Source organism: Bradyrhizobium sp. F1.4.3, from assembly GCF_040548375.1.
GTDB lineage: Bacteria > Pseudomonadota > Alphaproteobacteria > Rhizobiales > Xanthobacteraceae > Bradyrhizobium.
The window spans coordinates 55,705-169,387 of the sequence record NZ_JBEPRN010000011.1; the positions used below are offsets into that span (position 1 = coordinate 55,705).

104 protein-coding genes and 1 tRNA gene (2 of these 105 running past the window's edge) are annotated in these 113,683 nt (G+C 64.0%); 57 read left to right on the forward strand and 48 right to left on the reverse strand.

Features of this window, described 5'->3' with window-relative positions:
• On the forward strand, positions 1-334 hold the 3' portion of the coding sequence (locus tag ABIB73_RS25080) for a DUF6314 family protein (RefSeq protein WP_354228372.1). It extends 128 nt beyond the left edge of the window; 334 of the gene's 462 nt are visible here — the last part of the coding sequence; its start codon lies beyond the left edge, outside the window; it ends in the stop codon at positions 332-334.
• Between the two features lie 22 nt (positions 335-356).
• Here the strand turns inward: ABIB73_RS25080 and ABIB73_RS25085 are convergent, their stop codons facing one another.
• Both ABIB73_RS25085 and ABIB73_RS25090 read right to left on the reverse strand, forming a co-directional pair.
• A complete protein-coding gene (locus ABIB73_RS25085; protein ID WP_354228374.1) occupies positions 357-659 on the reverse strand; it encodes a hypothetical protein in 303 nt (100 codons plus the stop codon).
• A 193-nt stretch (positions 660-852) separates the two neighbouring features.
• A tRNA-Leu gene (locus tag ABIB73_RS25090) sits at positions 853-937 on the reverse strand.
• Between the two features lie 158 nt (positions 938-1,095).
• Here ABIB73_RS25090 and ABIB73_RS25095 point away from each other — a divergent pair.
• The gene (locus ABIB73_RS25095; RefSeq protein WP_354228376.1) at positions 1,096-1,638 is read left to right on the forward strand and encodes a disulfide bond formation protein B; all 543 of its coding nucleotides are present in this window, start codon (positions 1,096-1,098) and stop codon (positions 1,636-1,638) included.
• Here the strand turns inward: ABIB73_RS25095 and ABIB73_RS25100 are convergent, their stop codons facing one another.
• The 3 genes from ABIB73_RS25100 to ABIB73_RS25110 are packed head-to-tail and all read right to left on the reverse strand — an operon-like array spanning position 1,639 to position 5,183.
• On the reverse strand, positions 1,639-2,370 hold the full coding sequence (locus ABIB73_RS25100; protein ID WP_354228377.1) for an ABC transporter ATP-binding protein: 732 nt from the start codon (positions 2,368-2,370) through the stop codon (positions 1,639-1,641).
• Entirely contained in the window at positions 2,367-4,136 is a 1,770-nt protein-coding gene (locus ABIB73_RS25105; RefSeq protein ID WP_354228379.1) for a branched-chain amino acid ABC transporter ATP-binding protein/permease, read from the reverse strand. Before ABIB73_RS25105 ends, ABIB73_RS25100 begins: the two co-directional genes overlap by 4 nt.
• A 6-nt stretch (positions 4,137-4,142) precedes the next feature.
• Positions 4,143-5,183, reverse strand: a complete 1,041-nt coding sequence (locus tag ABIB73_RS25110) for a branched-chain amino acid ABC transporter permease (protein ID WP_354228381.1) — start codon at positions 5,181-5,183, stop codon at positions 4,143-4,145.
• Between the two features lie 177 nt (positions 5,184-5,360).
• Here ABIB73_RS25110 and ABIB73_RS25115 point away from each other — a divergent pair, with 177 nt between their 5' ends.
• Positions 5,361-5,882 (forward strand): MarR family winged helix-turn-helix transcriptional regulator, encoded by a 522-nt coding sequence (locus tag ABIB73_RS25115; protein ID WP_354228383.1) that lies wholly within the window; start codon positions 5,361-5,363, stop codon positions 5,880-5,882.
• A 177-nt stretch (positions 5,883-6,059) separates the two neighbouring features.
• Here ABIB73_RS25115 and ABIB73_RS25120 read toward each other — a convergent pair whose 3' ends face one another.
• The 9 genes from ABIB73_RS25120 to ABIB73_RS25160 all read right to left on the reverse strand — a co-directional run bounded on the left by ABIB73_RS25120 (position 6,060) and on the right by ABIB73_RS25160 (position 15,963).
• Positions 6,060-7,343, reverse strand: a complete 1,284-nt coding sequence (locus ABIB73_RS25120; protein ID WP_354228385.1) for a glycerate kinase type-2 family protein — start codon at positions 7,341-7,343, stop codon at positions 6,060-6,062.
• A gap of 195 nt (positions 7,344-7,538) precedes the next feature.
• A complete protein-coding gene (locus ABIB73_RS25125) occupies positions 7,539-8,768 on the reverse strand; it encodes an ABC transporter substrate-binding protein (RefSeq protein ID WP_354228387.1) in 1,230 nt (409 codons plus the stop codon).
• A 238-nt stretch (positions 8,769-9,006) separates the two neighbouring features.
• Complete coding sequence (locus ABIB73_RS25130) at positions 9,007-10,233, reverse strand: ABC transporter substrate-binding protein (RefSeq protein ID WP_354228389.1); 1,227 nt, start codon at positions 10,231-10,233, stop codon at positions 9,007-9,009.
• A gap of 119 nt (positions 10,234-10,352) precedes the next feature.
• Entirely contained in the window at positions 10,353-11,582 is a 1,230-nt protein-coding gene (locus tag ABIB73_RS25135) for an ABC transporter substrate-binding protein (protein WP_354228390.1), read from the reverse strand.
• Positions 11,583-11,609: 27 nt separating this feature from the next.
• On the reverse strand, positions 11,610-12,629 hold the full coding sequence (locus tag ABIB73_RS25140) for a branched-chain amino acid ABC transporter permease (RefSeq protein ID WP_354228392.1): 1,020 nt from the start codon (positions 12,627-12,629) through the stop codon (positions 11,610-11,612).
• 2 nt (positions 12,630-12,631) lie between these two features.
• Entirely contained in the window at positions 12,632-13,510 is an 879-nt protein-coding gene (locus tag ABIB73_RS25145; RefSeq protein WP_354228394.1) for a branched-chain amino acid ABC transporter permease, read from the reverse strand.
• 12 nt (positions 13,511-13,522) lie between these two features.
• Positions 13,523-14,236, reverse strand: coding sequence for an ABC transporter ATP-binding protein (locus ABIB73_RS25150; RefSeq protein ID WP_045009758.1), 714 nt, complete (start codon positions 14,234-14,236; stop codon positions 13,523-13,525).
• The gene (locus tag ABIB73_RS25155; protein ID WP_354228396.1) at positions 14,233-15,030 is read right to left on the reverse strand and encodes an ABC transporter ATP-binding protein; all 798 of its coding nucleotides are present in this window, start codon (positions 15,028-15,030) and stop codon (positions 14,233-14,235) included. Before ABIB73_RS25155 ends, ABIB73_RS25150 begins: the two co-directional genes overlap by 4 nt.
• 66 nt (positions 15,031-15,096) lie before the next feature.
• A complete protein-coding gene (locus tag ABIB73_RS25160; protein ID WP_354228625.1) occupies positions 15,097-15,963 on the reverse strand; it encodes an IclR family transcriptional regulator in 867 nt (288 codons plus the stop codon).
• 129 nt (positions 15,964-16,092) lie between these two features.
• Between ABIB73_RS25160 and ABIB73_RS25165 the strand changes: the two genes are divergently transcribed.
• The 6 genes from ABIB73_RS25165 (at position 16,093) to ABIB73_RS25190 (ending at position 24,799) form a co-directional block, all read left to right on the forward strand.
• Positions 16,093-18,189: a 3-hydroxyacyl-CoA dehydrogenase NAD-binding domain-containing protein gene (locus ABIB73_RS25165; protein WP_354228398.1), complete on the forward strand. Its 2,097-nt coding sequence runs from the start codon at positions 16,093-16,095 to the stop codon at positions 18,187-18,189.
• A gap of 219 nt (positions 18,190-18,408) precedes the next feature.
• Positions 18,409-20,091, forward strand: a complete 1,683-nt coding sequence (pimA, locus tag ABIB73_RS25170; RefSeq protein ID WP_354228400.1) for a dicarboxylate--CoA ligase PimA — start codon at positions 18,409-18,411, stop codon at positions 20,089-20,091.
• Positions 20,088-21,275, forward strand: coding sequence for an acetyl-CoA C-acyltransferase (locus tag ABIB73_RS25175; protein ID WP_354228402.1), 1,188 nt, complete (start codon positions 20,088-20,090; stop codon positions 21,273-21,275). The genes pimA and ABIB73_RS25175 overlap by 4 nt, the downstream gene beginning before the upstream one ends.
• Positions 21,276-21,441: 166 nt before the next feature.
• The gene (pimC, locus tag ABIB73_RS25180; protein WP_354228404.1) at positions 21,442-22,632 is read left to right on the forward strand and encodes a pimeloyl-CoA dehydrogenase large subunit; all 1,191 of its coding nucleotides are present in this window, start codon (positions 21,442-21,444) and stop codon (positions 22,630-22,632) included.
• A gap of 95 nt (positions 22,633-22,727) precedes the next feature.
• The gene (gene pimD / locus ABIB73_RS25185; protein ID WP_354228406.1) at positions 22,728-23,870 is read left to right on the forward strand and encodes a pimeloyl-CoA dehydrogenase small subunit; all 1,143 of its coding nucleotides are present in this window, start codon (positions 22,728-22,730) and stop codon (positions 23,868-23,870) included.
• Positions 23,871-24,025: 155 nt separating this feature from the next.
• Positions 24,026-24,799: an SDR family NAD(P)-dependent oxidoreductase gene (locus ABIB73_RS25190; protein WP_354228408.1), complete on the forward strand. Its 774-nt coding sequence runs from the start codon at positions 24,026-24,028 to the stop codon at positions 24,797-24,799.
• 3 nt (positions 24,800-24,802) lie between these two features.
• On the opposite strand, the gene ABIB73_RS25195 is transcribed toward ABIB73_RS25190, so the two are convergent.
• Positions 24,803-25,699, reverse strand: coding sequence for a hypothetical protein (locus tag ABIB73_RS25195; RefSeq protein ID WP_354228409.1), 897 nt, complete (start codon positions 25,697-25,699; stop codon positions 24,803-24,805).
• A 2-nt stretch (positions 25,700-25,701) separates the two neighbouring features.
• Positions 25,702-27,060: an MBOAT family O-acyltransferase gene (locus ABIB73_RS25200; protein WP_354228411.1), complete on the reverse strand. Its 1,359-nt coding sequence runs from the start codon at positions 27,058-27,060 to the stop codon at positions 25,702-25,704.
• 208 nt (positions 27,061-27,268) lie between these two features.
• On the opposite strand from ABIB73_RS25200, the gene ABIB73_RS25205 reads away from it, so the two are divergent.
• From ABIB73_RS25205 to ABIB73_RS25220, 4 genes are all read left to right on the forward strand, one after another.
• Complete coding sequence (locus ABIB73_RS25205) at positions 27,269-27,661, forward strand: endonuclease domain-containing protein (protein WP_354228413.1); 393 nt, start codon at positions 27,269-27,271, stop codon at positions 27,659-27,661.
• A gap of 282 nt (positions 27,662-27,943) precedes the next feature.
• Positions 27,944-29,446: a glycerol kinase GlpK gene (gene glpK, locus ABIB73_RS25210; protein ID WP_354228415.1), complete on the forward strand. Its 1,503-nt coding sequence runs from the start codon at positions 27,944-27,946 to the stop codon at positions 29,444-29,446.
• Between the two features lie 45 nt (positions 29,447-29,491).
• On the forward strand, positions 29,492-31,939 hold the full coding sequence (locus tag ABIB73_RS25215) for a penicillin acylase family protein (RefSeq protein ID WP_354228417.1): 2,448 nt from the start codon (positions 29,492-29,494) through the stop codon (positions 31,937-31,939).
• Positions 31,940-32,130: 191 nt separating this feature from the next.
• A complete protein-coding gene (locus ABIB73_RS25220) occupies positions 32,131-32,724 on the forward strand; it encodes a GNAT family N-acetyltransferase (RefSeq protein ID WP_354228419.1) in 594 nt (197 codons plus the stop codon).
• A gap of 97 nt (positions 32,725-32,821) precedes the next feature.
• On the opposite strand, the gene ABIB73_RS25225 is transcribed toward ABIB73_RS25220, so the two are convergent.
• Together ABIB73_RS25225 and ABIB73_RS25230 are read right to left on the reverse strand one after the other, a co-directional pair.
• A complete protein-coding gene (locus ABIB73_RS25225) occupies positions 32,822-33,058 on the reverse strand; it encodes a BBP7 family outer membrane beta-barrel protein (RefSeq protein WP_354228626.1) in 237 nt (78 codons plus the stop codon).
• Between the two features lie 32 nt (positions 33,059-33,090).
• Positions 33,091-33,939: a DUF3800 domain-containing protein gene (locus ABIB73_RS25230; RefSeq protein WP_354228421.1), complete on the reverse strand. Its 849-nt coding sequence runs from the start codon at positions 33,937-33,939 to the stop codon at positions 33,091-33,093.
• Between the two features lie 153 nt (positions 33,940-34,092).
• On the opposite strand from ABIB73_RS25230, the gene ABIB73_RS25235 reads away from it, so the two are divergent.
• Positions 34,093-34,722, forward strand: a complete 630-nt coding sequence (locus ABIB73_RS25235; RefSeq protein ID WP_354228423.1) for a glutathione S-transferase family protein — start codon at positions 34,093-34,095, stop codon at positions 34,720-34,722.
• A 128-nt stretch (positions 34,723-34,850) separates the two neighbouring features.
• Here ABIB73_RS25235 and ABIB73_RS25240 read toward each other — a convergent pair whose 3' ends face one another.
• From ABIB73_RS25240 to metF, 3 genes are all read right to left on the reverse strand, one after another.
• Positions 34,851-35,858 (reverse strand): DUF3592 domain-containing protein, encoded by a 1,008-nt coding sequence (locus tag ABIB73_RS25240; RefSeq protein ID WP_354228425.1) that lies wholly within the window; start codon positions 35,856-35,858, stop codon positions 34,851-34,853.
• Positions 35,859-36,226: 368 nt separating this feature from the next.
• Positions 36,227-40,090, reverse strand: a complete 3,864-nt coding sequence (gene metH, locus ABIB73_RS25245) for a methionine synthase (protein ID WP_354228426.1) — start codon at positions 40,088-40,090, stop codon at positions 36,227-36,229.
• Positions 40,091-40,096: 6 nt separating this feature from the next.
• Positions 40,097-41,038 carry a methylenetetrahydrofolate reductase [NAD(P)H] gene (metF, locus tag ABIB73_RS25250; protein ID WP_354228428.1) on the reverse strand — a complete coding sequence of 314 codons (942 nt, stop codon included), beginning with the start codon at positions 41,036-41,038 and terminating at the stop codon, positions 40,097-40,099.
• A gap of 397 nt (positions 41,039-41,435) precedes the next feature.
• On the opposite strand from metF, the gene ABIB73_RS25255 reads away from it, so the two are divergent.
• A complete protein-coding gene (locus ABIB73_RS25255; RefSeq protein ID WP_354228430.1) occupies positions 41,436-42,449 on the forward strand; it encodes an LLM class flavin-dependent oxidoreductase in 1,014 nt (337 codons plus the stop codon).
• 127 nt (positions 42,450-42,576) lie between these two features.
• Here ABIB73_RS25255 and ABIB73_RS25260 read toward each other — a convergent pair whose 3' ends face one another.
• Both ABIB73_RS25260 and ABIB73_RS25265 read right to left on the reverse strand, forming a co-directional pair.
• Positions 42,577-43,422 (reverse strand): prephenate dehydratase, encoded by an 846-nt coding sequence (locus tag ABIB73_RS25260; RefSeq protein WP_354228432.1) that lies wholly within the window; start codon positions 43,420-43,422, stop codon positions 42,577-42,579.
• Positions 43,423-43,457: 35 nt separating this feature from the next.
• The gene (locus ABIB73_RS25265; RefSeq protein WP_354228434.1) at positions 43,458-44,198 is read right to left on the reverse strand and encodes a 3-deoxy-manno-octulosonate cytidylyltransferase; all 741 of its coding nucleotides are present in this window, start codon (positions 44,196-44,198) and stop codon (positions 43,458-43,460) included.
• 219 nt (positions 44,199-44,417) lie between these two features.
• On the opposite strand from ABIB73_RS25265, the gene ABIB73_RS25270 reads away from it, so the two are divergent.
• From ABIB73_RS25270 to ABIB73_RS25295, 6 genes are all read left to right on the forward strand, one after another.
• Positions 44,418-44,972 (forward strand): c-type cytochrome, encoded by a 555-nt coding sequence (locus tag ABIB73_RS25270; protein ID WP_354228436.1) that lies wholly within the window; start codon positions 44,418-44,420, stop codon positions 44,970-44,972.
• Between the two features lie 211 nt (positions 44,973-45,183).
• Positions 45,184-47,079, forward strand: coding sequence for an extracellular solute-binding protein (locus ABIB73_RS25275; protein ID WP_502918458.1), 1,896 nt, complete (start codon positions 45,184-45,186; stop codon positions 47,077-47,079).
• 14 nt (positions 47,080-47,093) lie between these two features.
• On the forward strand, positions 47,094-48,980 hold the full coding sequence (locus ABIB73_RS25280; protein ID WP_354228440.1) for an extracellular solute-binding protein: 1,887 nt from the start codon (positions 47,094-47,096) through the stop codon (positions 48,978-48,980).
• A gap of 4 nt (positions 48,981-48,984) precedes the next feature.
• Positions 48,985-50,094 carry a microcin C ABC transporter permease YejB gene (locus tag ABIB73_RS25285; protein ID WP_354228442.1) on the forward strand — a complete coding sequence of 370 codons (1,110 nt, stop codon included), beginning with the start codon at positions 48,985-48,987 and terminating at the stop codon, positions 50,092-50,094.
• Positions 50,094-51,272, forward strand: a complete 1,179-nt coding sequence (locus tag ABIB73_RS25290; protein ID WP_354228444.1) for an ABC transporter permease — start codon at positions 50,094-50,096, stop codon at positions 51,270-51,272. The genes ABIB73_RS25285 and ABIB73_RS25290 overlap by 1 nt, the downstream gene beginning before the upstream one ends.
• 3 nt (positions 51,273-51,275) lie before the next feature.
• On the forward strand, positions 51,276-52,913 hold the full coding sequence (locus ABIB73_RS25295; RefSeq protein ID WP_354228446.1) for an ABC transporter ATP-binding protein: 1,638 nt from the start codon (positions 51,276-51,278) through the stop codon (positions 52,911-52,913).
• Between the two features lie 6 nt (positions 52,914-52,919).
• Here the strand turns inward: ABIB73_RS25295 and ABIB73_RS25300 are convergent, their stop codons facing one another.
• Together ABIB73_RS25300 and ABIB73_RS25305 are read right to left on the reverse strand one after the other, a co-directional pair.
• A complete protein-coding gene (locus ABIB73_RS25300) occupies positions 52,920-53,774 on the reverse strand; it encodes a C40 family peptidase (RefSeq protein ID WP_354228448.1) in 855 nt (284 codons plus the stop codon).
• Entirely contained in the window at positions 53,767-55,143 is a 1,377-nt protein-coding gene (locus ABIB73_RS25305) for a leucyl aminopeptidase family protein (RefSeq protein WP_354228449.1), read from the reverse strand. The genes ABIB73_RS25300 and ABIB73_RS25305 overlap by 8 nt, the downstream gene beginning before the upstream one ends.
• Before the next feature lie 203 nt (positions 55,144-55,346).
• Between ABIB73_RS25305 and ABIB73_RS25310 the strand changes: the two genes are divergently transcribed.
• From ABIB73_RS25310 to ABIB73_RS25320, 3 genes are all read left to right on the forward strand, one after another.
• Positions 55,347-55,550 carry a hypothetical protein gene (locus tag ABIB73_RS25310; RefSeq protein WP_354228451.1) on the forward strand — a complete coding sequence of 68 codons (204 nt, stop codon included), beginning with the start codon at positions 55,347-55,349 and terminating at the stop codon, positions 55,548-55,550.
• Positions 55,551-55,803: 253 nt separating this feature from the next.
• The gene (locus ABIB73_RS25315) at positions 55,804-57,303 is read left to right on the forward strand and encodes a metallophosphoesterase family protein (RefSeq protein WP_354228453.1); all 1,500 of its coding nucleotides are present in this window, start codon (positions 55,804-55,806) and stop codon (positions 57,301-57,303) included.
• A 93-nt stretch (positions 57,304-57,396) separates the two neighbouring features.
• Positions 57,397-58,209 carry a tetratricopeptide repeat protein gene (locus ABIB73_RS25320; protein ID WP_354228455.1) on the forward strand — a complete coding sequence of 271 codons (813 nt, stop codon included), beginning with the start codon at positions 57,397-57,399 and terminating at the stop codon, positions 58,207-58,209.
• Positions 58,210-58,267: 58 nt separating this feature from the next.
• Here the strand turns inward: ABIB73_RS25320 and ABIB73_RS25325 are convergent, their stop codons facing one another.
• From ABIB73_RS25325 to ABIB73_RS25370, 10 genes are all read right to left on the reverse strand, one after another.
• Positions 58,268-59,242 carry a type II secretion system F family protein gene (locus tag ABIB73_RS25325; RefSeq protein ID WP_354228457.1) on the reverse strand — a complete coding sequence of 325 codons (975 nt, stop codon included), beginning with the start codon at positions 59,240-59,242 and terminating at the stop codon, positions 58,268-58,270.
• A 9-nt stretch (positions 59,243-59,251) separates the two neighbouring features.
• Complete coding sequence (locus ABIB73_RS25330) at positions 59,252-60,229, reverse strand: type II secretion system F family protein (protein WP_354228459.1); 978 nt, start codon at positions 60,227-60,229, stop codon at positions 59,252-59,254.
• Positions 60,230-60,245: 16 nt separating this feature from the next.
• Entirely contained in the window at positions 60,246-61,709 is a 1,464-nt protein-coding gene (locus tag ABIB73_RS25335; protein ID WP_354228461.1) for a TadA family conjugal transfer-associated ATPase, read from the reverse strand.
• A gap of 21 nt (positions 61,710-61,730) precedes the next feature.
• Complete coding sequence (locus ABIB73_RS25340; RefSeq protein ID WP_354228463.1) at positions 61,731-62,996, reverse strand: CpaE/TadZ family protein; 1,266 nt, start codon at positions 62,994-62,996, stop codon at positions 61,731-61,733.
• Positions 62,993-63,727, reverse strand: a complete 735-nt coding sequence (locus ABIB73_RS25345) for a CpaD family pilus assembly protein (protein WP_354228465.1) — start codon at positions 63,725-63,727, stop codon at positions 62,993-62,995. Before ABIB73_RS25345 ends, ABIB73_RS25340 begins: the two co-directional genes overlap by 4 nt.
• Before the next feature lie 19 nt (positions 63,728-63,746).
• On the reverse strand, positions 63,747-65,222 hold the full coding sequence (locus ABIB73_RS25350) for a type II and III secretion system protein family protein (RefSeq protein ID WP_354228467.1): 1,476 nt from the start codon (positions 65,220-65,222) through the stop codon (positions 63,747-63,749).
• 11 nt (positions 65,223-65,233) lie between these two features.
• A complete protein-coding gene (cpaB, locus tag ABIB73_RS25355) occupies positions 65,234-66,031 on the reverse strand; it encodes a Flp pilus assembly protein CpaB (protein WP_354228469.1) in 798 nt (265 codons plus the stop codon).
• Between the two features lie 130 nt (positions 66,032-66,161).
• Complete coding sequence (locus ABIB73_RS25360; RefSeq protein ID WP_354228470.1) at positions 66,162-66,686, reverse strand: A24 family peptidase; 525 nt, start codon at positions 66,684-66,686, stop codon at positions 66,162-66,164.
• A 124-nt stretch (positions 66,687-66,810) separates the two neighbouring features.
• Positions 66,811-66,951 (reverse strand): hypothetical protein, encoded by a 141-nt coding sequence (locus ABIB73_RS25365; protein ID WP_354228638.1) that lies wholly within the window; start codon positions 66,949-66,951, stop codon positions 66,811-66,813.
• 76 nt (positions 66,952-67,027) lie between these two features.
• On the reverse strand, positions 67,028-67,192 hold the full coding sequence (locus ABIB73_RS25370; RefSeq protein ID WP_354228471.1) for a Flp family type IVb pilin: 165 nt from the start codon (positions 67,190-67,192) through the stop codon (positions 67,028-67,030).
• 258 nt (positions 67,193-67,450) lie between these two features.
• On the opposite strand from ABIB73_RS25370, the gene ABIB73_RS25375 reads away from it, so the two are divergent.
• The 4 genes from ABIB73_RS25375 (at position 67,451) to ABIB73_RS25390 (ending at position 70,387) form a co-directional block, all read left to right on the forward strand.
• Entirely contained in the window at positions 67,451-68,278 is an 828-nt protein-coding gene (locus ABIB73_RS25375) for a sterol desaturase family protein (protein WP_354228473.1), read from the forward strand.
• A gap of 160 nt (positions 68,279-68,438) precedes the next feature.
• Positions 68,439-68,933: a pilus assembly protein N-terminal domain-containing protein gene (locus tag ABIB73_RS25380; protein ID WP_354228475.1), complete on the forward strand. Its 495-nt coding sequence runs from the start codon at positions 68,439-68,441 to the stop codon at positions 68,931-68,933.
• A 228-nt stretch (positions 68,934-69,161) separates the two neighbouring features.
• A complete protein-coding gene (locus ABIB73_RS25385) occupies positions 69,162-69,740 on the forward strand; it encodes a TadE/TadG family type IV pilus assembly protein (RefSeq protein ID WP_354228476.1) in 579 nt (192 codons plus the stop codon).
• Positions 69,741-69,763: 23 nt separating this feature from the next.
• On the forward strand, positions 69,764-70,387 hold the full coding sequence (locus ABIB73_RS25390) for a TadE/TadG family type IV pilus assembly protein (RefSeq protein WP_502918459.1): 624 nt from the start codon (positions 69,764-69,766) through the stop codon (positions 70,385-70,387).
• Positions 70,388-70,510: 123 nt separating this feature from the next.
• Here the strand turns inward: ABIB73_RS25390 and ABIB73_RS25395 are convergent, their stop codons facing one another.
• The 3 genes from ABIB73_RS25395 to ABIB73_RS25405 form a co-directional block, all read right to left on the reverse strand.
• A complete protein-coding gene (locus tag ABIB73_RS25395; RefSeq protein ID WP_194404462.1) occupies positions 70,511-70,723 on the reverse strand; it encodes a cold-shock protein in 213 nt (70 codons plus the stop codon).
• 269 nt (positions 70,724-70,992) lie between these two features.
• The gene (gene infA / locus ABIB73_RS25400) at positions 70,993-71,280 is read right to left on the reverse strand and encodes a translation initiation factor IF-1 (protein WP_354228479.1); all 288 of its coding nucleotides are present in this window, start codon (positions 71,278-71,280) and stop codon (positions 70,993-70,995) included.
• Positions 71,281-71,303: 23 nt separating this feature from the next.
• Positions 71,304-72,881, reverse strand: a complete 1,578-nt coding sequence (locus tag ABIB73_RS25405) for a DEAD/DEAH box helicase (protein ID WP_354228481.1) — start codon at positions 72,879-72,881, stop codon at positions 71,304-71,306.
• A 476-nt stretch (positions 72,882-73,357) separates the two neighbouring features.
• Between ABIB73_RS25405 and urtA the strand changes: the two genes are divergently transcribed.
• The 15 genes from urtA (at position 73,358) to ABIB73_RS25480 (ending at position 87,528) form a co-directional block, all read left to right on the forward strand.
• Positions 73,358-74,680: an urea ABC transporter substrate-binding protein gene (urtA, locus tag ABIB73_RS25410; protein ID WP_354228483.1), complete on the forward strand. Its 1,323-nt coding sequence runs from the start codon at positions 73,358-73,360 to the stop codon at positions 74,678-74,680.
• Positions 74,681-74,764: 84 nt separating this feature from the next.
• Entirely contained in the window at positions 74,765-76,372 is a 1,608-nt protein-coding gene (gene urtB, locus ABIB73_RS25415) for an urea ABC transporter permease subunit UrtB (RefSeq protein WP_354228485.1), read from the forward strand.
• On the forward strand, positions 76,369-77,538 hold the full coding sequence (urtC, locus tag ABIB73_RS25420) for an urea ABC transporter permease subunit UrtC (RefSeq protein ID WP_354228487.1): 1,170 nt from the start codon (positions 76,369-76,371) through the stop codon (positions 77,536-77,538). The genes urtB and urtC overlap by 4 nt, the downstream gene beginning before the upstream one ends.
• Before the next feature lie 5 nt (positions 77,539-77,543).
• Positions 77,544-78,305, forward strand: coding sequence for an urea ABC transporter ATP-binding protein UrtD (gene urtD, locus ABIB73_RS25425; RefSeq protein ID WP_354228488.1), 762 nt, complete (start codon positions 77,544-77,546; stop codon positions 78,303-78,305).
• 3 nt (positions 78,306-78,308) lie between these two features.
• On the forward strand, positions 78,309-79,004 hold the full coding sequence (gene urtE / locus ABIB73_RS25430) for an urea ABC transporter ATP-binding subunit UrtE (protein ID WP_354228490.1): 696 nt from the start codon (positions 78,309-78,311) through the stop codon (positions 79,002-79,004).
• Between the two features lie 32 nt (positions 79,005-79,036).
• Entirely contained in the window at positions 79,037-79,882 is an 846-nt protein-coding gene (locus tag ABIB73_RS25435) for an urease accessory protein UreD (protein WP_354228492.1), read from the forward strand.
• 24 nt (positions 79,883-79,906) lie between these two features.
• Positions 79,907-80,209 carry an urease subunit gamma gene (locus ABIB73_RS25440; protein ID WP_354228494.1) on the forward strand — a complete coding sequence of 101 codons (303 nt, stop codon included), beginning with the start codon at positions 79,907-79,909 and terminating at the stop codon, positions 80,207-80,209.
• A gap of 10 nt (positions 80,210-80,219) precedes the next feature.
• Positions 80,220-80,525, forward strand: coding sequence for an urease subunit beta (locus ABIB73_RS25445; RefSeq protein WP_354044689.1), 306 nt, complete (start codon positions 80,220-80,222; stop codon positions 80,523-80,525).
• Between the two features lie 178 nt (positions 80,526-80,703).
• On the forward strand, positions 80,704-81,243 hold the full coding sequence (locus ABIB73_RS25450) for an HD domain-containing protein (protein WP_354228496.1): 540 nt from the start codon (positions 80,704-80,706) through the stop codon (positions 81,241-81,243).
• 37 nt (positions 81,244-81,280) lie between these two features.
• A complete protein-coding gene (gene ureC, locus ABIB73_RS25455; RefSeq protein ID WP_354228498.1) occupies positions 81,281-82,996 on the forward strand; it encodes an urease subunit alpha in 1,716 nt (571 codons plus the stop codon).
• Between the two features lie 126 nt (positions 82,997-83,122).
• The gene (locus ABIB73_RS25460) at positions 83,123-83,422 is read left to right on the forward strand and encodes a putative quinol monooxygenase (protein WP_148776808.1); all 300 of its coding nucleotides are present in this window, start codon (positions 83,123-83,125) and stop codon (positions 83,420-83,422) included.
• 14 nt (positions 83,423-83,436) lie between these two features.
• On the forward strand, positions 83,437-84,078 hold the full coding sequence (gene ureE, locus ABIB73_RS25465) for an urease accessory protein UreE (RefSeq protein ID WP_354228500.1): 642 nt from the start codon (positions 83,437-83,439) through the stop codon (positions 84,076-84,078).
• The gene (locus tag ABIB73_RS25470; protein ID WP_354228628.1) at positions 84,059-84,787 is read left to right on the forward strand and encodes an urease accessory protein UreF; all 729 of its coding nucleotides are present in this window, start codon (positions 84,059-84,061) and stop codon (positions 84,785-84,787) included. Before ureE ends, ABIB73_RS25470 begins: the two co-directional genes overlap by 20 nt.
• 156 nt (positions 84,788-84,943) lie before the next feature.
• Positions 84,944-85,585 carry an urease accessory protein UreG gene (gene ureG, locus ABIB73_RS25475; protein WP_354228502.1) on the forward strand — a complete coding sequence of 214 codons (642 nt, stop codon included), beginning with the start codon at positions 84,944-84,946 and terminating at the stop codon, positions 85,583-85,585.
• A gap of 281 nt (positions 85,586-85,866) precedes the next feature.
• Positions 85,867-87,528, forward strand: a complete 1,662-nt coding sequence (locus tag ABIB73_RS25480; protein ID WP_354228504.1) for a CHASE domain-containing protein — start codon at positions 85,867-85,869, stop codon at positions 87,526-87,528.
• Here the strand turns inward: ABIB73_RS25480 and ABIB73_RS25485 are convergent.
• The 5 genes from ABIB73_RS25485 to ABIB73_RS25505 all read right to left on the reverse strand — a co-directional run bounded on the left by ABIB73_RS25485 (position 87,525) and on the right by ABIB73_RS25505 (position 91,670).
• On the reverse strand, positions 87,525-88,133 hold the full coding sequence (locus ABIB73_RS25485; protein WP_354228505.1) for a TetR/AcrR family transcriptional regulator: 609 nt from the start codon (positions 88,131-88,133) through the stop codon (positions 87,525-87,527). The genes ABIB73_RS25480 and ABIB73_RS25485 overlap by 4 nt on opposite strands.
• Before the next feature lie 112 nt (positions 88,134-88,245).
• Positions 88,246-89,388: an OpgC domain-containing protein gene (locus ABIB73_RS25490; RefSeq protein WP_354228507.1), complete on the reverse strand. Its 1,143-nt coding sequence runs from the start codon at positions 89,386-89,388 to the stop codon at positions 88,246-88,248.
• A gap of 189 nt (positions 89,389-89,577) precedes the next feature.
• Positions 89,578-90,033 (reverse strand): hypothetical protein, encoded by a 456-nt coding sequence (locus ABIB73_RS25495; RefSeq protein WP_354228509.1) that lies wholly within the window; start codon positions 90,031-90,033, stop codon positions 89,578-89,580.
• A 75-nt stretch (positions 90,034-90,108) separates the two neighbouring features.
• Complete coding sequence (locus ABIB73_RS25500; protein ID WP_354228511.1) at positions 90,109-90,480, reverse strand: ElaB/YgaM/YqjD family protein; 372 nt, start codon at positions 90,478-90,480, stop codon at positions 90,109-90,111.
• Between the two features lie 77 nt (positions 90,481-90,557).
• Entirely contained in the window at positions 90,558-91,670 is a 1,113-nt protein-coding gene (locus ABIB73_RS25505) for an AI-2E family transporter (protein WP_354228513.1), read from the reverse strand.
• 207 nt (positions 91,671-91,877) lie between these two features.
• Between ABIB73_RS25505 and ABIB73_RS25510 the strand changes: the two genes are divergently transcribed.
• A complete protein-coding gene (locus ABIB73_RS25510; protein WP_354228515.1) occupies positions 91,878-92,651 on the forward strand; it encodes a L,D-transpeptidase in 774 nt (257 codons plus the stop codon).
• Positions 92,652-92,668: 17 nt separating this feature from the next.
• Positions 92,669-93,322, forward strand: coding sequence for a DUF2865 domain-containing protein (locus ABIB73_RS25515; RefSeq protein WP_354228517.1), 654 nt, complete (start codon positions 92,669-92,671; stop codon positions 93,320-93,322).
• Positions 93,323-93,532: 210 nt separating this feature from the next.
• Here ABIB73_RS25515 and ABIB73_RS25520 read toward each other — a convergent pair whose 3' ends face one another.
• Both ABIB73_RS25520 and ABIB73_RS25525 read right to left on the reverse strand, forming a co-directional pair.
• The gene (locus tag ABIB73_RS25520) at positions 93,533-95,626 is read right to left on the reverse strand and encodes a methyl-accepting chemotaxis protein (RefSeq protein WP_354228519.1); all 2,094 of its coding nucleotides are present in this window, start codon (positions 95,624-95,626) and stop codon (positions 93,533-93,535) included.
• 390 nt (positions 95,627-96,016) lie between these two features.
• Positions 96,017-98,110 carry a methyl-accepting chemotaxis protein gene (locus ABIB73_RS25525; protein ID WP_354228521.1) on the reverse strand — a complete coding sequence of 698 codons (2,094 nt, stop codon included), beginning with the start codon at positions 98,108-98,110 and terminating at the stop codon, positions 96,017-96,019.
• Positions 98,111-98,380: 270 nt separating this feature from the next.
• Between ABIB73_RS25525 and ABIB73_RS25530 the strand changes: the two genes are divergently transcribed.
• Complete coding sequence (locus ABIB73_RS25530; protein ID WP_254116026.1) at positions 98,381-98,536, forward strand: Thivi_2564 family membrane protein; 156 nt, start codon at positions 98,381-98,383, stop codon at positions 98,534-98,536.
• Positions 98,537-98,623: 87 nt separating this feature from the next.
• On the opposite strand, the gene ABIB73_RS25535 is transcribed toward ABIB73_RS25530, so the two are convergent.
• From ABIB73_RS25535 to cysD, 3 genes are all read right to left on the reverse strand, one after another.
• Complete coding sequence (locus tag ABIB73_RS25535) at positions 98,624-100,789, reverse strand: malate synthase G (RefSeq protein WP_354228523.1); 2,166 nt, start codon at positions 100,787-100,789, stop codon at positions 98,624-98,626.
• Positions 100,790-101,172: 383 nt separating this feature from the next.
• A complete protein-coding gene (cysC, locus tag ABIB73_RS25540) occupies positions 101,173-103,089 on the reverse strand; it encodes an adenylyl-sulfate kinase (RefSeq protein ID WP_354228525.1) in 1,917 nt (638 codons plus the stop codon).
• Positions 103,090-103,109: 20 nt separating this feature from the next.
• Positions 103,110-103,904 carry a sulfate adenylyltransferase subunit CysD gene (gene cysD, locus ABIB73_RS25545; RefSeq protein ID WP_354228629.1) on the reverse strand — a complete coding sequence of 265 codons (795 nt, stop codon included), beginning with the start codon at positions 103,902-103,904 and terminating at the stop codon, positions 103,110-103,112.
• 245 nt (positions 103,905-104,149) lie between these two features.
• Between cysD and cysG the strand changes: the two genes are divergently transcribed.
• The 11 genes from cysG to ABIB73_RS25600 all read left to right on the forward strand — a co-directional run.
• Complete coding sequence (cysG, locus tag ABIB73_RS25550; protein ID WP_354228526.1) at positions 104,150-105,586, forward strand: siroheme synthase CysG; 1,437 nt, start codon at positions 104,150-104,152, stop codon at positions 105,584-105,586.
• The gene (locus tag ABIB73_RS25555; RefSeq protein WP_354228528.1) at positions 105,583-105,900 is read left to right on the forward strand and encodes a DUF2849 domain-containing protein; all 318 of its coding nucleotides are present in this window, start codon (positions 105,583-105,585) and stop codon (positions 105,898-105,900) included. Before cysG ends, ABIB73_RS25555 begins: the two co-directional genes overlap by 4 nt.
• 11 nt (positions 105,901-105,911) lie before the next feature.
• Positions 105,912-107,567: a nitrite/sulfite reductase gene (locus ABIB73_RS25560; protein ID WP_354228530.1), complete on the forward strand. Its 1,656-nt coding sequence runs from the start codon at positions 105,912-105,914 to the stop codon at positions 107,565-107,567.
• Positions 107,554-108,069, forward strand: coding sequence for a DUF934 domain-containing protein (locus tag ABIB73_RS25565; RefSeq protein ID WP_354228532.1), 516 nt, complete (start codon positions 107,554-107,556; stop codon positions 108,067-108,069). Before ABIB73_RS25560 ends, ABIB73_RS25565 begins: the two co-directional genes overlap by 14 nt.
• Positions 108,066-108,797, forward strand: coding sequence for a phosphoadenylyl-sulfate reductase (locus ABIB73_RS25570; RefSeq protein WP_354228534.1), 732 nt, complete (start codon positions 108,066-108,068; stop codon positions 108,795-108,797). The genes ABIB73_RS25565 and ABIB73_RS25570 overlap by 4 nt, the downstream gene beginning before the upstream one ends.
• A 124-nt stretch (positions 108,798-108,921) precedes the next feature.
• Complete coding sequence (locus ABIB73_RS25575; RefSeq protein ID WP_354228536.1) at positions 108,922-109,923, forward strand: sulfate ABC transporter substrate-binding protein; 1,002 nt, start codon at positions 108,922-108,924, stop codon at positions 109,921-109,923.
• 37 nt (positions 109,924-109,960) lie between these two features.
• Positions 109,961-110,797: a sulfate ABC transporter permease subunit CysT gene (cysT, locus tag ABIB73_RS25580; protein ID WP_354228538.1), complete on the forward strand. Its 837-nt coding sequence runs from the start codon at positions 109,961-109,963 to the stop codon at positions 110,795-110,797.
• 11 nt (positions 110,798-110,808) lie between these two features.
• Positions 110,809-111,720, forward strand: coding sequence for a sulfate ABC transporter permease subunit CysW (gene cysW / locus ABIB73_RS25585; RefSeq protein WP_354228540.1), 912 nt, complete (start codon positions 110,809-110,811; stop codon positions 111,718-111,720).
• Complete coding sequence (locus tag ABIB73_RS25590; protein WP_354228630.1) at positions 111,710-112,744, forward strand: sulfate/molybdate ABC transporter ATP-binding protein; 1,035 nt, start codon at positions 111,710-111,712, stop codon at positions 112,742-112,744. Before cysW ends, ABIB73_RS25590 begins: the two co-directional genes overlap by 11 nt.
• 93 nt (positions 112,745-112,837) lie before the next feature.
• Positions 112,838-113,341, forward strand: coding sequence for a CAP domain-containing protein (locus ABIB73_RS25595; RefSeq protein ID WP_354228632.1), 504 nt, complete (start codon positions 112,838-112,840; stop codon positions 113,339-113,341).
• Positions 113,342-113,419: 78 nt separating this feature from the next.
• Positions 113,420-113,683, forward strand: partial view of a DUF3734 domain-containing protein gene (locus ABIB73_RS25600; protein ID WP_354228542.1) — the 5' portion only. 912 nt of this gene lie beyond the right edge of the window; only the first 264 of its 1,176 coding nucleotides appear in the window; the start codon lies at positions 113,420-113,422; its stop codon lies off the right edge, out of view.

Below are 113,683 nucleotides of genomic sequence, written 5' to 3' on the forward strand. Positions count from 1 at the left end.
CTTGAACGAGAAGAGCCTGGCCTATCGGGAGCAGGGACATCTGAAGCTGTCGAACGGCACCGCGTTGCAGGCTGAACGCGAGTACATCTTCAGCAGGCACGACCGCGGATTCGAGGTCTTCTTCAAGGAGAATCCGCCGCGGCTATTCCACGGCATCTTCCTGTCTGCATCCTTCGGAGGTGAGCTGAGCGGAAGCGCGGGCCATCTGTGCAATCTCGACGACTATCAGTCGACTTACACTTTCTTGGCCGATGGTCGCTTCGTCGTGCGTCACGTGGTGTCGGGTCCACGCAAGGACTACACGATGACCACGACATTCACGCGAATATCGTGACGCGCGCAGCCGCTTCGCGGCGTCACCGCCAGAGCTCGCAGGTCGCCACGCGGTTGATGTCGGCGACCCGCCGGTCGGCATCGCCGCGGAGATCGAGGCTTGCAACCAGCATCAGCAGGCGGTGATAGGCGCCGTCGGCAACCTCGACCGGAAGCGGTGCCTCGTCAAACGTCTCGACATAGCTGCCGACAAGGTTGCTCAGGAGCCGGCACAAGCCGCGCTGCCCGGGGTCATGCCGGCCGAGCGTTTCGAGTTTTAGCTGGAAGATCCGGAAGGTCCGCAAACCGTGGTGCTGTTCGGAAAGCCACGCGTGCAGGTCGTTCATATGAGCTCCTTCGAGGAAGAGGAAGAAGCTACCGGCTTATACAGCCGGTCTGTGACGATTTCCAGGGAGGGGGCGATCAAGCTTCGTTGAGCCGATCCGCCTTCGCCAAGGCTTCGGCGCGACAGCCTTCGCTGCTTCGCCTGGATGGCGCCGTGCCTAGCTTGCCGAGCCGTAGCTGCGAAGCAGCGAAGGCTGGTGCCCCTGGCCGGAATCGAACCAGCACTCCTTGCGGAACTCGATTTTGAGTCGAGCGCGTCTACCAGTTCCGCCACAGGGGCCCTCGGTCGGCCCCTCAAATGAGGGCGTCGCGAAGCCGGCGGACTATAGCCATGGAAAAGACCGGGTCAACCCGCGCCAAAGTGATCCCGGCCGTTCTCGACAGCCGCACGGGCCGGGGTTAGAGGCTTAGAGCCACGACTCATCCGAAGAGGCTGCCGTGACGAGCCAGAGTGCCGCAATACCTGCGTTCAAACCGGCTGCGAGCGCGCCTGCGCTGACTGCCTCGCTGGCCATTACCCTGATCGCCGCGGCGACGATTGCGGGCGCCTGGTTCTTCCAGCTCGTTCTGGAGATCCTGCCCTGTCCGCTCTGCCTCGAGCAGCGCTATGCCTATTATCTCGCGATCCCGCTCGGTGCGCTGACCGTTCTTGCGGCGAGGAGCGGCGCGCCGCGGCCGCTGCTGCTCGCAGGGCTTGCGATCCTCGCGCTGGCGGCGCTCGGCAATGCCGGCCTCGGCACCTACCATTCCGGCGTCGAGTGGGGGTTCTGGAAGGGGCCGACCGATTGCACCGGCCCCGTCGTCAATCTCGGCAGTGCCGGCGACCTCCTGTCGCGGCTCGACACCGTCAAGGTCGTGCGCTGTGACGAGGTGCAATGGCGCTTCCTCGGCCTCTCGCTCGCCGGCTACAATGTGCTGATCTCGCTGCTCATGGCCGCGATCGCCGCTTGGGGATTTGTGCGGACGGCAAAGCGTAGGTAGCTACAGTACGCTCGCGCCTTCATGCTGGAAGCCGAGATAGCTTGCCGCGACGCGTTCATTCGCCGCAATGTCGCTGGCCTTGCCGCTGAGCACGAACTCGCCGAGCTCCATCACGTAGGCCTGGTCGGCGATCTTCAGGGCGGCCTGCGCGTTTTGCTCGACCAGCAGCACCGAGACACCGCTGGCGCGAAGCTCGGTGACGATGCGAAAAATGTCGGCGACGATGATCGGCGCGAGACCGAGGCTCGGCTCGTCCAGCATCAAGAGTTTCGGTTCGCCCATCAGCGCGCGGCCCATCGCGAGCATCTGCTGCTCGCCGCCGGAGAGCGTGCCGGCAAGCTGCTTGCGCCGCTCCTTCAGCCGCGGAAACAGCGTGTAGACCCGCTCCATCGAAGCCTTCGCCTTGCTCCTCTCGATGCGGAATGCCCCAAGCTCGAGATTGTCCTCGACATTCATGGTGACGAACAATTCGCGGTGTTCCGGCACCAGGCCCAGGCCCATCGCGACGCGGTCCTCGATGTCGAGCCGGGCGAGGTCCTCGCCCGCAAACGTAACGCGGCCCTTCAGCGGCAAAATGCCCATGATGGCGGAGAGCAGCGTGGTCTTGCCGGCGCCGTTGGCGCCGACGATGGTGACGATCTCGTTCTGCCCCACTTCGAGCGAGACCGAGCGTACCGCCTCGACCTTGCCGTAAGCGACATGCGCGTCGGTGACGGACAACAGCGCGCTCATGCCGCCACTCCGAGATAGGCCTTGATCACTTCGGGATTGGTCTTGATCGTGGCGGGCGTGCCTTCCGCGATCTTGGTGCCGAAATCGAGCACCACGATGCGGTCGGCAAGGTTCATCACAAAGCCCATGTCGTGCTCGACCAGCAGCACGCTCATGCCGCCGTCGCGTAACTCGCGCAGCAGCTTGGCAAGCTGTTGCTTCTCCATGTGGCGAAGGCCTGCCGCCGGCTCGTCGAGCAGCAGTAGCATCGGATCGACGCACAGTGCGCGCGCGATCTCGACGATGCGCTGCTGTCCGAGCGACAGCGATCCCGCGAGCTGGTGCATCTGGTCGGCGAGCCCGACCCGCTCGATCTGGCGGGCGGCTTCGGCGAGCAGCCTGGCTTCATCGGCGCGGTCGAGGCGCAGCATCGAGGCGATGGGGCCGGAATGGCCGCGCAGATGCGCGCCGATCGCGACATTTTCCAGCACGGTCATGTCGGGGACGAGCTTCACATGCTGGAAAGTGCGGGAGATGCCGAGCTTGACGATCTCCTGCGGCGGCGCCCTGTCGACCTTGTTGCCGAGCACCGAGATCGAGCCGGAGGTCGCCGACAGCACGCCGGTGATCAGGTTGAACGTCGTGCTCTTTCCCGCGCCGTTCGGCCCGATCAGGGCGACGATCTCGCGGGCCCGGACGTCGAAGGAGACGTTGTTGACCGCAATCACGCCGCCGAACTGCTTTCGCGCCTTCTCGACCTGGAGCAGCACGCCGGATTGGCCCGCCGAGCGAGTGCGCGCCTCGAGCTTCAGCGAGGTGTCCGGCTTCCTGCCACCGGAGCGTTCGGGCAGGAACGACATCAACAAGGGCCAGACGCCGCCGGGGGCGAGCTGGAGCAGCGCCACCAGCATGATGCCGAACACGATGGTCTCGACCTGGCCGGAGCCGGGCAGGATCAGTGGCAGATAGCTTTGCAGCACCTCTTTCAGGATCACGACGATGGCCGCGCCGAGCACGCCGCCCCAGACATAACCGGCGCCGCCGACCACCGCGATGAAGAGATATTCGATGCCGGCCTGCGCGCCGAACGGCGTCGGGTTCACCGCGCGCTGAAGGTGGGCATAGAGCCAGCCGGAGAGGCCGGCGAGCACCGCGGCGTGGATGAAGACCAGCAGCTTTGCCCGCGGCGTCTGCACGCCGAAGGCTTCTGCCGCGACATGCCCGCGCCGCAGCGCGCGAATGGCGCGGCCGGTACGGGAGTCCAGCAGGTTCATGGTGACGAGCGCCGAGAGGATCACGGCAACCCAGATCGCAAAGTAGATCGAGCCCGGGTCGATCATCCTGAACGAGCCGATCGACAGCGGCGGGATCGCCGAGATGCCGTCGTTGCGGCCCAGAAATTCCAGCTTGCTGAAGAGGTAGAACAGGCCGAGCCCCCAGGCGAGCGTACCAAGCGGCAGATAGTGGCCGGAGAGGCGGACCGTGACCAGGCCGAGCAGCACCGCCAGCAATCCGCTGACCACGAGCGACAGCGGCAGGGTCAGCCAGGGCGACAGGCCGTAGGTCGTCGACAGCACCGCCGTGGTGTAGGCGCCGAAGCCGACAAAGGCCGCCTGGCCGAACGAGGTGAGGCCGCCGACGCCGGTGAGCAGCACGAGGCCCATCGCGACGAGGGCAGCGAGACCGATATTGTCGAGCAGCACGATCCAGAACGGCGGCATGCCGGGTACGAACGGGATCGCCGCCATCACGAGCGCGAAGATGAGGATGGGAAGCCGGCTCTGCATCGCGCGTCAGTCCTTCTCTTCCTCGACCGCGGGCGCGGCGAGCGAGCGCAGCAGCAGCACGGGGATCAAGAGCATGAAAACGATCACTTCCTTGTAGTTGGAGGCATAGAAGGACGAGAACGCCTCGACGATGCCGACAAAGAGCGCAGCGACGGCGGTTAAGGGGTAGCTGACGAGCCCGCCGATGATCGCGGCGACAAAACCCTTCAGGCCGATCAGGAAGCCCGAGTCGTAATAGAGCGTGGTGATCGGCACGATCAAAATGCCCGAGAGCGCGCCGATGACGGACGCCAGCAGGAAGGCGATCTGCCCCGACAGGCTGGTGCGGATGCCGGCAAGCCGCGCGCCGAGCCGGTTGACGGCCGTGGCGCGCAGCGCCTTGCCATAGAGCGTCAGGCCGAAGAACAGCCACAGCCCGACGATGAAGGCGATGGTGATGCCGTAGACCGTGATGCTCTGGCCGGTGAAGCGCAGCGAGCCCGCGGTGAACGCGCCGGACAGCACGGCAGGCCCGCGCTGGCCTTCGGCGCCGAAGAACAGCAGGCCCAGTCCCTGGAGCGCCAGATGGACGCCAACCGAGGCGATCAGCAGCACCAGCACGGAGGTGTGCGCCAGCGGCTGGAATGCGATGCGATAGAGAAACAGGCCGATCATCGCGACAATCACGAGCGACAGCGCCATGCAGACTGCCACCGGCGGCTTCTGGCCGGCAAAGGTGAGGGTGATCGCCAGCACCACGGCCGGCAGCACGATATTGGCGAGGAAGCTGCGCGCGATCAGCCGGCCATGCAGCGCCTTGCGGGCGACGAACAGGTCGAACGCGAAGGCGACGATGCCCATGGTCAGCGCCAGCTTGGCCGTGCCCGGCATCTGGCCCGAGGCCAGCGAAGCATAGGTCAGTGCGCCGTAGGTGACAAACTCGCCTTGCGGGATGAGGATGACGCGGGTGACGGCAAACACCAGCACCAGCGCCAATCCGAGTAGCGCATAGATCGCGCCATTGGTAATGCCGTCCTGCAACAGGAACAGCATGATCGTGGTGTTCAAGACCGGACGCTCCCCCTCAAAGATCCGGACCGGTCTCCGCGATTGCGGTGGAAGGTCCGGTCACAGCCATTGAAATACGCTGGCGATATTTGATATAGTCCATAACAATTATCAAATATAATCTCAAGGGCAGCGAACGACCCCTGCCGAATTTAGCGGGATTGCGAGCACGAGGCGATGACCGTTTCCAAGACCGTTGAAAAGTCTGCCGAAAAGCCCGCGGACGCGGCCAAGGGCCGCAAGGACCCGCCCGAGGGCTTGCCCGAGGCCCTCCAGCTCGGCGAGCTGTCCGAACAGCTCGGCTACGTGCTGAAGCGGGCGCAGCTCAAGGTGTTCGAGAACTTCTTGCGCTGCATGGCCTCGCTCCAGCTCACGCCGGCGCAGTTCTCCGTGCTGCTATTGGTCGAGAAGAATCCGGGCCGTAACCAGACCGAGGTCGCCTCAACGCTCGGCATCCTGCGCCCGAACTTCGTCGCCCTGCTCGACAATCTCGAGAGCCGCGATCTCTGCGCCCGGATCCGCTCCACCAACGACCGCCGCTCGCACATTCTGGTGCTGACCGACAAGGGCAAGGCCGTGCTGGCCCGGGCCAAAAAGCTCGTCGCCACCAAGCATGAGTCGCGGCTCAACGAGCTGCTCGGCCAGGCCAACCGCGAAGCCCTGATCGGGATGCTCTCGAAGATCGCCAACGAATTTTGACGGGGCGGCCTTACCCTCCCCTGGAGGGGGAGGGTCGATCGCGCGTAGCGCGAGCGGGGTGGGGTGATCTCTCCACGCGGGCAGTGTTGGACATGGAGAGGCCGTCACCCCACCCCGTCTCACATCTCGCTGCGCTCAATGTGAGCCGACCCTCCCCCTCCAGGGGAGGGTGAAGCCTCAATCCACCAAAATCACCCGGATGTCGTTCACGTTCGTCAGCGTGGGGCCGGGCATCAGCAGATCGCCGGTCGCCTCGAAGAACGTCGTCGCATCGTTGTTGTCCAGATAGGCCTGCGGCTGAAGCGCTAGCGCCTTCATCTTGGCGAACGTCGCCGCGTCGATCAGCGCGCCGGCGGGGTCAGTGGGATGGCCGGCGCCGCCGTCGGCTCCGTCGGTGTCGCCGGCAAGCGCCGAGATGCCAGCCGTGTCCTTCAACAGGTCCGCGAGCGCCAGCGCATATTCCTGGTTCGGGCCGCCGCGGCCATTGCCGCGCACGGTCACCGTGAGCTCGCCGCCGGAGAGGATCGCGATGCGCTTGCCCTGCGCCCGCGCCCGGAGCGCGCGTTTGGCGTGATCGGCGGCGACCTCGCGGGCCTCGCCTTCGAGATCGGCGCCGAGATCGATGGTCTCGTAGCCGGCCTCCCCGACGAGCTTCACCGCGGCGTCGAGCGATTGCTTCGGCCGCGCGATCAATTCGAAATGCGCGCGCGCAAAGGCGGCGTCGCCCGGCTTGCAGCTTTCGTTGGCGGGATCGTCGAGCGCGCGGCGCACCGCGTCGTCGATATCGAGCTTGTACTTCGCCACGATCGCGCGCGCATCAGCGAGCGTCGTCGGGTCCGGCACGGTGGGGCCGGAGGCGATCGCGGAAGGATCGTCATGCGGCACGTCGGAGATCGCGAGCGTCACGATCTCGGCGGCGTTCCTGCCGGCGCGCGCCAGCCGGCCGCCCTTGATCCGCGACAGATGTTTCCTGACCGTGTTCATCTCGCCGATTGGCGCACCCGAGCGGAGCAGCGCCTTGTTGACCGCCTGCTTCTGCGCGAAGCTGATGCCCTCCACCGGCGCGATCCAGTTCGCCGAGCCGCCGCCGGTGAGCAGCACCAGAAGCAGATCGTCCGGACCTGCTTCGGCTGCGAGCGCGAGCGTGTCGGCCGCGCCCTTGAGGCCAGCCTCATCCGGCACGGGATGCCCAGCCTCGACCACACGGATGCGGCGTGTCGGCACGCCATAGCCATGGCGGGTGGTGGCAATGCCGACGAGACGCTCCGGCGCGAGCTTGAGCGTGTCGAGATAGTGCCGTTCCGCAGCCGCGGCCATCGCGCCCGCGCCCTTGCCGGCGGCAAGGCAGATCACGCGCCCCTTCGGCGCGGGCCGCAGATGCGGCGCCAGGATCGTGTTGGGATGGGCAGCGGCAACGGCGGCGTCGTAGAGCGCGCGGAGCAGGGGACGTCGGTCGGTCATGACGATGGCCTTCGGCAGAGCAGACGGAAGTGATGGCGGCGAACGCGCCATTCACCTGCCTACCGCATCGGGCGTCAAAGCGTAAGCAGGCTTTACCATCATTCGATTGTGCAATCGCGTAATCATAATCGACGCGAGCAAAAACCCCCTGCGATCATCTCGCAGGGGGTTTGTTGTCGTCGTATGCTCCGGCAACTAGCCGCCGACGTCGGCGCTGATCACGTCGCCGAACAACTCAAACTTCTCGCCCTTGAACTTCTCAAGCTGAAGCTGGCTGATCGGCGCGAAATCGGTCGGCGAGGTGTTGATCTTCACGCCCGGCAGCAGCGCCTCGGTGCGGAAGTCCTTCAGGTTCGCCGCCTGCTTCATGATATTCTCGCGCGTGAGATCATCACCGCACTGCTTCAGGACCTGGACCAGCGTCTGCGCCACGGCATAGCCGACGATGGTGCCCTTATCGAGCTTGTCGCCGTCGGGGAAGTATTTGCCCATGAACGCCAGGAAGTCTTTCATGCCGGCATCATTGGCCCATGCGGGATCCGACACGTCCTTCAGATAATCCGCAGAGATGACATCCTGGCCGTTCTCGAAGCCGGCCGGCTTCATCACGCTGCCGACGGAGGCCGAAACGTTGTTGAGGAAGTGCAGCGGCTTCCAGCCGATCTCGGCGACCTTCTTGATCGCCTGGGCGGCGAACTTCGGCGTCGTGATGTTCATGAAAACGTCGGCGCCGGTCGATTTCAGCTTCACGATATGGTTGTCGATGGTCGGTTCGGAGGTCTCGTAGCTCTCCTCCGCGACGATCATCGAGGACGCCTTGGCGCCGAGGCCGTCCTTCAGGCCCTTGACGTAGTCCTTGCCGTAGTCGTCGTTCTGAAAGAGCACGGCGATCTTGGCGTCCGGCTTGTTCTTGAGGAGCCATTTCGCATAGATCTGCGTTTCGCTCTGATAGTTGGGCTGCCAGCCCATGGTCCAGGGGAAGTTTTGCGGATCGTTCCACTTGGTGGCGCCGGTGGCGACGAAGAGCTGCGGCACCTTCTTCGAGTTCATGTATTTGTGGATCGCCGAGTTCGGCGGCGTGCCGAGCGAGTTGAAGATGAACAGCACCTCGTCGCTCTCGACCAGCTTTCGCGCCTGCTCGACCGTTTTCGGCGGCGAGTAGGCGTCGTCATAGCTGATGTAGTTGATCTTGCGGCCGTTGATGCCGCCTTCGTCGTTGATCTTCTTGAAATAGGCGGCTTCGGTCCGCCCGATGATGCCGTAGGCGGAGGCCGGTCCGCTGTAGGGCATGATGTTGCCGATCTTGATCTCGGTGTCGGTCGCGCCGGTATCGTATTTCTTCTGGGCCGATGCAGTGGAGGTCGAGGCCGCAATGAGCGCAAGCGCCAGTGACGCGGCCGCAAGCTTGCCGGTGACAGCGGGCATTCCTATCTCCCTATTCTGGTGTGTGTGCGTTCCTTTTTTTGTCTTGATTGTTTTTGGCTGACGCGGCTGCAATTCAATACGATTTGCCCGGTGCCTTCAACAGAAAGCCCCTGCGACGGCGTCGCAGGGGCTGCTTCTTTAGTAGTCAAGACCACCGCAAACAGTCGTGTGCGACTGCGAGAGGGCGAGACAGTCTTGAGCTGTCTTAATTAGTTGGAACGATTTTTAGTTGAGCCTCTCAATGGCTCAGCTCGCTCGAGATGATGTCGCCGAATAGTTCCCATTTTTTGCCCTTGAACCGCATCATCTGGAGCTGCTCGATCGGGGCGAAATTGTCCGGCGCGGTGTTGATCTTGATGCCGGGCAATAGCGTATCCGGCTCGAAATCCTTCAGGCTGGCCGCTTGTTTCATGATGTTGTCGCGGGTGAGGTCGTCGCCGCACATTTGCAGCACCTTCACCATGGTCTGTGCGGCCGCATAGCCGAACAGCACGCCGGCATCGAGCTTGTTGGCCTTCGGGGCGTATTTCGCGAGGAAGTTATAAAACTTCTTCATGCCGTCATCGGTGTTCCATTGCGGGTCGGAGCCGTCCTTGATGTAGCTCGCGGACAGGATGCCCTGCGAGATCTCGAAGCCCGCCGGCTCGATCACGCCGCCGACCGAGGCCGAGACATTGGAGATGATGTGGATCGGATGCCAGTTGATCTCGGCCGCCTTCTTGATCGCCTGCGCCGCGAATTTCGGCGTGGTGATGCTGATGAAGACGTCGGCGCCCGCGGCCTTCAACTTCACGACGTGCTCGTCGATCGCCGGCTCGGAGGTGTCGTAGCCCTCTTCCAGCACGATCATCGACGCTTTGGTGCCGAGGCCGTCCCTCAGCCCCTTCAGATAGTCCTTGCCGAAATCGTCGTTCTGGTAGAGCACGCCGATCTTCGCGTCCGGCCTCTCCTTCATGATGTATTTGGCGTAGATTTTCGCCTCGCTCGTGTAGCTCGGCTGCCAGCCCATGGTCCAGGGATATTGCTTCGGATCGTTCCACTTCGAGGCGCCGCTCGCCACGAACAGTTGCGGCACCTTCTTCTCGTTCATGTATTTGCGGATGGCGCCATTGGTGGAGGTGCCGAGCGAGCCGAAGATCAGGAGCACCCCGTCGCTTTCGACCAGCTTGCGCGCCTGCTCGACCGTCTTCGGTGGCGAGTAGGCGTCGTCGTAGGAGATGAACTTGACCTTGCGGCCGTTGATGCCGCCCTCGGCGTTGACCTTGTTGAAATAGGCGTCCTCGGTCTGGCCGATCACGGCATAAGCGGAGGCCGGGCCGCTATAGGGCATGATGTTGCCGATTCTGATCTCGGTATCGGTGGCGCCGCTGTCGTATTTCTTTTGCGCCAGCGCTGGGTTGCTCATCGCAGTGCACAACGCGAATGCGGCCAAAAGGGCCGCAACCTGAAATCGAACGGCAGTCATCGCTCTCCCACCACACTTGGATCGGCGCCGCATTGAACAAGATTGACGCCTGACGTCAACAAAAAGCCCCCGCGATTGCTCGCGGGGGTTTTTCCGGGTTGGACCATGGCGTCAGCGCATTATTCCGCAGCGACGTCGCCGCTCAGGATCTCGCCGAACTGTTCCCATTTCTCGCCCTTGAAGCGTTGCATCTGGAGCTGGCTGATCGGGGCGAAGTCGGTCGGACCGGTGTTGATCTTGACGCCGGGCAGCAGGGTGTCCGGCGTGAAGTCCTTCAGGCTCGCCGCCTGCTTCATCAAATTGGCGCGGGTGAGATCGTCGCCGCACATCTCCAGGGTCTTGGCGAGTGTCTGCGCAGCGCCGTAACCGTACACGATGCTGGCGTCGGTCTTGTCCGCGCCGGGCATGTACTTGTCGAGGAACTCGGACCACTTCTTCATCCCGGCATCGCCGGTCCAGCGCGGATCGGCGCCGTCCTTGGCATAGGCCGCCGACAGCACACCCTGAGCGGCCTCGAAGCCTGCCGGCTTCATCACGCTGCCGACCGAAGCCGACACGTTGGTGATGATCTGGAGCGGCTTCCAGCCGAGCTCGGCGGTCTTCTTGATGGTCTGGGCGCCGAACTTCGGCGTCGTATAGATCAGGAGCACGTCGGGATTGGCGGCCTTGATCTTGACGATGTGGCCGTCGATCGACGGCTCGGAGACCTCGTAGCTCTCTTCCATGATGATCATGGACGAGGCCTTGGCGCCGAAACCGTCCTTGGTGCCCTTGAGGTAGTCTTTGCCGAAATCGTCGTTCTGGTAGAGGATCGCGACCTTGGCGTCCGGCTTCTCCTTCATCAGCCATTTCGCGTAGATCTGCGCTTCGCTCTGGTAGGAGGGCTGCCAGCCGATGGTCCAGGGGAAGCCCTTCGGATCGTTCCACTTGGTTGCGCCGGTGGCGACGAACAGCTGCGGGATCTTCTTGGCGTTCAGATATTTCTGGATCGCGGTGTTCGAGGGCGTGCCGAGCGGGTTGAACACGGCGAGCACCTCGTCGCTTTCGACCAGCTTGCGCACCTGCTCGACGGCCTTCGGCGGCGAATAGCCGTCGTCATAGGTGACGTAATTGATCTTGCGGCCGTTGATGCCGCCCTTGTCGTTGATCATCTTGAAGTAGGCTTCTTCGGTCTTGCCGATGATGCCATAGGCCGACGCCGGACCGCTGTACGGCATGATGTTGCCGATCTTGATCTCGGTATCGGACGCGCCGGTGTCGTATTTCTTCTGAGCGAGTGCTGCGCCGGAGGTGAGGGTCGCGACCGCCGTTACGAGTGCGGTGGTTCGCAGTATTCTTCCAAGAAACAATTTGGTCTCCTTCCTTAATGAGAGTTTTCAGTTCTTTCTGAGCCTTCCGGCGAGTTGCTGGCCCAGGATTGCGACTTGCCTTGCGCCATGCGGCACGAGGTAGATGACGAGGAACAGGAGCACGCCGAACACTGCGCCGGAGAGGCCCTTGGAGATGCCCTCGGCGATGTTCGGGACGAAGATGATGAAGGCGGCGCCGACGATCGAGCCGGGCAGCCAGCCCACGCCGCCGACGACCATGCCGAGGAAGAGCTGGATCGCAAGCGTGATGGTGAAGCTGTCGGGCGCGACGAATTGCACCGCGATCGCGCTGAGGCCGCCAGCGACGCCGGTGATGCCGGCGGAGACGCCGAAGGCGAGCGTCTTGTAGAGCGCGACGTTGATCCCCATGGCGGAGGCCGCGATCTCGTTGTCGCGGATCGCCATGAAGGCGCGGCCCGAGCGGGAGCGTAAGAGGTTCACCGAGAAGATGTAGATTGCGAGCACGACGGCGAGCGTGAAGTAGTAGAGCCACATGTCCTGCGACATCGGCAGGGCGAACGGCGCGTCCGGCTTGGTGACGACGAGGCCCTGCACGCCGCCGGTCCACTGCTCGAGGAAGTTCAGCTTGAGCAGCTGCGGCATGGCGGTGGCGAGCGCGAAGGTCGCAAGCGCCAGATAGACGCCGGACAGCCGCAGCGCCGGCTGGCCGAACAGGAAGCCCGCGCCGAAGCAAACCACCCCCGCGACCGGCAGACAGAGCATGTAGTTGATGTTGAACTGCTCCATCATCACCGCGGTGACGTAGGCGCCGATGCCGTAGAACGCGCTCTGGCCGAGCGAGAACTGGCCCGAGCCGCCGGTCAGGATGTTCAGCGCCAGCACCGCGAGCCCCAGATACAGCAACTGGGTCAGCTGGAAGATCACGAAGTTCTTTGCAAACAGCGGAACGGCGATGAGAAGCAGCAGCACCACCAGCGATGTGCCCGTGCCCAGCGTCATGGCCCGCTTCGGAACCGCCTCGACCGCTTCGTGGCCTTCGGCGACGACTTCTTCTGCTGCGCTCATGATCAAACTCGCTTGACGATGTGCCGGCCGAACAGACCAGCGGGTTTGACGACCAGGACGGAGATGATCAGCGCGAGCGCGATCGGGAGTTTCAGTTCATTGCCGACGCCGGGGATGTAGGTGCCGGCGAGGTTCTCGAAGATGCCGACGAGGAAGCCGCCGACCACCGCGCCGAAGGGGCTGGTCAGTCCGCCCAGCACCGCTGCGGCGAAACCGTAGATCAGCACGCCGCCCATCATGTTGGGCTCCAGGAACACGACCGGAGCGATCAGCATGCCGGCGATCGAACCGATCGCGGCCGCCATGCCCCAGCCGAGCGCGATCATCCAGGACGTGTTGATACCGACGAGGCGCGCCGATTCAGGCACCGAGGCGGCGGCGCGCATGGCGAGGCCGATCTTGGTGTACTGGAAGAAGAAGTAGAGACCGATCAGCAGCAGCACGGTGACGCCGATCATGCCGGCCTGGTGGGTCGAGATCAGCTGGCTGCCGAGGAACGGCGAGGAGCCGAACGGGGTCGGGTACTGCTTGATGGTGAAGTCCCAGATCAGGCCGGCCGAGGAGTTGATGATCGCGAACAGCGCGATGAAGCCGGCGACGTTGGTCAGCACCGGCGCCTTCGCCAGCGGCTTGAACAGGATCCGCTCGATCGCGATGCCGCCGACGAAGGAGAATGCCAGCGTGATCACGAAGGCGGCCCAATAGGGTACGCCCCACTGCATCAGCTGCCAGGAGATGAAGGTCGAGAACATCGCCATCTCGCCCTGCGCGAAGTTGAGATGGTCGATCGCCTGATAGATCATGACCACGGCCAGCGCCATGCAGGCGTAGATGGCGCCAGTGGCGATCCCAGCCAGGACTTGGTTGGTGAAAAGCTCCATCGTGCCGGCTCCTCAGTAACCCAGATAGGATTTGCGGATTTCTTCGTTGTTCGCGATGTCCTTGGCATTGCCCGACATCACGATGCGGCCGGTCTCGATCACATAGGCCTGGTCGGCGAGCTCAAGTGCGAGCTGGGCGTTCTGCTCGACCACCAGGATCGACACCTTGTCCTCGCGGTTGATCTTGCCGAGGATGCCGAACAGATCGCGCACGACGAGTGGCGCAAGGCCAAAGGACGGCTCGTCCAGCAGCATCAGCCGCGGCCGCAGCATCAGTGCGCGGGCCACCGCGAGCATCTGCTGCTCGCCGCCCGACAGCGTGCCGGCCTGCTGGGTATGCCGCTGCTTCAGGACCGGGAAATGCGCGTACATGCGCTCGATGTCGGAGACGATCCCGGCATTGTCCTTGCGCGTGATGGCCCCGAGCTGGAGATTTTCCTCCACCGTCATGGTGGTGAAGGTGCCGCGGCCCTGCGGCACATGGGCAATGCCGAACCGCACGATGCTCTCGGTGGAGCGGTTGTTCAGCGGCTTGCCGTCGAATTCGATTCCGCCGGTGGAGCGCACCATGTTGCAGATCGCGCGCAGCGTCGTGGTCTTGCCGGCACCGTTGGCGCCGAGCAGCGTCGTCAGCGAGCCTTCGTTGAGCGAGAAGGAGAGGCCATGGAGCGCCTGGACCTGACCGTAATAGGCGCGCAGGTCCTTGACGTTGAGCAGCGTCGTCATTGGTCCTTGCTCCCGAGATAGGCCTTGATGACGTCGGGGTCGACCTGCACCTGGGCGGGCGTGCCTTCGGCGAGCTTCTTGCCGAAGTTCAGCGCGACGACGTGGTCGGCGATCGACATCACGAGGCCCATATGGTGCTCGACCAGCAGCACGGTCATGTGGCGCTCGTCGCGGATGCGGCGGATCAGGTCGCCGAGCACGTGGACTTCCTCGTGGTTGAGGCCGCCGGCGGGCTCGTCGAGCAACAGGATTTTCGGATCTGCCGCGAGTGCCCGCGCCAATTCGACCCGCTTCTGCGTGCCGAAGGGCAGGCCGGACACGGCGGTGTGGGCGACGTCCTCGAGGTCGAGATAGGCGAGGATCTCGTGCACCTTCTTGTTCACACTGGTCTCGCTGCGGCGAATCCAGGCAAGGCGCAGCGAGTCGCTGATGATGTCGCTGGAGGTGCGGGCGTGCGTGCCGACGCGGACATTGTCCATCACCGATAGGTTCGGAAACAGCGCCACGTTCTGGAAGGTGCGGCCGATGCCGATCTCGGCGATCCGGTGCGGAGGCCGCGTCAAAATGCTCGCGCCGTCCATCAGGATGTCGCCGGACGACGGCTGATAGAGCCGGGAGAGGCAGTTGAAGAGCGTGGTCTTGCCGGCGCCGTTGGGCCCGATCAATCCGAGGATCTGGCCCTTGTGCATGTCAAACGACACGCCGTTGAGCGCGACGATGCCGCCGAACACGACGCTGACGTCGCGAACCGCGAGCAGAGGCGATGTCCCCTGCGCGAGCTGTGCCTGCGTCATCTCGTCTCGCCCACACCGTTCAGTAGGCGAAGGGGCGATGCGAACCGCTCCCGATGATGACAAAGGCTATCTGATCCCCTCGGCCACACGCGCAACTTTCCCTCCTGATTTCAGCTTTTTGCTGTCGTCTTTTTTGGATAGCGGCATCAGACCCCCAAGTGCCGCTTCGATGTTCCTTACCATCGCAAGCAGACGCGGTCCAATGTCGTTGATCAAACGCTCTTCCGTGAAGCGGAATGCGGGCGCGCCGCAATTGAAGGCATAGGGTCCGGTTCCGTCGTTGAGCTTGAGCGCAACGCCGGCGGCGCCGATGTCGTCGTGCCAGTCGCCGACCGAAATCGCAAAGCCGTGTTTCGCCACAGTCTCGCCGGAACGTTCCAGCCCGTCGCGCATCTTGGGCCAGCGGCTGCCGTAATGTTCGCGCAGGACGCGCGCCAGTTCGGCGCGATCGTCTTCGCTCAGCGCCCAGAAATAGGCGCGGCCCATCGCGCTGGTTGCAATCGGCACGCGGGAGCCGACGTCAAGTTGAACACCGACCGTCTCGCTGCCGCGGCTCTGCCCGAAATAGATCATGCTGTGACGGTCGCGGCCGCCGATTGCGACGGCGCCTCCCGTCGCGCGCATCATTTCCTCGCGAAACGGCTCGGACAAATGCCGAACGCCGAGATTGGCTAATGCCGCGTAACCGAGCGCCATCGCGGCCGGCGCGAGCTGATACTTCTCGAAGCGGGGAACCGGTGTAAGATAACCAAGCTTCGTCAACGTGTAGGTCAGCCGCGAGACGGTTGGTTTGGGCAAATTGGTGCGGGCCGCGATCTCCTGATTGCCGAGAAGCCCGTCGCTAGGGTGGAATGCGCGCAATACATCAAGTCCGCGGGAAAGCGCGACGACGAAATTCCGATCGGTCGCGGTCTTCTTTCCTGTACGCTTCATCCCTGATCTGCTTCTTGCGCGGAGTCGTTGACAAGCCACGTGCTTCAAAATAACCCTGCCGTCAAGATGCGGAATTAAATTCCGCACCGCGAAATCGAATAAAAGCAATCCCCACCAAGGAGGGAAACCGTGAGCGAAGTGGTCAAGCTAGAGCGTCATGACGAAGTCGGGATCGTCACGGTCAACAGCCCTCCGGTCAATGCGCTGAGCGCCGCAGTGCGCGGCGGTATTCTGGAGTGCATCAAGGCCGCAATCGCCGATCCCGCGATCAAGGGCATCGTGCTGACCTGCGCCGGCCGTACCTTCATCGCAGGTGCCGATATCACCGAATTCGGCAAGCCGCCGAAGCCGCCCGGCCTCAGCGAAGTGCTGGCCGAGATGGAGAATTCGCCGAAGCCGATCGTGGCTGCGATCCACGGCACCGCGCTCGGCGGCGGCCTCGAAGTTGCGTTGGCCTGTCATTTCCGCGTGGCTGTCAAAGAGGCAAAGCTCGGCCTGCCCGAGGTGAAGCTCGGTCTGCTGCCGGGCGCCGGTGGCACCCAGCGCCTGCCGCGCGCGGTTGGACCTGAACTCGCGGTCAAGATGATCGTCGGCGGTGATCCGATCGGTGCAGCCGAAGCACTCAAGAACGGCCTGATCGAGGAGATCGTCGAAGGACCGGCTTCGGGGGGCGAGGCCTTCGTCCGCAAGCTGCTGGCCGAGAAGCGTCCGCTGCGCCGCCTGCGCGACGACGATTCCAAGATCGCGGCCGCCAAGGCCGACCGCTCGATCTTCACCAATGCGGTCGCTGCCATGACCAAGAAGTCGCGCGGCCTGGAAGCGCCGTTCGCCGCCGCCGACGCCGTCGGCGCGGCCATCGATCTGCCGTTCGATGAAGGCCTGAAGAAGGAGCGCGAGGGCTTCCTCAAGCTCGTCGCCAGCGACCAGTCCAAGGCGCAGCGCTACGCCTTCTTCGCCGAGCGCGAAGCCAACAAGATCGCGGGCGTGCCGGAAGGCACCAAGTCGCGTCCCGTCAACCGCGTCGCCATCCTCGGCGCCGGCACCATGGGCGGCGGTATCGCGATGTCCTTTGCCAATGCCGGCGTCCCCGTCACCCTGATCGAGACCGGCGAGGAACAGCTCAAGCGCGGCATGGGCATCATGCAGAAGAACTGGGAAGCGACCGCGGCGCGCGGCGGCATCCCGGCGGACGCGCCCGCCAAGCGCATGGCCCTGATCAACGGCGTCGTCGGCATCGAGAATGTCGGTGATGCTGACCTGGTGATCGAAGCCGTGTTCGAAACCATGGCGGTGAAGAAAGAGGTGTTCGGCAAGCTCGACCAATACGTCAAGCCGGGCGCAGTGCTCGCCTCCAACACGTCCTATCTCAACATCGACGAGATCGCGAAGGCGACCAAGCGTCCGCAGGACGTGCTCGGCATGCACTTCTTCTCGCCTGCCAACGTCATGAAGCTGTGCGAGATCGTTCGCGCCGACAAGACCGCCCCGGATGCGCTGGTCACCGCCGTCACCATCGCACGCAAGATCGCCAAGGTGCCGGCCGTGGTCGGCGTCTGCGACGGTTTTGTCGGCAACCGCATGCTCGCCCAGCGCGGCAAGCAGTCGGAGAAGCTCTTGTTCGAGGGCGCGTTGCCGCAGCAGGTCGATGCCGTCGTGACCAAGTTCGGCATGCCGATGGGCCCGTTCGCCATGAGCGACCTCGCCGGCCTCGACATCGGCTGGCGCTCGCGCAAGGACCGCGGCATCAAGTCGGAGATCGCGGATGCGCTCTGCGAAGCCGGCCGCTTCGGCCAGAAGACCGGGAAGGGCTATTACAAGTACGAAGCCGGCTCCCGCTCGGCGCTGCCCGATCCGGAGGTCGAGAAGCTGATCGACGAGACGCTGCTCCGTCTCGGCCGCAAGAAGCGCGTCGTCAGCGACGATGAGATCCTCGAGCGCATGATGTATCCGATGATCAACGAGGGTGCGAAGATCCTCGAAGAAGGCATCGCGGCGCGTCCCTCCGACATCGACGTGGTCTGGCTCTACGGCTACGGCTGGCCGATCTATCGCGGAGGCCCGATGTTCTGGGCCGACACCGTCGGCCTCAAGCACATCGCCGATCGCCTGGCGTTCTACGCCAAGGAGACCAGCGATCCGAGCCTCGAGCCCGCGCCGCTGCTGAAGAAGCTCGCGGCCGAGGGCAAGACGTTCGCCTCGCTGGCGGCGGCGTCGAAGGCGGCGTGATGGGCTAGGGCGCTGTGGCTGCGAATTCTTCTTCCAAGGTACACTCTCTCCGTTCCCTCCCCCCTTGCGGGGGAGGGTCAGGGAGGGGGGTAGCCCCGGGCGCCGGCATTCGTGGCTACCCCCTTCCCCAACCCTTCCCCGCAGGGGGGAAGGGAGCCCAACCGTCCGTGCCCGCCTTACGTGGAATTGCTGCCTAGGCAGCGCAGAGTAGCTACCTTGATGACCCATCCCGGCGAACAGTTTTATCCCGAAGGAGTGCGTTGGGACGACATCATCGTCCAGGGCACGCTGCCCGACCTCCTGTCGAAAGCCGCCGCCGATTACGGCCCGCGCACCGCGCTGGAGTTTCGCGATCGTCCGATCACCTATTCCGAGCTCGCCGCGATGGCCGAGCGTGCGGCCGCCGCATTCCTGCGTGCCGGCTATGGCAAGAACAGCTCGATCGCGCTGTTCCTCGGCAACTCGCCTGATCACCCCGTTAATTTCTTCGGCGCGCTGAAAGCCGGCGCCCGCGTCGCGCATCTCTCGCCGCTCGACGGCGAGATCGCGCTGACGCACAAGGTCTCCGATTCCGGCTCGCGGGTGCTGGTCACCTCGAACCTCGCAGCACTGCTGCCGACCGCGTTGAAGTTTCTGGAGAAGGGTCTGATTGATCGCCTGGTGGTCTGCGAGGACGACAATTGGGGCAAGGTCGGCACGCCGCAGGCCGCGATCCCGAACGATCCCCGCATCGTCACTTTCAAGACCTTCGTCGAGGGCGCCACTGCGCCGGCGCAATGGCCGCAGATGACGGCCGACGACGTCGCGCTGCTGCAATATACCGGCGGCACCACCGGCCTGCCCAAGGGCGCCATGCTGACGCACGGCAATCTCTTCTCGGCGGTGTCGATCTACGACGTCTGGGGCAAGCCGGGGCGTGCGGCGCGCGGCGACGTCGTCGAGCGCGTGATCTGCGTGCTGCCGCTGTTCCACATCTACGCGCTGACAGTCGTGCTTTTGTCTTCGCTCAGCCGCGGCAATCTGATCTCGCTCCATCAGCGCTTCGACGTCGAAGCGGTGATGCGCGACATCGAGGTCAAGCGCGCGACCTATTTCCCGGGCGTGCCGACGATGTGGATCGCGATCGCAGCGCTGCCTGACCTCGACAAGCGCGACTTTTCCTCGCTCAACGCCATCGGCTCCGGCGGCGCGCCGCTGCCGGTGGAGATCGCGAGCTTCTTCGAGCGCAAGGTCGGCAAGAAGCTCAAGAGCGGCTGGGGCATGACCGAGACCTGCTCGCCCGGCACCGGCCATCCGCCTGTTGGTCCTGACAAGCCGGGCTCGATCGGACTGATGCTGCCCGGCATCGAGCTCGACGTCGTCTCGCTGGAAAATCCGACGAAGGTGCTGCCGCCCGGCGAAGTCGGCGAGATCCGCATCAAGGGCCCGAACGTCACCAAGGGCTATTGGAACAAGCCGAAGGAATCCGCGGAGTCCTTTGCCGACGGCCGCTTCCTCACCGGCGACATCGGCTATGTCGATGCGGACGGCTATTTCTTCCTGGTCGACCGCAAGAAGGACATGATCATCTCCGGCGGGTTCAACGTCTACCCGCAGATGATCGAGCAGGCGATCTACACCATTCCCGGCGTGCACGAGGTGATCGTGCTCGGCATTCCCGACCAGTATCGCGGCGAGGCCGCAAAGGCCTTCATCAAGCTCAAGCCGGACACAAAGCCGTTCTCGCTCGACGAGCTGCGTGCGCAGCTCACCGGCAAGGTCGGCAAGCATGAATTGCCGGCCGAGGTCGAATTCGTCGACGATTTGCCGCGCACGCCGGTCGGAAAGCTGTCGCGTCACGAATTGCGCCAGCAGCAGAAACCAGCACAATCCACCCAACTTGCATCAGGAGGTCGCTCTTGACCGACGCCGTCATCGTTTCCACCGCCCGCACGCCGATCGGCAAGGCCTATCGCGGCATGCTCAACGCCACCGAGGGCGCAACGCTGCTCGGCCACGCCATCGGCGAAGCCGTCGCGCGCGCAAAAGTCGATCCGAAGGAGATCGAGGACGTCGTGATGGGCGCCGCCCTCCAGCAGGGTTCGACCGGCGGCAACATCGCACGCAAGGCGCTGCTTCGTGCCGGGCTTCCCGTCACCGTCGCCGGCACGACCATCGACCGGCAATGCGCCTCCGGCCTTCAGGCGATCGCGCTTGCCGCGCGCTCGGTGATCTTTGACGGCGTCGAGATCGCGGTCGGCGGCGGCGGCGAATCGATCTCGCTGGTGCAGAACGACAAGATGAATGGCTTCCACGCCCAGGACCCGGCGCTGCTCAAGATCAAGGGCGAGGTCTACATGCCCATGATCGACACCGCGGAAGTCGTGGCCAAGCGCTACAACATCTCGCGCGAGAAGCAGGACGAATATTCGCTGGAGAGCCAGCGCCGCACGGCGGCAGCCCAACAGGGCGGCAAGTTCAAGGACGAGCTCGCGCCGATCACCACCAGGATGGCCGTAACCGACAAGGCGACCGGCGAAGTCTCCTTCAAGGACGTCACGCTGTCGCAGGACGAAGGCCCGCGCCCCGAGACCACCGCCGAAGGCCTCGCCGGCCTCAAGCCCGTGCGCGGCGAAGGTTTCAGCGTCACCGCCGGCAATGCCAGCCAGCTTTCGGACGGCGCCAGCGCTTCCGTGATCATGAGCGACAAGGAAGCCGCCAAGCGCGGCCTCAAGCCGCTCGGCATCTTCCGCGGCTTCGTCTCCGCCGGCTGCGAGCCGGACGAGATGGGCATCGGTCCCGTCTTCGCCGTGCCGCGGCTGCTGAAGCGCCACGGTCTCAAGGTCGACGACATCGATCTCTGGGAGCTTAACGAAGCCTTCGCCGTGCAGGTGCTTTATTGTCGCGACAAGCTCGGCATCGACCCCGAGAAGATCAACGTCGACGGCGGCGCGATTGCGGTCGGCCATCCCTATGGTATGTCGGGCGCGCGCCTCACCGGCCACGCCCTGATCGAAGGCCGCCGCCGCAAGGCCAGGTACGCGGTCGTCACCATGTGCGTCGGCGGCGGCATGGGCGCGGCGGGTTTGTTCGAGGTGTTGCAGTAGTCGTCGTCCTGGCCTAGTGCGCAATTGCGCACGGGGGGCCGGGACCCATACTCCGCAGCAGGAGTTTAGGGCACAGACAATAATGGCCTGTGCAAGACAACAAAGACTTGTGGTTATGGGTCCCGGCCTTCGCCGGGACGACAAGGGAAGCTCACAGGAGGATCCGATGGATCTCGCATTCACGAAGGAAGAGCAGGCGTTTCGCGAGGAAGTGCGATCATTCTTTCGCGACAACGTGCCGCCGGACACGCGGCGCAAGCTGGTCGAGGGCCGTCACCTCTCCAAGGACGAGATGGTGACGTGGTGGCGCATCCTCAACAAGAAGGGCTGGGGCACCAGCCACTGGCCGACGCAATATGGCGGCACCGGCTGGACATCCGTGCAGCACTACATCTTCAACGAGGAGCTGCAGTCCTATCCGGCGCCGCAGCCGCTCGCCTTTGGCGTCAGCATGGTCGGCCCGGTCATCTACACCTTCGGCAATGAAGAGCAGAAGAAGCAGTATCTGCCGCGCATTGCGAACGTTGACGACTGGTGGTGTCAGGGCTTCTCGGAGCCCGGCTCCGGATCCGACCTCGCCTCGCTGAAGACAAAAGCCGAGCGCAAGGGCGACAAGTGGATCATCAACGGCCAGAAGACCTGGACCACGCTGGCGCAACATGCCGACATGATCTTCTGCCTCTGCCGCACCGACGCGACCGCGAAGAAGCAGATGGGCATCTCCTTCATCGTGTTCAGCATGAAGTCGAAGGGTGTCACCGTGCGCCCGATCCAGACCATCGACGGCGGCGTCGAGGTCAACGAGGTCTTCTTCGACGACGTGGAAGTTCCTTACGAGAACCTGATCGGCGAGGAGAACAAGGGCTGGGATTACGCAAAATTCCTGCTCGGCAATGAGCGTACCGGCATCGCGCGGGTCGGCGTCTCCAAGGAGCGGCTGCGCCGCATCCGCGACTTGGCCTCCAAGGTCGAGTCCGGCGGCAAGCCGATCATCCAGGATGCCGCGTTCCGCGAGAAGCTTGCGGCCTGCGAGATCGAGCTCAAGGCGCTCGAGCTCACCCAGCTCCGCGTCGTCGCCGACGAAGGCAAGCACGGCAAGGGCAAGCCCAATCCGGCGTCGTCCGTGCTGAAGATCAAGGGCTCCGAGATCCAGCAGACCACCACCGAGCTGCTGATGGAAGTGATCGGCCCGTTCGCTGCGCCCTACGACGTGCACGGCGACGACGGCTCGAACGAAGCCATGGAGTGGACCGCCCAGATCGCGCCGAGCTACTTCAACAACCGCAAGGTCTCGATCTACGGCGGCTCCAACGAGATCCAGCGCAACATCATCGCCAAGGCGGTGCTGGGGCTGTGATGCTCTCTTCCTCCCTCTGCCCGCCCTTCGCGGGGAGAGGGTTGGGGTGAGGGGCCTCTCTCCGCGCAGAGACTTGTTAGTTTAAGGAAACAGAGATGGATTTTGATTTGACCGAGGAGCAGCGGCTTCTCAAGGACAGCATCGACGGCCTGCTGACCGACTCCTACGATTTCGAAAGCCGCAAGAAGTACATGAAGGAGAAGGGCGGCTGGAGCAAAGCCGTCTGGGGCAAGCTCGCCGAGCAGGGCCTGTTGGGCCTGCCCTTCGCGGAGGCCGATGGCGGCTTTGGCGGCGGCGGTGTCGAGACAATGATCGTGATGGAAGCGCTCGGCAAGGCGCTGGTGCTCGAGCCTTATCTGGCAACGGTGGTGATCGGCGGCGGCTTCCTGCGCCATGCCGGCAGCGATGCGCAGAAGGCCGCACATGTGCCCGGCGTCGTCGACGGCAGCAAGACGCTGGCGTTTGCCCAGCTCGAGAAGAACTCGCGCTACGATCTCTTCGACGTCTCCACCACGGCGAAGAAAAAGGGCGAGGCTTACGTCATCGACGGCGAAAAGTTCATCGTGCTCAACGGCGAGAACGCCGACACCCTGATCGTCACCGCCCGCACCAAGGGCGACCGCCGCGACAAGAGCGGCGTCGGCGTGTTCCTGGTGCCCGCGAATGCCAAGGGCATCACCAAGAAGTCGTACCCGACCCAGGACGGCCTGCACGCCGCCGACATCACCTTCACCGGCGTCGAGGTCGGCGCGGATGCAGTGCTCGGCAATCCCGAGGACAGCCTTGCGCTGATCGAGCGCGTGGTGGACGAAGCCCGCATCGCGCTCTGCGCCGAAGCGGTCGGCCTGATGGATGAATCGCTGAAGACCACCGTCGAATATATCAAAACGCGCAAGCAATTCGGCGTCGCGATCGGCTCGTTCCAGTCGCTCCAGCACCGCGCCTCCGACATGTTCGTCGCCGCCGAGCAGGCCCGCTCGATGTCGATGTTCGCCACCATGGCGGGCGATTTCGAGGACGCCAGGGAGCGCTCCAACGCGATCGCCGCGGCCAAGGTGCAGATCGGCAAGTCGCTGAAATTCGTCGGCCAGCAGGCGATCCAGCTCCACGGCGGCATCGGCATGACCATGGAGGCGAAGATCGGCCACTACTTCAAGCGCCTCACCATGATCGAGAACAGCTTTGGCGATACCGACTACCACCAGCGCCGCGTCGCCGATGGCGGCGGGTTGATCTGAGCTGTCGTATCGCGGGCCTTTAGCCGCACCAAGATCGTCATGCCCGGGCTTGTCCCGGGCATCCACGTCTTGGCAACTGGGAAGAACGTGGATGGCCGGGACAAGCCCGGCCATGACGATGAGTTCGACGAGTCAAGGAAGAGGGAGTCGATAAAATGAAAAACACTCCGTTCGATCTCACCGGCAAGGTCGCAATCGTCACCGGCTCGAGCCGCGGCATCGGCCGCTCCTCCGCCGAGCTGCTGGCAAAGCTCGGCGCAAAAGTCGTGGTCTCCTCGCGCAAGGCCGACGCCTGCAAGGAAGTTGTCGACGGCATCAATGCGGCCGGCGGCGACGCTACCGTCATCCCCTGCAACATCGCGCGAAAGGCCGAGGTCGAGGCGCTGATCGCGGGCGCAACGAAGCACTACGGCAAGATCGACATCCTCGTCTGCAACGCCGCCGTCAATCCCTACTACGGCCCGCTGCTCGACATCACCGACGAAGCCTTCGACAAGATCATGGGTTCGAACGTCAAGAGCAACATCTGGCTCTCGGCGCTCGCGATCCCGCAGATGGCGGAGCGTGGCGGCGGCTCTGTCGTTATCATCTCCTCGATTGGTGGCCTGCGCGGCTCCACCGTGATCGGCGCCTACGGCATCTCCAAAGCCGCTGACTTCGCGCTGTGCCGCTCGCTCGCCGGCGAATGGGGCCCGAAAGGCGTCCGCGTCAACTGCATCGCGCCCGGCCTCGTCAAGACCGATTTCGCCCGCGCACTCTGGGAAGATGAAGCCAACCTCAAGCGCCGCACCGCCACCACGCCGCTCCGCCGCATCGGCGAGCCCGACGAAATCGCCGGCGCGGTGGCCTACCTCGCCTCGGATGCCTCGAGCTTCATGACGGGACAGACCATCGTCATCGACGGCGGCGTCACGACCGCGGCGGTGTAGCTTTCACTTGTCCCGGCGCGCGCCGTCGCGATCGGCCAGGGCGCTTTCGATGGTGCGCACGACGATCAGGGCCGATCGTTCGTCGAGATGCACGCCGTCGGCCCAGCGCAATTCCTTCTGTGGCGGATTGATCGGTAGCCATAGAGCCTGATCCGGGAAAGCTGCGTGGACGATCTTCTTGTTCGTCCTGACGAAGCGGGAGTCCTCGATCTCCGCCGCGAACGGACTTTCGATCAGGAAGGCACGGGACCCGCGCCGCTGGATGTCATCGATGAGCTCCCCGATGCGCGCCGCATTCGCGCGCGCCGACACGGTGGGTTCGCCTTCATTCATCTGTTCCAGCGCACGGCCGAGATAGACCTTGTTGTCGAACGTGCTCGGCGGCTGGCTGAGCAGGCGATCCCGCTCGGCGCGCGCCTGTGCGGGATTTGGCGCCGCATGATTCCACGTCTCGTAGGCGGCAACGGCCGTTCGCACCGGGCGAAGGAACGGCGCTTCCGCGCGCGCGCCGCCTGAAAACCTCTCGATCAATGTGGCGTCGGCCTCGCGCGAAAAGACGTTGGTCTCGATGAGGATGATCTTCGGCAGGCTCTTCTGCCTCGCGAGGATCTCCAGGCCGGTCACCGGTGAGCCGCCGGCCAGCGCAAGATTGCGGACACGCGGAAGCGAGAAATACTCCTCCTTGAGGCGCCAGGCGACCGAGCTGCCGACCAGCACGATGTCCGGCATGGGTTCCCGCAGATAGCGGTTGAGGGTGACGAGAGTGCCGTCGCGGGTCGTCACGGCCGGCTGCTGGATCGCGGAGCCGAATCGCGCGGTGGCAAGGCCGCAGGCCAGCAGCAGCGCCACCGCGACACCCGCGCATCTGACCAGCCATGGAAGCGCTGAAACCTGCAACATGCTCAGAACTGGAAATAGATGAAGGCGGCGTCAGGCCCGGCCTCGAGATAGGCCAGCGCGGCCAGCGTGCCATAGAGATAAGGCTCCCATCGCCGCAACCTGCCGTCAACCAGCGCGCCGAGACCGAGATGCTGGATGATGACGGGCAGGGCGTAGAGCAGAGCCAGATTATAGAACAGTTTCGTCGGATTTGGATTGTCGGTCGGCCTGAACATTCCCGAGAGGTAGTCGAGCGCATGATCGAAGTTCGGCAGCTTGAAGAAGATCCAGAGCATCGTCACGCAGAAGAAGACGACGCCCATTCGGGCGATCCTTACGGCGGGGCCGGCCTCGTCCAGCACCTTCAGAAAAGGCCGTTCGACGACGAGCAGGAGGCCGTGCAGCATGCCCCACAACGCGTAGCCCAGGCTCGCGCCGTGCCAGAGGCCTCCGAGCGTCATCACGATCATCAAATTGAGGCCGGTCCTGGCCGGTCCCTTCCGGTTTCCCCCGAGCGGGATGTAAAGATAGGTCCTGAGCCAGTTGGACAATGAGATGTGCCACCGCGTCCAGAACTCGGAGAACGAGACCGAGATGTAGGGCAGGTCAAAGTTGACGGGCAGGCGGTATCCGAACAGCAGTCCGAGGCCGAGCGCGATCGCGGAATAGCCGAAGAAGTCGGCGTAGATCTGGTAGCTGTACAGGAAGACGAGCAGCCAGCGGTCCTGCGTGCGCACCGTCTCGTAGAGCGGATAGTCCATGTAGGACGTCATCTCGTTGAGATTGTTCGCAACGTAGAGCTTGAAGAAGTATCCGGTCAGGATCCATTTGGCCGCCTCCACGAAATCGACCTCGGCGAGCCGCTTGGGTGCGATCTGCGGCATGAACATGCTCGCGCGCGTGATCGGTCCGGATACGAGCTGCGGAAAGAAGATGATGTAGAGGAAGACGTCGCGGAGCGGCGGCGGCTGCTTCTCGCGCGTGAGGTCGACCAGCAGGCTGATATTGTGGAATACGAAGAACGAGATGCCGATCGGCAGCGGCAACCGCAGCAGGAAATCCAGCGGCGCTGCGCCGGGCAGGTGAACCGAGGCCGCATCGACGAACAGGAACTTGTATTTGAAGAACGCCAGCAGCGCGAGATTGAAGACGATCCCGGCCGGCATCCAGACGGCGCGGTTGTCGAAAGCCAGCACCAGGCAGGCATAGGTCCCGAGCACGGCGAGCAGCAGCAGCGGCAGCAGCGCCGGTTGGCCGGAGCCATAGAACACCAGGCTCGCAACCACCAGCAGCTGGACCTGGAAGCGGCGCAAGGGCGGCAAATAATAGGCGCCGAACATCACCGCGACGAAGATGCCAAACTGTAAAGAGGTGAAAGTCATGCCGCCCCGTGTGCACGGTCCGGCATGTACCATTTTCGTTTCCGTTGTCCTAGTCTTGCGGATAAGTTGCCGCAAAATTGCCATTGCAAATGGCGTTTGGCGGCGCTTCTCTTACCCTCCCCTGGAGGGGTCCGAGACGAGCGCAGCTCGCTCGTAGGTCGGTTCGTGTTGCGCGGAGCGCACCGCGAGCCGGGGGGAAGCCGCGCAAATGGTCTCGACATCGATCCGACGCGCCGCAGCGCAGAGACTGAGAGCCAATACAACGCCGCACGAGCGCAAGCTGTGGCGAGCTCTCAAGGACCTTCCGATCGAAGGTTCGCACTTTCGCCGACAAGCGCCGATCGGTCCTTACGTCGTTGACTTCTTCTGCCCGGCTAAACGGCTCATTCTGGAGATCGACGGCGGACATCACAACGAGGATGATGTGGCCAAACGAGACCTCGAACGCCAACGTTGGCTCGAGAGCGAGGGATACCGTGTCGTCCGGTTTTGGAATTCCGAGATCACGGGCGATCTAACCGCAGTCCTCGAACGCATCTATGTCGAGCTGTACGGATCGCGCGAAGCGGAGGCCGCACTGTTGAAGCATCGCCAAACCTAGCGTTCCGGGGCGCTTTTCTCTTATCCTCCCCTGGAGGGGGAGGGTCGATCGCGCGAAGCGCGAGCGGGGTGGGGTGATCTCTCCACGTGGGCACAGTTCGATGCGGAGAGACCGTCACCCCACCCCGTCTCACATTTCGCTGCGCTCAATGTGAGCCGACCCTCCCCCTCCAGGGGAGGGTAAGGATCGCACCCGCTCATCCCGTCTTGACCTCTCGGCGGCAATCCCGTTTCTTTGGCGCGCCACAATGACCCGTCATAGGGAAACGCCAAGGTAGCTTCCATGTCTTTCGTCCTCGCCATCGACCAGGGCACCACCTCCTCGCGCGCCATCGTCTTCCGCAGCGACATCTCGATTGCCGCCCGCGCGCAAGCCGAGTTTCCGCAGCATTTTCCCGCCTCGGGCTGGGTCGAGCACGAGCCGGAGGACATCTGGACCTCGACCGTGACGGTCTGCCGCGACGCGATCGAGAAGGCCGGCATCACCGCGAAGGACATCGCCGCGATCGGCATTACCAACCAGCGCGAGACCACCGTGGTGTGGGACCGCGCCACGGGACAAGCCGTGCACCGCGCCATCGTCTGGCAGGACCGCCGCACCGCCGACATCTGCGCGAAACTCAAGGCCGACGGCCGCGAGCCGACAATCTCGCAAAAGACCGGCCTGATCATCGATCCCTATTTCTCCGGGACCAAGGTCGCATGGATCCTCGACCACGTTCCCGGCGCGCGGGGACGCGCTGCGCGTGGCGAATTGATGTTCGGTACGATCGATTGCTATCTGCTCTGGCGCCTCACCGGCGGCAAGGTGCACGCCACCGACGCCACCAACGCCTCGCGCACCCTGCTGTTCAACATCCACACCGGCCAGTGGGACGACGAACTGCTGGAGATCATCGGCGTGCCGCGTTCGATGCTCCCCGAGGTGAAGGATTCCTCCGCCCATTTCGGCGAAAGCACGCCAGATCTGTTCGGCGGCGCGATTGCGATCTCCGGCATCGCCGGCGACCAGCAGGCCGCGACCATCGGACAAGCCTGCTTCCGCCCGGGCATGATGAAGTCGACCTACGGCACCGGCTGCTTTGCGCTGCTCAACACCGGCACCACGCCGGTGGTTTCGAAGAACAAGCTGCTCACCACCATCGCCTATCAGCTCGGGGGAAAACGCACCTACGCGCTCGAAGGCTCGATCTTCGTCGCAGGCAGCGCGGTGCAGTGGCTGCGCGACGGGCTCGGCATCATCAAGCACGCCGCCGAGACCGGGCCTCTTGCTGATCAGTCAGACTCCATGCAGAGCGTCTATCTCGTGCCGGCCTTCGTCGGCATGGGCGCGCCCTACTGGAATCCGCGCGTGCGTGGCGCGCTGTTCGGCCTCACCCGCAACACCGGACTTGCCGAGCTCGCGCATGCCGCGCTCGAAAGCGTCTGTTACCAGACCTTTGATCTCTGGGCCGCCATGCGCGCCGACTGGCCGAGCTCGGAGATCGCGAGTGTCGTGCTCCGCGTCGACGGCGGCATGACCGCATCGGACTGGACCATGCAGCGCCTCGCGGACCTGCTCGACGCGCCGGTCGATCGCCCGGTGATCCAGGAGACCACGGCGCTCGGCGCCGCCTATCTCGCCGGCCTCCAGGCCGGCGTCTATCCCGAGCCGACAAAATTCGCCGACAACTGGCGGCTGGAGCACCGCTTCAAGCCGAACATGAGTCAGGCCACGCGCGATCGAAAGCTCGCAGGCTGGGCGAGGGCCGTGAGGGGCGTGCTGGCGAGCGACGAGGGCGAATAGCGGGCGCGCGACGCGCCCCAATCAACAACAACGGGAGGAACGACAATGAACACGGATTTCAACCGGGTCATCCAGAAGCTTTGTGGCGCAGCGATCTGCGCCGCGCTGCTCACCTCGACGGCCATCGCGCGCGAGAAGGCGAACTCGCTTGAAAGCGCACGGCAGGTCAAGACCGATGTCGCCGGCCTCAACGCCCCCGCGCAGATACTGGTCGATGTCTGGGGCATTCCGCATATCTATGCCGGCAACGAGCACGACCTGTTCTTCCTGCAAGGTTTCAACGCCGCCCGCGACCGGCTCTGGCAGATCGATCTCTGGCGCAAACGAGGCCTCGGCCTGCTCGCCAAGGATTTCGGCCCGGCCTATGCCGAGCAGGACAAGGCGTTGCGGCTCTTCCTCTATCGCGGCGACATGAAGGCGGAGTGGGCGGCCTACGGCCCGAAAGCGAAGACCTATGCCGATGCGTTCGTCGCCGGCGTCAACGCCTATGTCGCCGATGTCCGCGCGGGCAAGCGCCCGCTGCCGATCGAGTTCAGGATCGCCGGCACCATGCCGGACTTGTGGACCGCGGATGACGTCGTTCGCATCCGCAGCCACGGGCTGACGCGCAATGTCGCCTCCGAGGTCAAGCGCTCGCTGGTTGCCTGTGCGGCCGGCCTCGATGCCGACCGTTTTCGCGTCAAGCTGGAGCCGGCCTGGACGACGAAAATCCCCGACGGTCTCGATCCCTGTAGCGTGCCGAAGGCCGTGCTCGCGGCCTACGATCTCGCGACGCGCCCGGTCGCCTTCGCAGCCCCGAAAGACAGGCAGGCTGCGCTCGCGCACGATCCGGACAGGTACCTCACCGAGGCCGACCACCAGCGCGACACCATCGGCTCCAACAATTGGGTGATCGCGGCCTCACGCACGGCGACGGGCCGTCCGATCCTCGCCAACGATCCGCATCGCGAGCACAGCGTGCCCTCGCTGCGTTATATCGTCGGCCTCAATGCGCCCGGCATCTCCGTGATCGGCGCCGGCGAGCCGGCGCTGCCCGGCATCTCGATCGGTCACAACGGCACCATCGCCTTTGGCCTCACCATCTTCAACGTCGACCAGGAAGACCTCTACGTCTACGAGCTCAATCCGCAAAATCCCAACCAGTACCGCTACGGCAATGGCTGGGAAGACATGCGCATCGTTCACGAGACGGAGCAGGTCAAAGGCGAGGCAGATCGCGATCTGGAACTGAAGTTCACCCGGCACGGTCCGGTCATCTTCGTCGACGATGCCAACAAGCGCGCCTTTGCCGTGCGCTCGATCTGGTTCGAACCGGGCACGTCGGCCTATTTCGGCTCGTCCGACTACATGACCGCAAAGGACTGGAACGGCTTCCTTGCGGCGATGCGGCGCTGGGGCGCGCCGTCGGAGAACCAGGTCTATGCCGACACCCGCGGCAATATCGGCTGGGTCGCCGCCGGCAAGACGCCGCACCGCGTCAATTTCGACGGTCTGATGCCGGTGCCCGGCGACGGCCGTTACGAGTGGCAAGGCTTCCTCTCGCTCGACGAGTTGCCGAAATCCTATCAGCCCAAGCAGGGCTTTTTCGCCACCGCCAACCAGATGAACCTGCCGCCCGATTACCCTGTAGCCGAGCGCAAGGTCGGCTTTGAATGGTCCGACAGTGCGCGCTGGCAGCGCATCACCGAAGTGCTCGGGGCCAACAATAAGGTGACGCTGGCCGACGCGATGGATTTGCAGAACGACGACACCACGATGCTGGGCCGGCGGCTGGTCAAGCTGTTGCAGCCTCTGTCTTCGGACGATGCCAATGTGAAGAAGGGTCTCGAGCTGCTCAAGCCATGGGACGCACGCGATGCCGCCGACAGTGCCGCGGCTGCGGTGTTCGAGGTCTGGATCGCCAATCATCTCGGGCCGGTGCTGCTGAAGACCACGGCACCCAAGGCCGCCGATCTGATCGCGCCCGAGGCCTCCAGCATTTCGGCGCTCGTTGCCTCCCTGGAATCGCCGGATGCGTCGTTCGGCTCCGATCCCGCTGCCGCGCGCGACCAGATTTTGCGTGACAGTCTCGGCGCGGCAATCGCCGATGTCACAGCCAAGCTCGGCCCTGACTCATCCACCTGGCGCTGGGGCCGGCTGCATGTCGCAAAGTTCGACCATGCGCTGATGCCGCTCGCCGACAAGGCGACGGCGGCGCAATTGTCGGTCGGCCCGCTCGCTTACGGCGGCGCCGCCAACGTGCCGCGCGCGGGGACCTATCGCCGCTCCGACTATCGGCTCACCGCGGGGGCCTCGTTCCGCATGGTGCTCGATGTCGGCAATTGGGATGCGAGCCGCACCATCAACACTCCGGGACAGTCCGGCGATCCCTTCAGCGGCCATTATCGCGACCTCGCGCCGCTCTGGGCCACCGGCCAATATGTCCCGCTGCTCTACAGCCTGCCCGCGGTCGAAGCCGCGACCGCCGAGGCCATCACGCTGACGCCGAGGTGAGCAAGGCGCATCCGCAAACTCCGCCGTCGTCCTGGCGAAAGCCAGGACCCATAGCCACCGAGCTAAGTTGTCTTGGACCGTTAGCGGCCCCGGCCTGCCGCAACAAGGACCAGCCGTGGTAATGGGTCCTGGCTTTCGCCAGGACGACACGGAGTGTGTGGCTGGCGTTCAGATTCAAAGGGACGCATCCCATGATCCTCCCCGACGGCTACTCCGACATTCCCGCCGGCAAGATCGCCGCGGTCGTCACCCATCTCGAGATGACCGCGCGACCCTCACGCCGTGACGATCCTCCCGGCGCGTGGACCCTGCGCAAGGTCGACGCGCCCGCGCTCGACTGGTATCGCGATCTCCATCGCCGCGTCGGCGAGGAGTGGCTATGGTTCTCTCGGCTGCGTATGACCGACGCCGAGCTCGTCTCGGTCATCCACGTACCGGGCGTCGAAGTCTATGCGCTGGTCGCGGACGGTCGCGATGAAGGCCTGCTTGAGCTGGATTTCCGCCAGGCCGGCCAGTGCGAGCTGGTCTATTTCGGCGTTACCGCACGCCTGATCGGGCGTGGTGCCGCCCGCTTCCTGATGAACCGCGCGCTGGAGCTCGCATGGTCACGCGACCTGCGCCGCGTCTGGCTGCACACCTGCACCTTCGACCACCCGTCGGCAGTGGCGTTCTATCAGCGCTCCGGCTTCCGCCCGTTCCGCCGCCAGATCGAGGTCGCCGACGATCCGCGCCTCGATGGCACGGTGTCGCGGACGACGGCGAGGCATGTGCCGATCATCGAGTGATGTTCAGCGACCTGTAGCCCGGATGAGCGGAGCGATATCCGGGGCCTTCTTGCAACTTGACGGATCGCTCTCGGATTGCGCTTCCGCTCCATCCGGGCTACGCATCCACCTCAATAATTATACCGCACGCCGAAGCCGAAGCCTGCGCGAGGAGGTTCGTCGTGTTCAGCACCGGCAGCGGACGGGTCGGGCCGGCGGACGGTCCCGGCGGTATCGGACTCGGATTGAGCGTGGTGTCGATTAGGCCGCCGGAGCGCTGCACGCCGGTCCAGGACAGCGTGTCATAGCCGACCGTGAGCCGCCAGCCGGGCTCGACCTGATGGCCGGCCTTCAGCGACGAGAGCGGGAAAGAGTTCGATCAGTCGTTCAACCGAGTAATACGTCATCATCTGAGAAAAGAACCTTAGCCGCGTTAGATAGGTTGCCTGACTTTCGGCAGAAATTATCGCGGATTTCCTCCAGACGGCTCTCGTTGAACTCTATCGTCAACACAGTGCGATCCTCCAAGAGGGCCTTGGTGTCCTTGCGAACAGGCTTGCCATATCGAAGGTTCTCATACCCCTTCCTTATATGCCAAGCGATTAGATCGGCGGCTTGAGTTGGATAAGACGCTTCCTTTCTAACAAACGTGTAGCTATCCACTCTGTTTTTGCCGCGCAGATTATCCTTGGTCACGTACTGCAACACTTCAGTTGCTCTCTTTTGGGTTCGGTATCCGCTCTCAAAAAAGAGCGAGATTCGTCTAGTTGGTTGATTCTCATGCACCCACTTGTTCACGTGGAGAAACGCGGAAAAGACCATGAAGGAGTAAGGGTCGCAGTCAAAGCCCTGGTCCTGCAGGATTTCGCGATACTGAGGTTGATCCAGAACAAAAGAGTGAGCGTGTAACGGATGGGCGCGTGCAATGCTTATTGCTTCACGCGCACAATTGTCACATTCAGTATTATCTAGGTGCTCAAAAATACCATCGCACGCATTGCATTCCGCCATATGGAAGTACGGCAGACGGTAGTCATCAAGGAGCGTTTGCCATTCGGCAGTCAGGCGCCCAACGCCAGCCAAGTCGAGGGCATAGCCCGAAACTGTCAGCAGTCCGTTGTGGGCGTCCCCCTCCGAGCTTTCATCGAAAAAGGCGTTTATCAAAACGGCCACCCGATCGCGGCCGCCAATGCTCCGGAAGACCGGCAGAAATACAGAATCAGCAGCGCGGATCATTTATACCCCGGGCGTTGGGTAAGCAAAGAGGTTGCAACAGAGCACGGCCTCGACATCCGCTCGGCGGTTGTCGGTGAAGGATCGGCAGGCGATACTTGCAACGGCAATGACGACCGATTGGCCGGGCAAAGCTCCAATGACGAGAGGTGCACCATGTTCCTGATCGGCCAATATGATTCCCCCTTCGTCCGCCGCGTCGCGATTGCGCTGCGGTTCTACGGGTTCGCCTTCGAGCACAGACCGTGGTCGACCTTCGGCGATGCCGACAAGGTCGCGCCCCATAATCCGCTGCGACGCGTGCCGACCTTGGTGCTCGATGACGGCGAGGCGTTGATCGAGAGCACGATCATCCTGGATTATCTCGACGAGCTCGTCGGGCCGGAGAAGGCGATGCTGCCGCGGAGCGGCGTCGAGCGGCGACGGCACTTGCGCATCTGCGCGCTCGCCTCTGGCCTCGGCGACAAGGCGGTGAGCCTGCTCTACGAGCGCGTGCTGCGGAAGGAGCAGCTTGCGCTGTGGGTCGAGCGTTGCCAGGCGCAGATCGCGGACGTTCTGAAGGTGCTCGAGGCCGAGCGCGCCAGGGTGACGACGCCTTACTGGCTGGGCGACCACATCGGCCACGCCGACGTCGCGGTCGCCTGCGTCGTCCGCTTCACCCGCGAGGCACATGCACCGCTATTCGACGTGTCGCGCTATCCGGCGCTCGCGGCACATGCCGATCGCTGCGAAGCGCTGGCGCCGTTCAAGGAGATCCTGCAGCCGCTGGCGCCACCGAAAGGGTGAGCCTCCCTCCGTCATTCCGGGGCGCGCCACTTGCTTGGCGCGAGCCCGGAATCCATTCATCGGCGACACACGCTGCACGATGGATTCCGGGCTCGCGCTCGCGCGCCCCGGAACGACATCAAGCGCCGCTACGCAAACCCGACCTTGATCAGGATCGTCAGAAAGAGGCCACCGACGATCGCGCAGACCGCGGCGCCGATCAGCGGAGCCAGCGCGCCTTCCCCGCTCGCAGGCTCCAGCACGGCATGTCCCGGCTGGTCCGGATCGTAATAGACTTTGACGCTGTGCCCGGGACGGTATTTTGCCGCTTCCTTTTCGGCGACTTCGCGCAGCCCGGAGATCATGGTGCCGCCCCAATTGAGTTCGGTGCCGGTGAAGTCGCGCTTGCCGACCTTGTAGGCGTAGCGGAGGTCGACCTGATAGCGGTGTACGAGCTTTGAAGTCGTCGGTCTGTTGTCGTGCTCGGTCTTCTCCTCGATGATCTCCTCGATCACGTCGGAATGCGTAATCCTGCCCGACGCGGTCGGCCAGCGCAGGCTGGCGCTCGCCAGCCGGCGCGTCCGGACATATTCTGCGACGCAGAACACGGCGCCGATGAGCGCGATGATCGGCAGCGCGAACGCGAACAGCGGAACGCCATTGTCGGCGTAGAGCACGTGACCGGCGAGCGAATGCGCGGTCAGGGTGGCGGCAATGAAACCGAATGCGATGGTGAACGCCACCAGCGCCGCGACGTTCTGCGCCGCGGCAGGCTCCAGCAGCGCCTCGGTCGGTTGCTTCGGATCGACATGGACGTCGACATGCGCGCCGACCGGATACCGTCCGGCCAGTTTTGCGGCCAGCACCCTCGTCGTGATGGTAGGGCCGCCGACAAAGACCTTGTCGCTTTCCAGCTCCTGGCCGCCGGCCTGATACCGATAACGGATGATGGGCTTGGCATCGTTCCGATCGTCCGAGGCGTGCGTCGCCGGCTGATCGACCCGGGAGACCGTGATGACGCCCTCGACCTTGTCCCAGCTCTGCGCGGCCTGCATCCGGCCTCGCGTCCGGACCAGACCGAACAGCGTCAGTCCAAACAGCAGCACTGAGATCCCGGCGGCAATCTGCGTCCACATCAATTGATGGGCGTCCAGCATCTGATTTCCTTGGCTCTTTCGATGGCGACCGCCATTGGTCGCGGCGAGCGCGCGTTGCGTTCAAGGCATCGTGGGGGCCCAACACGCCGCGTCGTCATTCCGGGGCGCGCCACTTGGCGCGAGCCTGGAATCTATTTGTCCGCAGCACGTGTAGATCAATGGATTCCGGGCTCGCGCTTCGCGCGCCCCGGAATGACGGCGAAGCGAGTCCGGACGTCGAGGATTGGCGATGTAGGCGAATATAGATTGATACAGGTGTTTTGCCCGACGCATCAAGCTGTTTCGGCAGGACCGAAATTCACCAGGCCTTTCAACCCCATCTCTACTGTGCATGGGGTTGTTTTCGACTTTTTTGTCTACGGCGGAGACTATCCCGCCCCAGCGCGCTTCTTCTGCCAGACCAGATGCACCGCGCAGGTGCAGCCCGGCGGATGCGAGGCGAGGTCCTTTGATGTCTCATCGTTCGCGGGTGTTGCGGCAAAAGCGGTCTTGTCGGCCGCGCCTTGCTGTGAGGGGATGTAGTTCAGCACCGGCGCAAGCCAGCGCTCGGTCTCGGCAACCGTCATGCCCTTGCGCGCGGCGTAGTCCTCGACCTGGTCGCGCTCGATCTTGCCGACGCCGAAATAATAGCTTTCGGGATTCGCAAGATAGAGCCCCGACACGCTAGAGCCCGGCCACATCGCAAAGCTCTCGGTCAGCTTCACGCCGGCGGTCGCTTCCGCATCGAGCAACTCGAACAGCGTCGCCTTCTCGGTGTGATCGGGCTGCGCGGGATAGCCGGGCGCCGGGCGGATGCCCTGGTACTTCTCGAGGATCAGATCGTCGGTCGACAGCGCCTCGTCCGGCGCATAGGCCCAGAACTCGCGGCGCACGCGGGCATGCATGCGCTCGGCGAAGGCTTCGGCCAAGCGGTCAGCCAACGCCTTGCACAGGATCGAGGAGTAGTCGTCATTCGCCATCTTGAAGCGGTCGGCGACGACATCCTCGCCGATGCCGGCGGTGACGACGAAGCCGCCGACATAGTCGGGCACGCCGACGCCGACAGGCGCGATGAAGTCGGACAGTGCCGCGTTGAAACGGCCCTCGCGCTTCTCGAGCTGCTGGCGCAGCGTGTGCAGCGTTGCAATTTGCTTGGTCCGGCTCTCGTCGGCATAGAGCACAATGTCGTCGCCTACCGCGTTCGCCGGCCAGAAGCCGACCGTCGCGCGCGCCCGGAACCATTTCTCCTTGACGATCAGGTCGAGCATTTTCCGCGCGTCATCGTAGAGCGAGCGGGCGACTTCGCCGACCTTGGCATCGCCGAGGATGGCGGGGAAGCGCCCGGCGAGCTCCCAGGTCTGGAAGAACGGCGTCCAGTCGATGTAGGGCACGAGCTCGGCGAGGTCGTATGCGTCAAAGCTCCTGGTGCCGAGGAATGTCGGCTTCACCGGCTTGTTAGCCGCAAAGTCGACCGGCACGCGATTGGCGCGGGCAACAGAGAGCTTCAGGCGCTTCTTGTCGGCCTGGGCGCGAAAATGCGCCTCGGAGATCTTTGCGTATTCGGCGCGCACGTCGGCGGCATAGGCCTCGCGTTTTTCAGGCGACAGCAGCGAGGAGGCGACGCCGACAGCGCGGCTGGCGTCATTGACATGCACCACCGGCCCGGCGCGATAGCTCGGGTCGATCTTCACCGCGGTATGCACCCGGCTCGTCGTCGCGCCGCCGATCAGGAGCGGCAGCTTCAGGCCTTCGCGCTGCAATTCGCCGGCGAAGAACGCCATCTCGTCGAGCGACGGCGTGATCAGGCCGGACAGGCCGACGATGTCGGCCTTCTCCGCCTTCACGGTCTCGACGATCTTTGCGGCCGGCACCATCACGCCGAGGTCGATGACCTCAAAGTTGTTGCACTGGAGCACGATGCCGACGATGTTCTTGCCGATGTCGTGGACGTCGCCCTTGACGGTCGCGAGCACGATCTTGCCGGCGGAGCTGGAGCCTTCGGTGCCGATGCCGTTGGCGAGATTGCGCGCCTTCTCCTCTTCCATGAACGGCATCAGCCAGGCCACCGCCTGCTTCATCACGCGCGCGGATTTGACCACCTGCGGCAGGAACATCTTGCCGTCGCCAAAGAGATCGCCGACCACATTCATGCCGGCCATCAGCGGGCCTTCGATGACGTCGAGCGGGCGCGACGATTCCTTGCGGGCCTCCTCGGTGTCCACTTCGATGAACTCGGTAATGCCGTGCACCAGCGCGTGGCTGAGCCGCTTGGCCACCGGCCATTCGCGCCAGGCGAGATCGGCCTCCTTGGTCTGGGTCTTGTTGCCGCGGAATTTTTCCGCGAGCGCCAGCAGCCGTTCAGAGGCGCCGGGGTCGCGATTGAGAATGACGTCCTCGCACACCTGGCGCAGCTCGGGATCGATGTCGTCGTAGACGATCATCTGCCCGGCATTGACGATGCCCAGGTCCATGCCGGCCTTGATGGCATGGTACAGGAACACCGAGTGCATGGCCTCGCGCACCGGCTCGTTGCCGCGGAACGAGAACGAGAGATTGGAGACGCCGCCGGAGATGTGCGCGCCGGGCAGGTTCTTGCGGATCCAGCGCGTCGCCTCGATGAAGTCGACGCCGTAATTGTTGTGCTCCTCGATTCCGGTCGCGATCGCAAAGATATTCGGGTCGAAGATGATGTCTTCCGGCGGGAAGCCGACACGGTCGACCAGGATGTCGTAGGCGCGCTTGCAGATCTCGGTCTTGCGCGCGAACGTGTCAGCCTGGCCGACTTCGTCGAACGCCATTACCACGACAGCCGCGCCATGGCGCCGCGCGATCTGCGCTTCGTGGATGAATTTTTCCTCGCCTTCCTTCATCGAGATCGAGTTGACGACCGGCTTGCCCTGCACGCATTTCAGGCCCGCCTCGATCACCGAGAATTTCGAGGAATCGACCATCACCGGCACACGGGCGATGTCGGGTTCGGCGGCGACGAGGTTGAGGAAGGTCCGCATCGCGGCTTCCGAGTCCAGAAGACCCTCGTCCATGTTGACGTCGATGATCTGCGCGCCGTTCTCGACCTGGTCGCGGGCGACCTGGAGCGCGGCGGTGTAATCGCCGGCGGTGACCAGCTTGCGGAAGCGAGCCGAACCGGTGACGTTGGTGCGCTCGCCGACATTCACGAACGGAATCGCGTCTGTCAGAATGAAGGGCTCGAGGCCGGAAAGCCTTAAGCGCGGCTCGATCTCCGGCACGATGCGCGGCTTGTGTGGTGCGACGGCGGCGGCAATCGCCGCGATATGCTCGGGCGTGGTGCCGCAGCAGCCGCCGACAATATTGACGAGGCCGGCGCGGGCGAACTCGCCGACCAGGCGCGCCATGTACTCCGGGGTCTCGTCATACTGGCCGAACTCGTTGGGCAGGCCGGCATTGGGATAGGCACACACCAGCGTATCGGCGACGCGACCGATATCGGCGATATGCGCGCGCAAATCTTCCGCGCCGAGCGCGCAGTTGAAGCCGATCGTGATCGGCTTGGCGTGCCGCACCGAATTCCAGAACGCCTCCGGCATCTGCCCCGACAGCAGGCGGCCGGATTTGTCGGTGATGGTGCCGGACACCATCACGGGCACGTCGATGCCGCGCTCCCCGGTGATCTCGGCGATCGCATAGAGCGCCGCCTTGGCGTTCAGCGTATCGAAAATGGTCTCGACCAGCAGGAGGTCAACGCCGCCGTCGAGCAGGCCCCTGATCTGTTCGCCGTAGGATTCGCGCAGATCATCGAAGGTCACCGCGCGGTAGCCGGGATTGGCGACGTCGGGCGAGATCGATGCGGTGCGGTTGGTCGGGCCGATGGCACCGGCGACGAAGCGCGGCTTGCCGTCTTCTGCCTCGACGCGCCGCGCGGCATTGCCGGCGAGGCGGGCGCCTTCGCGCGCCATGTCGTAGACGATGTCGGCGAGATCGTAGTCGGCCTGCGCGATCGAGGTCGTGGAGAAGGTGTTGGTCGCGACGATGTCGGCGCCGGCGCGCAAGTAAGCGGCGTGGATGTCCTCGATCGCCTGCGGCTGGGTCAGGATCAACAGATCGTTGTTGCCGCGGAGGTCACGATGGAAATCCTTGAAGCGCTCGCCGCGAAAGGCGGTCTCGTCGAACTGGAGGTTCTGGATCATCGTGCCCATGGCGCCGTCGAGCACCAGGATGCGCTGGCGCGCGGCGTCGAGCAGGGCGGTTCGCTTGGGCGAAACGGGAATTGTCATCTTGGGTCAGGCCGCCTTCTGCGCGCTCTTGGCGCGAATGCCGAGCAAATGGCTGATCGCGAACACGAGATCGGCGCGGTTCATGGTGTAGAAATGGAAGGTATCGACGCCGCGCTTCGCCAGCTTCTGCACCTGGCCGGCGGCAACGGTGGCCGCGACCAGCTTGCGGGTCTCGGCGTCGTCATCGAGGCCTTCGAATTTCTCCGCAAGCCAGTCCGGCACGGATGTGCCGGCGCGGGTGACGAAATTGCGGGCCTGCTTGAAATTGTGCATGGGCATGATGCCCGGCACGATCGGGATGTTGATGCCGCGGGCACGGACGCGGTCGAGATAGCGGAAGTAGAGGTCGTTATCGAAGAAGACCTGGGTGATCGCGCGCGCAGCGCCGGCGTCGACCTTGGCTTTCAGCGTGTCGATATCGGCGTCGAAATCGCGCGCCTCGGGATGCTTTTCGGGGTAGGCCGAGACCGAGACCTCGATATCGGCGTGCCGCTTCTTGATTCCTGCGACGAGCTCGGCGGAGGTCTGATAGCCGTCGGGATGGGTGGAATAGGGCGTGCCGATGCCGCCGGGCGGATCGCCGCGCAGGCCGACGATGTGGCGGACGCCGACCTCATGATAGCGGTCGACGATCTCGTCGATCTCGCCACGGGAGGCGCCGACGCAGGTCAGATGCGCGGCGGGCAGCAGCGCCGTCTCCTTCAGGATGCGCGAGATGGTTGAATGGGTGCGCTCCCGGGTCGAGCCGCCGGCGCCGTAGGTCACCGAGACGAATTTCGGGTCAAGCGGGGCGAGGCGGTTGATGGTGTCCCAGAGATTCCGCTCCATATCTTCGGTCTTGGGCGGAAAGAACTCGAAGGAGATTGCAGGCCGCTTCGAAGAAAGCTGTCCATTTTGGAGGTGCCCGTCTTGCCGGTCGGCTTGGGCAGGATTCGTCAACTCGGTCATGGCACCACTCACTCCAGGATCTTGCCAGTTTCAGGCGGCCGGCGGTCGGGTCTAGCTTGCGAGAGGCTAAGATAGGGCAAAGAGGGTATTCTCGACAGCCCATCGGGGGTGGGAAGTCGCCCATTTCTGTAGAGATTGTGTGAATTATTGCGATGTTCGTCATGAGAGTGGGATTTGGCGTGAATGAAAATATTTAAGTAAAAACAAACATTTAATATCAGAGTTGCATTTTTAGGCGCGACTCACTTGGGTGGGCAGTTTGAATTCTATTATTGTAGTACGAAGTTTAGCCCAACATCTCAGCTCGGCCCGGCCCCGCGGTATCTCGGGCCACACACGCCAGATCTGCGCAGTCTGCGCATTGTCGCCGCGCGGCCCTCCACTACGTTAACGCGCCATGATCCCGCTCTCAGTCCTCGACCTCTCCGTCGTCACCTCAGGCACAAAACCCGCCGCGGCGCTGCGCAACAGCATCGATCTGGCGCGCCATGTCGACGGGCTCGGCTATGTCCGCTACTGGCTCGCCGAACATCACAACCTCGCCTCCGTCGCGAGCCCGGCGCCCGACGTGATGATCGGGCAGATCGCGGCGGTGACGAAGCACATCCGCGTCGGCTCCGGCGGGGTGATGCTGCCGAACCATGCACCGCTGGTGGTGGCCGAGCGCTTCAAGATGCTGGAGGCGCTGTTTCCCGGCCGCATCGACCTCGGTCTCGGCCGCGCCCCGGGCACCGACGGCGCTACGGCGTACGCGCTGCGCAGCCGGCTCGATCGCCGCGAGGGCGACGATTTCCTGGAGCGGCTGCACGAACTGATCCTGTGGGAGACCCGGGAATTCCCCTCGGGTCATCCGTACAACAATGTCGTCGCGATGCCCGACGATACGCCGTTGCCGCCGATCTGGCTGCTCGGCTCAAGCGACTATTCGTCGGAATTGGCCGCGCAGGTCGGCATGGGCTTCGCCTTCGCCCATCATTTCGCGTCCCACGACGCGATCGATGCCATGGTGCATTACCGCAACCGTTTCCAGCCCTCGGCCTGGAGCGCGAGCCCGCGCGCGATCCTCGCGGTCGCGGCTATTGCCGCTGACACTGACGAGGAAGCCGAAAAACTCGCCACCTCATTCGATCTCAACCGCTTGCGCCGCGACCGCGGCCAATATCTGCCGCTGCCGAGCGTCGAGGAGGCGCTGGCCTATCCCTATACGGACTCCGAGCGCACCTCGATCCTCCGCAACCGCTCGCGCCTGTTCGTCGGCAGCCCCGCGACGGTGCAGAAAAAGCTTCAGCCGCTGATCGATGCGAGCAAGCCGGACGAGTTGATGGTGATCACCGCGGTTTATGACCACGACGCGCGGAAGAAGTCGTATTCGCTGCTGGCGGAGGCGTTCGGGCTTAGAGCGGCCGCGTAAACATTGTCGTGCCCCGGACGCAGCGCAACGCCCTTTAGCGGTGCGCTGCCGAGCCGGGGCCCATTGTCGCCTTGGGTATCGCGGTCTCTGGGTCCCGGCTCGCGCTTCGCGCGTCCGGGACACGAAATTATTCCATCGTCGCCCGGAACGGGTGTCCGGGATACACGCCGACGATGCGGAATTCGCGTGAGAAGAATTTCAGTTCCTCGATCGCGAACGCCAGGCCCTTGTCGTCGGGATGACCGTCGACGTCGGCGTAAAACTGCGTGGCGAAGAAATTGCCGTCGACCATGTAGCTTTCGAGCTTGGTCATGTTGACGCCGTTGGTGGCAAAGCCGCCGAGCGCCTTGTAGAGCGCGGCCGGCAGGTTGCGCACCCGGAATACAAAAGTCGTGACCAAGGGTCCCGAACCTTGCGTCGCCCATTTCGGCTCGCGCGCCAGCACAACGAAGCGCGTGGTGTTGTGCGCCTCGTCCTCGATGTCCTCGGCGAGGATGTCCAGGCCGTAGATCTGCGCGGCCAGGCGCGAGGCGATCGCGGCGACCGTCTTGTCCTTGCGCTCGGAGATGTCGCGGGCGCTGCCGGCGGTGTCGGCGTGCACGATCCCCTTGATGCCGAGCTTGCGGATGATGCGACGGCACTGGCCGAGCGCATGCACATGGCTCTCCACGCTCTTGATGTCGGAAAGCTTGGTGCCCTTCACCGCCATGAGTTGATGCCGGACCGGCAAGAACCACTCGCCGACGATGAAGAGGCCGGAGGCTGGCAGCAAATGATGGATGTCGGCGACCCGGCCGGCAACCGAATTCTCGATCGGGATCATGCCGAGATCGGCTTCTCCGGACGAAATCGCCGACAGCGCGTCCTCGAAGGTGGCGCAGGGCAGCGGTTCGGCGTCGGGATAGGCCTCGACGATGGCGATGTGGGAATTGGCCCCGGGCTCGCCCTGGAATGCGATTTTCATCTTGCTCATATCTTGAAGCTCCTGGTCGGCCTTGTAACAGCGGCTCAGGATTTGGAAAGTATGCTGCGGGCGGTCTCCAGGTCCGCCGGCGTGTCGACCCCGCGAGGTACGGTGTCGACGATGGTGAAGTCGATCCGCATCCCGGCCTCCAATGCCCGGAGCTGCTCCAGCCCCTCCTGCAATTCCAGCGGCGAGGGCGGCAAGGAGACGAACCGCTCCAGCGCCGCGCGGCGATAGGCGTAGAGGCCGATATGGTGGTAGCGCGGTCCGTCGCCGGTCGGCGCGGTGGCGCGGGTGAAATAGAGCGCGCGCATGCGCCGGCCCCCGAGCGAGGTTCCGACCGCCTTCACGACGCTCGGCGCAAGGTCCTCCTCCTCGGTGTGGATCTGCGAGGCCAGCGTGGCGATGTCCACGGCGGGGTCTTGAAGCGGCGGCAGCACGTCGCGGATGTTGTCCGTCGTAATCGTCGGGAAATCGCCCTGGAGATTGACCACGATTTCGGCGTTGCCCGCCGGATCGAGCTTCTGCATCGCCTCGTAGATGCGATCGGAGCCGGAAGGGTGCTCAGGCCGGGTCATCACGGCCTCGCCGCCATGGGCGGTCACGACGGAAGCGATCTCAGCCGTATCGGTTGCCACCGCCACCCGGCCGATGCTGGCGGCTTCGGCTCGCCGCAGCACGTGCACGATCATCGGCAGGCCCGCGATATCGGCGAGCGGCTTGCCGGGCAGGCGGGTGGCAGCCATGCGGGCCGGGATCAGCACCAGGATGCGGGGATCGGTCATCGGTTCAAGGGCCTGGAAACGGGACGTTTTCCGCGTCGAGAAATGGGGTGGGGATGGGCAGAAAGCGGGGTCGCTTATACGGGTTGCCAGAGCACGGGCAAACCGATATCTCAATGGCAAAACTCGGGGAAACAATAAGGAACGTTTGATTCTCCCGAGGCTCGTCCTGGCGGCCGCTCGGCCGCTGTTTCCTTCTTGCGGTGTGGGGCCTGGCCGGAAATGGACTCTTTCGAACTCAACAAGATCCTCGGTGCCGTGCTCGGCACCTGTCTCATTTTGCTGGTGACGAGCTTCACTGCCCAGGCGCTGTTCTCGCCCAAAATGCCGGAAAAGCCGGGCTTCGAGATCGCAGTGAAGGAAGAAGCCGGCGACAAGGGCGGCGCTGCCGCCGCTGCCGCTCCCTCCGAGCCGATCGAAAAGCTGCTCCAGACCGCCTCCGTCGAGAAGGGCGCTTCGGCGGCCAAGAAGTGCGGCGCCTGCCACACCTTTGAGAAGGGCGGCCCGAACCGCGTCGGCCCGAACCTCTTTGGCATCGTTGACGACCACCGCGGCGAAGGCCGCAACGGCTTCAACTTCTCGGCCGCGATGAAGGCCAAGGGTGGTACCTGGACCGTCGACGACCTCAACAAGTTCATTGCCAATCCGAAGGGCTTTATACCCGGCACCGCGATGGGCTTCGCCGGCATCCCGAAGGACTCGGAGCGCGCCGACGTCATCGCTTACCTGAACAGCCTCTCCGACAGCCCGAAGCCGCTGCCGACCGCAGCGAAGTAAGGCTCTTCGATATCGATCTCGGATATGCGGCCAGGCTGAAAAGCCTGGCCGTTTCCGTATCCGGGCCTCGCGGCGTTGTTATCGGGGCGTTTGGCCGCAGCGAACCGCGTTCCCGGGCTTCCAAGATGAGGAAAAAGCAACATATTCGGTCGAAACCTCGCCTATATTGAGCACTTAAAAGGGTAACCTCCTTCAAGACAGGGATGTTGATTTGGCCATTACCCGACGCGATCTCTTACTCACTGGCGCTGCAGTTGCTGTGCTTCCCGCCCTTGGTTCCGCAGCTGGCGTTCCCGTCATCGGCGCGGCCGAGGCGCAAACTGCCGGTGAGCTGCCCTGGCGGCATGCTTTGTCGCTGTTCGGCGACATCAAATATCCCGCCGATTTCAAGCGCTTCGATTACGTCAATCCGGATGCGCCCAAGGGCGGTGTGGCCCGCCTGATCTCGATCGGCACTTTCGACAATTTCAACCTCGCGGTCGCCGGCATCAAGGGTGCGATCGCGCCGGCCGCGGCCATGATCTACGAAACGCTGATGACCCGGGCGCAGGACGAGGTGGCGACCGAGTACGGCGAGCTTGCCGAATCCGCCCAGCATCCGGACGATTTTTCCTGGGTGACCTATCGCCTGCGCAAGGAAGCCCGCTGGCACGACGGCAAGCCGGTGACGCCGGAGGACGTCCTTTTCTCGCTGGAGACGTTCAAGCAGCAAAGCCCGATGTATGCGTCCTACTATCGTCACGTGACAAAGGCGGAGAAGGTCGGCGAGCGCGACGTCAAATTCAGCTTCGATGGGCCGGGCAATCGGGAATTGCCGACCATCGTCGGAGAGCTGACCGTGCTGCCGAAACATTGGTGGGAGGGCACCGACGCGCAGGGCCGCAAGCGTGACGTCGGCTCCACCACGCTGGAGATCCCGCTGGGGTCCGGGCCGTACCGGATCAAAGAGTTTGTAGCGGGACGCTCGGTCAAGCTCGAGCGGGTCAAGGACCATTGGGGCGCCAATGTTCCGAGCCAGATCGGCCAGAACAATTTTGACGAGCTGCGCTTCGAATTCTTCCGCGACAACCTCGTTGCGCTCGAAGCGTTCAAGGCCGACCAGGCCGACTGGATCGCGGAAAACTCCGCCAAGCAGTGGGCGACAGCCTACGACTTCCCCGCGGTCGCCGAGAAGCGGGTCGTCAAGGAAGAATTTCCGATCAACGATTCCGGCCGCATGCAGGCCTTCGTGGTCAACACCAGGCGCGAGCAGTTCAGGGATCCGCGGGTGCGGCGGGCCTTCAACTACGCGTTCGACTTCGAGGAGATGAACAAGCAGCTGTTCTTCGGTCAGTACAAGCGAATCAACAGCTATTTCGAAGGCTCCGAGCTCGCCGCGACCGGTCTGCCTCAGGGCGAGGAATTGCAGATCCTCGAGACCGTGAAGGACAAGGTACCGCCGGAAGTCTTCACCACGCCTTACCAGAGTCCGGTCGGCGGCAGCCCTGAAGCCGTGCGCGCCAACTTACGCGAAGCGGCGAAGCTCCTGAAAGAGGCGGGTTTCGAGGTGCGCGACCACAAGCTGGTCGACGCCTCGGGCAAGATCCTGACGGTCGAGATCCTGGTGCAGGATCCCTCGTCCGAGCGCATCGCACTGTTCTACAAGCCGTCGCTGGAGCGGATCGGCGTCAACACCTCGGTTCGCATGGTCGACGACGCACAGTACCAGAACCGGCTGCGCAGCTTCGATTTCGACATGATCATCGATCAGTGGGGCGAGTCGCTCTCGCCCGGCAACGAGCAGCGCGAATATTGGAGCTCGCAGACCGCCGATGTGCCCGGCGCGCGCAACACCATCGGGATCAAGAATCCGGCTGTCGATGCCTTGATCGAGAAAGTGATCTTTGCCAAGGACCGCGCCGGCCTCGTCGCCGCGACGCGCGCGCTCGATCGCGTGCTGCTGTGGAATTTCTACGTGGTGCCTCAGTTCACCTATCCGTTCTCACGCTATGCCCGATGGGACCGCTTCAGCCATGCCGAGCCCTTGCCGAAATACGGCAGGTCCGGACTGCCGGCGCTGTGGTGGTATGACACCGAAAAAGCGGCGCGTATCGGGAAACGGTCTTGAGGAAGCATTTGCGCATGGCGCAGCTTTCACGCCGGCATGTGCTGGCCTTGGGCGCCGGCGGCGTGCTCAGCACCGCGTGGCTGCCCGGCGCAACGGCCTCGGAAATGCCGGCCGAGATCCACGGCATTTCGGCGTTCGGCGATCTCAAATATCCCGCCGACTTCCATCATTTCGACTATGTCAATCTCGATGCGCCGAAGGGCGGCACGTTCTCGCTGATCCCGTCGGTGCGCGCCTATAACCAGTCCTATTTCACGTTCAGCTCGCTCAACGCTTACATCCTGAAGGGTGAAGGCGCGCAAGGCATGGATCTGACCTTCGCCTCGCTGATGGCGCATGCCGGCGATGAGCCTGACGGTATGTACGGCTTTGCCGCGAAGTCGGTGCAGATCTCGCCCGACAAGCTTGCCTATCGCTTCACCATTCGGCCCGAGGCGAAGTTTCACGACGGCTCGAAGCTCACTGCGCATGACGTTGCGTTCTCGATCAACGTGCTGAAGGAGAAGGGTCACCCGCTGGTCCAGATACAGATGCGCGACGTCAAGGGCGCAGAGGCGCTCGACGATGCCATCGTGGTCGTGACCTTCGCCGAGAAGCGCGCGCGCGACGTGCCGCTCTATGCGGCGGGTCTGCCGATCTTCTCGAAGGCCTATTACGCGAACCGGCCGTTCGAGGAATCGTCGACTGATGCGCCGCTCGGGTCCGGCCCGTACAAGGTCGGCAAGTTCGAGATCAACCGCTACATCGAATTCGAACGGGTCAAGGACTGGTGGGGCGCCGAGCTTCCGGTCTGTCGCGGCGGCAACAATTTCGACGTGGTCCGCTACGAATTCTACCGCGACCGCGACGTCGCCTTCGAAGGCTTCACCGGCAAGAACTACCTGTTTCGCGAGGAGTTCACCTCGCGCATCTGGGCGACGCGCTACGACTTCCCCGCTATCAGGGACGGTCGCGTCAAGCGCGAGCAGGTGCCGGATCAAACGCCGTCGGGCGGCCAGGGCTGGTTCATCAATACGCGGCGCGACAAGTTCAGGGATCCCAAGGTCCGTGAAGCGATCAATTATGCGTTCGACTTCGAGTGGACCAACAAGAGCATCATGTATGGCGCCTATGCGCGTACGTTCTCGCCGTTCCAGAATTCGGATCTCGTCGCGGAGGGGCCGCCATCGCCCGAGGAGTTGAAGCTGCTCGAGCCGTTCCGCGGCCAAGTGCCTGACGAAGTGTTCGGCGAGCCGTTCGTGCCGCCGGTGTCGGACGGTTCGGGCCAGGACCGCAATCTCCTACGCAAGGCGCAGCAACTGCTCCAGGAGGCAAAGCTCGCGGTCAAGGATGGCAAGCGGCTGTTGCCGGGTGGCGAAGTCTTTGCCGTCGAATTCCTGATCGACGAGCCGTCGTTCCAGCCGCACCACGCCTCGTTCCTCAAGAACCTGAACACGCTTGGAATTGAGGCCAATCTGCGCCTCGTCGACGCAGTCCAGTACCGCGCGCGGGTCGAGGCGTTCGACTTCGATATAACCATTGAGCGCCTGAGTATGTCGGCGACACCGGGTGACGGCCTGCGGGCCTATTTCACCTCGCAGGCCGCAGCGACGAAAGGCTCGTACAATCTGGCGGGCATCGCCAATCCCGCGATCGACGCGCTGGTCGAGAAGGCGATGGCGGCCGAGACCCGCAACGACCTGACGGTGGCTTGCCGCGCGATCGACCGCGTGTTCCGCGCCGGCCGCTACTGGGTGCCACAGTGGTACAACACCAGCCACCGGCTGGCTTATTGGGACGTGTTCGGCCATCCCAAGAACCTGCCGCGTTACCCGATCAGCGACTATTCCAGCGGCGTCGGCGAGCGAACCCTGTGGTGGTTCGACGCCGCCAAGTCCACCCAGCTCGATCAGGCGAAGTAAGCTCATGAGCGCCTATATCGCCCGCCGTATTCTACTAATGATTCCGACTTTGCTCGGGATCCTCTTCATCTCCTTCGTGGTGGTGCAGTTCGCGCCGGGCGGCCCGGTTGAACGCGTGATCGCGCAGCTCTCCGGCGCCGATACTGGCGGCAGCTCGCGCATCTCGGGCGGCGGTGATTTTGCGCAGCGCACGCCGGGACAGGGCGGCCCCGGTGGCGACGCCGTCAACTCGAAATACCGCGGCGCGCAGGGGCTCGATCCCGAGTTCATCAAGAAGCTGGAGGTGCAGTTCGGTTTCGACAAGCCGGCGCCCGAGCGCTTCGCGCTGATGGTCTGGAATTATGCGCGCTTCGATTTCGGCATGAGCTATTTCCGCACGGTCAGCGTGATCCAGCTCGTCAAGGAGAAGCTCCCGGTTTCGATCTCGCTCGGGATCTGGCTGACTCTGCTGACCTATCTGATCTCGATTCCGCTCGGCATCCGCAAAGCGGTCAAGGACGGCACGCGGTTCGATACATGGACCTCGGCGGTGATCGTGCTCGGCTATGCCATCCCGGGCTTCCTGTTCGCGATTCTGCTGATCATCCTGTTTGCCGGCGGTTCATTCTTCAACTGGTTTCCGCTGCGCGGACTGACATCGGACGGCTGGTCGCAGTTTCCCTGGTACTGGAAGATCATCGACTATTTCTGGCACCTGACCCTGCCGCTGATCTCGCTGGCACTCGGCGCCTTCGCGACCATGACGTTCCTGACCAAGAACTCGTTCCTGGACGAGATTCGCAAGCAATATGTGATGACCGCGCGGGCCAAGGGTTGTAGCGAGTATCAGGTGCTCTACGGCCATATCTTCCGCAACGCGATGCTGATCGTGATTGCGGGCTTTCCCGGCGCCTTCATCAGCGCCTTCTTCTCGGGATCGTTGCTGATCGAGACCATCTTCTCGCTGGACGGGCTTGGGCTGCTCGGTTTCGAGAGCGTGCTCAACCGCGACTATCCCGTGGTGTTCGGTACGCTCTACATCTTTTCGCTGATGGGGCTCGTCGTCAATCTGATCTCGGATCTGACCTATATGTGGATCGATCCCCGGATTGATTTCGAGGCGCGGGAGGTGTGATGACGGTTACCGCGCCCACCCCGATCGAGACCACCGTGAGAGCGCCGCTCGGCGAGGCCGTGCCGATCACGCGCAAGCCGTTTGTGCCGTCACCACTCAACAAGCGGCGTTGGCAGAATTTCAAGGCGAACCGCCGCGGTTACTGGTCGTTCTGGATCTTCATGGTCCTGTTCGTGGTGTCGCTGTGCGCCGAATTGATCGCCAACGACCGGCCGTTCCTGATCAAGTACGACGGCCATCTCTACTGGCCCGCTTTCGTCACCTATTCGGAGACGACGTTCGGGGGCGATTTCGAGACCGCGGCCGATTATCGTGATCCCTACTTGCAGAAGCTGATCAAGGACAAGGGCGGCAGCATCGTCTGGCCGCTGATCCGTTACTCCTATGGCACCCACAATCTCGATCTGCCGACGCCGGCACCGTCGCCGCCCACCTGGATGCTGACCGAGGCGCAATGCAAGCCGGTGGTGGAGAAGAAGGGGCTGAAGAGCTGCCGTGATCTCGAATATAACTGGCTCGGGACCGACGATCAGGGCCGCGACGTGGTGGCGCGGATGATCTACGGCTTCCGCATCTCGGTGCTGTTCGGCCTCATCCTCACGATCGTGTCTTCCGTCATCGGTATCGTCGCCGGTGGCGTGCAGGGCTATTTCGGCGGCTGGATCGATCTTTTGTTTCAGCGCTTCATCGAGATATGGAATGCGATTCCCTATCTCTATCTCTTGCTCATCATATCGGCCGTGCTCCCGCCCGGCTTCTTCATCCTGCTCGGCATCATGGTGTTGTTTCACTGGGTGTCGCTTGTCGGCCTGGTGCGCGCGGAATTTTTGCGCGGCCGCAATTTCGAATATATCCAGGCTGCGCGCGCGCTCGGCGTCTCCAATGCCGTGATCATGTTCAGGCATTTGCTGCCGAACGCCATGGTCGCGACAATGACGTTCCTGCCGTTCATCGTCTCCTCGTCGGTGATGACGCTCACGGCCCTCGACTTCCTCGGCTTCGGCCTTCCGCCGGGCTCGCCATCGCTGGGCGAGCTGTTGTCGCAGGCCAAGGCCAATGTGCAGGCGCCGTGGCTCGGCTTCTCCGGCTTCTTCTCGGTCGCGATCATGCTCTCGCTCCTGATTTTCATCGGCGAAGCCGTGCGCGACGCCTTCGATCCGCGCAAGACGTTCAGGTAGAACATGGACGCGATCAACCAGCCCCTGCTTGCCGTGCGCGACCTCTCGGTGGCTTTCCACCAGGGCGGCGCTTCGACGCTTGCGGTCGACAACGTTTCGTTCCAGATCAAGCGCGGCGAGTGCGTGGCGCTGGTCGGCGAATCCGGATCCGGAAAGTCGGTCAGCGCGCTCTCGATCCTCAAGCTGCTGCCTTATCCGAACGCCTCGCATCCCTCGGGCAGCATCCGCTTCAAGGGACAGGAGCTGATCGATCGGTCCGAGCAGCAGATGCGCGAGGTTCGCGGCAGCGACATCTCGATCATCTTCCAGGAGCCGATGACCTCGCTCAATCCGCTGCACACGATCGAGGCGCAGATCGGCGAGATCATCCAGCTGCACAATCCGACCAGCAATGCGCGGGCGCGCGAGCGGACGCTGGAGCTGCTGACCCAGGTCGGCATCCCCGAGCCGGAAACGCGGTTGAAGAGCTATCCGCATCAGCTCTCGGGCGGCCAGCGCCAGCGCGTGATGATCGCGATGGCGCTCGCCAACGAGCCTGATTTGTTGATTGCGGACGAGCCGACCACGGCGCTCGACGTCACTGTGCAGGCGCAGATCCTGGCGCTGCTCGCCGAGATCCGTGCCCGGCTCGGCATGAGCCTGCTCTTTATCACCCATGACCTCGGCATCGTGCGCCGCATCGCCGACCATGTCTGCGTCATGAACGGCGGCAAGATCGTCGAGCAGGGACCGGTCGAGCAGGTCTTCAAGAGCCCGAAACATCCCTACACGCGCGACCTGCTTGCGGCCGAGCCGAAGCCCGATCCGGCGCCGCCACAGCCCGGCGCGCCGGTCGTGATGTCGGCCAATGATCTCAAGGTGTGGTTTCCGATCAAGCGCGGGCTGATGCGCAAGACGGTCGGCCACATCAAGGCGGTCGACGGCGTCAGCATTGCCGTGCGCAAGGGCGAGACGCTCGGCGTCGTCGGCGAGTCCGGCTCCGGCAAGACCACGCTGGGGCTGGCGCTGATGCGGCTGATCTCCTCGAACGGCCGGATCGTGTTCCTGGGCAAAGATATCCAGGGCCTGCGCTTCAAGGAGATGCGGCCCTATCGGCGCGATATGCAGATCGTGTTCCAGGATCCGTTCGGCTCGCTCAGCCCGCGCATGTCGGTCGCCGATATCGTCGGCGAAGGCCTCTCCGTGCATCAGCCAAAACTGCCGCGCGAGGAGCGCGAAGCGCGCGTCGTCAAGGCGCTCGAGGATGTCGGCCTGAAGCCGGACACCCGCTACCGCTATCCGCATGAATTCTCCGGCGGCCAGCGCCAGCGCATCAGCATTGCGCGCGCAATGGTGCTGGAGCCGGATTTCGTCGTGCTGGACGAGCCGACCAGCGCGCTCGACATGCTCATTCAGGCGCAGATGGTCGACCTGCTGCGTGAATTGCAGCGCAGGCGCGACCTCACCTACATGTTCATCTCGCACGATCTGCGCGTCGTCGCCTCGCTCGCCAGCCACCTCATCGTGATGCGCGGCGGCAAGGTGGTCGAGGAAGGCCAGGCGGCCGAGCTCTTCAAGACTCCGAAGACGGATTACACGCGCGCGCTGTTTGCGGCGGCGTTCCGGTTGGAGACGGCAGGCGACGGTTCGGTGGCGACGTAGCGACCGTCAGAGCCGCTTGATCGCAACGACGTCGCTGCCGGCCTGCTTGATCCGGGCAATCGCGGGCTCGATGGCTTCGATGACCGTCGCCATGTGATGCGCATTGGCATGAACCATGGTGCTGCCGTCGCGGACGATGGCGACATGGCCCTTCCAGAAGATCAGGTCGCCACGCTGCAGCTTGCTTCTCCTATGCGGCTCCAGCGCGCGGCCGAGACCTGTCTGCTGCATGTCGCTGTCGCGCGGACAGCCGATGCCCGCGGCGGTCAGCGAGACCTGCACCAGGCCCGAGCAATCGACGCCGAGGCTGCTCTTGCCGCCCCAAAGATAGGGCGTGCCGACGAAACGCTCCGCGACTGTGACGAAATCCGGCTCACGATGATCGAGCGGCGCGAGATGCGCCATCGGCAGATATTGTCCGTCGCGCGTCACCGCAAAACTGCCGTCCTCGTGCGCCACCGCGAGCTTCGATCCCAGCACGAGCGTCTCGGCCGGTGGCAACTTGATCGAGGGACCTGGGAAGGCAAAGGTTCGCAGCGCGCTCACCTTGTGCGTTGGCGCTGCCGTCGGCTTGACGAGTGCTGCGTCAGGAAGCCAGCCGACATAGCCGTCGCCGCCAAGCTGACCCCAGGCCCAGCCTTCGCCGTTGCGGTCGTAGACCGTGACGCGCTCGCCGCGCAGCGCTTCGGTCATCAGCATCGCATTCGAGGTAGGCTGCTCGCGCACTGCCGCGATCGCTTCGACCACCTCGAACTCCTCGCCGGTGACGAAGTGATCCGCCTCAACCTTGCCTTCGAGATATTTCGCGGCGAGGTCGCCCCGCGCCGGTGTCAGCCTTGGATCGTTTCTTAGATCATGCATAGCGCTCGCTCAGCAATGTGTAGATGGCGCGCGCGGCCTGGCATTCGCCGCCTTCGGGGCGTGCCGGCTTTGCCGACGGCGTCCAGCCATAGATGTCGACATGCAGCCAGCTCTTGGCCTGCTCGACGAAGCGTTGCAAAAACAGCGCGCAAGTGATCGATCCCGCAAACCCGCCAGAGGGCGCATTGGTGATGGTGGCCGTCTTGGAGTCCAGCCACGCATCGTAAGCCGGCCACAGCGGCATGCGCCACAACGGATCGTTCTCCCTCGCCGCGCAACGCGCGACGTCGGCGGCCAGCGTCTCATCATTGGTGTAAAAGGGCGGTAAATCCGGCCCCAGCGCGACGCGCGCGGCGCCGGTCAGGGTGCCCAGGTCGATCAGCAGGTCCGGCTTTTCCTCGTCGGCGAGCGCCAGCGCGTCGGCGAGCACCAGGCGTCCTTCCGCGTCGGTGTTGCCGATCTCGACCGTGATCCCCTTGCGCGAGGTGAAGATGTCAAGCGGGCGGAAGGCGTTGCCGGAGACCGCATTCTCGACGGCTGGAATCAGCACGCGCAGCCGGACCTTCAGCTTCGCATCCATCACCATGCGCGCGAGCGCCAGCACATTGGCGGCGCCGCCCATATCCTTCTTCATGATCAGCATGCCGCTCGACGGCTTCAGGTCGAGCCCGCCAGTGTCGAAGCAGACGCCCTTGCCGACCAGCGTCACCTTGGGATGGCCGGGATCGCCCCAGACAATGTCGATCAGCCGTGGCGCGCGGTCCGAGGCCATGCCGACCGCATGGATCAGCGGAAAATTCTGCGCCTTCAAATCCTCGCCGACGATGCAAGTGAAGCTTGCGCCAAATTCGGCGGCCAGTCCTTGCGCGGCCGCGGCCAGCTCCTCCGGGCCCATGTCGTTGGCCGGCGTGTTGATGAGGTCGCGCGCCAGCATGGCGGCGTCCGCCATACGGCCGATCTCGGCCGCGTTGACGCCGTCCGGCGGCACCAGCCGGACGTCGGGCCGGTCGGCCTTGCGGTAGCGCGCGAAACGGTAGCTGCCGAGCGCGAAGGCGAGCGCCGCCAGTCGTGCATCGTGCGGTGCATTGGCAAAGCGATAGGTGCCCGGCGGCAACAGGCCGGGCAGGGCGCCGGGCCGGAACAGGTCGCGCGACCTGGCACCGTCGTCCTCGAGACCGAACAGGATTTGCGCGATCGCGCCGTCGGGCGCCGGCAGCGCGAGATAGCCACCCGGCTTGCCGGCAAAGCCGTTGGCGACGGCGAACTGGCGTTGCGCCGGCGGCAGCGTCTCGCGCACCGCATCCCAGTCCGACTTGGTGACGAAAGTGATCGGGGTGGCGGCGGCGGACGTCTCGAAGACAGGAGGCATTGGCGGGTCCGGATCGTCAGATCAACAGGTCATTCGGCCGGACGAGACTTCGCAGAGTTTTGCTGCGCCTGCAATCGGCATTGCTGTCACCGTTCAGCGAGCCGCTACTCGCAGAGAAGGAGCCATGCTAGGTTCCGGCGGCGGTTGCCAGGTGCGCAGAGAACGCCGGTGACCGAAGACGAAGCGTGCCGGGAGGATATGCAATGGAATTTGTGTGGAGCGTGGTCACATTCATTGGCCAGGCCATCGAGGCGGTTTTTGGCTATGTCGAGCATCACCACTGGGTCTTCGCGTTCCTCGCCGGCGGCTACGTCTTCTATCTCCATGACCGTTCGGTCCACGCGCGGTTCGATGCGCTCGACAAGCGCGTGGACGAAATCCGCAAGCGTCTGGCCATCGAATATTGATTGGGCCCGCGAAACCACGTGCGGGCTGCCTCGTATCTGAGGTGAGAACTGCCGTTCACGAGAGCGCTGCCTCAGGGCTTTACTAGCGCTACGGTTGTGGCATTATTGCTGAGTATTTTAGATTGTTCCGTGCGTGCCCTGCACGTATCGAGCGCAAGACCGCTGCGGCATTCCGGTTGATACCGAACTTCTTCGCCGAAGGCATTTCTCTCAATCGTTTGGGCGACGCGGCACTCGCAATGAGCGGCGCAAAATGGATCGATCGTTCGTCATTGCGCAGATATCCGACCTGCATCTGGACGGGTCAGGACGACTACTTGCGACGATCGAGGCCCTCGCCGGCGCGATTCGCGAGAAGATGGCGGGCTTCGCGGACGTTTCCGATCGCATCCTGCTGATCACAGGCGATCTTGTGAACGACCCGACGCCGCGTGCGCTCGACGAAGCGCTCGCGGTCATCGCGTCCTTCCGGCAGACCGGTCTGTTCACCGACATCCAGGCGGTAGCTGGCAATCACGACGTCAAGCGTCCGAGCCAGCGCGGCGGCCGGCACGACGCCTACGACTATCTGCATCTGCCGCGGACTTCGAAGAGCGTCTATTACCGCCAGGCCGGTCTCGACCTGGTGCTGCTCGACTCCAACAGCGCAAGCCTGACGACGCTTGCCAACGGCAATATCGATGAGGGGGCCTACAACGCACTGGTCGCGCATTCCGCCCGGCTGAGCATCGAGCTCGCGGGCAGCATTGGCTCGGCCGGACGCGCCGATTATGCCGAGCCAGCCGAAAATCTGGTGCGGGTGCTGGCGATGCATCATCATCCGCTGCCGCAGGCGACCGGCGAGGGTAAGCGGTTTCTTGGTGCCTCGGACGAACCGCTGATGTATCTCGCGGCGCCCGCGACCTTTCTCGAAGCGGCCACCTCACTCAACGTCAATCTGGTCCTGCACGGGCACCGGCATGTCGAGGGCCTCACCCGCTATTCGATCCCTGATCCGCGTGCGACCCGGAGCGGCGGGAACGAGGATTTCTGGCGCACGATCTATGTGCTCTCCTGTCCGTCCTCGACCGGGCAGGCCGGCGACGATGCCGGCTTCAACATCATCCATTTCGGCCCAATGTCTGAGACCGAGCGGCCCGAATACCGGTTCGCGATCGCCCGCTATTCGCGGCCGCGCAACGATGGCGGCTTCAGGCCGCTCGACTCGAACCTGCCCGGCGGCCTCATCAGGCTTCCGGCGGGACGGGATTTTTCCCGCGATCCCGCCTTCCAGTCGGTGATCGAGATCGCCTCATGCGCCTCGCTGAAGCGGGAGCAGTTTTTGGCGTTGGGCCGCCGGCTGCTGTGGCGTCGTGCTTTCTACGATGACGGTGGGCAGAGCTGGGCGGATACTCTCTACACCTATCTCGTCACCTCCCATGCCTGGGCGGATCTCGACGGCAAGTTCGCGCGGTCGGGGCCCGGTGCTGAGGTCGACGCGCGGGCGGCAGTGACCGCGCTGCTGCGTCAACTGATCGGGCAATCCGCCGATGTGCTCGGCATCGATTGCATTCAGCTCGACGAGCTCCGGGCCAACCGCCTGATCAATCGCGACCTTCTGCGCCGATGGCCGAGGCTGCCGCGCGAGGGTGTCGATGTTCAGGAGCAGGTGCGACAGAGGCTGCAATTGCTGCGGGACTTGCACCAGCAAGCGTGTGCGCTCGGCCTCGATCTGGGCCTCGGCGGCGAGATGCCACCGGAAACGCCGCCATAAGGCAGTGGGACTGCCGCGTTAACCGCCCATTAGGGTTAACAGTCTATTGCTGGCGCGTTCTGCTCGATCAATCGGCTCGAGAGTCAAAGCGTCATGCTTCAACGGTTCAGTCCTGCCCGGCTGCTTGCGTCTGCCTCGCTGGTTGCGGTGGTGGCCGTGAACCTCGGCGGCTGCACGGCAATGTCAAAGCTCTCGGATGTCACCGGCTCGATTGGGCCGAAGACGGAGGCCGCCCCGACCGATCCCGCGCGCGCCATCGAGGTTTATGGCGAGCGCTACCGCGCCAATCCGAAGGACGCCGACGCGGCACTGGTCTTTGGCCAAGCCTTGCGCGCCAACGGACAGCGCGCCCAGGCCGTCGCCGTGCTCGAGCAGGCGACCATCGCCAACCCTGGCAACAAGCCGCTGCTTGCCCAGTACGGCCGCGCGCTCGCCGACAACGGTAATTTCCAGCAGGCTTTCGACGTGCTGTCCAAGGCGCATTCGCCCGACAATCCGGACTGGCGCCTGCTCTCGGTGCAGGGCACCGCGCTCGATCAGATGGGCCGTCACGACGAGGCGCGTTCCTATTATGCGAGCGCGCTGAAGATCGCACCGGGCGATCCCGGCGTGCTCTCCAATCTCGGCCTGTCCTATATGCTGTCGAGGGACCTGCCCAAAGCGGAAGAGGCGCTGCGGCAGGCCTATGCCTCGCCACGCGCGAGCGCCCGGGTGCGGCAGAATCTCGGCCTGGTGGTCGGCCTCCAGGGCCGCTTTGGCGAAGCCGAGACCATCGTGAAAGCGGACCTGCCGCCGGACCAGGCTGCAGCCAATGTCGCCTATCTGAAGGAAATGCTGAGCCGCAACGACGCCCCGCGCGGTGCGCCGAAGCGGACACCGGTCGCTTCGCTCAGCCAGCCCGATTGATCAGAACTGATCGTCCAATCGTGACGCCGCCGGCGGACCGCATGCGGCCCGCCTTGCATCAATGCAGCTCCGAGATCTTGATACCGGTCGGTCCGAGAATGACAACGAACAGCACCGGCAAGAAGAACAGGATCATCGGCACCGTCAGCTTCGGCGGCAGCGCGGCGGCCTTCTTCTCGGCCTCGTTCATGCGCATGTCTCGGTTTTCCTGCGCCATGACGCGCAAGGACTGGCCGAGCGGGGTTCCGTAGCGCTCCGCCTGCTGAAGCGCGAGGCACACAGATTTGACGCCTTCGAGCCCGGTGCGCCGCGCCAGGTTCTCATAGGCCACCTTGCGGTCCTGCAAATAGGACAGCTCGGCGGTGGTCAGGGTGAACTCCTCCGACAGCGCGATCGACTGACCTACGATCTCGGTGGCCACTTTCCGGAATGCCATTTCCACCGACATGCCGGATTCGATGCAGATCAGCAGCAGATCGAGCGCGTCGGGAAAGGCGCGCTTGATCGAAAGCTGGCGCTTGGAGATTCTGTTCTTGAGGAACAGCATCGGCGCCTGGAGGCCGGCATAGGCGGCGCCGACGCACATGCCGATCTTGATCGGCATCGACTTCTCCATATGCGCGATCAGGAACACGTAGACGACCGAGCCGACGAACAGCACGAGCGGGGCCACCATCCGGGCGAACAGGAACGTGACGTAGGGCGCATGGCCGCGATAGCCCGCCATGATGAGCTTGTCGCGCGCGGCTTCCTGCGCCAGCCACTTGGTGAGGTTGAAGTCCTCGACGACCCTCGAGACGAGCTGCTTCGGCGTTTGGCGCAGCGAGACCTTCTCATTCTTGTTGAGGCGTTCGCGCTCGCGCTGCCGGATACGCTCACGCTCGCTTGCCACCGCCTTCATGCGCTTGGAGAGGCCTTCGCCGGCGAACAGCGGCATCACCAGCGTATACACCGTGGCGCTGGCGGCGATGGCCGCCAGCAGCATGGTCATGAAGTGGACGTCGTGCAGCTTCGTGACAAGGAGATCGACCATACGGCACCATCAGAAATCGAAGTTGATCATCTTCTTCATCACCATGATGCCGACCGACATCCAGACGACGCAGCCGACCAGCATGAGCTGGCCGGTAGGGTGGGTCCACAGCATCGAGATGTAGCCGGGCGTGGTGAGATAGACGAGGAACATCACGATCGGCGGCAGCGAGCCGATGATGCCGGCCGAGGCCTTGGCCTCCATCGACATCGCCTGGATCTTTTCCTTCATCTTCTTGCGGTCGCGCAGCACCTTGGAGAGGTTGCCCAGCGCTTCAGAAAGGTTGCCACCCGACTTCTGCTGGATCGACACCACGATGCCGAAGAAATTGGCCTCCGGCAGCGGCATTCGATCGTAGAGCCGCGCGCAGGCCTCGCCGAGCGGCATGCCGATCGCCTGAGTCTCGATGATGGACAGGAACTCGCTGCGCAGCGGCTCCGGCGCGTCAGCGGCGACGACCTTGATCGACTCGAACAGCGGCAGTCCGGCCTTGATGCCGCGGACGATCACGTCGACGGCGTCGGGCAGCGCTGCCAGGAACTTGTTCTCGCGGCGTGTCTTCAGGAAACCCAGCGCCCAGCGCGGCAGCCCGAAGCCGCCGGCAAAGGCGAGACCGGCGGCGCCGAGCAGGCCGCCGCCGCCGAACAGGGCGCCGAAGAAGAACACGCCCGCCACGACCGCGGACGCGATCCAGAACTTCTGCGGCGTCCAGTCGAGCCCCGCCTGCGACAGGCGGATGTGGAGCGGAACGCTCTTCTCCTGCGCTCGCCTCGCCTCGAGATCCTTGAGGGTGGTCTCGACCTGCTCGCGGCGCGAGCGCTGGGTCTTCTCGGCTTGGCGGGCCGTAGGCGCTTCGGCGCGCGCGACCGACGCGCGGCGATTCTCGGCCTTTCGTTCGCCGGACAGCAACGGATAGAGGAAAACCCAGGCCATGCCGCCGACGGCGGCGGTGGCGAGGAAGGCGAGGGCGAGGACCTGCATGTTCATGGCTGCGCTGACCTGCTCACGTATTCGGTGCCACTTCCGCGGCGTCGAGCGCCGCGGCAAGGCGTTTCTCTTCGCCGTAATAGCGGGCGCGTTCCCAGAATTTCGGGCGTCCGATGCCGGTCGAGCGGTGCTTGCCGATGATCTTGCCGTTGGCGTCCTCGCCGACCAGGTCGTAGAGGAAGATGTCCTGGGTGATAATGGTGTCGCCTTCCATGCCCATCACCTCGGTGATGTGGGTGATGCGGCGCGAGCCGTCGCGCAGACGCGCGGCCTGGACGATGACGTCGATCGAGGCGCAGATCATCTCGCGAATGGTGCGCGAGGGCAGCGAAAAACCACCCATGGTGATCATCGATTCGCAGCGCGACAAGGCTTCGCGGGGATTGTTGGCGTGCAGCGTTCCCATCGAGCCGTCGTGGCCGGTGTTCATGGCCTGGAGCAGGTCGAAAGCCTCGGGGCCGCGGACTTCGCCGACGATGATGCGCTCGGGACGCATACGCAGGCAGTTGCGCACCAGCTCGCGCATGGTGACCTGGCCTTCGCCTTCGATGTTGGGCGGGCGGGTTTCGAGCCGCACCACGTGGGGCTGCTGGAGCTGGAGTTCGGCTGCGTCCTCGCAGGTGATGACGCGCTCGTCGTGCTCGATGTAATTGGTCAGACAGTTGAGCAGCGTGGTCTTGCCCGAACCGGTACCGCCGGAGATCAGCACGTTGCAGCGGACCCGGCCGATAATCTGGAGGATTTCCGCGCCCTCCGGCGAGATTGCGCCGAACTTGACCAGCTGATCCAGCGTCAGCTTGTCCTTTTTGAATTTGCGGATGGTGAGCGCCGGGCCGTCGATCGCGAGCGGCGGCACGATGGCGTTGACGCGGGAGCCGTCGGCGAGGCGCGCGTCGCAGATCGGCGAGGATTCATCGACGCGTCGGCCGACCTGGCTGACGATGCGCTGGCAGATGTTGAGGAGCTGCTGGTTGTCGCGGAAGCGGATCCCGGTTCGCTGGATCTTGCCGCTGACTTCAATGAAGACGGTGCCGGCCCCGTTCACCATGATGTCGGCGATGTCGTCGCGCGCGAGCAGCGGCTCGAGCGGGCCGTAGCCGAGCACGTCGTTGCAGATGTCGTCGAGCAGCTCTTCCTGCTCGGCGATCGACATCACGATGTTCTTGATCGCGATGATCTCGTTGACGATGTCGCGGATTTCCTCGCGCGCAGACTCGGAATCGAGCTTGGCAAGCTGGGCGAGGTCGATGGCCTCGATCAACGCGCCGAAGATGGTCGCCTTGACCTCGTAATAATTGTCCGAGCGGCGACTCTCCATGGTCGGCGCCGGCCGGGCGGGGGCGAGCGGCGGCGAGGCGACGGCCGGCGGGGGCGGCGCGCGCGACACTGTCGGCGCCGGAGCCGGGGTTGGCTCTGGCGACACGGCGCCGGGCTTGGGAGCCCGAGGGTCGGTGTCTGTTCCGCTACGCTTACCGAACACTTAACAACTCCATGCGGCGGCCTATTTTCCCCGCAACTTGTCAATCAGCGGTGAAAGCAAGGACGACTTTTGTTTCTTCGTCTCGCTGCGGCCGGTCAGCCGCTGGGCGATCTGGAGGAACATCTCAATCGACTTGTGGTTGGCGGAGATCTCCGCGATCATCTGGCCGTTGTTGGCGGCGGAGCCGAAGATCTGCGGTTCGAACGGGATCGAGACGACCGGCTGGCTCTCGATCGCCTTGGCGAATTCGGCGGCGGCGATCTCCGGCCGCTTGGGAATGCCGACCTGGTTCAGGCAGTAGAGCGGGGGCCGGTCGTTGGGGCGCGCGGCCTTGAGGAGATCGAACAGGTTCTTGGTGTTGCGCAGGTTGGCGAGATCCGGCGCCGCCACGATCAGGATGTCGTCGGCGCCGATCAGGGCGCGCTTGGTCCAGCCCGACCATTGATGGGGGACGTCGAGCACGATGCAGGGCATCGTCGCGCGCAGCGTGTCGAACACCGCATCGAAAGCGTCGCTGCCGAAATCATAGACCCGGTCGAGCGTCGCCGGCGCCGCCAGCAGGCTGAGGTGGTCCGTGCATTTCGACAGCAAACGGTCGATGAAGGCGGTATCGACGCGATCGGGCGAGAACACGGCGTCCGCAATGCCCTGCGGCGGGTCCTGGTTGTAGTCGAGCCCGGCGGTGCCGAAGGCGAGGTCGAGATCGGCAACCACCGCGTCCATCGCGAGGTCCCGCGCAATCGCCCAGGCGACGTTGTGGGAAATGGTGGAGGCGCCGACGCCGCCCTTGGCGCCGACCACGGCGATGATGCGGCCGACCGCCTTGGCTTCCGGCGCCGAGAACAGATTGCAGATCGATCGCACGACGTCGATCGCGCCAACGGGGGCGAGCACGTAGTCGCTGACGCCGCGGCGCACCAGCTCGCGGTAGAGCATGACGTCGTTGATGCGGCCGATCACGACCACGCGGGTGCCGGCGTCACAGACGGTGGCAAGCTGGTCTAGCCCGGCCAACAGATCGTTGCGGGCGTCACTCTCGAGCACGATCACGTTCGGCGTGGGCGCCGACCGATAGGCCTCGATCGCAGCCGCCATGCCGCCCATCTGGATCTTCAGATGGGCCTTGCCGAGACGGCGGTCCTCGCCGGCCGATTGCACGGCGGCGGCAGTCTCCACGGTTTCGCAGAAGGCCTGCACCGAGACGCGTGGCGCAGGCGCGATATGCTCCTCGACCGGCGAAGGGGCTTCCGGCTGCTCTTCTTGAGTCTGGCGAGCGTAGCTGATCATTTGCCGGTGTCGCTGAGTTTGGCCCGTTCGGCCTCGGGATAGGTCACCGCCGTGGGAACTCCCTTGCGATACTTCTCGAAGGCGGCGGTGCGTCGCGCCGTATAGGCCGGTGTTTCAGGTCGCGGCTGCTCAAGGTCCGACGGATTGTCGACCATGGCCGCGAGGTTGCGCTGATAGGCGCAGCCGAAATTGTAGTAGTCCTTGTTTTCGAACCAGCTCTTGTTCTTCATCGAGGGGCCGATGTCGTCCGGCCACAGGCCGCAGGGGCCCGCGACCGCGGCGATCTTGGAATAGGTCAGCCGGATCGGCGGCAGGAAGCGCTTGTCTTCCGGCTGGTAGGGGCGAGCGATGACGCCTCGCGCGGGAACGCCTGCCGCGGCCAGCATCGCCTGGATCTCACGCATCGACTCCGCCACCGGACGTGCATTAGGCGTTCCGGACGGCACGTCGATATGGATGGCGCCGGTGCCCTCGTGCAGCCAGGTCGATGCCAGGCCCATCACGTCGGCGCGCTGGGCGGCCGTCAGTCCGCCGCGGGCGTGGCCGACGAAGACGACGATCGAGCGGTTCTGCTCCTCGATCGCGATCGGATGACGCTGCTTGTAGTCGTCGGGTATGGAAGCGGTGGCCACTTCGTCATGCTGGCAGCCACCGAGCGCGAGCGCGATACCAACCAGCAGGCCACCGAAGCCGGCGGCGCGTCTGCGAATCTGGGGTGGTTTTGTGATCATTACGAAGTCCCGTTCCGCGTCAGTCGGTGATGAAGCCATAAGTGCCGCGGTAGTTGCGTGCCGGTTCGGTTTTGCCGGGCACGCCGTAGATGCGGTTGATGTTGCCGATCAGTTCTGCCTGCGGATCCGCGGGCGCCGAGAAACCGTCATCCGGCCGCGACAGATCCTTCTGCGCCACCGCGCGCACGATATAGGGCGTCACGATCACGACCAACTCGGTCGAGTTGTTGACGAAGTCGCGGCTGCGAAACAGGCTGCCGAGGACCGGGAGCTGCATCAGGCCCGGCAATCCGCTGACCGCCTGCTTGGTCTGCTGCTGGATCAGGCCGGCCATTGCCATTGCGCCGCCGGAAGGAATTTCGAGCGAAGTCTCCGCGCGGCGGGTCCTGATCGAGGGCACCGTCAGCGAGTTCACCGAGGTCGAGGTGACGGCCTGCGACAGCGTGATCGCATTGTCGTTGGAGAGTTCCGACACTTCGGTCATCACCCGCAGACTGATCTTGCCTTCGCTCAGCACCACGGGCGTGAAATTGAGCGAGATGCCGAACTTCTTGAAGCTGATCTGGGTGGTACAGACATGCGTGGTGGGATCGCAGGCATAACCTGCGGGCACCGGGAATTCACCGCCGGCGATGAAGGTCGCCGATTCACCCGAGATCGCCGTCAGGTTCGGCTCGGCCAGCGTGCGGATCACGCCTGCGGTCTCCATCGCGCGCAGGGTGGCCTGCACCGACGGGGTCGCGCCGAACTTCGTGGTCAGGCTGTTGCCATCAACAAGATTGTGGCCAAGCGCCGTGAACGGGTTGGAGTTGGAGAAGCTCACCACCGAGGTGCCGTAATTGAGGTTGGCGGTGAGATCGATGCCGAGCTGCTTGACGATGTTGCGCGCGACTTCGGCCACCGTCACCTTCAGCATGACCTGGTCGCGGCCGCGGACCACGATCGAGTTCACCACCTTGTCGGCGCCGCCGGCGAGGCGCGCGGCGAGATCGTTGGCCTGCTGCGCTTCGATCGGGTTGGCCGCCGAGCCGCTCAGGACGACGCCGTCGCCGAGGCCGTCGATCTGGATGTCCGAATTGGGCAGGATCTGCTTCAGCGCGGCACGCACGCCGTTGAGATCGCGCTTGACCGCGATGTCATAGGCCGCGATCTGCTGGCCGGCGGAATCGAAGAACACGATGTTGGTCTGGCCGACCGAGGCGCCGATGATGTAGGCGCGCTGGGACGAGCGCACCACCGCATTGGCGATCTTGGGATCGGCGACCAGCACGTCCTTGATGTCGCGCGGCAGGTCGATCACGATCGACTTGCCGATGCCGAGCGAGAGGAAGCGCGCGTTCATCTGGCCGTCGGCCGCAACCGGCGCCACGGGACGGTAGTCCGCGGCGACCACGGGGGTCAGCGCGGGGTTGAGCGTCAGCGCGACAGCGGCCGAAAACGACAGGGCGCGGACCATTGCGGTTCGCTTCGTCGCCAGATATGCCCTGCATTTCATATCGCCAGTCCTCATCGTACCTTCGCCGTCTGACTCTGAATGCCGTAGCGAATGATCGAAATGCCGTCGCGCTTCTGCGCGGAATCATCGAGCGTGATTTCGCTCATCTTGACGTCGACAATGCTGCGCAGCGCCAGCGACAGCGTACCGCTCTGGCGGGCGGCGGACAGCGTCTGGGTCTGCGCGGGATTGAGCTCGAGGGTTACGGTCTTGCCGACCACCGTGTTCTGACCGTCCTTCTCCTTCGGCGCCTGGTCGATGGCCAGCACGCGGACATTGGTCAGGATGATCTCGGACGTGACGACATCCGAGGCGCCGGCGCCCTGGTCCGGGTTCTTGAGGCGGCGCGTGAGAAGCACGTCGACGCGATCGTTAGGCAGGATGAAGCCGCCGGCGCCGGTCTCCGGCGAGATTTCGGTGGAAATGGCGCGCATGCCGGTCGGCAGGATCGCGGCCATGAAGCCGGAGCCATCGGCCTTGACCAGCTTCTGGTCGCGGATCGGCTCGCCCTGGATGAAGGGAGCGCGCGCGATCGAGCCGGTGACCTGGGTCACGCCCTCGGGACGCTCGTTGCGGCGGATGAAGGTGGCGCTGGCGGTCGCAGTCGGCCAGGTCTGCCATTGCACGTCTTCCGGCTTCAGGGTCTGGCCGAGGCCGATGTCGGCCTTGGCCACCAGCACGTCGACGGTGGGAAGCTGCGCGACCGGAGCCGGAGGCGGCGCAGAATTGTTCGAGCCGCTCGCCAGATACGCGGCGATGCCGCCGGCGCAGATGGCGACCGTCAGGACGACAATGCGTGCCCTATTCATACGCTTCACTTTCCAACAAGAACGCCGCGACGCTGCCGCCGCCGTAATCGGCAGTTGACCAGCTATTCGTCAAAGCATGGTTAATGAGGCGTATCTAAATCGGCTTAACGCCGGGTTTATCCGGGGCTTTTCAACGCAGTGCGAGGTGAGAGAGGTCGATCGCTTTCACCCATTCGGTCTCCGGGTAGACCATCAGCGCGCTCAGCGCGAGCGCGATGCCGTAGGGAACGCCGCTCTCCTTGGCGTGCAGCCGTGCGAGCCAGGCCTGGCCGGCAAGCCCGTAGGGCAACGGCCATTGCCGGAACTGGAGTAGGAGCAGCGTCAGCGCTCCGCCGAACAGCGAGGCATAGAGCAGGAAGTTCATCAATGGCGCGAAACCGAACCAGAGCGCCACGGAAGCCGCGACCTTCGCATCGCCGCCACCAACCCAGCCCATCGCAAAGCAGGTGAACGCGACGACCAGAACAAGTGCGCCGGCGCCGACATGGGTCAGCATGTCGTAGGGTGCCATGCCACCAGCGATGGCGAGCACGAAGAAGCCTGCAACCAGCGCCAGCGACACGCGGTTCGAGATCGTCATCGTGAAGAGATCGCTGGCCGCGGCGAACGCCACCAGGGCCGGGAAGAGCAGAAGGCGCGCGAGATCGAGGGTCATGGGCTGCGTCTTGAGGCCTGGGTCTGTCGCCGGATCGGGGCGTCGTCGCATGCTAGCCGGCAGTGCTAAACAAACCGACAACGGCGGCAGCAGCCTCGGAGCCGGCAACGCGGAGCCGGCGGTCTCACCAGATGCTGGCGATGCGTGTCGCGAGCGTGACCACCGCGAGCAGTAGCGCAAGGCAGACCCAATAGACCGAGGCGTCGGCGCGCGCCGTTTCCGCCTCGCTCGCCGCAACCGCGGCATCGGTTCTGTATCTGCGCAACGCCACTGGAACTCGCCGTGTCCAAAAAAACAAAGGCCCCGGAGGTTCGGGGCTTTTGCCGTCGAATGTCGGTCGCTTACTTCAGCGAGGAGCTGATCGAGCCGAACTTGTCGTTCAGCGTGGTGCCGAGGCTGTTGACGACGGTGATGATGGCCAGCGCGATGCCGGCGGCGATCAGGCCGTATTCGATGGCGGTGGCGCCGGATTCATCCTTCGCGAAACGCGAAATCAGGTTCGTCATGAACTAAACTCCATCTGGGGTGGGGTCGCCTCGTTCGGCGCTGTGTTGACACGACGAGCATGTGAGCCGAGCTCTTTCGGTAGAGTTAATTCGATCGTGCAAACGCGGCCGCGGCTTGATGCTTTTGGCCAGAGTGAATTTCGCCTTAAGACGGCCGTGGTAATTCGCTCCGGTGCCGAACGCGCCGTCAGCTTCACCCTCCCTTAAATTTCGCGGAGTAGGCGTAGACAGGATCAGCAGTTTGGAAGCGAGGCGACGATGTCGAGCCTACCCATGCAAGTCGCCCTGATGCTCGGCGAGACCATCGAGAAGGTGATCCCCATCACTTTCATGCTCGCGGTGGTCTTCACGGTGCTTGAGCATTTCTGGGCCTGTAATCCCGGAGCGCCGTGGTGGCGCAAGCGGGAGATCGTGACCGACATCTGTTACTGGTTCTTCGTGCCGGTGTTCGCCCGCACCATGCGGATCGGCCTTCTGATCGTCACCGCCGGCGTCGTCTTCAACATTCACGATGCCGACGAGCTGATCGCCTTCTATGACAACGGCCATGGCCCGCTGTCGCAATTGCCGCTCTGGATGCAGGGGGTGCTGTTTCTGGTCCTGGCCGATTTCATGCTGTACTGGCTGCACCGGCTGTTCCACGGCGGCGAGTTCTGGAAGTACCACGCGATCCATCACTCCTCGGAGGAGATTGGGTGGATTTCCGCGGCCCGATTCCATCCGGTCAATCTGATGCTCGGCACGATCGGCGTCGACGTCGTGCTGCTGATGGCCGGCATTTCGCCGAACGTCATGATCTGGGTCGGACCGTTCACCACCTTCCATTCGGCTTTCGTCCACGCCAACCTGAACTGGACCTTCGGGCCGTTCCGATATGTGTTGGCGACGCCGGTGTTCCACCGCTGGCACCACACCTCTCTCGAAGAGGGCGGCGACACCAATTTTGCCGGCACCTTTCCGATCTGGGACGTGCTGTTCGGTACCTTCCGCATGCCGAAGGGTGAGCTGCCGCAGGACTACGGCAAGGACGAAGCGACCATGCCCAAGGAGATCGCAGGCCAGCTCGCCTATCCGTTCCGCCGCTAGGACCGCATGCGGCCCGGGGGGCCGCAAAACGCCAATCCGTTCAAACAATAGTCGGCGAATTTGCGGAACGTTCACGAATTGCGGGCAGGTTAGCCGGGTCGGGCGCCGGCTCCGCTTCCAAATCGATTCTGCCGGTTTGTGACGTCCCGGGAGTAAGAGTATGCGTAAAGAGTTCCTGCGCCGCCATGCGCGCGTCTGTCTTCTGGCTGCGGTCGCTGTGCTAGCTTCGCCGGCTGCCGGCGTTGCCGAGCCCACTGCCGATACCATCGCCGTGAATGTCGACCAGGCCAAGCTCGTGCGGCTGCCCGGCAAGGTGGCAACGATCGTGGTCGGCAATCCCTTGATTGCCGACGTCACGCTCCAGCCCGGCGGAATGATCGTCGTGACCGGGAAGGGCTACGGCGCCACCAACTTCATCGCGCTCGATCGTGGCGGTGAGATCCTGGTTGATCGTCAGATCCAGGTCGAAGGCCCGAGCGACCGGCTCGTCACCGTCTATCGCGGGGTCGAGCGGGAGTCCTACAGCTGCATGCCGCTCTGCCAGCGCCGCGTCACGCTCGGCGACAGCGACAACTACTTCAATACCACGATGAGCCAGGCCGGCTCGCTGAGCAGCAATGCCAGCGGCGGCGGCGCGGCAGGCAAGACGAACTAGCAAGACCGATTAGCAAAATCAGCCGGAAACCAACGGGCGGGACCATCCGGTCCCGCGCGGCCCTGTCGTGGGCGGCAGGATTTCTGTCTTCCCTGCGTCCGCGGGCCGGCGTGGTTAACCTGCTCTTAACGGCACGGTCCGTCCGGTGCGGACTGTCTGAAACTCTTAAACAATCAGTTTGAGCTACTGATCGGGCAGATGATCGCTGCCGCTGGGGAATATGACGCGATGCAATCGCCTGCACCTTCGAGGTTCACGCTCCGGACTGCGCTGTACCGTTTCCGCGGCAATCGCCGCGGTTCCGCGGCGGTCGAGTTCGCGCTGGTCGCACCGATGTTCTTTGCGCTGCTGTTTGCCATCATCGAGACAGCGCTGATGTTTTTCGCGGGCCAGGTGCTCGAGACGGTCACGCAGAATTCCGCCCGTGTAGTCCTGACCGGCCAGGCGCAGTCCGGATCGGTGACGGCCTGCGCGGTGAACAGCGTGAGCACGCCGTGCACCCAGACGACATTCAAGACCTATGTTTGCAGCCAGATACCGGCGCTGTTCGATTGCAACAGTCTCGTCGTCGACGTCGAGAGCTATAGCTCGTTCTCGTCGGTAACTCTCGCAAACTACACCGCTTGCAATTTCGATCCCAGCGCCATGGGGTACAATCCAGGGAGCTCCGGGCAAACCGTCGTGGTGCGGCTCTACTACAAGTGGCCGCTCTTTGTGACCGGGCTCGGCTACAATTTGGCGTGCAGCAGCAGAAACACCACGCGCCTTCTCGTGGCGACGGCCGCATTCCAGAATGAGCCCTATTAGCACCATCGGATTTGAGCAGAACCATGCAGGCGATAGTGAAAATCTTGCGGGCTAGCCGAACCTCTGCAAGCGAGTTCCTCGCGGACAGCAAGGCGCTCGCGGCAACCGAATTCGCGGTGATCGTGCCGCTGATGCTCGTGATGTTCTTCGGCACCGTCGAGTTCTCGTCTGCGGTGGCGATCGACCGCAAGATGACATTGATTGCGCGAACTCTGTCCGATCTGACGTCGCAGTCCTCGGGGACGTTGACCGATACCAACCTCCAGAACACGTTCACAGCGAGCATGTCGATCATTACCCCTTACGACGATACGCTCGTGAACAGTACGATTGCTCAGATCTATATCGACTCAACAGGCGTCGCCAAGATTCAATGGAGCAAGTCGGCCATCATCTCGAGCGGTGCGACGCAGGCCACGCTGACGGCTCCGCCTACGTCTCTGGCGCCTGGCACCACGGTCACCACGATGATTCCGTCAACGCTCTTGATTCCGTCGACCTACCTCATCTTCAGCCAGGCGAGTTACGTATACGCGGCGACCGTCAAATACGTCTTGAAGTCGGGCGTCACGCTGAGCGATGTCTCCTATACGCGGCCGCGGCAAGTTGCTTGCGTTGCCTATGGCGGCGTCCCGACGTCGTGCTGAAAACCGGACGCCGCGCTCGCTGATCTCGCATGAAAAAAGGCCGTGCATCCCGCACGGCCTTTTCCGTTTTTGGTGCGCTTCGCGCTGATCCGGGCGCGCGTCCCGCGGGGCGCGCGCTGGACGTCAGCCTGCGTCGCGGAGGTTGTCGGCAGCCGACTTGCCGGACCGGCGATCGGCCACGATCTCGTAGGAGATCTTCTGGCCTTCGCGCAGCGTGCCGAGGCCGGCACGTTCAACGGCGCTGATGTGAACGAACACGTCCTGGCCGCCATCGTCGGGCTGAATGAATCCAAAGCCCTTGGTTGCGTTAAACCACTTCACGGTTCCCATGCTCATGGGGGTAGTCCCTTCTCAGATACACAATGTAAGAGCCCGCTCACGCAGGCAGGTTAGATCGAATTTTTGGAAGGGTCGTCAGCGTGTCTGAACCGGCTGTACCGGTGGATGCCAATGTCGTCCGGCCGAAAATCGATGAGTTGATTTTATTGGAAACAAGGCACCAAAACAATCCTGACGTGCACGATTTTTTGATCCGCCGTGAGGTCCACGGCGGATCAGCATACAGATCAGCATTTTAATTCCGCGCTCGCGCGCGAAATGGCCGTTTAGCGGCGGCGGAATTGGCCGCCGCCCGGCCCCCGCCGCGGCGGTCCACCGGGCGTCGAGGGACGTTCGTCCTTGTGGCGGAAAATCAGCCGGCCCTTCTCGAGGTCATAGGGCGACATCTCCACCGTCACGCGGTCTCCCGCCAGCGTCTTGATGCGGTTTTTCTTCATCTTGCCGGCAGTGTAGGCGACGATCTCGTGCCCGGCGTCGAGCTGCACGCGGTAGCGCGCGTCGGGGAGGATTTCGGTGACCAGTCCTTCGAACTGGATCAGCTCTTCCTTAGCCATGAATTTCTCCAGGTCGTGGACGGCTAGTGCGAATAGGGTTTGCGGGTCGATTGGCCATTCGGCCGACTCTCACGGCGCAAAAAGGCCACGCCTTGTATCCCATCAGGCTTGCCGGCGCTATGCGCGGAACGCTGCTCCGGCCGGTCGTTTGACGAAGAATGTGCCTTACCACCGGACCGCCGGCGGCGAGATCCCTTCGAGACCTTCTGGCTACCGCCAGGCCGTCCGTCAACATGCCTGCCGTCACCGGGCCGGCCTTCGCCAGGCCTTCCGTCGGCCGGCTTGCCGGCGCTATGCCGTCCGTCAGGACGCCTTTCGTCAGCACGCCGTCCTTCACCTTGCCTTGCGCCTTGCGGGCGCTGGCCCGGGCGGCCCGGCCGGCCCTGCCTTTGCTGTGACGGGGGCGAGCCCGCGTCGCTGCGGCCGGCATCGGTGCGATGATCTTCCCGCGGCAATGCCACCCGAATCAGCCGCTCGATGTCGCGGAGATAGCTGAGCTCCTCGCCGCCTGCGACCAGTGAGATCGCGGTACCTTCGGCGCCCGCGCGCGCAGTGCGGCCGATGCGGTGCACATAGGTCTCGGGCACGTTCGGCAGGTCGAAATTGATGACGTGGGTGATGCCGTCGACATCGATGCCGCGGGCGGCGATGTCGGTGGCGACCAGCGTGCGGATTTCACCGGAGCGGAACTGCGCCAACGTCCGCTCGCGATGGTTCTGCGACTTGTTGCCGTGGATGGCGCTGGCGGCGATGCCGGCCCTCTCAAGCGTCTTCACAACCTTGTCGGCGCCGTGCTTGGTGCGGGTGAAGACCAGCGCGCGGTTGATCGGCTCGTCCTTCAGGAGCTTGGTCAGGAAGGCGGGCTTGGCCGAGAAGTCGACCTGGATGATGCGCTGGTTGATCCGCTCGGCCGTCGAGGACACCGGGGTCACTGCGACGCGGACGGGGTCACGCAGCATGGCGTCGGCGAGCTCGGCGATGTCCTTCGGCATGGTGGCCGAGAAGAACAGCGTCTGCCGCTTGATTGGCAGCTTGGCGACGATTTTGCGGATGTCGTTGATGAAGCCCATGTCGAGCATGCGGTCGGCCTCGTCGAGCACGAGGAATTCGACGCTTCCAAGCTTCAACCCGTTGCTCTGCACGAGGTCGAGCAGGCGGCCGGGGGTGGCGACCAAAACCTCGACGCCTTGCATGAGCGATCGGACCTGGCGGCCCATCGGCACGCCGCCGATGGTGAGCGTCGAGCTCAGGCGGATGTGGCGGCCATAGGCGTTGAAGCTGTCGAGGATCTGCCCGGACAATTCGCGGGTGGGCGACAGCACCAGGACGCGGGCCGTCTTGGGCTGCAGCTTGATGCGGTGCTCGAGCAGACGGTGCAGGATCGGCAGCGCGAAGGCCGCGGTCTTGCCGGTTCCGGTCTGGGCGATGCCGACGACGTCGCGGCCGGTCAGCGCCGTGGGAATAGTCTGGGCCTGGATGGGGGTGGGGGTGACGTAGTTCTCTTCGGCGAGAGCACGCGCGATGGGTTCGGCGAGGCCGAAGTCCTGAAAGGAAGTCAAAAGATGGGTTCTTTCCATGTCAAAAGCGGGCGCCCAACGCATTCAGCGGGGCACGCGCAAAAGGGTGTCGAGAGGACACCTGCGTGTTTGGGGTGTCGGATGGCTTGATGGGATGGGGCAAGCCAGACGCCCGTAAGGGCTTAAGAACACGCGGCTCGCAACGACCGCTCGATTCGAACGATCTCAGACATCATATGGAACATCGGCGCGGCGCTTTCAAGGCGGGGCGTGCTACGGGCGTCGATTGCGGTGCAAAATAGTTATGCCGGAATTTTAGCCAGAGGCAGCTTTTTGCTCAGAAAATAGACTGGCTGCCGCATTGGCATACATTTTATTCGCCCAAGTTTTGAGCAATAAGACTGCGGCGAAACTTTGATTGCAGCTAAATTATCTAGCTTTCCCAATGACTTGCCTAGTGTCTGGGGCATGGCATGGTTCTTGCGATTCCGTTAATCGCAGGCGGCCGTGGGGCCGTTTCGCAGCGTTTTTCACGTCTGCGTCAGGGAGATGATACACTCATGCTTACCAAATCAACTCACGATATAGCGGCGTCATTTAGCCGCCGCGGCGTTCTCGCCGCGACCGCCGGACTGATGCTCGGTCTGGCCTCCATTTCCGGTGCGAAGGCCGCCGACGACACCATCAAGGTCGGCGTGCTTCACTCTCTCTCGGGTACCATGGCCATCAGCGAAACCACGCTGAAGGACACTATCCTCTTCCTGATCGACGAGCAGAACAAGAAGGGCGGCGTGCTCGGCAAGAAGCTCGAGGCGGTCGTCGTCGACCCCGCTTCGAACTGGCCGCTGTTCGCCGAGAAGGCGCGCGAGCTGATCACGAAGGACAAGGTCGCCGTCGTGTTCGGCTGCTGGACCTCAGTGTCGCGCAAGTCGGTGCTCCCGGTCTTCAAGGAGCTGAACAACATCCTGTTCTACCCCGTGCAATACGAGGGCGAGGAGAGCGAGCGCAACGTGTTCTACACGGGTGCGGCGCCGAACCAGCAGGCGATCCCCGCCGTCGACTACCTGATGAAGGAAGAAAAGGTGAAGCGCTGGGTGCTCGCGGGCACCGACTACGTCTATCCGCGCACCACCAACAAGATCCTGGAAGCCTATCTGAAGTCGAAGGGTGTCGCCCAGGAAGACATCATGATCAACTATACGCCGTTCGGTCACTCCGACTGGCAGACGATCGTGGCCGACATCAAGAAGTTCGGCTCGGCCGGCAAGAAGACCGCGGTGGTCTCGACCATCAACGGCGACGCCAACGTTCCCTTCTACAAGGAACTCGGCAACCAGGGTATCAAGGCCAAGGACATCCCGGTGGTCGCGTTCTCGGTGGGTGAGGAAGAACTCGCCGGCATCGACACCAAGCCGCTGCTCGGCCATCTCGCCGCCTGGAACTACTTCGAGTCGATCAAGACCCCGGCGAACGAGAAGTTCATCAAGGATTGGCAGGCCTACACCAAGAATCCGAAGCGTACGACCAACGACCCGATGGAAGCGCACGTGATCGGCTTCAACATGTGGGTGAAGGCGGTCGAGAAGGTGAAGTCGACTGATCCGGACAAGGTGATCGCTGCCCTTCCCGGCACCGAAGCGCCGAACCTGACCGGCGGCGTGTCGAAGATGCTGCCGAACCACCACATTACGAAGCCGGTGTTCATCGGCGAGATCAAGGCGAACGGCCAGTTCGACGTGGTCTGGAAGACGCCGGGTCTTGTCGCTGGCGACGCCTGGTCGAAGGAGCTCGACGGCTCCAAGGACCTGATCGGCGACTGGGTCGAGAAGAAGTGCGGCAACTACAACGTCAAGACCAACAAGTGCCTCGGTTCGGGCTCCTGATCTGGATCTGACGGCCCATAGCACGACCGGAGAAGGCGGCGATCCCGCCGCCTTCTCCACCCATCTCTGCCGGGGTCAATCACAGTGCCAGCCAATTTGTCCGCCCGTCTCTGTTCGCTCCTGCTCTCGTTGTTCCTGATCGCGTTCGCACTGCCGGCTTTCGCCGGTCCGTTCGAGGATGCGGTCGCCAAATTCGCCAACGACGATTTTTCCGACACGGAAGAGGCGATCGGTGTGGTCGCAAGCAGCGGCAATCCGCTGGCCTATCCCATCATCAGCGCGCTCCAGGATGGCCGCCTCATGGCCGATCCGGACAGCAAGAAGGTTTACGTCACCGGCGCCGACGGCAAATCGATCGATGCCGCGACCGGCCAGCCCGTGGCCAGCGTCCCCGACAGCGCCAGTGCCGTTCGACTAAACAATCGATTGCGCCGCAGTGTTGATGCCGCGGTGGGCGGTCTCACGCTGATGTCGCCGGATGTCACGACCCGTATTCAGGCCGCGCAATCCGTCTTCAAGTCGCATGAGGAATCAGCGCTCGAGGCCGTAAACACCGCGCTGGCGAAGGAAACCAACAAATCGGCCAAGGCCGCGCTCGGGGATGCGCGTGCGGCAATCCTTCTGTTCAAGCCCGACGCCACCGAGGTCGAAAAGCTCGAGGCCGTCGCCACCATCAAGGCGCACGGCGACCAGGAAGCGCTGGCGATGCTGACCGGCATGGGCGACCAGCCAGCGTCCGTGACCAAGGCGGCGGCGAGCGCAATCGCTTCGATCCAGAGCTCGCTCGCGATGTGGTCCACGGTGCAGAATGCCTGGTACGGCCTGTCGCTCGGTTCGGTGTTGCTGCTTGCGGCGATCGGGCTCGCCATCACTTTCGGCGTGATGGGCGTCATCAACATGGCGCATGGCGAGATGGTGATGATCGGGGCTTACACCACCTTCGTGGTGCAGGAGGTCATTCGCACCCGCTTTCCCGGCCTGTTCGACTATTCGCTGCTGATCGCGGTGCCGCTCGCCTTTGTCGTCGCCGGTGCGATCGGCGTCCTGATTGAGCGCAGCATCATCCGCTTCCTCTATGGCCGGCCGTTGGAAACGCTGCTTGCGACCTGGGGCCTGTCGCTGGTGCTCCAGCAGGCGGTGCGCACCATGTTCGGCCCGACCAACCGCGAGGTCGGCAACCCCTCCTGGATGAGCGGCGCGTTCGAGCTCGGCCAGATCACCATTACTTACAACCGGCTCTGGATTCTCTGCTTCACGCTTGCTGTGTTCGCGATCCTGCTGGCGATGCTGCGTTATACCGCGCTGGGTCTTGAGATGCGCGCCGTGACCCAAAACCGCCGCATGGCGGCCTCGATGGGCATCGCCACCTCGCGCGTCGACGCGCTGACTTTCGGCCTCGGCTCGGGGATCGCCGGCATCGCCGGCGTGGCGCTGTCGCAAATCGACAATGTCAGTCCCAATCTCGGCCAGAGCTACATCATCGACAGTTTTATGGTCGTCGTCTTCGGCGGCGTCGGCAATCTCTGGGGTACGCTGGTCGGCGCCTTCACGCTTGGCATCGCCAACAAGTTCCTGGAACCGGTTGCAGGGGCTGTCCTCGGCAAGATCGCCATTCTGGTCCTCATCATCCTGTTCATTCAAAAGCGCCCGCGCGGGCTGTTCGCGCTCAAGGGACGGGCGGTGGAAGCATGACGCCCCACATGCTCACGCGATCGCTGGACCGCGGCGCGACCCTGTTCCTGTTGGTCGTCGCTGCGCTCGGCGTGCTGATCCCGCTGTCCAACCTGTTGCTGCCTGCCGGCTCGTTCTTTCAGGTGCCGACCTATCTGGTCGCGCTCTGGGGCAAATATGTCTGCTACGCCATCCTGGCGCTCTCGATCGATCTGATCTGGGGCTATTGCGGCATCCTCTCGCTCGGCCACGGTGCGTTCTTCGCGCTCGGCGGCTACGCCATGGGCATGTACCTGATGCGGCAGATCGGCACCCGCGGCGTCTATGGCAATCCGATCCTGCCCGACTTCATGGTGTTCCTGAACTACCCGAAACTGCCATGGTACTGGTACGGCTTCGACATGTTCTCGTTCGCCGCGCTGATGGTGCTCGTGGTGCCCGGGCTCCTGGCGTTCTGCTTCGGCTGGCTCGCCTTCCGCTCGCGCGTCACCGGCGTCTATTTGTCGATCATCACGCAGGCGATGACCTATGCGCTGCTGCTGGCGTTCTTCCGCAATGATTTCGGCTTCGGCGGCAACAACGGTCTCACCGACTTCAAGGACATTCTGGGCTTCAACGTGCAGGCTGAGGGCACCCGTGCTGCCCTGTTTGCGCTGAGTTGCCTCGGGCTGATCGTCAGTTTCCTGATCTGTCGCGCTGTTGTCTCGTCCAAGCTCGGCAAAGTCCTGATCGCGATACGCGACGCGGAATCGCGCAGCCGCTTCCTCGGCTACCGCGTCGAATCCTACAAGCTGTTCGTGTTCACGCTCTCGGCCTGCATGGCGGGCGTCGCCGGCGCGCTCTACGTTCCGCAGGTTGGCATCATCAACCCATCCGAATTCGCGCCTGGAAACTCGATCGAGGCGGTGATCTGGGTCGCGGTCGGCGGCCGCGGCACGCTGGTCGGCGCGGCGCTTGGCGCAGTCGTCGTCAACTATGCAAAAACTTTCTTTACGTCGGGCATGCTGGCGCCGTACTGGCTGTTCATGCTGGGTGCGATGTTCATCCTGGTGACGCTGCTGCTGCCGAAGGGCATCGTGGGCACCTTCAACGCCTGGTGGGAATCGCCGAACGAAAAGCGCCCGGCCGAGACCGCCGCGAGCGCAGCGGCCGAAGACGGCGTCACTGAACCGAAGATGGCGGAGTAGGCGCAATGAATGTCATGGACACCCGCGCGACCTCGGCGATGCTCTATCTCGACGGCGTGCACGTCTCGTTCGACGGCTTCCACGCCATCAACAATCTGTCGCTGACGCTCGCGCCCGGCGAGATGCGCGCCATCATCGGCCCGAATGGCGCCGGCAAGACCACGATGATGGATATCATCACCGGCAAGACCAAGCCGGACGAGGGGACGGTGCTGTTCGACGGTGTCACCGATCTGACGCGCCTGGACGAGACCCGCATCGCCGAGCTCGGCATCGGCCGCAAATTCCAGAAGCCGACCGTGTTCGAGAGCCAGACCGTGCAGGACAATCTCCTGCTCGCGCTCAATGTCGATCACAGCGTCAAGGGCACGCTGTTCTGGCGCGGCAGCAAGGCGGAATCGGAGCGCATCGACAAGGTGCTGGAGACGATCCGCCTGACCGAGGCCCGCAACCGCCTCGCCGGCAGCCTCAGCCACGGCCAGAAGCAATGGCTCGAGATCGGCATGCTGCTCGCGCAGGATCCGAAACTGTTGCTGGTCGACGAGCCTGTCGCGGGGATGACCGACGTTGAGACGCATCTCACCGCCGAGCTGTTGAAGGAAATCAACAAGACCCACACCGTGATGGTGGTCGAGCACGACATGACCTTCGTGCGCGAGCTCGGCGTCAAGGTGACGTGTCTCCACGAGGGCACGGTGCTCGCTGAAGGCACCATCGACCAGGTGTCGTCGAACGAGCGGGTCATCGAAGTGTATCTGGGGCGCTGAGCAATGCTTGAGGTCAAGGACATCAACCTGTTCTACGGCGCGGCGCAAGCTTTGCGCGGCGTCTCGATCTCGGCTGAGCCGGGCAAGGTGACGTGCGTGCTCGGGCGCAACGGCGTCGGCAAGACCTCGCTGTTGCGCGCCATGGTCGGGCAGTATCCGATCTCGTCGGGCGCGATCGTGTTCGACGGCAGCGACATCACCGCTCTCAAGCCTTATGAGCGCGCGCGCAAGGGCATCGGCTTCGTGCCGCAGGGCCGCGAGATCTTTCCGCTGCTGACGGTCGAGGAGAACCTCAAGACCGGCTTCGGTCCGCTCAAGCGCGAGGACAAGCACATTCCGGACGACGTGTTCTCGCTGTTTCCGGTGCTGCAATCGATGCTCGGCCGGCGCGGCGGCGATCTCTCCGGCGGCCAGCAGCAGCAGCTCGCGATCGGGCGCGCGCTGGTGATGCGGCCAAAGCTGCTGCTGCTCGACGAGCCCACCGAGGGCATCCAGCCGTCGATCATCAAGGACATCGGACGTGCCATCTCCTATCTGCGCAACCTCGGCAACATCGCCATCGTACTGGTCGAACAATATCTCGACTTTGCCTGCGAACTCGGCGACAGTTTTGCGGTGATGGATCGCGGCGCGGTGAAATTCACCTGCGACCGCACCAATCTCGACGCGAGCGAAATCAGCCGCCAGATGGCGCTGTAAGCTGTTTCTGCCGCGGCCGGCTGGGGAGACGGATGCGCAGCGAACTGTCAGCCAATTCTTCTGACCTGGAGTCGCCTGTGTTCGAGGCCAACCGCGCCCGCGGCGCGGTGCGGTTCGACGTGCACGCCCGCGACGGCGTGACGCGGCGCGGCGTCTTGCACGAATCCGGCTCCCTGCGCGTGCGCTTTCCCTCGCCGGAGGACCACGGACTGTCCGGCGTGTTCGTCAACACGGCCGGCGGCGTCGCCGGCGGCGATCGCTTCGACATCGAGATCGCCGCGGCTGATCGCGCGCGTCTGACGCTGACCACAGCAGCTGCGGAAAAAGTCTATCGCGCGCCGGGTCCGGCGGCTCAGCTCAATATTGGGCTGAAGGTCGCGGCCGGGGCACATCTATCGTGGCTGCCGCAGGAGACGATCCTGTTTGATCGGGCTCGCGTCCAGCGTCGCTTCGACATCGAGCTCGATGAAGCGGCCTCGCTCCTGCTCTGCGAGATCGTGGTGTTCGGCCGCACCGCCATGGGCGAGCGGGTGGAGCAGGGCGAGTTCGTCGACCGCTGGCGGTTGCGCCGGGGCGGCAGGCTGGTCTTTGCCGAGACCGTCCGGCTCGACGGAAATATCGGCGCAAAGCTCGCGCGATCTGCGGTCGCCAAGGGCGGCGCCGCTATCGGCACGGCCCTGATCGTGCCCGGCGACGAGGCGCTGGTCGAGCGTCTCCGCGAGGCATCGGACTCGTTCGCCGGCGAGGTCGGGATATCCGCCTGGAACGGCTTTGCAATGGCGCGGTTCTGTGCCCAAGATGCGGTCCGCTTGCGCGCCGACATGATGGCCGTGCTGGCGCGCACCGGCGCGGCCTTGCCGCGGCTGTGGTTGAATTGACGTGTTGAACTGAAGAGATTTCGCATGAACCTGTCTCCCCGCGAAAAGGACAAGCTTCTGATCTCGATGGCGGCCATTGTGGCGCGCCGCAGGTTGGACCGCGGCGTCAAGCTCAACCATCCCGAGGCGATCGCGATCATTTCCGATTTCATCCTCGAAGGCGCGCGCGACGGCCGCACCGTCGCCGAGCTGATGCAGTTAGGCGCGCAGGTCCTCACCCGCGATCAGGTGATGCCCGGCATTCCCGAGATGATCCACGACATCCAGGTCGAGGCGACGTTTCCGGACGGTACCAAGCTCGTCACCGTGCACGAGCCGATCAGGTAGGAGCGAGAGCATGATCCCCGGCGAACTCTTCATCAAGGACGGCGAGATCGAGCTCAATGCCGGCCGCAAGACGGTGACGCTAACAGTTGCCAACACCGGCGACCGCCCGATCCAGGTCGGCTCGCACTACCATTTCTTCGAGACCAACCCGGCGCTGAAGTTCGACCGCAAGAAAGCCCGCGGCATGCGCCTCGACATCGCCGCTGGCACTGCCGTCCGCTTCGAGCCCGGCCAAACCCGCGACGTCCAGCTCGTCGCCGTGGCCGGCAAGAAGACCATCTACGGCTTCCGTGGCGACGTGATGGGGAAGCTGTGACGTAAGCTGAGGCGAGTGCCGTGATCCATAGTGAGGTGAGCACGCCGGTCAGGCTCCCTCCCCCCTTGCGGGGGAGGGTTGGGGAGAGGGGTATGCTCCGGGCGCTGACGGAAGCGACGTGGCAATTTCGTACAGCGCGCCTTTGCAACGCGCGGGGGCAGGGAGTTCTGTGACCGCCATGTTGCCCGCCGTCCGTCTCATCGCCGAAGCTGCTGAGCTGGCTGCGCGCCGGCACAACGGGATGGCGCGCAAGGGGCGGGGGAACGAGCCTTACATCAACCATCTCGCCGAGGTTGCAAACCTGCTCGCGACCGCGACCGACGGCGCCGATGCTGAGCTGGTTGCAGCCGGCTGGCTGCATGATGCGATCGAGGACACCGAGACCACACGCGAGGAACTCGCGCAGAAATTCTCTGATCGCGTCGCCTCCCTCGTCGTTGAATGCACCGACGATATGAGCCTGTCCAAGGCTGAGCGGCGGCGCCGGCAGATCGTCGATGCGCCGAAGAAATCGTCGGGCGCCAGGCTGATCAAGATCGCCGACAAGATCAGCAATATCGGCGCGCGGATTCATTCCAATCCGACCATCGAGGAGCGCGACGACCTCGTCGACTATACCGGCTGGGCCGAGCAGGTCGTCGCCGGTTGTCGCGGCGGCAATTCGTGGCTCGATAAGACATTCGACGACATGGTGCGAACGGCGAGAGCTTCGCTGTGAGCACTATCCAAATATTCAAACGCAAACGGGGCTTGTGATGTCCGTCAAGATGAAGCGATCCGTCTATGCCGACATGTTCGGTCCGACCACCGGCGACAAGGTGCGGCTGGCCGACACCGATCTCATCATCGAGGTCGAGAAGGATTTCACCACTTACGGCGAAGAGGTGAAATTCGGCGGCGGCAAGGTGATCCGCGACGGCATGGGGCAGTCGCAGGTCACCAACAAGCAGGGCGCGGCCGACACCGTCATCACCAATGCGCTGATCGTCGATCACTGGGGCATCGTGAAGGCCGACGTCGCGATCAAGGAGGGCATGATCTCCGCGATCGGCAAGGCCGGCAACCCCGACATCCAGCCGGGCGTCACCATCATCATCGGCCCCGGCACGGACGTGATCGCGGGTGAGGGCAAGATCCTCACCGCGGGCGGCTTCGACAGTCACATCCATTTCATCTGCCCGCAGCAGATCGAGCACGCGCTGATGTCGGGCGTCACCTCGATGCTCGGGGGCGGCACCGGGCCCTCGCACGGCACTTTCGCCACCACGTGCACGCCCGGTCCCTGGCACATGGGGCGGATGATCCAGTCGTTCGACGCTTTTCCGGTTAATCTTGGCATCTCCGGCAAGGGCAATGCGTCGCGACCTGCGGCGCTGGTGGAGATGATCAAGGCCGGCGCCTGCGCGCTGAAGCTGCACGAGGACTGGGGTACGACGCCGGCCGCGATCGACAATTGCCTGTCGGTGGCCGATGATCACGACATCCAGGTGATGATCCACACCGATACGTTGAACGAATCCGGCTTCGTCGAGGATACGATCAAGGCGTTCAAGGGCCGCACCATCCACGCCTTCCACACCGAAGGCGCCGGTGGCGGTCACGCGCCTGACATCATCAAGGTCGCAGGGCTAAAGAACGTGCTGCCGTCCTCGACCAACCCAACGCGGCCCTTCACCCGCAACACTATCGACGAGCATCTCGACATGCTGATGGTATGCCATCACCTCGATCCCTCGATCGCGGAGGACCTCGCATTCGCCGAGAGCCGCATCCGCAAGGAAACCATCGCCGCCGAAGACATTCTGCACGATCTCGGCGCGCTCTCGATGATGTCCTCGGACTCGCAAGCCATGGGGCGTCTCGGCGAGGTCATCATTCGCACCTGGCAGACCGCCGACAAGATGAAGAAGCAGCGCGGGTCGCTGCCGCAGGACAAGGGCAAGGACAACGACAATTTCCGCGTCAAGCGCTACATCGCCAAGTACACGATCAATCCCGCGATAGCGCACGGCGTGTCAAAACTGATCGGCTCGGTCGAGAAGGGCAAGCTCGCCGATCTCGTGCTGTGGTCGCCGGCGTTCTTCGGCGTCAAGCCGGACTGCATCGTCAAGGGCGGCATGATCGTCGCAGCTCCCATGGGCGATCCCAACGCCTCGATCCCGACGCCGCAGCCGGTGCACTATCAGCCGATGTTCGGCGCCTTCGGCAAGGCGCGCACGGCCTCTTCCGTGGTGTTCACCTCGAAAGCTGCGATCACCGGTGGGCTGGCGCGAAAGCTCGGCATCGACAAGAAGCTCTATGCCGTGCAGAACACCCGCGGCAAGATCTCCAAGAAGAGCATGATCCACAACGACGCCACGCCCAATATCGAGGTCGATCCCGAGACCTACGAGGTGCGCGCCGACGGCGAGCTCCTGACTTGCGCGCCCGCCGAGGTGCTGCCGATGGCGCAGCGATATTTCATGTACTGAAATAGCGCCTCGACGCATGTCCCCGGCGCGTGGCCGGAGCGGGATTTACGGTTTTGCGTTCGATCCCGCCTGGTCTAAGGTCCCGCCCGGTATCTTGACCCAGAAGAAAAGCCGGGAGGATTTCTCGTGATCTACGTCGTTGCAACCTTGACCATCAAGCCCGAAACGCGCGCCGAATTCATTGCAGCCGCCACCGCCTGCATCAAGGAGACGCGCAAGGAGCCCGGCAATATCGCCTATGATTTGCATGAGAGCGTCACCGATCCCAGCAAGATGGTGTTCGTCGAGCAGTGGGAGAATGCCGAGGCGCTGGTGCCGCATCGTGGCCAGGAGCACATGAAGACGTTCGGCCGCGTCGCGGTGAAATGTTTCGCGGCACCGCCGAAGATCGAAGTGATCACGCCCGAGAAGGTCGAGACACGGTAACGAGGTAAAAGCGCATGATCCGGGCGACGCAGGTCAGGGGACAGCACCGCTTCACGGAAGCGCCGGCGGACACGGTCGTGCTCGATTTCGACGATCGGCACCGCCGCCGCATGGCGATGACGGGAACCCGGGGCCTCGAGTTCCTGCTCGACCTGGAGAAGGCCGTCGCGCTCCGCGGCGGCGACGCGTTGGTGCTGGAGGACGGGCGGCTGGTCGAAGTGGTTGCTGCGCCCGAGCTGCTGCTGGAGATCCGCGGCCACGATCCGCACCACCTCATCCGCGTCGGTTGGCATCTCGGCAACCGTCATCTGCCGACACAGATCATGGCCAAGGGCCTGCGCATCCGCCGCGATCACGTCATCGAGGCCATGGTGAAGGGGCTTGGTGCGCGCGTGATCGAAATCGAGGCGCCGTTCGATCCCGAAGGCGGGGCTTATGCCGACGCAGGTCATGCGCATGGCCATGATGATCATGCCGATCACGATCACGGGCATGATCACCACGATCATGATCACAGCCATGATCATCACGGTCACGACCACCATGCCCATGATCATGCCGCGCATGACCATGGGCACGATCACCACCATCACGACGAGCATTGCGACCATCCCGACCATCACCACGGCCACAGCCATGCTCATGACCACAAATGAGCTGGCCAGTGCCGGCGACCTCGCTGAGCGCGAGGCAGCGGCGCTGTATCGGCTGATGACCTGGTTGTCGCCGGCGTTCCCCGTCGGCGGCTTCTCCTATTCCAGCGGCATCGAATGGGCGGTCGAGGCGGGCGACATCGTCGACGCCGCGACTCTCGCCGACTGGCTGGACGCGATGCTCGGCGATGGCTCTGGCTTCTGTGACGCGACCTTTCTGGTCCACGCCTATCGCGCCGGCGAAGCAGGCGAAGACGTCGCCTTGCGCGATATCGCAGAGCTTGCCGCGGCCTTCGTGCCGTCGCGTGAGCGGCAGCTCGAGACCACATCGCAGGGCCGCGCCTTCATCGATATCTCCCGCGCGGCGTGGGATGCCGACGGGCTGGATTCCATGGTCGCGGCATGCCGCACGCCACTGATCTATCCGGTCGCGGTCGGCGTGGTCGCGGCCGCCCATGGCGTACCGCTGGCGCCGACACTGCACGCCTTCCTGCATGCGCTGGTCTCGAACTGGATCTCGGCGGCGAGCCGGCTCATTCCGCTCGGCCAGACCGACAGCCAGCGCGTTCTGGTGACGCTGGAAGCGGCCGTCGCGGCGACCGCAAATCGTGCGCTGAATGCGACACTGGACGATCTCGGCAGCGCAACCTTGCGCGCCGATCTCGCCAGCCTGCGACATGAGACGCAGTACACGCGGCTGTTTAGATCATGAGCGAGCGGCATCCTCCGCCGTGGTCCCGGCGAAGGCCGGGACCCATAACCGCAAATGCTCATGGTTATGCGCGGGTGTGGCCTCAGCTTACCGCCACAACAAGCTTCGGTGGTAATGGGTCCTGGCTTTCGCCAGGACGACGATAGGAAAGAATCAATGGCGACTTCTCACGGCCCCCTGCGTGTCGGCGTCGGCGGCCCCGTCGGATCGGGCAAGACCGCGCTGATGGATCTGCTCTGCAAGACCATGCGCGAGCGCTATGACATCGCGGCGATCACCAATGACATCTATACCAAATGGGATGCGGAATTCCTGGTGCGCTCGGGCTCGCTGACTCCGGACCGCATCGCCGGCGTCGAGACCGGCGGCTGCCCGCATACCGCGATCCGCGAGGACGCTTCGATGAACCTGGCGGCGGTCGCGGACATGCGCGCGAAATTCCCCGGCCTCGACATGGTGCTGATCGAGTCCGGCGGCGACAATCTGGCTGCTACTTTTTCCCCGGAGCTTGCCGACCTCACCATCTACGTCATCGACGTGGCGGCCGGCGACAAGATCCCGTCCAAGGGCGGGCCCGGCATCACCCGGTCCGACCTCCTGGTCATCAACAAGATCGACCTCGCGCCCCATGTCGGGGCGTCGCTGGAGAAGATGGAGACGGATGCCAGGCGGATGCGGGGCCAGCGTCCCTTCGTCATGACCAACCTGAAGACGAGCGAGGGGCTCGACCGTATCGTCGGCTTCATCGAGGCCAAAGGCGGATTGAAAGGGAGCGGATTGCGGGGCGCGGCGTCATAGCGCAGGCATTTTCCGCCGTTAACTTCTGGGGCAAAACCGCCGCCGCGGAACAAATTTCGGACACGGCGATTAACCACCTCCGGTGCCCGGAGCAAGCCTGCCTTGGCTGAAAGATCGGCCGGGCAGATTAAGCTTGTTGGGTAACCCAAGTTGCGTACAGATGCCTCCTCCTTCATTATCTCCGCTACTGGGCTTCACCCTGTTTCGGCACATGGCCGTTCGAGCGGCGTTCATATGCTCCGTGTTTATTGCCGACCTCCTGCTTTCGCCTGAGTAGTCGCGTGGTCCGGCTGGGTTTCATCATCGGCTTCATCGCCCTGCTCGGAGCCTTGCTCTCCGGGCTTGCGGCCTATCGCGTCCATGACCAGGAGCTGGCGCTGGACCGGATCGCGCTGGCGCGGGCGATCGACGTGCATGCGAGCCTTGTCCAGGACAGATCGACCGAACGCGAGCTGCTGGCGCGTGTCGCCTCAGGCCTGTTCCGCGCACCGTCGGTGCTGAAGCCCAACATGCTGGAGCCGCTGCGCTCGGCGATCTATGCCTTCAAGACGGATTTCGTGGTCGCTGGCTGGGTCGCCCGGCTCCAGCCGAACGAGCTGGCTGCGGCGCAGGCTGCGATCGCGGCCGCAGGCTTCCCGAAGCCGCAGATCCGCGCCTACAACGACAAGCCGATCGACCCCGCGAGCCTCACCCATCCGATCGACGTGCTGATGGACCTCGAGCCGCGCAGCGACGAGACCAAGGCGTTGCCCGGCCGCAGCTACGACCAGGACCAGGTGCGCAGCGCGATGCTCGCCCGTGCCAGGATTGAAAAGAGGTCGGTCGCCTCCGACCCGGTTCCGCTCCTGCGCGAGAATGGGCCGATTGGCGTCATCGTGGCGGCTCCCGTCATTCCCGAGGGCGCGACCGAGCCTGCCGGCTTCATCACGTTTTCCTACGAGCTGGCCTCGCTGATGCTGACCAACGACGATTTGTCGTTGTTCTCGGTCGCGCTCAAGGACCCTCGGAAAGAAGGTAGCGAGCTCATTTCCAACGATCAGGGCGTCGTTTCCACCCGCATGACCGCGCCGGACGGACCGGCACCGTCGGCGACGCGCACGGTGAGCTTCGGCGGCCGCGACTGGCAACTCGGCTATTATGCGAAGACCAATTCCGCGCGCCGTGCCGAACAGACCGCCATCATCGTGGCGGCGATCGGCTTCGCCATCACCGCGATGGTGTGCGGCCTGTTCGGTTACGTCGCCTACAACAACCTGCGGCTCAGCCGCGAAATCCAGGTGCGGATCGGATTCGAGCGACGCCTGACGGCGGTCATCGACGAGTTGAACCATCGCGTGAAGAACATCCTGGCGGTGATCCAGTCGATCGTGACGCGCACGCTGCGCCACGGCTCGGACATCGACGTCGCCCGCGAACTCCTGATCGGCCGTATCCACGCCATGTCCAATGTGGTCTCGCTGCTCAGCGAAAGCCAGTGGCAGGGCGTCAAGCTCAAGGGCCTGTTCGAGGCGCGCGCCATCCCGCATGCCGACCGTATCGCCGTCAGCGGCCCGGACATCTCCGTCAGCGCGCGCGCCGCGCAGAGCCTGTCGCTGCTGTTCTTCGAGCTTGCCTCGCATTCCGACGAGGGCCTGTCGCTGGTGGGCAAGCATCCGCACATCACCGCGAACTGGACGGTAACGGGCGAGGCGCCCGAGGAGGTCTTCCAGTTTCGTTGGGAAGAGTTCAACACCAGCGAGGCGACGCGCCGCCCGGATTCCGATTTCGGCCTGATCCTGCTCGACCGCGTCGCGCCCGAAGCGCTCGGCGGCACAGCCAATCGCTACTTCACCGACGTCTCCTACGTCTACGAGCTGACCGCGCCGATGGAGACAGTGGTCGACATGACCGAACGCGATCGCACGGAGAAGCTTTCACAGCCGGTGAAGACCTTTCGCGGCTAGCCCTTTGGTCGCAACACCAGATCGACCAGATTCCGCGCGTAGGCCGGCGTGATCGGCGCGATGCCGAAGACGTAGCGGTAGAACAAGCTGCCATAGATCGCGTCGTAGAGATCCTCCGCCGGCCCCTCCGCCAGGATGCTGCCGTCGCCTTGGCCCGTGGCGATCATCTCCACCAGCGCGTCGCGGCGGAATTGCAGATAGCGCGCGTAGAACAGCTCCGCCGAGCCGGTCTTGGAGATGCATTCCGAGATCACGGCGAGCTGCACCTTGCCGAACTCGCCCTGCAAGGCCTCCGCATAGGCTGCGGCGTGGCGCCTGGCGCGTGCGGCGGGACTGCCTGCGCTCGCCGGCGGCAGCGGCAGCATTTGCGCCGCGTGATGGAGAAAGGCGTCGATCAGCAGCGCCTCCCGCGACGGCCACCATTTGTAGATCGTCATCTTGGAGACGTTGGAGTGGCGCGCGACGGCATCGATGGTGGTGGCGGCGAGACCGGTCGTGGCCATCAGCGTATAGGCGCTTTCGAGGATGGCGTTGGTGGTCTCGATCGAGCGTGGCCGGCCGCGCCGGGGTGCCGTTTCAGCCGTTTCGCTCGTGCCTTTCGCCATGACTTCGCCCGGTCCCCTCGCGCAGAGACCGCGCTTCAGCCGCGGCCGCTTGACCCGGCATAGCGCAGCCGTGCGGTTCGTGCCTAGCACAAATCGCGCATAGGCCGAGACCCTAGGCCCGCTGCCGCAAGGCCGCAGGCTCGTCCTGCCGCTTCGACCAGGAGATGTAATAGGCGACCGCGGTCATCGCCGCGAAGCCGGCCAGGCTCACCCCGATCTGCATCAGGACCAAATTGGCGCCGGTGATCAGGATGAGATGGCCGGCGAAGGACAGGAATACGCCGACGCAGAACACGGCGAGCCATTCCTCGCCGCATCTGATCACCATCTGAAGCGACCTCCATTGCAAGCCCGGGTGGTCGGGCGGAATGAGGTGGGTCGCGAGGAAGGCGAGCGCAAGGAAGTGGACCACGCGATAGGGCGCGAGGTTTTCCTTGTCGGTTGGCGAGATGCTGTTGAGCACGATATCCGGCAGGTAGGCGGACAGCGCCGGTGAATGGCGCATCAACGTGATGGCCATCGCGACCACGATGTAGGCGCCCGCGAGCATGCGGAGCCAGGCCATGTTGTGCAGCGCGCGGCCGGACGCGCCGGTGACGGCGAACCAGCCGCCCAGCACCATCAGCATCTGCCAGCAGAACGGATTGAAGGTCCATTCCTGGTCCGGATAGGCGCGAAAATTCCAGTCGAACCAGCGCGCGGTAAAATAGAAAGCGACAGACAGCACCAGCGTCAGGTTCGGCCGTCGCAACAGCCCCCATAGCGCGAACGGAAAGAACGCCATCAGCGGGATCATCAGCTGCAGGAGGTCAAGGTTGAGCGGCTCTTCCTGGAGCACGAGGCCACGGACCAGGATGCGCAGCGGGTGCTCGAGTATCCCTGAGATGTTGTATTCGTGGATGATCTCAGGCGCCATCGATTGCGAGGCGACGTAGGCGATAGTGTCGATATAGATCACGAACAGCACGACATAGGCGGCATAGAGCCGCCAGACGCGCCGGAAGATACGCGTCGCCGCGACGACGTAGCCGCGCTCCAGCGCCATCTTGCCGTGGATGATGGCGACCCCGTAGCCAACCACAAACACGAACAGATCGGCGGCGCCGCTGAAGCCGAAGTTTCGCAGCGTCAGCAGGTTGACGACATTGTTCGGAATGTGGTCGACGAAGACCGACCAGTTGGCGATGCCGAGCGTCAAATAGAGCCTGGCGTCGTGATGGAATGCGGCAAGGTTCGTCTTGACGGACGGTTTCATTGTGGAAAATGACTTTTGGAATCAGGGGCGATGCTTTTAGCGGCAACCGCCTGCCTAACCGAGTAGCGTTTGCGTGAGTGAGGACGGATTTACTGCGGCTGATGAAAAATTACGCAAAGGTCGGGCGTTGAATTCCGGCGCACCTGCTTGTCCGGTCGGCGGCGCAACTTTCTTAATGCGGTCTCATCCTTACTCGGCAGGCTCGGCCGAAGCCTCATCCGATGCGCCGGCCCGGCTTGCCATGATCCCGAGTGCGACGCCGCCGATCGCCAGGATCGGCAAGAGCCGCTTGACGCCCACGGCCCGGACGATCTGGAGTGCCGTGGCGAGTAGCATCGGGTCGGCGAGCATGCTCGAGGCCGTCGACTTGGCGGCACGTTCAGCGGCAAGCTGGGCTTCTTTCCGCAATTGCCGCTTGTAGCCCCAATACGTCGTCGCCGCCGCCAGCGTCAGCAGGAAGAAGATGCCAGCGCCCACGAGGCAGGCTTGCACCGGGCCATATTGCTCCAGAACCGAGATGAAGGCGGCGGCGCAAAGGAAACATGTGGTGATAAAGAGCGCGAAGGCTGCGCCTGCGGCAAGCGACGTCAGCCGCAGCGTCGTGCCGGTCGATGCGCTGATGCCGTCGATAATGCGCTGAAACATGGCCCTCGCTCCTCAAATCCCCCGCAGCCAAAGGCGGCGGCGCGAAACGCCGCCGTCATCACAATATCGGTCGCCTTACCGGCGCCAGGCGGCGCCGATCAGGAAGCCGATGCCGAGCGCGATGCCGACGGTCGCGAGCGGGCGCTGGGTAATCGCGTCTTCCAGCGTCTCCTCGATCGAGCCGTAAGCGTCCTGTGCGGCGCCCATCATCGCGCTGCCGCGTTCCGACATGTCGTCGAGCGTCGAATCCATGTTCTCGCGAGCCTGCTTGTAACTACGCCGGGCCTGCTTGCCGCTCGCGTTGGCAAACGTGTTGAGAGCGTCGGTGATCTGGTCGGTGAGGGCGGCGATATCGTTTTTCACGGCTGCTACATCCTTCTCGAGGCGTTCTGCGGTGGCTTTGTCAGTCCAGTCTCTCATCCTGGCTTCGCCGTCGGTTATTGACATTGCGGGCTCCGAACTGTTGGCGGTGAGATGGGCGGAAAACGTTTCGTTATGACGGAAGTTCCGTTGCTGGGAGCCCGTCACCCCTGCGGAAGCTGCGGCGAATTCTCCGGCAGCAGATGCTCTTTCAGGATCAGCCCGACGATCAGGAGCGGCGACGACAGGAATGCCCCCATCGGTCCCCACAGCCAGGTCCAGAACGCCAGCGCGATGAACACGGCGAGCGCGTTCAGCGACAGCCTGCGTCCGATGATGGTCGGCGTGACGAAATGTCCCTCCATGAAGGTGACGCCGCCGAAGGCGAGTGCCGCCATCAGCCCGCCGCCAATGGTCGGGAAGGCGACCAGCCCGACCACAGCCAGCACGACGAACATCGCGATCGGCCCGATGATCGGGATGAAGTTGAGCGCAGCCGCAAGCGCGCCGAGCCCGGCTGGGTTGGGCATGCCGATGACCGCGCAGACGATGCCGGTGGCGATGCCGACACCGATATTGATGACGGTGACGGTCAGGAGGTAGTTGCCGAGGTGAACCTCGATCTCGTTGAGGATCCGCAGCGTGCGCAGCCGCGCATCGCGATCGCCGAAATTCATGATCATCGCGCGTCGCAAATCGCGCCAGCTTGCAATGAACAGGATCAGTGTCGCAAAGAACAGCAGGAATTCGGCGAAGGTTGGCGACAGGAATTCCAGCGTCGGTTGCACCCATTCCATTTTCGGCAGCGGGAGGCTCGGCATTCCGTCGGAGCCGCCGACCATGGTTTGCAGCTCCTTCCACAGCGCCAGCGGCCGGTCGAAGACGTGCAGTTTCTCCTTCAATTGCGCCCCCAGCTCCGGCAGGCGTGAACTCCACTCCAGTACGGGCGCGGCAATGAGCGCGATGACGAAGGCGACGACCGCAGTCACCGCGATCACGATGAGCACGGCGCCGAGGGCGCGTGGCACACCCCGTCGCTCCAGGAAAGATGCGGCCGGCGAGAGCATGGTGCCGGCGACGACGGCCATCACGACCGGGAGGAAGAACGCCTTGGCGAAATAGAGCACCGCGACCACGGCGATCAGGAGCAGACCGGCGAGTGCATAGGCGACAAACTCGGTGCGGCGAATGACCGGCGGTAGCTCGCTATGGCTGTCGGGAAGCGGGGTACCTTCGTTGTTGCCAGGGAGCAGACGTTCACTGGGAAGGACGCGCACAATTTCTCTCCCGCACGGAGGTTCTCCGGGCGCCCGTTGGTCAATGGGAACGCCGGAAGGGCCTCGCGGTTCCATCGCGGTTTCGTGAAGTTGTGTTCGCTTGACTGTGACGTCGCTGCCTCAGATGGCGGTGGAACTTGAGTCGGTTCTGCTGCGTTTGTTGGGAAGCCGCATCACCCAGATGCATACATCCCACGGGGCAAGCACATGACAAAGCTCTCTGCAGTCCGTCGCAGCTTCTCGCCGCGCGCCGTCGCCGCTTTTGCCTTCGCGACCGCATTGCTCACGGTGCCGTTCGGCGCCGCAAGCGCGCAAACGCTCGGTTATGCGCCGCTCCAGCCGCAGGCGTATCCACAGGACCCGACCTATTCGCAGGGCTATACAAGCGAGGCGCCGCAGGCTGCCCACGAGGATGCCGTGCTGCCGGACCGGCTGCGCCGGCAGATCGTCAGCTTCGACAGAAATGAGCCGGCCGGCACCATCGTCATCGATACCGCCAATACCTACCTCTACTACGTGCTCGGCCAGGGTCGCGCCATGCGCTACGGCGTCGGCGTCGGCCGTCAGGGCTTTACCTGGGCAGGCGTGCAGAGCATCACCCGCAAGGCGGAATGGCCGGATTGGCATCCGCCGGCCGAGATGATCGCGCGTCAGCCCTATCTGCCACGTTTCGTCGCCGGCGGCCCCGGCAATCCGCTCGGCGCGCGCGCGATGTATCTCGGCTCCAGCGAATACCGCATCCATGGCACCAACGACCCCACCACGATCGGCAAGTTCGTCTCGTCTGGCTGCATTCGCCTAACCAACGAGGACGTTACCGACCTGTTCAATCGCGTCAATGTCGGCGCCAAGGTCGTGGTCTTGCCGAAGAACGTCCCGCTGATGGCGCGAGACGGCGATTCTGTGCGCAAGCGCCCGGCGGTGACGACGCTGCCCTCGGGTCGCCAGGCGCTGAATATCCCGACGTCGGCGGTAAACTAAGAGTTGAGTGAGGTCACATGACGGGACGTTCGATCGGCAAACTGGCTGGTGGCGCAGTGGCGTTCTTCGCCATCGCCTGCTTCGGCCTCGCGCTGACGCCGTCGGCGCATGCCGAGGATTTCTTCTCGGCGCTGTTCGGCGGCTTCCGGATGCGGGCGCCGCCGGAGATCCGGGTGCCGTTCCCGAATGACGACATGCCGCGCTACGATGCGCCGCGCCAACGGGCCTCCTATGGCGGTGGTACGGCCTATTGCGTGCGCGGCTGCGACGGCCGCTACTTCCCGGCGCAAGGTGCGGATGCCGAGAGCAAGGCGCAATCCTGCAAGAGCTTCTGTCCGGCGTCAGAAACCTCACTGGTTTATGGCAGCAATATTGACGAGGCCACGACCGACAGCGGCAAATCCTATTCCGACCTGCCGAACGCCTTCCGCTACCGCAACGAGATCGTTGCCGGCTGCACCTGCAACGGCAAGGATTCGGCCGGGCTCGCGCCTGTCAAGGTCGAGGAGGATCCCACCTTGCGCAAAGGTGACATCGTCGCGGGTAGCGACGGCCTCGTCGTCGCCAATCGCAACGCCAACGACCGCCGTGGTGTCGCGATGAACTTCTCGCCGTTGCCGGAATCGGTGCGGGCAAAGTTCCGGCAGGTGCCGGTGGTGGCGAAGGAGTAGGGTGAGACGCCGCGTGTGGTGCGATGCTGGTGCCTCACTTTCCTCGTCGTCCCGGACAAGCGCGTCCAAAGCGCGCGCAGATCCGGGAGCCATAACCACAGGATTTGGTTTGGCGAAGACTCGTGGTTAGTGGCTCGCGCCGCAACTTCTCGCTGGGATATGGGTCCCGGCCTTCGCCGGGACGACGTGGAGAGTGCAGCGCCAGCGGCCCTACGCCACGCGGATCTTGCCGAGGAAGTCGCTGACCTGATGGCCGAGCTGGCGGCTCTGGGTCTCCAGCATCTCGGAGGCCTGCTTGACGTTCTCCGCAGCACCCGCCGCGGTGTCGGCATCAGCCTTCACGCCGGTGATGTTGTCGGAGACATTCTTGGTGCCCTGCGCAGCATATTGCGTGCTGCGGGTGATCTCCTGGGTCGCCGCACCCTGCTCCTGCACGGCGGCGGCGATCGCGGTGGCGACCTCGTTGACCTCGCCGATGATGCCGCCGATCGCCTGGATCGCGTTAATGGCCTCGCCTGCGACCTTCTGGATGTCGGCGATCTGCCCGGAGATTTCCTCCGTGGCCTTCGCGGTCTGGCTTGCCAGCGACTTCACCTCAGAGGCGACGACCGCAAAGCCGCGACCGGCTTCGCCGGCGCGCGCGGCTTCGATCGTGGCGTTGAGCGCGAGCAAATTGGTCTGCTGTGCGATGGTGTTGATCAAGCCGACCACTTCGCCGATGCGGCCCGCGGATTGCGCCAGTCCCTGAACGGTACCGTCGGTCTCGCGCGCCTGGTTGACGGCGCGGCTGGCGATGCCCGCGGCATGCGCGGCCTGCTGGCTGATGTCGTTGATCGAGGCGCTGAGCTCCTCGGCGGCGGCCGCAACGCTCTCGACGCTGGTGGAGGCGTCGTTCGAGGCCTTGCCTGCGACCTCGACGCGTTCATTGGTCTGGCGCGACACCGTGGAGAGATCGCCCGAAGTCTTGCGCATCTCGCCGGAGGCTTCGCTCAGTTCGCCCAGCGACTTGCGCACCACGCCTTCGAACTCGCCGACATAGGCCTCCATCGCACGCTGGCGCGCGGCGGCGCCGGCGTTGCGCTCGCGCTCCTGCTCCTCGATCTTGAGCTTGTCGATCGCCTGCTGCTTGAAAGTCTCAAGCGCACCGGCGAGCGAGCCGATCTCGTCGCGCCGCTCGAGATAGCCGCTGTCGACGCCGAGATCGCCGCCGGCGACCTTGAGCATGGCGTCGCGGATCCGGTGCAGCGGCGTGATCACGCGGCGGCTGACCGCCAGCATCGCGGCGCCGGTCAGGAGGATCGCAGCGACGAGCAGGGCGATGTTGACGATCAACGACTGAACGGCGTTCGCGCGCTGGGCCGCGGAGTGATCCTTGGCGGCTTGCAGCGCCGCGTCGGCGAGCTTGACCGCGCTCATCATGCGGGGCACCGAATAGGGGCTCCACTGGTTGGCGGTCATCGATGGCTTCTCGCCCTTGGCGATCGCCGCGATGACGCCGTCGCGCGTGGCGCCATATTGCGGGTCGAAATAGACCGACTTGGTCTCGCTGATCGCAGACGCGAGTGCCGGCGGCAACTGCATACCCGATGCGGCGAGCTCGATCGCAGTCCATGCGGCATCCGTGCCGCCGACGAATTTGGTGTAGGCGAGCTGCACCTCGGGCGTGATCTTGCCGCTGCCGAGTGAATTTCCGACGATCTGAGAGGATTCACCGGCGGTGTTGCGCAACAGCCAGGCCATCTGCTTGATGGTCAGGAGCTGGTCGATGGTCGCATCCTGATGGTTGACGCTTGCGGCGAGGGCGCCCGAAAGCTTTTCGAGCTGTGCCATCAGCGCGTCCTCGGTCGCGACATACTCCTTGGCGAGGCCCGCGCGGCGCTCGGCCCTGGGCTTGACGGCCTCGGTCCAGAACTCGGCCTGTTCCGCCAGCAGCGTCTTGTTCAGTGTGCCGAGATCGGCGAGGAACGCGTCACGCTGGACGAGATCGGTCGTCGGCAGGAGCTCGAGCGTGCGGGCCAGCGCGGGCATCAGGGCGTCGCGGATCTCGCGGATGTATTTCTCGATGTCCTTGTCCATCGGGACGTCGGAGGTGAGCTGGCGGTTGCTGGTCGAGCGGTCGGCCCGGATATTCGCCATCCCCTTGAACACCTCGGCCGAGGCCGCCGAGACCGCAACGATCCGGTTGGCCGCCTGCAATCGGGTCCAGGAGCTCCAGGCGTTGAGCGAGAAGCCGATGACGACGACGAGTGCGGTGGAGAGGATCACCGCCTTCAGCAGCGTGGATACGGTCAAGCGATTGAGCATCGGACACCCGCGTTTCGAAGTTCGTGGCCCCGAACGGCAGCCCCCCACGAACTTCGAAACCAAAGGGATGCACGCGTCAACGCGCATGCCTCCGGCAGGCGCTTCGCGCGCATTTGGCCCGAAAAGGGTAAAAACTTAGACAGTGGCGCTGCCGTAAAATTACGGAGCTGTTAAGGGGCGACGCGATGCGAGCGCCTCGTGCTGCCGGTGTTTGAGGCGCGTCGTTTCCCCGATCGTCGTCCTGGCTTTCGCCAGGACCCATTACCCCAAATGTCGACGTGGCGGCACGCCATCAACCACCAGCCTGCCCATTGCAGAGTGCGATGGTTATGGGTCCTGGCTTTCGCCAGGACGACACCGAGGTCTGCGGCTGACCGCGCGCTTATAAAGCTACGCCGCGCGGATCTTGCCGAGGAAGTCGCCGACGTCGTGGCCGAGCTGGCGGCTCTGGGTCTCCAGCAGCTCGGAGGCATGCTTCACGTTGTCGGCGGCGGCCGCTGCGGCATCGGCGTCGGCTTTGACGCCGGTGATGTTGTCCGAGACGTTCTTGGTGCCCTGCGCCGCGTATTGCGTGCTGCGCGTGATCTCCTGGGTCGCCGCACCCTGCTCCTGCACGGCGGCGGCGATCGCGGTTGCGACTTCGTTGACCTCGCCGATGATGCCGCCGATGGTCTGGATCGCGTTGATGGCATCGCCCGCGACCTTCTGGATATCGGCGATCTGCTCGGAGATTTCTTCGGTCGCCTTCGCGGTCTGGCTGGCCAGCGACTTCACCTCGGAGGCGACCACGGCGAAGCCGCGGCCGGCTTCGCCGGCGCGGGCGGCCTCGATCGTGGCGTTGAGCGCCAGCAGATTGGTCTGCTGAGCGATGGTGTTGATCAGGCCAACGACCTCGCCGATGCGCCCCGCAGACTTCGCCAGGCCCTGCACGGTGCCATCGGTCTCGCTTGCTTGCGTGACGGCGCGGCCGGCGATTCCCGCGGCGTGCGCCGCCTGCTGGCTGATGTCGTTGATCGAGGCACTGAGCTCTTCCGCCGCGGCTGCGACGCTGTCGACGCTCATCGAGGCGTCGTTCGAGGCCTTGCCGGCGACCTGGACACGGTCGTTGGTCTGCCGCGACACCGCGGAGAGATCGCCCGAGGTCTTGCGCATCTCGCCGGAGGCCTCGCTCAATTCGCCCAGTGTCTTACGCACCGCGCCCTCGAACTCGCCGACATAGGCCTCGACTGCGCGCTGGCGCGCGGCCGCGCCCGCGTTGCGCTCGCGCTCGTGCTCTTCGATCTTGAGCTTGTCGGTGGCCTGCTGCTTGAAGGTTTCCAGCGCGCCGGCGAGCGCGCCGATCTCATCCTTGCGGTCGAGATAGCCGCTGTCGACGGCCAGATCGCCGCTGGCGACCTTCAGCATGGCGTCGCGGATGGTGTTGAGCGGATGGATGACGCGGCGGCTGACCAGCATGATCGCACCAACGGCGAGGGCGATGGCGAGCGCCAGCAGCACGAGCTGCACGATCAGCGCGCGCTGCGCGGCTGCGTGCTGCTCCAGCGTGTGGTTCTTGGCCGCTTCGAGCGCGGTCTCGGCCACGGCAACGGCGGCGGCCAGACGGCCCACCGTGAGCGGGCTCCACTGGTTCGCCGTCATCTCGGCCTTCTCACCCTTGACCAGCGTATCGGCGAGGCGATCACGGAGCGCGAGATATTGCGGGTCGAAATAGGCGGTCTTGGCCGCGGCCATGGCTGAGCTGAGCCCCGTCGGCAGCTGCATGCCAGAGGTCGACAATTCCAGCGCCTTCCACATCGCGGCCGTGCCGCCGACATATTGGGTATAGGCGTAGCGGCCCTCCGGCGTGATCTTGCCGGCGGCAAGCCCGGTCGAGACGATCAGCGAGGCTTCGCCCGCGGTGTTGCGCAACAGCCAGGCGTTCTGCTTGATCGACAGCAACTGGTCGATCGCTGCGTCCTGATGGTTGACGGTTGCGCCGAGGACATTCGAGAGCTTGTCCAGTGTGTCGAGCAGGCCCTGCGTGGTCTCCATATACTCCTTGGGCAGGTTGGCGCGGCGCTGATCCTTGGGCTTGCCCACCTCCTCCCAGAACTGCTTCTGCTGCTCGCTCAGGGCCTTGAAGAGACGCGCGAACTCCGGCACCAGCGTGCCGGCTTGCGGAAATTCGATGTTCGGCAGCCGTTCGAGCGCGCGTGCCATGGCCGGCATCTCGGTGTCGCGCAGCCCGCGCAGATATTTCTCGATCTCGCCGTCCATCGGGTCGGTCGCGTTCAGCAGGCGGTTGGTGGTCGAGCGGTCGGTGCGCAGATTGTGCATCGCCTTGAACAAATCGGCGGAGGCGTCGGCGATCGCCGAGATGCGGTTGGCGGTCTTGAGGCGATCCCAGGACTCGTAGGCGGTGAGCGAGAGTGCGATCACCACGCAGATCGACGTGATCGCGATCACCGCCTTCAGCAGTGCGGACACGGTCAGACGATTCAACATCGAAGTCCCCCCAATTCCCATTTCAAAATTCGTGAAGACGCCCCGGCAACACGAAAAACGGGGGCGCGGCGGATCGGCAATCGCGTACCGTTTGTGGCTGGCCGCATGAACGGTTTCTGCATCAGAAACGAAAAGGGTAAAGTTTTAGGCAGCCGGTCCGCCAGTAGAAGTACGTATTTACTAGAAGTTGTAAGGGGTTGCCTGAACGGAACCGGCGCGGCCGATGGGCGTTAATATGCCAGTAGCAATTTGCCTGAAGGGGGCCTCGCGATGCTCGTCGGCGTACTCGTCACCTTTCTCGTCATCATCCTCGTTCTTTATCTCATCAACATGTTGCCGATGGACGGCCGCGCCAAGCAGATCGCGCGCGTCGTCGTCATCATCATCGGTGTCGTGTCGCTGTTGAAATACCTCACGGTGTTTTAGCGCAGCGGCGAGTTGGCGTAGCCCGGATGGACATCCAACAAAAAAGCCCCGGCGTGAGCCGGGGCTTTGACGTTCGAACGTCCGCGCTCAACCCGCCGCCTTGGCCTCGCGGCGGCGCGCGGTGAGGATGTATTCGGTGTAACCGTTCGGCTGCTCGCGTCCCCTAAAGATGAGGTCGCAGGCGGCCTTGAAGGCTGTGCCGTCGAAGGCGGGCGCCATCGGCTTGTAGATGGCATCGCCCGCGTTCTGCTTGTCGACGACGACGGCCATGCGCTTCAGCGACTCCATTACCTGCGCTTCGGTGATGACGCCCTGGTGCAGCCAGTTGGCGAGATGCTGGCTGGAGATGCGCAAGGTGGCGCGGTCTTCCATCAGGCCGACATCGTGAATGTCGGGCACTTTGGAGCAGCCGACGCCCTGGTCGATCCAGCGCACGACGTAACCGAGAATGCCCTGGCAGTTATTGTCGATCTCCTGCTTGACATCGTCGGGCGCCCAGTTCGACTTCGAGACCGGGATGGTGAGGATGTCCGAAAGCTTCGCGCGCGGACCGCCCTTGGTGAGCTCCTGTTGGCGCGCGATGACGTTGACCTGGTGGTAGTGCAGGGCGTGCAGCGTCGCCGCGGTCGGCGAGGGAACCCAGGCGGTGGTGGCGCCGGCCTGCGGATGGGCGAGCTTCTGCTGAAGCATGTCCGCCATCTTGTCGGGTGCCGCCCACATGCCCTTGCCGATCTGGGCGTGGCCGGGCAGGCCGTCGATCAGGCCCATGTCAACGTTCCAGTCCTCATAGGCCTTGATCCAGGCCTGCGCCTTCATCTCGTTCTTGCGGATCATCGGACCCGCTTCCATCGAGGTGTGGATCTCGTCGCCGGTGCGGTCGAGGAAGCCGGTGTTGATGAACATGATGCGCTTCGAAGCGCGTTGGATGCAGGCCTTGAGGTTGACGGTGGTGCGCCGTTCCTCGTCCATGATGCCGACCTTGAGCGTGTTCTCCGCAAGCCCCAGCATCTTCTCGACGCGGTCGAAGATCTCGCAGGTCAACGACACCTCGTCCGGGCCGTGCATCTTCGGCTTGACGATGTAGGCCGAGCCGGTGCGGCTGTTCTTGGTCTTGGAGCCGCCTTTCAAGTCATGAATGGCAAGAAGCCCCGAGACCGCGGCATCGAGCAGGCCTTCCGGAATCTCCTCGCCGGTCTCGTCCAGCACCGCGTCGGTGAACATGTGGTGACCGCAATTGCGCATCAAGAGGAGGCTGCGGCCGTGCAGCTTCACCTCGCCCTTGCCGTCCGGCGTCTTGTAGATGCGATCGGCGTTGAGCGAACGCGTCAGCGTCTTGCCGCCCTTCTCGAAGTCGGCCGACAGCGTGCCGTTCATCAGGCCGAGCGTGTTGCGGTAGACCAGCACCTTGTCCTCGGCATCGACGGCAGCGACCGAGTCCTCCATGTCGAGGATGGTCGATACGGCGGACTCCATGATCATGTCGGCGACACCGGCGGGATCGTCCTTGCCGATGGTGCTGTTGCGGTCGATCTTGACCTCGACGTGCAGGCCGTTGTTGGCGAGCAGCACCGCGGACGGTGCGGCCGCATCGCCCTGGAAGCCCGCGAACTGCGCGGCGTTCTTCAGCGCGGTGGCGTTACCGCTCTTCAGCTTCACCGCGAGCTGGCCCGCAACGACGCTGTAAGCCGTAACGTCGGTGTGGCTGCCGGTCGCGAGCGGCACGGCGGCATCGAGGAACGCCTTGGCCTTGGCGATCACCTTGTCGCCGCGCGCCGTGTTGTAGCCTTTGCCGCTCTCGGAAGGATCGTGCGGGATCGCGTCGGTGCCGTAGAAGGCGTCATAGAGCGAGCCCCAGCGCGCATTCGCCGCGTTCAGCGCATAGCGCGCATTGGTCAGGGGCACCACCAGCTGTGGGCCGCAGATCTTGCCGATCTCCTCGTCGACATCAGCGGTCTCGACCTTCTGCGTCGCGGGCTCAGGGACCAGATAGCCGATCTCCTTCAGGAACGCGGTGTAGGCATTGATGTCGAAAGCCTTGCCCTTGTTGGCGCGGTGCCACTCGTCGATCTTGGTCTGCAGCGTGTCGCGGACCGCCAGCAGCGCGCGGTTCTTCGGCCCCAGCTCCTTGATGATGGCGGCAAGCCCGGCCCAGAATGCGTCCGGAGCGATCCCCGTCTTGGGGGCAGCTTCCTTGGCGATGAAATCGAACAGGACGGGAGCGATCTTCAGTCCGTGGGCGTCGACGCGTTTCATGATGGGCTTTCTTGTTGGAAATGGCGTTTTTTTTGGCTGCTTTTGACCCGACAGCAGCAAAATGCGCCCGCAAAGGGCGGCTTTCGGGATCCTATTAGCCCCAAAATCGGGGCCGTGAGAAGGCCCCCGACGTCTGTCAAAATGTCAAGGCGAGGTGGGACTTGCGGCGCCTGCAATTTGCGCACGGTGAATGCGACTGAGCACACTCTGCTCCCTCCCCCTTGCGGGGGAGGGCAGGGGAGGGGGTAGCCCCAGGAAAAGGAGTGTCCGAATTCGACGATGCAGTCAGCGCACGCTGATCGAGAGAGGCCCCGCGTGGCACCCCCTCCCTAACCCTCCCGCAAGGGGGGAGGGAACGCACTGCATGCGCGGATGCAGTGCGTTCAAATATTCGCGGCGAGATCCACGACTTCGTCGAACAGAACACCGGTCGCCTTCAGCATCTGCTCGATCTCGTCAGCCGCGTTCGCGACTGTCCGCGCAGACGTGTCGATCACGAGCTCGGCGGCTTCCGGCGTCTCGTAGTCGTTACCTATGCCGGTGAACGACGCGAGCGCGCCGGCGCGGGCCTTTTTGTAGTGGCCCTTGGGGTCGCGCTCCTCGCAGATCTCGGCCGGCGTTGCGACGTGGATCTCCCGGAATGCGGTATCCGCGATGCGGCGCGCGGTGGCGCGGTCCTCCCGGGCCGGCGAGACGGCGGCGACGATGGCGATGTGGCCGTTACGCGCCAGATGCGTTGCGACCTCGGCGAGGCGGCGGATGTTCTCGCTGCGGTCGGCGGCGGAGAAACCGAGATCGCTGTTGAGCCCGGCGCGCAACGTGTCGCCGTCGAGCAGGATCGGAGAGCCGCCATTGGTGAACAGCCGCCGCTCCAGCGCCTTTGCCAGCGTCGACTTGCCGGAGGCCGGCAGGCCGGTGAGCCAGACCACCGCACCGTTGTGGTGATAGCGCGCGGAGCGCTCGTCGGGCCGCAGTGCGGATTCCACAGGAACGATGTCGACGGGTACGGCGCGCTGGCCGGCATCGACCGACAGCACCAGACCGCCGCCGGCGATACGGCCGGAGACCTCGATCACGAGACGCCCGGTGCGCGGGTTCTCGGTGTAGGGATCGGTTGCGATCGGATTGGACAGCGAGATGTCGATCTCGCCGACATGGTTGCGGCCGATCGCCTTGTTCTCGACACTCGAGAGCTCGCCGGGATCGACTGCCTTCTCGATCGCAACGACGGTGGCGCGGCTTTCCTTCGGCCCGCAGCGCACGAGGAGCTGGTCGCCCTTGGCGAGCGGCTTGTCGTGCAGCCAGAAGATACGCGCGCGCAGCCGGCGTGTCTCGCGCGGGGCGGCGTTCGCATGGGCGATGATGTCGCCGCGCTCAACGAACAGCTCGCGGTCGAGCGTGATGCCGACCGAGCGGCCGGCGCCCTGACGTCCGGCAACCGGCGTCACCGGCCAGCTCTCGACCGTCCTGATTTTGGCGATCTTGCCCGCCGGCATGATCACGATCTCGTCGCCGGCGTTGAGGCTGCCGGACTCGATGCGGCCCGCCACGATGCGGCGGTCGTCGAACTTGTAGATCGCCTGCACCGGCAACCGCAGCGCCAGCGCTTCGAGCGGCCGCGCCGGCTCCAGCCGGTCGAGCGCCTCGACCACCGTCGGCCCCTTGTACCAGCCGATGCGGTTAGTACGCTCGGCGACGCCGTCGCCGTCGCGGGCGGAAATCGGGATCACTGCCGTGGGCTTCACGCCGAGGCTTTGCAGATGTGCCGAGATCTCGTCGCTGATCACCTTGAAGCGTTCGGCAGAGAAGTCGACGCGGTCCATCTTGTTGACGACGATGGCGACCTGCTTCACGCCGAGCAGATGCAGCAGATAGCCGTGCCGCCTTGTCTGGTCGCGCACGCCCTCGAGCGCGTCGATGATCAGCACCGCGCCGTCGGCTTGGGAAGCGCCGGTGATCATGTTGCGCAAAAATTCGGCATGGCCGGGCGCGTCGATCAGGACGATGTCGCGCGAATTGGTGCGGAAGCGGATCTGCGTGGTGTCGATGGTGATGCCCTGGTCGCGCTCGGTCTGGAGCGCGTCAAGCAGGAACGACCATTCGAACGGCATGCCGCGCCGCGCGCTGACGGCTTTGAGCATCTCGAGCTTGCCGTCTGGCAGGCTGCCGGTCTCGTGCAGGAGGCGGCCGACCAGCGTCGACTTGCCGTGGTCGACATGGCCGACGATGACGATGCGCACTTGCGGACGCGTAGTCCCGTTCGGGGTAGCCGGCGAAGCGGGGGTGACGATCATGTTCATAGCCGCGTTGCGTCCTAAGGTCAGAGATAGCCGGCGACGCGCAGGCGCTCAAAGGCGTCCTCGGTCTCGTGGTCGAGCGCGCGGCCGGCGCGCTCCGGCACCTTGGTCTGTTCGAGCTCGATCAGGATCTCGTCGATGTTCGACGCGGTCGAGTTCACCGGGTTGGTGATGTCCTGATCGCCCAGCGAGCGGTAGCGCTTGCCGTCCTTCGCCAGGTACAGCGGAATGATCGGGATGTTCTCGCGCTTGGTGTAGGCCCAGATATCGGCCTCGGTCCAATGCAGGATCGGATGGATGCGCAAATGCGCGCCTTGCGGCGGCGACGCATTGAAATGATCCCAGAACTCCGGCGGCTGGTCGCGCACGTCCCAATTGCCCTCGAGCCCGCGCGGTGAGAACACGCGCTCCTTGGCGCGCGTCGCCTCCTCGTCGCGGCGGATGCCGGCGATCAGGCCGTCAAAACCGTATTTGCCAAGCGCCATCTTCAGGCCTTCGGTCTTGCGCGCGGCGGAACGGGCGGCGGGCGGCAGCGTTGGGTCGACGGCATCGATGGGCGGGCAGGGCTCGACGCGGAGGTCGAGTTCCCACTCCTTCCCGTAATGATCGCGGAAGCGATACATTTCCGGAAACTTCTTGCCGGTGTCGACATGGAGGGCCGGGAACGGCAGGCGGCCGAAGAACGCCTTGCGCGCCAGCCAGATCATCACGTTGGAGTCCTTGCCGAGCGACCACAGCAGGGCGATCTTCTTCAACCGGGCAAAGGCCTCGCGGAAGATGTAGATGCTCTGTGCCTCAAGCTGGTCGAGATGGTCCATGCTCGGGGCAAGGTTCGGAGAAAATTCTTGCGCGGGTACGCGCTCGGCAAGCGCCAGACCGGTCAGTCGATCAGCAGCGGAATCGTCCTTGAGAAGATGCATCTCTGCCACTTTGCGTTTGGAGGCGAAAATTCTATAGTTGCAGCGCGGGAGAGAAGAAAAAATTTTCTCTTTGCGCGCTAGAAACGACACATATATAGAAAATAATTCCAGTCAACCCCGGATGTGGGGGAAGCGAGTATCGCATGCGGTTCTTGCCGGTGTTTCTCGATCTCAAGGCCGGCCCGGTGGTCCTCATCGGTGCGGGTGAGCTTTTGCGCGCCAAGCTGCGCGTGCTCGCCGCCGCCGGCGCATGCATCCGCGTGCATGCGATCGACGGCAATCACGATCTGAGGCTCAACTCCGAGGACGCTGCACGCATCGAAATCGCGACCGACGATCCGCTGACAGCCGATCTTGCCGGCGTTATCGCCATCATCTGCGCGGGCGCGGGCGATGTCGGCGTTGCGATGTCGGTTCGCGCCAAGGCGTTGGGCCTGCCCGTCAACGTCATGGACGATCTCGAGCATTCCAGCTTCATCTTCCCGGCGATCGTCGATCGCGGCGATGTCGTGGTCGCGGTCGGCACCGGCGGGACCTCGCCAGTGGTGGCGCGGCGCGTACGCGAGAAGATCGAGGCGCTGCTGCCGGCCCGCATCGGCGAGCTTGCCGAGTTCATCGGCGGCTTCCGTAAATCCATCAACGAGCGCATCGGCGAGTTTCCGCTGCGCCGTCGCTTCTGGGAGCGCGTCGTCGACGGTCCGATCGGTGCCTCCGTGCTCGCTGGCCGCAAGGGCGAGGCGGAAGCTGCGCTCAAGGCTATTTCCGATCCGTCCGGCTTCGCACGTGCCGACAAGCCGGAGGGCTCCGTCACGCTGGTCGGCGCCGGCCCCGGTGATCCCGACCTGCTCACCATCAAGGCGCTGCGCGCATTGCAGGACGCCGACATCGTCTTCCACGACGAACTGGTCTCTCCCGAAATTCTCGACCGCATCCGCCGCGACACCACGCGCATTCCGGTGGGCCGCCGCGTCGGCAAGCCCGGCATCGGCCAGGACGCCATCAACAAGCGGATGATCGAGGCCGCACAGTCCGGTCAGCGCGTGGTGCGGCTAAAGGGCGGCGATCCCTTCGTGTTCGGCCGCGGCGGCGAAGAGGTCGAAGCCTTGCGCGCGGCCGGTATCGCCTATTCGATCATTCCCGGCATCACCGCGGGGCTCGGCGGCGCCGCCGATTTCGAGGTGCCACTCACCTACCGTCACGAAGCGACCCGCATCACCTTCCTCACCGCGCACAAGGCGCGCGATGCGGAAGCCGTGGACTGGTCGACGCTGACCGACACCAGGATGACCGTCGTGGTCTACATGGGCATGACTGCGGCGCCCGCGATACGCGCCGGCATGTTCGCCGCCGGCCGTTCGCCGGAGACGCCGGTCGGTGTGTTCGCCCGGGTCACGCGTCCCGATGCACAAGGCGCGATCGGTATGCTTCGCGACCTGCCCGAGCTGGTGCGGCGGACCAATGGGGGTCCCGCCATCCTCATCATCGGCGACGTGGTCCGGCATGCCGGTTCGCTTCGCCGCGAAACCCCCGAGAAAACCCCAAAGCAAATCATCTCTGACCTCCTGGATGCAGCCGAATGACCTCCCCGCTTGAACAAAAGAAAATCAAAATCGCCGGCCCCTCGGTCGTGACCGCCAATCGTACCTGGGACGGCATCGTGGTTTACCGCACCGCCGCCAAGAGCTGGTCTGCGGACCTGTCCGAGGCCGCGATCGTGCGCAACTCCGACGAGGCAAAAGCGCTGCTCGCGGAGTCCGTCGCCGATGACGTCGGAGCGATCGGTCCCTATATCGCGCCGGTGCAGATCGGCGAGGACGGCAAGGTTGAACCCGGCAATCTGCGCGAACAGATTCGCCGCACCGGCGTGACCATCGGGCAGCCGGTCCAGGTTTAAGGCACTCACTCATGTATGCTTACGATGAAATCGACCGCACGCTCGTCAACGAGCGCGTCTCGGAGTTCCGCGACCAGGTGAAGCGCCGACTCTCCGGCGAGCTCACGGAGGACGAGTTCAAGATCCTGCGGCTCCAGAATGGCGTCTATCTGCAGCTGCACGCCTACATGTTCCGCGTCGCGATTCCCTATGGAACGCTGGCGTCGAACCAGTTGCGGCAGCTCGCCCATGTCGCGCGCAAATACGACCGTGGCTACGGCCATTTCACGACGCGGCAGAACATCCAGTTCAACTGGATCAAGCTCGCCGAGCTGCCGGATGCGCTGGCCGACCTTGCCGAGGTCGGCATCCATGCGATGCAGACTTCCGGCAACAACATGCGCAACGTCACCTCGGACCAGTGGGCCGGCGTCGCGCCGGGCGAGATCGAGGATCCCCGCATCTGGTCCGAGCTGATCCGCCAGCACACCACGCTGCATCCGGAATTTTCGTTCCTGCCGCGCAAATTCAAGATCGCGATCACCGCGTCGGATCACGATCGCGCCGCGATCAAGATCCACGACATCGGCCTGCGCCTGATCAAGAACGAGAAGGATGAGACTGGCTTCGAGGTGCTGGTCGGCGGCGGCCTTGGCCGTACGCCGTTCATCGGCAAGACCATCAAGCATTTCGTGCACGGCCGCGACATCCTGAGCTATATCGAGGCGATCCTGCGCGTCTACAATCAGTACGGACGTCGCGACAACATCTACAAGGCACGCATCAAGATCCTGGTGCACGAGCTCGGTATCGAAAAATTCTCGCGCGAGGTCGAGGAGGAGTGGCAGCACATCCGCAACTCCTCGCTGCAGATTGACGATGAGGTGATCGAGGACATCCGCTCGCGCTTTAGCTATCCGCCCTACGAGAAGCTGCCGCACATGCCGGACGAGCTGCGCCAGGCGGCGGCCGATCCCGACTTCGAGGCGTGGCGCAAGAACTCGGTCGCTGCGCACAAGAACCAGGGCTATTCGATCGTCACGATCTCGCTGAAGCCGATCGGGGGGCCTCCGGGCGATGCCACCGCCGAGCAGATGGACGCGCTCGCCGATCTCGCCGACAGATATTCCTTCGGCGAAATTCGCGTTGGACATGAGCAGAACCTGGCACTGCCCCACGTCGCCAAGCGGGATTTGCCGGCGCTCTGGAAGGCGCTCGACAAGCTCGGGCTGGCGACGCCGAACGTCAATTTGATCACCGACATCATCGCCTGCCCGGGGCTCGACTATTGCTCGCTGGCGAATGCGCGCTCGATCCCGATCGCGCAGGAGCTGACGCGGCGCTTTGCCAATCACGAGCTCGCCAATCTGATCGGCCGGCTGCACATCAACATATCCGGCTGCATCAACGCCTGCGGCCATCACCATGTCGGCCATATCGGCATTCTCGGCGTCGAGAAGAACGGCGAGGAGGTCTATCAGATCACCATCGGCGGTCGTGCCGACGAGAATGCCGCGCTCGGCAATCTGATCGGCCCCGGCGTCAAGTTCGACGAGGTCGCCGACGTCGTCGAGGACATCGTGGAAGCTTATCTCGCGCTGCGCGAGCGGCCGGAAGAGCTGTTCATGGACACGGTAAGACGTCTCGGCGTCGAACCTTTCAAGGAGCGCGTCTATGCCGCTCGTTAACGGCGGAAAGATCTCCGACGACAGCTTCGTCAAGCTTGCCGTCGATACGCCGCTGCCCGAGGGCGGCGACATCCTGGTGCCGGCCGAGCGCTTCCTGAGCGAAGCGGATGCGTTGCTGAAGCGCGGCGGCAAGGTCGGCGTGATCTGGCCGAACAACCGCGACATCGCTGAGCTGGTGCCCTATCTCGGCAAGATCGCCGTCGCCGCGTTGGTGTTCCCGAACTTCCGCGATGGACGGGCCTACAGCCAGGCGCGGTTGCTGCGCGAGCGCTACGGCTATCGCGGCGAGTTGCGTGCCACGGGCCAGGTGCTGCGCGACCAGTTCGTGTTCATGCTGCGCGCCGGCTTCGATTCCTTCGAGGTCAAGAAGCAGGCCGACGCGGAAGCCTTCATACAGACGGCGAAGCGCTATTCGGTGTTCTATCAGCCGACCGGCGACGGCCGCATCACGGCGCTGCACCGACGCATGCAGCTGCGTCATTCCGAGGGTGTCGGCACGTGAACGCGATTGCACCTGAGGTTTCCTCGGTATCCGTCTCAGCGCTGCCCTCAGCGGAGGAGCTCGATCGCACGCTGCGCGATGCTTCGCCCGCGGAAGTCATCGCCGCGGCCCTGAAAGCGGTCGGTCGCGACAAGCTCGCGTTGGTGTCGTCGTTCGGCACGGAATCGGCGACGCTGCTCAAGGTGATGGCGGATGTCGATCCGGCGATCCCGGTCATCTTCCTCGACACCGGCTGGCTGTTCGAGGAGACGCTGGCCTATCGCGATACGCTGATCGCGACGCTCGGATTGAAGGACGTCCGCTCGGTCAAGCCAGCGGAGGAGGTGCTGTCGCGCGAGGATCCCGAGCGTGATCTTTGGTTCTCCGATCCCGACGCCTGCTGCCGCATCCGCAAGGTGGAACCGCTGGCGCGTGCGCTCAAACCGTTCTCGGGCTGGATCAACGGCCGCAAGCGTTTCCAGGGCAACGCGCGCGCCGACATTCCGGTGGTTGAGGACGACGGCGCGCGGTTGAAGTTCAATCCCTTCGCCAATGTCTCGCGCGAGGAGCTCGAGGCGATTTTCGTCCGCGCCAAATTGCCGCGTCATCCATTGGCAGAGTCGGGTTTCCTCTCGGTTGGGTGTATGCCTTGCACGAGCAGAACGGCCGAAGGCGAGGACGCGCGCGCCGGTCGCTGGCGCGGCCGAGCCAAGACAGAATGCGGCATTCACACGATGAAGATTTCGTAGCACAGCTAAGCTGCCCGGCTACAAACAAGGAAATCCGGTTCCGTTGACTTAGGAGCGTTTCGACCCGAGTTATGCCCGCGTGCCATCGATGACGCCGATGTCGTCGAGGTGAATGGAGATGGACATGATCCGCCGTATCGTTCCGCTCATGGCAGGCCTGCTCGTCACAGGCTGCTTGGCAAGCTCGGCTCTCGCCGCTGACATCAATTTGTTGAACGTGTCGTATGATCCGACCCGCGAGCTCTATGTCGAGTTCAACAAGGCGTTCGCGAACGCCTATCAGAGGGAGACCGGCAAGAGCGTCGAGATCAAGCAGTCGCATGGCGGCAGCGGTTCGCAGGCGCGCGCGGTGATCGACGGATTGCAGGCTGATGTCGTGACGCTCGCGCTCGCCTATGACATCGATGCCATCGCCGCCAAGGGCCTCACCGCAGCTGACTGGCAGAAGCGGCTGCCGCAGAATTCATCGCCCTACACCTCGACCATCGTGTTCCTGGTGCGCAAGGGCAATCCCAAGGGCATCAAGGACTGGGACGATCTGCTCAAACCGGGCGTTGCCGTGATCACGCCGAACCCGAAGACTTCAGGCGGGGCGCGCTGGAATTATCTGGCGGCCTGGGGTTTCGCGCAGAAGAAATACGGATCAGTCGACAAGGCCAGGGATTTCATCGGAAAGCTCTACCAGCAGGTGCCGGTGCTCGACACCGGCGCGCGTGGCGCGACCGTGACCTTCGTCGAGCGCGGCGTCGGCGACGTGCTGCTCGCCTGGGAGAACGAGGCCTACCTTGCGCTGAAGGAATTCGGTCCGGAGAAGTTCGAGATCGTGGCGCCGCCGCAATCGATCCTCGCGGAACCGCCGGTCGCGATCGTCGACAAGGTTGCCGATAAAAAAGGCACCCGCAACGTCGCCGATGCCTACCTCCAGTATTGGTACACCAAGGAAGGTCAGGAGATTGCGGCGCGCAATTTCTACCGTCCGCGCGATCCCGAGATCGCTAAAAGATATGAAAACTCCTTCGCAAAGGTCGAGCTGTTCACGATCGACGAATTGTTCGGCGGCTGGACCAAGGCGCAGAAGGAACATTTTGCCGACGGCGGCGTCTTCGATCAGATCTACAAGAACTGATCGGGCGCTGTCTTAAGAGGCATTAGCAGGGGGCCTGGTGAGCGCAATCGCAGCACGACGCCGGACATTGCCGGGCTTCGGTCTCACGATGGGACTGACGCTGTCCTGGCTGTCGGTCATCATCCTGATCCCGCTCGCCGGCCTGTTCCTGAAATCACTCGAGCTGAGCCCCGAGCAGTTCTGGGCCATCCTCTCCAGCCGCCGCACGCTGAATGCATTGCGGGTCTCCTTCGGCCTGGCCTTCGCGGCGGCCTGCGTTAACCTTGTGATGGGCAGCATCATCGTCTGGGCGCTGGTGCGCTATCGCTTTCCCGGCCGGCGGCTGTTCGATGCCATCGTCGACGTTCCCTTTGCGCTGCCGACCGCGGTGGCCGGCGTCGCGCTAACCGCGCTGTTCGCCGAGAAGGGTTGGCTCGGCGCGCCGCTTGCGGCGCTTGGCATCAAAGTGGCGTTCACGCCGCTCGGCATCTTCGTCGCCATGATCTTCATCGGCATCCCCTTCGTGGTGCGTACCGTGCAGCCGGTGCTCCAGGATCTCGATCCCGAGATCGAGGAAGCCGCCGGCAGCCTCGGTGCCAGCCGCTGGCAAACCATCATTCGCGTGATCCTGCCCTCGCTTGCGCCGGCGCTGCTCACGGGGCTTGCGCTCGCCTTCGCGCGTGCGGTCGGCGAATACGGCTCGGTGATCTTCATTGCCGGCAATCTGCCGAACGTCTCCGAGATCGCGCCGCTCCTGATCGTGATCCGGCTGTCCGAATTCCGCTATGCCGATGCGACCGCGATCGCGGTCGTCATGCTCGTCGTGTCCTTTGTCATCATCTTCGCCGTGAACCGGTTGCAGCGCTGGGCGCAGAACCGGATCCCGGTGCATTGAGGGGGGATGCGATGACGATGCAGATCGCCGACTCAGTCTCGCTCTCCTCGCCCGACGCGAAGGCGCGCGCGCATGCGGCGGCCGCGCAGGACAACCTCCGCACCGAACCCAAGGCGGTGCGCATCGCCATCATCACGCTGGCGATATTGTTCCTCAGCGTCTTCGTGGTGCTGCCGCTGGTCGTGGTGTTCGCGCAAGCCTTCTCGAAGGGGATTCTTGCCTATCTCGCTGCGCTCGCCGAGCCGGAGGCGCTGGCGGCGATCCGGCTGACGCTGCTGGTCGCGGCGATCTCGGTCGGCCTCAATCTCGTGTTCGGCCTGGTCGCCGCCTGGGCGATCGCCAAGTTCGAGTTCAAGGGCAAGACCTTCCTGATCACGCTGATCGACCTGCCGTTCTCGGTGAGCCCGGTGATCTCGGGTCTCGTCTTCGTGCTGCTGTTCGGCGCGCAGGGCTATTTCGGCGGCTGGCTGCGCGATCACGACATCCAGATCCTGTTCGCGGTGCCCGGCATTGCGCTCGCCACCACCTTCGTGACCTTCCCCTTCGTGGCACGCGCGCTGATCCCCCTGATGCAGGAGCAGGGCACGCAGGAAGAAGAAGCCGCGATCTCGCTCGGCGCGTCCGGCTTGCAAACGTTCTTCCGCGTCACGCTGCCCAACATCAAATGGGGCGTGCTCTACGGCGTCCTGCTCTGCAACGCGCGCGCGATGGGCGAGTTCGGCGCGGTCTCCGTCGTCTCCGGCCATATCCGCGGCGAGACCAACACCATGCCGCTGCTGGTCGAGATCCTCTACAACGAATACCAGTTCGTCGCCGCCTTCGCGATCGCCTCGCTGCTGGCGATGCTGGCGCTGATCACGCTGATCGCCAAGACCCTTCTCGAAAATCATCTGGATGAAGGACACGACGACCGTGACGATTGAAGTCAGGAATCTCGTCAAGAAGTTCGGCAGCTTCAAAGCCCTCGACGGCGTCGACCTCAAGGTCGACAATGGCGAGTTGCTGGCGCTGCTCGGACCCTCAGGCTCCGGCAAGACCACGCTGCTGCGGATCATCGCCGGACTCGACTGGCCCGATTCCGGCGAAGTCTCCTTCAACGGCGAGGACGCGCTGGCACAGGGCGCGCGCGAACGTCACGTCGGCTTCGTGTTCCAGCACTACGCGCTGTTCCGCCATATGACGGTGTTCGAGAACGTCGCCTTCGGCCTGCGGGTGCAGCCTCGCGCGATCCGCAAGGACGAGGCGACGATCCGTGCGCGCGTAAAAGAGCTGCTCGATCTCGTGCAGCTCGACTGGCTTGCCGACCGCTATCCGAGCCAGCTCTCCGGTGGCCAGCGCCAGCGCATTGCGCTCGCCCGCGCGCTCGCGATCGAGCCGCGCATCCTTTTGCTCGATGAACCCTTTGGCGCGCTCGATGCCAAGGTGCGCAAAGAGCTGCGCAAATGGCTACGCTCGCTCCATCACGAGATCAACGTCACCTCGATCTTCGTCACCCACGACCAGGAAGAGGCGCTGGAAGTCGCCAACCGCGTCGTGGTGATGGACAAGGGCAGGATTGAGCAGATCGGCTCGCCCGACGACGTCTATGAAAGCCCGGCGACCGCCTTCGTCCACGGCTTCATCGGCGAGTCCATCGAACTGCTGGTCCAGGTCGAAGGCGGCGTTATCAGGCTCGGCGACCGGCCGCTCGCTTTCGCGGCAGATGGGCTTGCGCCTGGCGCGTCAAGACTGTTCGTGCGGCGACATGACATGCTGGTCGGTCCCCCCGGCAGCGGCGCCTTCGAGGGCGCCGTGCAGCATGTTCGGAATTTCGGTCCGGTGCAGCGGGCCGAGGTCGCCTTGCTCGGCGGCGAAACCATCGAGATCGACGCGCCCCGCGACAAGGAACTCCGCACCGGGGACGCCATCGGCCTAAACCCCCGCCGCTACCGGATATTTGCGGGCTAGGTGCGCCAGCCGAAGGCTCAAATTTTCCGCAAAATTCACCTTTCAGCCACGGTTGGTATGCAACAACGGCCCCTCATTTGGGGGCTCCTGCACATGCGCGCTGCGGCCGCGATATCAATCACTTTGCTTCTTGCCGGCTGTGCGGGCAACGAAGCGCCGGTCCAGCAGCCGTCCATGTATGCCGATATGTCCGTGCCGGGCTCGAAGCTGGATGCCCAGGCCGCCGCGATCATGATCTCGCAATACCGCCAGAACAACGGGCTCGGCACCGTCATCATCGATCCCGACCTGATGCGACTTGCGGAATCCCAGTCCCAGGCCATGGCCGCTGCCAACAAAATGGACCATGACGTCCGCGCGCCGCTCGCCAAACGCCTCAGCGCCGGTGGCTATCCGGCCGCCGTGGCGGTCGAGAACGTCTCGGCCGGCTATCATACTCTGGCGGAAGCATTTTCCGGCTGGCGCGACTCGCCTCCGCACCGGGCGAACATGCTCAAGAGCGGTGTCACAAAATTGGGCATAGCGGCGGGCTATGCTCCAGGCACCAAGTACAAGGTGTTCTGGACCATGATCCTGGCGTCGACGGACTCCCGATAAGCCAGACTTGATCCCGGGATGCATTGACGCCGCGGCGAACTGTCGCCACGGTCGCTCGCCTTCTGCTATTGTTCCGGCATGACAGATCACAGTCCCGAAGCCGCCAGTGTCCCCGCGAATGCGCAACGCGTCCTGGTGTTACAGGGCGGCGGCGCGCTCGGCTCCTACCAGGCCGGGGCCTATCAGGCGCTGTGCGGCTATGGCTTCGAGCCCGAATGGGTCGCCGGCATCTCGATCGGCGCGGTCAACGCCGCCATCATCGCCGGCAACGAGGGCCACGCCCGCGTCAAGCGGCTCAAGGAATTCTGGGAGATGGTCTCCGCGCCGGTGCCGTGGAAGCCG

Excerpts from the sequence above, each read along its gene's own strand:
- ABIB73_RS25260 (WP_354228432.1), bottom strand. The coding sequence starts at position 43,422 with ATGAGCAAGATGAAAATCGCATTCCAGGGCGAGCCCGGGGCCAATTCC.
- pimA (WP_354228400.1), top strand. The coding sequence starts at position 18,409 with ATGACCCATCCCGGCGAACAGTTTTATCCCGAAGGAGTGCGTTGGGAC.
- ABIB73_RS25330 (WP_354228459.1), bottom strand. The coding sequence starts at position 60,229 with ATGAACATGCAGGTCCTCGCCCTCGCCTTCCTCGCCACCGCCGCCGTC.
- cysG (WP_354228526.1), top strand. The coding sequence starts at position 104,150 with ATGCGGTTCTTGCCGGTGTTTCTCGATCTCAAGGCCGGCCCGGTGGTC.
- ABIB73_RS25510 (WP_354228515.1), top strand. The coding sequence starts at position 91,878 with ATGACAAAGCTCTCTGCAGTCCGTCGCAGCTTCTCGCCGCGCGCCGTC.
- ABIB73_RS25285 (WP_354228442.1), top strand. The coding sequence starts at position 48,985 with ATGAGCGCCTATATCGCCCGCCGTATTCTACTAATGATTCCGACTTTG.
- ureC (WP_354228498.1), top strand. The coding sequence starts at position 81,281 with ATGTCCGTCAAGATGAAGCGATCCGTCTATGCCGACATGTTCGGTCCG.
- ABIB73_RS25205 (WP_354228413.1), top strand. The coding sequence starts at position 27,269 with ATGGTCTCGACATCGATCCGACGCGCCGCAGCGCAGAGACTGAGAGCC.
- ABIB73_RS25535 (WP_354228523.1), bottom strand. The coding sequence starts at position 100,789 with ATGAAACGCGTCGACGCCCACGGACTGAAGATCGCTCCCGTCCTGTTC.
- ABIB73_RS25140 (WP_354228392.1), bottom strand. The coding sequence starts at position 12,629 with ATGAGCGCAGCAGAAGAAGTCGTCGCCGAAGGCCACGAAGCGGTCGAG.
- ABIB73_RS25500 (WP_354228511.1), bottom strand. The coding sequence starts at position 90,480 with ATGTCAATAACCGACGGCGAAGCCAGGATGAGAGACTGGACTGACAAA.
- ABIB73_RS25230 (WP_354228421.1), bottom strand. The coding sequence starts at position 33,939 with ATGATCCGCGCTGCTGATTCTGTATTTCTGCCGGTCTTCCGGAGCATT.
- ABIB73_RS25155 (WP_354228396.1), bottom strand. The coding sequence starts at position 15,030 with ATGACGCAGGCACAGCTCGCGCAGGGGACATCGCCTCTGCTCGCGGTT.
- ABIB73_RS25490 (WP_354228507.1), bottom strand. The coding sequence starts at position 89,388 with ATGAAACCGTCCGTCAAGACGAACCTTGCCGCATTCCATCACGACGCC.
- ABIB73_RS25530 (WP_254116026.1), top strand. The coding sequence starts at position 98,381 with ATGCTCGTCGGCGTACTCGTCACCTTTCTCGTCATCATCCTCGTTCTT.
- metF (WP_354228428.1), bottom strand. The coding sequence starts at position 41,038 with ATGACCGAGTTGACGAATCCTGCCCAAGCCGACCGGCAAGACGGGCAC.
- ABIB73_RS25565 (WP_354228532.1), top strand. The coding sequence starts at position 107,554 with ATGCCGCTCGTTAACGGCGGAAAGATCTCCGACGACAGCTTCGTCAAG.
- ABIB73_RS25195 (WP_354228409.1), bottom strand. The coding sequence starts at position 25,699 with ATGTTGCAGGTTTCAGCGCTTCCATGGCTGGTCAGATGCGCGGGTGTC.
- ABIB73_RS25305 (WP_354228449.1), bottom strand. The coding sequence starts at position 55,143 with ATGCCTCCTGTCTTCGAGACGTCCGCCGCCGCCACCCCGATCACTTTC.
- ABIB73_RS25280 (WP_354228440.1), top strand. The coding sequence starts at position 47,094 with ATGGCGCAGCTTTCACGCCGGCATGTGCTGGCCTTGGGCGCCGGCGGC.
- ABIB73_RS25445 (WP_354044689.1), top strand. The coding sequence starts at position 80,220 with ATGATCCCCGGCGAACTCTTCATCAAGGACGGCGAGATCGAGCTCAAT.
- ABIB73_RS25300 (WP_354228448.1), bottom strand. The coding sequence starts at position 53,774 with ATGCATGATCTAAGAAACGATCCAAGGCTGACACCGGCGCGGGGCGAC.
- ABIB73_RS25575 (WP_354228536.1), top strand. The coding sequence starts at position 108,922 with ATGATCCGCCGTATCGTTCCGCTCATGGCAGGCCTGCTCGTCACAGGC.
- ABIB73_RS25235 (WP_354228423.1), top strand. The coding sequence starts at position 34,093 with ATGTTCCTGATCGGCCAATATGATTCCCCCTTCGTCCGCCGCGTCGCG.
- cysC (WP_354228525.1), bottom strand. The coding sequence starts at position 103,089 with ATGAACATGATCGTCACCCCCGCTTCGCCGGCTACCCCGAACGGGACT.
- ureG (WP_354228502.1), top strand. The coding sequence starts at position 84,944 with ATGGCGACTTCTCACGGCCCCCTGCGTGTCGGCGTCGGCGGCCCCGTC.
- ABIB73_RS25240 (WP_354228425.1), bottom strand. The coding sequence starts at position 35,858 with ATGCTGGACGCCCATCAATTGATGTGGACGCAGATTGCCGCCGGGATC.
- ABIB73_RS25440 (WP_354228494.1), top strand. The coding sequence starts at position 79,907 with ATGAACCTGTCTCCCCGCGAAAAGGACAAGCTTCTGATCTCGATGGCG.
- urtD (WP_354228488.1), top strand. The coding sequence starts at position 77,544 with ATGAATGTCATGGACACCCGCGCGACCTCGGCGATGCTCTATCTCGAC.
- ABIB73_RS25145 (WP_354228394.1), bottom strand. The coding sequence starts at position 13,510 with ATGGAGCTTTTCACCAACCAAGTCCTGGCTGGGATCGCCACTGGCGCC.
- ABIB73_RS25485 (WP_354228505.1), bottom strand. The coding sequence starts at position 88,133 with ATGGCGAAAGGCACGAGCGAAACGGCTGAAACGGCACCCCGGCGCGGC.
- urtE (WP_354228490.1), top strand. The coding sequence starts at position 78,309 with ATGCTTGAGGTCAAGGACATCAACCTGTTCTACGGCGCGGCGCAAGCT.
- infA (WP_354228479.1), bottom strand. The coding sequence starts at position 71,280 with ATGGCTAAGGAAGAGCTGATCCAGTTCGAAGGACTGGTCACCGAAATC.
- ABIB73_RS25345 (WP_354228465.1), bottom strand. The coding sequence starts at position 63,727 with ATGATCACAAAACCACCCCAGATTCGCAGACGCGCCGCCGGCTTCGGT.
- pimD (WP_354228406.1), top strand. The coding sequence starts at position 22,728 with ATGGATTTTGATTTGACCGAGGAGCAGCGGCTTCTCAAGGACAGCATC.
- ABIB73_RS25470 (WP_354228628.1), top strand. The coding sequence starts at position 84,059 with ATGCTCATGACCACAAATGAGCTGGCCAGTGCCGGCGACCTCGCTGAG.
- ABIB73_RS25375 (WP_354228473.1), top strand. The coding sequence starts at position 67,451 with ATGTCGAGCCTACCCATGCAAGTCGCCCTGATGCTCGGCGAGACCATC.
- ABIB73_RS25515 (WP_354228517.1), top strand. The coding sequence starts at position 92,669 with ATGACGGGACGTTCGATCGGCAAACTGGCTGGTGGCGCAGTGGCGTTC.
- ABIB73_RS25270 (WP_354228436.1), top strand. The coding sequence starts at position 44,418 with ATGGACTCTTTCGAACTCAACAAGATCCTCGGTGCCGTGCTCGGCACC.
- ABIB73_RS25150 (WP_045009758.1), bottom strand. The coding sequence starts at position 14,236 with ATGACGACGCTGCTCAACGTCAAGGACCTGCGCGCCTATTACGGTCAG.
- ureE (WP_354228500.1), top strand. The coding sequence starts at position 83,437 with ATGATCCGGGCGACGCAGGTCAGGGGACAGCACCGCTTCACGGAAGCG.
- ABIB73_RS25255 (WP_354228430.1), top strand. The coding sequence starts at position 41,436 with ATGATCCCGCTCTCAGTCCTCGACCTCTCCGTCGTCACCTCAGGCACA.
- cysD (WP_354228629.1), bottom strand. The coding sequence starts at position 103,904 with ATGGACCATCTCGACCAGCTTGAGGCACAGAGCATCTACATCTTCCGC.
- ABIB73_RS25320 (WP_354228455.1), top strand. The coding sequence starts at position 57,397 with ATGCTTCAACGGTTCAGTCCTGCCCGGCTGCTTGCGTCTGCCTCGCTG.
- ABIB73_RS25295 (WP_354228446.1), top strand. The coding sequence starts at position 51,276 with ATGGACGCGATCAACCAGCCCCTGCTTGCCGTGCGCGACCTCTCGGTG.
- ABIB73_RS25360 (WP_354228470.1), bottom strand. The coding sequence starts at position 66,686 with ATGACCCTCGATCTCGCGCGCCTTCTGCTCTTCCCGGCCCTGGTGGCG.
- ABIB73_RS25120 (WP_354228385.1), bottom strand. The coding sequence starts at position 7,343 with ATGACCGACCGACGTCCCCTGCTCCGCGCGCTCTACGACGCCGCCGTT.
- ABIB73_RS25385 (WP_354228476.1), top strand. The coding sequence starts at position 69,162 with ATGCAATCGCCTGCACCTTCGAGGTTCACGCTCCGGACTGCGCTGTAC.
- ABIB73_RS25115 (WP_354228383.1), top strand. The coding sequence starts at position 5,361 with ATGACCGTTTCCAAGACCGTTGAAAAGTCTGCCGAAAAGCCCGCGGAC.
- ABIB73_RS25265 (WP_354228434.1), bottom strand. The coding sequence starts at position 44,198 with ATGACCGATCCCCGCATCCTGGTGCTGATCCCGGCCCGCATGGCTGCC.
- ABIB73_RS25215 (WP_354228417.1), top strand. The coding sequence starts at position 29,492 with ATGAACACGGATTTCAACCGGGTCATCCAGAAGCTTTGTGGCGCAGCG.
- ABIB73_RS25595 (WP_354228632.1), top strand. The coding sequence starts at position 112,838 with ATGCGCGCTGCGGCCGCGATATCAATCACTTTGCTTCTTGCCGGCTGT.
- ABIB73_RS25200 (WP_354228411.1), bottom strand. The coding sequence starts at position 27,060 with ATGACTTTCACCTCTTTACAGTTTGGCATCTTCGTCGCGGTGATGTTC.
- ABIB73_RS25160 (WP_354228625.1), bottom strand. The coding sequence starts at position 15,963 with ATGAAGCGTACAGGAAAGAAGACCGCGACCGATCGGAATTTCGTCGTC.
- ABIB73_RS25085 (WP_354228374.1), bottom strand. The coding sequence starts at position 659 with ATGAACGACCTGCACGCGTGGCTTTCCGAACAGCACCACGGTTTGCGG.
- cysW (WP_354228540.1), top strand. The coding sequence starts at position 110,809 with ATGACGATGCAGATCGCCGACTCAGTCTCGCTCTCCTCGCCCGACGCG.
- glpK (WP_354228415.1), top strand. The coding sequence starts at position 27,944 with ATGTCTTTCGTCCTCGCCATCGACCAGGGCACCACCTCCTCGCGCGCC.
- ABIB73_RS25190 (WP_354228408.1), top strand. The coding sequence starts at position 24,026 with ATGAAAAACACTCCGTTCGATCTCACCGGCAAGGTCGCAATCGTCACC.
- ABIB73_RS25395 (WP_194404462.1), bottom strand. The coding sequence starts at position 70,723 with ATGAGCATGGGAACCGTGAAGTGGTTTAACGCAACCAAGGGCTTTGGA.
- metH (WP_354228426.1), bottom strand. The coding sequence starts at position 40,090 with ATGACAATTCCCGTTTCGCCCAAGCGAACCGCCCTGCTCGACGCCGCG.
- ABIB73_RS25325 (WP_354228457.1), bottom strand. The coding sequence starts at position 59,242 with ATGGTCGATCTCCTTGTCACGAAGCTGCACGACGTCCACTTCATGACC.
- ABIB73_RS25290 (WP_354228444.1), top strand. The coding sequence starts at position 50,094 with ATGACGGTTACCGCGCCCACCCCGATCGAGACCACCGTGAGAGCGCCG.
- ABIB73_RS25340 (WP_354228463.1), bottom strand. The coding sequence starts at position 62,996 with ATGATCAGCTACGCTCGCCAGACTCAAGAAGAGCAGCCGGAAGCCCCT.
- ABIB73_RS25450 (WP_354228496.1), top strand. The coding sequence starts at position 80,704 with ATGTTGCCCGCCGTCCGTCTCATCGCCGAAGCTGCTGAGCTGGCTGCG.
- ABIB73_RS25370 (WP_354228471.1), bottom strand. The coding sequence starts at position 67,192 with ATGACGAACCTGATTTCGCGTTTCGCGAAGGATGAATCCGGCGCCACC.
- ABIB73_RS25105 (WP_354228379.1), bottom strand. The coding sequence starts at position 4,136 with ATGCAGAGCCGGCTTCCCATCCTCATCTTCGCGCTCGTGATGGCGGCG.
- cpaB (WP_354228469.1), bottom strand. The coding sequence starts at position 66,031 with ATGAATAGGGCACGCATTGTCGTCCTGACGGTCGCCATCTGCGCCGGC.
- ABIB73_RS25380 (WP_354228475.1), top strand. The coding sequence starts at position 68,439 with ATGCGTAAAGAGTTCCTGCGCCGCCATGCGCGCGTCTGTCTTCTGGCT.
- ABIB73_RS25495 (WP_354228509.1), bottom strand. The coding sequence starts at position 90,033 with ATGTTTCAGCGCATTATCGACGGCATCAGCGCATCGACCGGCACGACG.
- pimC (WP_354228404.1), top strand. The coding sequence starts at position 21,442 with ATGGATCTCGCATTCACGAAGGAAGAGCAGGCGTTTCGCGAGGAAGTG.
- ABIB73_RS25315 (WP_354228453.1), top strand. The coding sequence starts at position 55,804 with ATGGATCGATCGTTCGTCATTGCGCAGATATCCGACCTGCATCTGGAC.
- ABIB73_RS25100 (WP_354228377.1), bottom strand. The coding sequence starts at position 2,370 with ATGAGCGCGCTGTTGTCCGTCACCGACGCGCATGTCGCTTACGGCAAG.
- ABIB73_RS25525 (WP_354228521.1), bottom strand. The coding sequence starts at position 98,110 with ATGTTGAATCGTCTGACCGTGTCCGCACTGCTGAAGGCGGTGATCGCG.
- ABIB73_RS25405 (WP_354228481.1), bottom strand. The coding sequence starts at position 72,881 with ATGCGTTGGGCGCCCGCTTTTGACATGGAAAGAACCCATCTTTTGACT.
- ABIB73_RS25560 (WP_354228530.1), top strand. The coding sequence starts at position 105,912 with ATGTATGCTTACGATGAAATCGACCGCACGCTCGTCAACGAGCGCGTC.
- ABIB73_RS25435 (WP_354228492.1), top strand. The coding sequence starts at position 79,037 with ATGCGCAGCGAACTGTCAGCCAATTCTTCTGACCTGGAGTCGCCTGTG.
- ABIB73_RS25125 (WP_354228387.1), bottom strand. The coding sequence starts at position 8,768 with ATGCCCGCTGTCACCGGCAAGCTTGCGGCCGCGTCACTGGCGCTTGCG.
- ABIB73_RS25350 (WP_354228467.1), bottom strand. The coding sequence starts at position 65,222 with ATGAAATGCAGGGCATATCTGGCGACGAAGCGAACCGCAATGGTCCGC.
- ABIB73_RS25310 (WP_354228451.1), top strand. The coding sequence starts at position 55,347 with ATGGAATTTGTGTGGAGCGTGGTCACATTCATTGGCCAGGCCATCGAG.
- ABIB73_RS25220 (WP_354228419.1), top strand. The coding sequence starts at position 32,131 with ATGATCCTCCCCGACGGCTACTCCGACATTCCCGCCGGCAAGATCGCC.
- ABIB73_RS25130 (WP_354228389.1), bottom strand. The coding sequence starts at position 10,233 with ATGACTGCCGTTCGATTTCAGGTTGCGGCCCTTTTGGCCGCATTCGCG.
- urtA (WP_354228483.1), top strand. The coding sequence starts at position 73,358 with ATGCTTACCAAATCAACTCACGATATAGCGGCGTCATTTAGCCGCCGC.
- ABIB73_RS25390 (WP_502918459.1), top strand. The coding sequence starts at position 69,764 with ATGCAGGCGATAGTGAAAATCTTGCGGGCTAGCCGAACCTCTGCAAGC.
- ABIB73_RS25520 (WP_354228519.1), bottom strand. The coding sequence starts at position 95,626 with ATGCTCAATCGCTTGACCGTATCCACGCTGCTGAAGGCGGTGATCCTC.
- urtC (WP_354228487.1), top strand. The coding sequence starts at position 76,369 with ATGACGCCCCACATGCTCACGCGATCGCTGGACCGCGGCGCGACCCTG.
- ABIB73_RS25555 (WP_354228528.1), top strand. The coding sequence starts at position 105,583 with ATGACCTCCCCGCTTGAACAAAAGAAAATCAAAATCGCCGGCCCCTCG.